Genomic DNA, 115,343 nt, shown 5'->3' on the forward strand with positions numbered 1-115,343 from the left:
AAAAAAATTCGACCACGCGAGCGAGCCCGCGTACGCATTCGTCACGTTGATCTTCAACTGCGAAACGATCACGAACAGCGTCATCGCGGGCAGCGCCCAGCTCGCGAGCCCAAACGGATCGAGCAGCAAGTGATAGGCGACGAGGTACATCTGGGTGGGCTGCGTGGCCTCCGCCGGACTGACTTCGTACTGGATCGCGACGAAGGCGAGGAATGCGCCGCCGAGCATCTTGAGCGCGCCGGGCACGATCCAGCCTGGTCCCGCCGACAGCAGCGCGAGCCACCAGCGCGTGTGGTTCTTTGCAGTCAGCGGCGGCAGGAAGCGCAAGTAATCCACCTGCTCGCCGACCTGCACGATCAATGCAAACACCACGGTCGAGGCCTGCCCGAACGCGATCACGCTGAACGCGCGGCCTTGCGCAGCGAAGCCGGCAAAGGTCGTCCATTCGTGCACCAGACCCGGATGGTGCCACAGCACAGCCGCATAGGGCAGCGCGAACAGTACGAGCCACAGCGGCTGAGTCCAGCTTTGCAGCCGATTGATCAGCGTGATGCCGAACATCACGATCGGAATCACGACGAGCGAGCTCAGTACATAGGCGATCGCCAGCGAGATATGAAAATAGAGTTGCAACGCGAGCGACATGATGGCCGCTTCGAGCGCGAAGAAAATAAACGTGAAGACGGCATAGAGCAGCGACGTGAGCGTCGAGCCGATATAGCCGAAGCCCGCGCCGCGCGTAAGCAGATCCATGTCGACGCCATGGCGCGCGGCGTAAAAGCTGATCGGCAGACTGGTGAGCCAGATGAGCACCGATACGACCGCGATCGCCCAGACCGCGTTCGTAAAGCCATAGTTGACGACGAGACTGCCGCCGATCGCTTCGAGCACCAGAAAAGACACGGCGCCGATTGCCGTGTTGGCGACGCGCAGTTCCGACCAGCGTCGAAACGAACGCGGCGTGAAGCGCAACGCGTAATCCTCAAGCGTTTCGTCGCCGACCCACGCATTGTAGTCGCGCCGCACCTTGACGATGCGTTGGGTACTGGGCGTGCCCACTGACGGGTGACTCTGGGGCATGGAGATGAGCTGGATTGGTGCGGAAACGATCGGATCGGTGTCTGATGCAAATTACATTCCAGTGCGACTGCGGGGAATACGTCAATCGACGTATTCCGGTTGCCAATTTGGCTTTCTACATTGCGTCCAACCTCGAACCAGCTCTCGCAAGAAGCGCAGGGCGACCGATAAGGAGAATGTGATGTCCGCAGACGATCGAATCGATGATGATGCTCGCACGCCGTCGCCGTTGCGCCGGAAACTGATCGGCGGCCTCGCCGCCGCGCCGTTGATGGCGCTGGGGCTGCCACGTACTTCATTTGCTCAAACGCCGCCCACCGCCAAGGTGAACACCACCGGACTCGCGGTGACCGATACCACGGTGACAGTCGGCCAGTTGCATTCGGCGACCGGCACGATGGCGATCTCCGAAACCGGTTCGATCCAGGCCGAACGCCTTGCGATCGAGCAGATCAACGCAATGGGCGGCGTGCTCGGGCGCAAGATCCAGATCATTCAGGAAGATGGTGCCTCCGACTGGCCGACCTTCGCGGAGAAGTCGAAGAAGCTGCTCGAGAACGACCACGTCGCGGCCGTGTTCGGCTGCTGGACCTCGGCCTCGCGCAAGGCAGTGCTGCCGGTGTTCGAGAAGGACAATGGGCTGCTCTATTACCCGACCTTCTACGAAGGCCTCGAACAGTCGAAGAACGTGTTCTACACGGGCCAGGAAGCGACCCAGCAGATTCTCTGGGCGCTCGACTGGGCGTCGAACACGAAGAAGGCCAAGACGTTTTTCCTGATTGGTTCCGACTATATCTGGCCGCGTACGTCGAACAAGATCGCGCGCCGTCATATCGAGCAGCATCTGCACGCGAAGGTCGTCGGCGAGGAGTATTACCCGCTCGGCACGACCGAGTTTGCGTCGCTGATGAACAAGATCAAGCTCGCGCGGCCGGACTGCATTTTCGCGAGCGTGGTGGGCGGCTCGAACGTTGCGTTCTACAAGCAGCTCAAGGCGGCCGGTATCACTCCGCAGAAGCAGTTCCTGCTGACGCTGTCGGTAACCGAGGACGAAGTGCTCGGCATCGGCGGCGACAACTTCGCGGGCTTCTATTCGTCGATGAAATACTTCGAGGCACTCGATAACGAGAACAACAAGAAGTTCGTCGCTGCGTTCAAGGCGCGCTACGGCCAGAAGTCCGTGATCGGCGACGTGACCCAGGCCGCGTATCTCGGCCCATGGATCTGGAAGGCCGCCTGCGAGCGCGCGGGCAGCTTCGACGTGGACAAGGTGGTGGCGTCGTCGGCGGGCATCGACGTGGCCAATGCGCCGCAGGGCTATGCGAAGGTCGATGCGAATCACCACCTGTGGAGCCGCTCGCTGATCGGCCAGGGCCAGGCAGACGGCCAATTCAAGGTCGTCGCGCAGTCCGACCAGCCGATCCAGCCGAATCCGTTCCCGAAGGGCTACATGTAATCCGTCAACCGCAGCTGCGCGGCGACGCAACGCGCCGCCGCGCGAGGAGCGCTCGATGTCCGCCACCGACATTTTCAACATCACGCTGATGCAGGGCTTCGCCGGTCTGAGCCTGTTCAGCGTTCTGCTCCTGATGGGGCTTGGGCTCGCCGTGATCTTCGGCCAGATGGGCGTGATCAACATGGCGCACGGTGAATTCATGACGATCGGCGCTTATACCGTCTACATGTTTTCGTGGTTCTCGCAGAACGTCTGGCACGCGTTCACGCCGGTGTACTTTTTCTTCGCGATCGTCGCGGCGTTCGGCCTCGCGTTCGCGGCGGGCTGGCTCGCCGAATGGGCATTGATCCGCCATCTATACCGCCGTCCGCTCGACACGCTGCTCGCTACCTGGGGTCTGAGTCTCGGCATGCAGCAAGTGTTTCGCTCGACGTTCGGGCCGAAGGAAGTGAGTCCTGCGCTGCCCGACTGGCTGATGGGCTCTTGGGAGCCAGCGCCAGGCCTGGATATTCCAGTCAGCGGCATGTTCGTGATGGGACTCGCGCTGGTCATGACAGGCGGACTGCTGCTCGCGCTCTACCGCTCGCGCTGGGGCCTGCGCGTGCGTGCCACGGTTGCCAACCGGCCCATGGCCAACGCTGCCGGCATCAACACGCGGCGCACTGACCGGATGACCTTCGCGATCGGCTGCGGTATTGCGGGGGTGGCGGGCGCGGCGTTCACGGCGATCGGCTCGACCGGACCCACCAGCGGTTCTCTTTATATCGTCGATTCGTTTCTTGTCGTCACCTTTGGCGGCGCGGCGAGCCTGCTCGGCACCGTGGCCTCGGCGTTCGGCATCGCGCAGATGCAGTCGATCAGCGAGTTTTTCCTGTCGGGTTCGATTGCACGTGTTCTTACGCTGCTGACGGTCGTCGTGATCCTGATGCTGCGTCCGCAGGGACTCTTTGCGTCGAAGGTGCGGCGCGTGTGAGTGCGGGGCGCCGTGCACGGCTCATTCACTGATTAATTCGTATGGAGATGGACATGGAACCCATCCAAGCCGTGGCGGGGAGCGTTTCCCCGCGATCCGGTCCCAGCGCGCCGGGAGGCTGGCGCGCGCTCGCGATGCGGCTCGACGCGTCGGGTTACGTGGGCATCGCGATACTCGCGGTGCTGATCGTTGTCGTGTTTCCGCTTGTGCTGGATACGTTTCGCCTGAACCTGATGGGCAAGTACCTCACTTACGCTTTCGTGGCGATTGGCCTCGTGATCGCGTGGGGCTACGGCGGCGTGCTCAGCCTCGGACAAGGCGTGTTCTTCGGCCTCGGCGGTTACGCGATGGCGATGTTCCTCAAGCTCGAGGCGTCCGACCCGGCCGCCACCCACACGCAGACCACGCCCGGCATTCCCGACTTCATGGACTGGAATCAGCTCACCGCGCTGCCTACGTGGTGGAGGCCGTTTCATTCTCTACCGTTCTCGATCCTCGCCGTGCTCGTGGTGCCTACGGCTCTCGCGTTCGTCGTCGGTTATGCGATGTTCAAGCGACGGGTGGGCGGCGTGTACTTCGCGATCATCACGCAGGCGGTCGCCTTGATTCTTTCGGTGCTGATCATCGGCCAGCAAGGATATACGGGTGGCGTGAACGGGATCACCGATCTGCGCACGCTGCTCGGCTGGGACATCCGCACCGACCACGCGAAGCTGGTTCTTTATTTCGTCAATGCGGTGCTGCTGATCGGCGCGCTGCTCGCCTGTCGCTGGGTCCAGCGCAGCAAGCTCGGGACGCTGCTGCTCGCGATGCGCGACAAGGAGGACCGCGTGCGCTTCTCCGGTTACGACGTCGCGATGTTCAAGGTGTTCGCGTTCTGCCTCGCGGCGCTGCTCGCGGCTGTCGGTGGCGCAATGTTCACGCTGCAGGTGGGTTTCATGTCACCGTCGTTCGTCGGTATCGTGCCGTCGATCGAGATGGTGATCTATGCCGCAGTCGGCGGGCGCATGTCACTGGTGGGCGCGGTGTATGGCGCGATTCTCGTCAACCTCGGCAAAAGCTGGTTCTCGGAGAGCCTGCCTAATCTCTGGCTCTATCTGATGGCGGCGATGTTCATCGGCGTGGTGATGGCCTTTCCGAACGGGCTCGCGGGTCTCTACGAAGAGCATGCCCGGCCGCGTATCCGCCGGTGGCTCGGCGCAGCGAACAAGGAGATCTGACGCATGAGCAACACTGACTTTCTGCTTGCGATCGAAGATCTGAGCGTGTCGTTCGACGGTTTCAAGGCGATCGATTCGTTGAACCTCTATCTCGAGCGCGGCGAATTGCGCGTCGTGATCGGCCCGAACGGTGCGGGCAAAACGACGCTGCTCGATCTGATTTGCGGCAAGACCAGGGAGACCGCCGGCAGCATCAAGTTCCGCAACGAGGAAATCACGAATCTCGCCGAGTTCCGGCGGGTGCGCAAGGGCATCGGCCGCAAGTTCCAGACGCCGTCGATCTACGAAAACCTGAGCGTCGCGCAAAACCTCGAAGTGTCGTTTCCGCGCGGACGCAGCGTGTTCGGCGCGCTCGCCTATCGCGAGGATGCCGAAGTGGCCGACCGGGTGCGTGCGGTAGCCGATGAGATCGGTCTTGCCGCTTCGCTCGATCTCGAAGCCGGGCTGCTGTCGCACGGCCAGAAGCAGTGGCTGGAAATCGGCATGTTACTGATGCAGGACCCCGAACTCCTGATGCTGGACGAACCGATTGCAGGCATGAGCGCGCGCGAACGGGAAGTCACAGCGGAACTGCTCGATCACATTTGCCGCAATCGCTCGATGATCGTGATCGAGCACGACATGGCCTTCGTCGAGCGGATCGCGCACAAGGTCACGGTCATGCATCAAGGCAAGATCCTCGCGGAAGGGCCGATGGCGCAGGTGCAATCCGATCCTCGCGTGATCGATGTCTATCTCGGCCACTGAATTTACACGGAGAACACATCATGCTGGAAGTCGACGATCTCGTGGTCAGCTACGGCCAGAGCGAGGTGCTGCACGGCATCGGATTTTCCGTGGCGAACGGCGAAAGCGTCGCGGTGATGGGCCGCAACGGCATGGGCAAGACGACGCTTTTCAAGGCGCTCATCGGCATGCTGCCCGCCAATCGCGGCACGGTGCGGGTCGGCGGCGCCGACGTGTCCAAAGACGAGAGCTACCGGCGCGTGGCGAAAGGGATCGCCTACGTGCCGCAAGGCCGGCAGATCTTCGCGTCGCTGAGCGTCGAGGAGAACATCCAGACGGGCCTCGAAAACGCGCGCAGCCAGCTCGTGCCCGACGATCTCTACGCGCTCTTTCCCGTGCTGTTCGACATGCGACGGCGCAAGGGCGGCAACCTCTCGGGCGGCCAGCAACAGCAGCTCGCGATTGCGCGCGCGCTCGCGACCGATCCGAAGGTGTTGCTGCTCGACGAGCCGACCGAGGGCATTCAGCCGTCCGTCATCAAGGACATCGCGAAGGCACTCAATCAGATTCGCACGACCCGCAACATCGCCATCGTGGTGTCCGAGCAGGTGTTGAGCTTCGCGCTCGACGTCGCCGACCGGCTCTTCGTGATCGAAGGCGGCCGCTTCGTACATCAAAGCACCCGTGATGCAGGCGACACCGACCGCATCCGCGAATACCTCTCGGTATGAGTGCGGCGCACCGAACCGCATTTACCGACTCTCGAACCATGGAGCGAACGCAATGCCCGAAACTCTCATCAAGGTGGATCTGAACCAGCCGGCCTACGAAAACACGCAGGTGCACAACCGCTGGCACCCGGATATTCCGATGGCTTGCTGGGTCAAGCCCGGCGACGACTTCATCCTCGAAACCTACGACTGGACCGGCGGCTTCATCAAGAACGATGACAGCGCCGACGACGTGCGCGACATCGATCTGTCGATCGTCCATTTTCTGTCCGGCCCGGTCGGCGTGCATGGCGCGGAACCCGGCGATCTGCTGGTCGTGGACCTGCTCGACATCGGTGCGAAGTCCGAGAGCCAGTGGGGCTTCAACGGATTTTTCTCGAAGTCCAATGGTGGCGGTTTTCTCACCGACCATTTTCCCGCCGCGCAGAAGTCGATCTGGGATTTTCACGGCGTCTACACGAACTCGCGCCACATTCCAGGCGTGAATTTCGCGGGTCTGATTCACCCCGGCCTGATCGGATGCCTGCCTGATCCGAAACTGCTAGAAACCTGGAACGCACGCGAAACCGGCCTGATCGCGACCGCGCCGGAGCGCGTGCCGCCGCTGGCGAATCCGCCGTTCGCAGCGACCGCGCATATGGGGCAACTCACGGGCGACGCGCGTGACAAGGCGGCGGCGCAAGGGGCGCGCACCGTGCCGCCGCGGGAGCACGGCGGTAATTGCGACATCAAGGATCTGTCGCGCGGCTCGAAGGTGTTCTTCCCCGTCTACGTGGATGGCGCAGGACTTTCCGTCGGCGATCTGCACTTCAGCCAGGGCGACGGCGAGATCTCGTTTTGCGGCGCGATCGAAATGGCGGGCTGGGTACACATGCGCGTGAATCTGATCAAGGGCGGCACGGCGAAATACGGAATTCGCAATCCGGTATTCCAGCCGAGTCCTATCACGCCGAATTACAACGACTACCTCATTTTCGAAGGCATTTCGGTCGACGAGCAGGGCGCTCAACATTATCTCGACGTGACGGTCGCGTATCGGCAAGCGTGCCTGAACGCGATCGAGTATCTGAAGAAGTTCGGCTATTCGGGCGCGCAGGCGTATTCGTTGCTCGGTTGTGCGCCGGTGCAGGGGCACATCAGCGGCGTGGTCGATATTCCCAATGCGTGCGCGACCTTGTGGCTGCCGACACAGATTTTCGACTTCGACATTCGCCCAAATGCCGATGGGCCCATCCAGCACATCAAGGGCGGTGTGGATTTGCCATGCTCGCCGGATCTGGCGAACGTCTGAGCCAACGCTACCAGGAGAGCCTGTCATGCCGATCTACGACTTCGAATGTGCGAGTTGCGGTCCGTTTTCCGTCATGCGGTGCATGGCGGACCGCGAAAAGCCTTGCCGCTGTCCCGAGTGCGGAGGGGAGAGTGGCCGGGTGATCAGCGCGCCGTCGCTAGCCTTGATGGCGAATACACGGCGCTCCGCGCACGCAACGAACGAGCGCGCGCAGCACGCGCCGCGCCAGTCCGGTGACGGGGCGCCGTTGCGTCATCGGGCGGGATGCAGTTGCTGCTCGGGTGGCAGCGCGAAGCTGGCGGGATCGGCTTCGGACGGACTCAAACGGCCGGCAGGACGACCATGGATGATCAGCCACTAGTGAGCGTGTGCTGAAGCGGAGCGGGCGGCCCGAAGTCCGCCTGCGATCTGAGGGACTTAAGGAGGATATGTCATGCGACATGGCGATATTTCGAGCAGCAACGATTGCGTGGGCGTCGCGGTGGTCAACTACAAGATGCCGCGTCTGCATACGAAGGCGGAGGTGCTCGACAACGCGCGCCGCATCGCCGGCATGGTGGTCGGCATGAAGCAGGGATTGCCTGGCATGGATCTCGTCGTGTTTCCCGAGTATTCGACGCACGGCATCATGTACGACCGGCAGGAGATGTTCGATACGGCGTCGATGGTGCCGGGCGAGGAGACGGAAATATTTGCGGCGGCGTGCCGCCAGGCCAACGTCTGGGGGGTGTTCTCGATCACGGGAGAGCGTCACGAAGAACATCCGCGTAAGGTGCCGTACAACACGCTTGTGCTGATCGACAATCGCGGCGAGATCGTGCAGAAGTATCGCAAGATCATGCCTTGGACGCCGATCGAAGGCTGGTATCCGGGCGATCGTACCTACGTGACGGATGGGCCGAAGGGTTTAAAGATCAGCCTGATCATCTGCGATGACGGCAACTATCCCGAGATCTGGCGCGACTGCGCGATGAACGGCGCGGAATTGATCGTGCGCTGCCAGGGCTACATGTATCCGGCCAAGGAGCAGCAGGTGATGGTGGCTAAGGCAATGGCGTGGATGAATAACACTTACGTCGCCGTGGCGAATGCCACGGGCTGGGACGGCGTGTATTCGTACTTTGGTCACTCGGCGATCGTGGGTTTCGACGGGCGCACGCTCGGCGAGTGCGGCGAGGAGGAGATGGGCGTGCAGTACGCGGAGCTCTCGCTGAGCATGATCCGCGACGCGCGGCGCACGATGCAGTCGCAGAACCATCTATACAAACTTCTGCACCGCGGGTACACGGGCACGATCAATTCGGGCGACGGCGCGAACGGCGTGGCGGCCTGTCCGTTTGGGTTCTATCGCGACTGGATCGAAGACCCCGACGGCACGCGCCGCCGCGTCGAAGCACTCACGCGCCCGACGCCAGGGACGCCGGAGTGTCCGATTGATGGGATTCCGAACGGGGCGTGAGGATTGGTTCGCCGGGCGTTGTCACGTTCGCGCGCTGGTCAGCTAGTCAGTCATCAGCCACGCGGTTCGGAGGTATTTCCGCTTTCAACTCAGCCTTCGCGACATCGAGGAGCTACTGTTCGAGCGCGGCGTGGTTGTCAGCCATGAATCGATCCGGCGGTGGACGGACAAGTTCGGCGCCAGTTTTGCGCATCAGGTCAGGACTGCCCGTCGCAAGCCGGGCAGCACATGGCCCGCGAAAACAGAGATCCCTGAGCTGGCGAATGTGAAGCACGTGTTCGTCAAGGCCTGCGCGCGCGAACAACCGCGCTGAAAACAGCCATCAACCCACGCGTGAACGCGAGCGCCGGATGCGAGGGTTTCGCTTGCCCGAACGCACGCAGTCATCTGCTGAGCGCCTCGCTCTATCGCAAACAGCTCGCCGCGCGATTTGAAGCGTGGCGTCTCTTCACCGGCATTGCCCAAGCTCCGTCCAACGTGTTCTGAGACACGCCTATTGGTGGCGTTTTTTTACATCGCAGCTCTGCGCATTTATTTTTCACTGTTTTCTCATTAACGGGATGGCGGGCGGAGAGACGCGCACGCTGGTTTCCGGCGATCTTCGCACACAGTGGTTTTTTTGCAGCTGCAATTGGTGCGGAAGCGCACATACCGGTTGCCGCGCCTCCATGAATCATGCTCCGCATATCGAGTCGCGTAAATGCTTTCAATTTAAAAATTAAAGAAGATAAAAATGAAAGGAAACGCAATGAAGCGATATTTCCACGTAATAAAAAGGAAAACAAAATGAAGGCGATGCTCCCGGGGCTGGACATCCTGCGGTTCCTGCTGGCCTGCTATCTGGTCGTCTTCCACACGCTCGTCATTTACCCCGAGGCGAGGGCGATGCCAATGGCCGACTTCTTCAAATTCGGCGGCTGCGCGACGAGTATCTTCTTTATTCTGTCAGGATTCATTCTATCGCACGTTTCGGTGGAAAAGAAAACTGGCGAAGCGATGAAGGTTTCGGCATCGAAGTTTTTTATCAACCGTTTTAGCAATATTTATCCCATTCACATCGTTACGTTAGCGCTGAGCATTGCATTAATGGCTGTGAATTCCCATCCCTTCGACACCGAACTGAGCAACCTCGATTCAGCAACGCCGATTGTGCACACCATGAGCGGTGTGGAAGTGGCGGTCAATGCGGTTTTACAGATCCTGTTATTGCAGGCCTGGAATCCCTTTTATCTGTCATTCAACATTCCGTCGTGGTCGTTGTCGACGCTGTTTTTTTTCTATTTATCGTTTCCGGCGCTCGCGCCACGCCTGCTGTCGATGCGCTGGAAGTCCACGATGCTGATGGCGATGTGGGGCGCCAGCCTGTTGCCGGCCGTGATCGTCGTTGCAGGCGGCTGGTATCAGGTGTGGCCGATCGGTGTGTTGCATACCAATCCGCTGGTGCGGCTTCCGGAGTTTCTGGCGGGCATTCTCGCTTACGGGATATTCGAGGCGAACGTCGAAAGCATTACCGGCATGATCGCGAGTTGCCGGTGGATCATATTCGCTGCTACAGGGGCACTTTTCATCGGCGCCACTTTTCTGTTTACGGCGGGAATGCGTTCGTGGGAAGTACTTCTTCACAACGGCGCACTCTTGCCCGCGCAAGTCGCAGTGATTTTTGTTTGCGCGAGCGCACTGCAAAACGCGTCGCCGCGCGTGGCCGCCTGGACGAGACGGCTCGGCAACGCTTCGTTGTCGATCTTCGCGCTGCAATACCCGCTATTTATCGGCTTTCTCAAAGTGCAGAAGCTGCTTGGCATTCCGTATTCGCTGTTGTCATGCGTGCATCGACCGCATGTTTGCCGGGAGGCGGCAAGCCAGGTGCCCGTGCATTTTTCCGCCTATCCGGTCTATCTGGTCCTGGTGCTGGTGGCGTCGGTGCTGTTTCAGGAGCGGGTCGTGTTGCCGCTCAGGACCAGGCTGCGTCGCGTGCTGAAGAGTCGCTGGGACGCAGCGCGGCCCGCGCCGCTGCCAGCGACGTCGGTGCCGAAGACACAGTGAGACGCGCTGCCGGCCAGGTGCAGGCGTTTGCGCATCCCGGTCCCGCACTCGTCGATGTGATCACATCGAAGCATGAGCTTGCCATGCCTCCGAAGGTGGAACGTGCCCATGCGAAGGGATTCAGCCTTTATATGCTGCGTGCGATATTGAACGGACGCGGCGACGAGATCGTCGAGCTGGCTCGCACCGAGCTCAGATGCAAACGGGCGCTAGCCCAATTGCCGACGGCTCGGGCCCGCGTCCGTGATCCTCGTCAACGTGTTCGCCTCAGCGCGCCAGCAACGAAACCGTCGCGATGCCGAGAATCGTCATGATCAGCGAAGTGCTCAGGTGAATCGCCACTTCGCCCGCCGCCCAGCCGAACCGGCCGTCCTGCAGACGCTGCACGACCTCCGCGGAGAACGTCGAGAACGTCGACAGCCCGCCCATCAGACCGGTGATGACGAACAGCCGCCATTCCGGCGTGAGCTGGGGCACTCGCGCGAAGCCCGCGACCGCCACGCCGATGAGGTAGCCGGCGATCACGTTGGCGGCGAGCGTGCCGAGCGGCAGATCGCTAAAGACCGGGTTAAGTCGAATGCCGAGGAACCAGCGAAACAGCGAGCCGAGTGCGCCGCCAATCGCGACAGCGAGAAAAGACCAATACATGGAAGAGGATCGAAACCGGAATGTCGACAGACCGGTTGATGCGGGCGAGTTGATGCCGCGTCCGCATAACCGGGCGTAGCAGGCATCATCAGCCCCAAGGGCGGTTAATGGAGAATGCCATCTCCAGCCGCGAAGTCTAACATCGGCGCGCGCATTTGGGGACAGGCGCGTGATTCGCGCCTCTCCCGTTTCCCGCGAGCGCCGCCTTCGTTCACTCCGGCGTTGCCGAAATCTTGTGAATCGACAGATCGGCGCCGTTGTATTCCTCTTCCTGGTCGAGGCGCAGACCGACCGTCATGCGGATCACGACGTACACGACCGTGCCACCGAGCCCCGACACGACGATTCCGCCGAGCGTGCCGATGACCTGCGAGGCGAACGACACACCACCCAGCCCGCCGAGCGAATGGATGCCGAAGATCCCGGCCGCGATGCCGCCCCATGCGCCGCACAGCCCGTGCAGCGGCCACACGCCGAGCACGTCGTCGATGCGCCAGCGGTTCTGCACGCAGGTGAACATGTAGACGAACAGCACGCCGGCGATACCGCCCGTGACCAGCGCGCCGAGCGGATGCATGATGTCCGAGCCCGCGCACACCGCGACGAGCCCGGCGAGCGGGCCGTTGTACGTGAAGCCCGGGTCGTTGCGGCCCGCGAACCACGCGCTCAGCGTGCCGCCGACCATCGCCATCAGCGAATTGACCGCGACGAGGCCGCTGATCTTGTCGAGCGTCTGCGAGCTCATCACGTTGAAGCCGAACCAGCCGACCGTCAGCACCCATGCGCCGAGCGCGAGAAACGGAATGTTCGACGGCGGATGCGCGGCGATGCCGCCGTCGCGGTGATAGCGACCGTGGCGCGCGCCGAGCAGCAGCACGGCCGGCAGCGCGACCCAGCCGCCGAACGCGTGCACCACCACCGAGCCCGCGAAGTCATGGAACGGCGCGCCGAAAGCCTGCGTGAGCCAGTCCTGGATGCCGAAGCGGCCATTCCACGCGATGCCTTCGAAGAACGGATAGATGAAACCGACCAGCACGAACGTCGCGAACAGCTGCGGATTGAACTTGGAGCGCTCGGCGATGCCACCCGACACGATCGCGGGGATCGCGGCGGCGAACGTCAGCAGGAAGAAAAAGCGCACGAGCGCATAGCCGTTGTGCTGGGCGAGCGTCGCCGCGCTGTCGAAAAACTGCACGCCGTATGCGATCGTGTAGCCGATGAAGAAGTACGCGATCGTCGAGACCGCAAAGTCCACCAGAATTTTGACCAGCGCATTCACCTGATTCTTCTTGCGCACGGTGCCAAGCTCCAGGAAGGCGAATCCCGCGTGCATCGCCAGCACCATGGCGGCGCCGATCAAAAGAAACTCGGTATCGGCGCCGTATTTCAGACTTTCCATCGATATGTCCCGCTTATGCCAAAAAAGTGCGCTATGTCAGCAAGAAGCGGGCCAAAGCTGTGCTGGTCGCGTCGACACGGTGCAATCGGGCACCGGGATGGGCATCCGGTGGGTTTTGAGCCATGCGCCGCCGAGCGCGTCATGCACCTGAACAGAGAGGAATGGCACAAGAAAAGTGCATAAATCGACGCCCTTGCGCAGATTGACCCAGAGGAGGGCGAAATATTCGATGTAAATTACATTTTGATTCGAAATCCTGACGCAGCAAGATGCTGGTCGGGCGCGTCGATGCCCATTTCTGGCGCACTGTGCGCGAACGGCAGAAGCTACCGTCGACTCGTTCGTGCCCCTCTTTCTTTTCCCGCGCAAACGCCGACATAATGTGCCGACTCCGTGCACGATCCGCCGGCCAACCCCTCCCATGGGCACGCATGAGACTGACCACTAAAGGCCTGCTTCTGATCGCGATCCCGGCCGTTTTCGAACTCGCGCTGCTCACCGGTGTCGTGAAGGCCCAGACCGATGCGACGATGGCCGAGCGCTGGACGATGCATAGCGAGGAGGTGTTGCGCCAGAGCACGGAGATTCTCGATCCGGTGCTGGCCGAATCGGTCGCGCTGCGGGGCGCGGTGCTCGCCAACGACGCGCATTTCACCACCCCGATCGCGGTATGGATGGACGTCGACCGGCGCATCGACGAGCTCGCCGAACTCGTCGCGGACGATCCGGCGCAGGTTAAGCGCGTGGCCGAGGTGCGCCAGGCGGTGCAGACGTACCGCCAGTGGTCCGACCGGATCCAGGACATGCTGCACGCCGGGCGGCGCGGCGAGATTCTCGCGCGCTTCCACGATCTCGCCCAGGCCGACGTGCTCGATCATTTCCGTGTGGAGGTGAGCGCGTTCCAGGCCGAGGAGCGCCGTCTCGACAGCTCGCGCTCGAATGCCGTCGCCGCCGTGCGCGAACGGGAACAGACGCTGATCGTCGCGGCCGCGTTGGGCTCGCTGCTGTTCGTCGCGCTCGCCGTCTGGATGTTCACGCGCGGCGTGCGCGGCCGGCTCGCGCTACTGTCCGACAACGCGGGCCGGCTCGCCGGCAACGAGCGGCTCGCGCCGCTCGGCGCCGGTAGCGATGAAATCGCGCGGCTCGATCTGACCTTGCACGAGACGAGCCGCCGACTGCTCGAAGCCGAGCGCATCGAAGCTCGCTTTCACGCGGACCTCGAGCGGCGCGCCGCCGAGCTCGCGCGCAGCAACGAGACGCTGCGCCAGCAGACCCAGGAAAACGAAATGTTCATCTACAGCGTGTCGCACGACCTGCGCGCGCCGCTCGTGAACCTGCAGGGATTTTCCAGGGAGCTGATTCGCGCAAGCGACGAGTTGCGCGACGCGGTGCGCGGTTCGTCGCTCGCGATCAGCACGCGCGAGCGGATCGAGCGCCTCGTCGACGAGGACATCGGCGAGGCGCTGCACTATCTGCAGACCGCGGTGCTGCGCGCGTCGCACATCATCGACGCGCTGCTGCGGCTGTCGCGGGTCGGGCGGGTTGAGTACCGGCGCCAGAATGTCGATGTACGCGACATCGTGCAACGTGTCGTCGATGCGATGCAGGGCTCGATCCGTGCGCGGCGCGCGCGCGTGACGGTCGGCGAACTGCCCGCGGTATGGGGCGATCCGACCGCGCTCGAACAGATCTTCGCAAACCTGATTGGCAACGCGGTCAACTATCTGGACCCGGCGCGCGAGGGCAGCGTCGAAATCGGCACGACGCCTGCGCCGCCGGGCGTGCATTCGCTGCGGATCTTCTACGTGCGCGACAACGGCCTCGGTATCCCGGCGATCGCGCTGCCGCGCCTGTTCACCGCGTTCCAGCGGCTGCACGGCAATGCCGCGGCCGGCGAGGGCATCGGCCTCGCGCTCGTGCGGCGGATGGTTGAGCGACATGGCGGCCGCGTGTGGGCGGAATCGAAGGAGGGGGTAGGCACGACGTTCTATCTGTCGCTGCCAGAGGCGGGTGCTGCGAGCGCGAAACCGGCCGCGGCTGGCGCGGCTGCGCTCGCCGCGGCGGGTCCGGCTCCGGCGGCGCGCGATGCGCGTCAGAGTGTGCCGGGCGCTGCGGGACCAGGCTTGGGTGCAGGCAGCGGGTCGTCCGCACGTTCGGTCCACGCGGTGCGAGGAATCAGCACGCGGTAGGGGGCGCTCGATCGTGCGGCGCGGATGGCGCTCGCCCGCGCGTCAACCGGCGAAAATCCGCCGCGGCTTCAGCAGTCTTCTGCCGCGCACCGACCAGTAGCAACCGCATGCCAGCAGCACGGCGATGCCGGCGAACGTTTCGGCCGGTGTTGGCCGAATGCCGGCAAGACCCTCGACGGCAAACAGGCCGTGCGTGACACCGAGCAGCGCTGCCCACAGTGCACACGCGGCCTGCATCAGCAAACGGGTCCCTTTCATATGCCGAGCGCGGGTGTCGTGCGACCAGGTGGGCAGCCGGCGCGCGCAGAAAAAAACGATCGCCATCAGCATGATGACGAGGGTGACGATCCAGTCGATCAGTTTCATCGAAACAACACTCCCCAAAAGCAGCCGCGAAACTATAGGGAGGTGTTTCGCCTGCAACTGTCGGAAGATTCTGAATTGTGGGGCGCTGTTGAGCGATGTCGAGGCGAGCGCCGCTGCAAGTCGACGCTCGTTGCTGCACGTGGTCTCGGGACTCGGTGCGCGATCCGCGTGCCGACTGTCGCGTGAATGCCCAGCGGTCTCAACTCGGCATGCAACGCTTCCGTGATGCCTTCGACGGCGAACTTCGTCGACGAATACACGCCAAAGCCCGCCGCGGCACGATAGCCGCCAATCGATGAAACATTGATCACGTGGCCCGAGCGGTTCGCGCGCATGGTCGGCAATACAGCGCGCGTCGGCTTCGCAATACTGCCGCGGCAACAGGCGCGCGCCGAAGACGATCGTTGAGGGAAGGATCGCCTTTGAATCGCGCGGACGTCAGCTCCATCAGGTTCGACAGAACCGCGACCAACTCGCCGGGGCGATCCGAAGCGGGCGCGCCGCGCAACGGCGGTATCATGGGCACGTCTTCGCATGTGCGAGCCGCTCGACGCGGCTCCTTCCAGATCATGATTTCATCTCTTTCCTCATCGTTATTGCGCCGCGCGGCGGTCGTGGTCCTCGTGTTCGGCGCGCTGGCCGCGTGCCAGAAGAACGACGCGTCGGCCGGCCAGGTCGCGGGCAAGCTGAACGACGCCGCGCAGCTTGCCGGTCAGAAGCTCGATCAGGCCGCGAGCTACGTCGGCCAACAGGTCGACGCGACCAAGGACGCCGCGCAACAGAACCTCGACTCGGCCTCCGCGCCGTCGCTCAAGATCGACCCGGCCGCGCTCGCGTCGAGCGCGCAGGCCAACCTGCAGAACGCGGCGAGCGCGGCCAACGCGCAGCTCGGCAAGGCCGCGTCGATCACGGGCCAGGGCCTCGAAACGGCGGGGCGCAGGCTGCAGGCGTGGTCGGCGCAGAATGCGGGCGCGTCGGCTTCGTCGACTGCATCGACCGATTCCGCCGACGCGCAGAAGCAGATGGATAAATGACTCGCGCCGTTCGATCCGGTTTCGCCGTTTGACATTAGCGTTATATGTAATTACGATGGTTACACATTGTCGTTTCGGGACGGATCTGCCGTGAACACGAGTAGCCGGTTTGCCTTTGCCGTGCATGTGCTCGCGCTGTTGTCGCTACAGGGCGGCGTGCCGTTGTCGTCGGAGATGATCGCGGGCAGCGTGAACACCAATCCCGCGCTCATTCGCCGGCTTCTGAGCATGCTCTCCGACGCCGGCCTCACCACCTCGCAGATGGGCGCCGGTGGCGGCGCGTTGCTTGCGCGGCGCCCGGAACGGATCACGTTGCTCGAGGTCTATCGCGCGGTGGAAGACGCGCAGTTGTTCGCGTTGCATCGCGAGGAGCCGAATCCAGCGTGCATGGTGGGGCGCAATATCCAGAGCGTGTTGAGCGGGATCATCGACGAAGCGCAGCAGGCAATGGAAGCGACGCTGGCCGCGCGCACGCTCGCCGACGCGACCGCCGACGTGGTCCGCTCGGAGAAGCAGCGCGAGCGCGAGCGCAAGCGCCGTGCTTGAGCGTGTCTTCGCGCACAAGACGCGTCGGCGGTGAACGATAGAAGCGCAGTGTCGTAGGGCGCGGCTCGAACTATTCCGGCACGCGTGCCAAACAAAGGAACGGGGTGAGCGCCCCGCTTTTTTTCTCGTTATATGTAACTATAAAAGTTACATATAAGACAACCTGAGGAGTACGCTGATATGAGCAAGCAACTGAAGATCGCCCTGTTTGGCGCGACTGGCATGATCGGTTCGCGGATTGCCGCGGAAGCCGCGCGTCGCGGGCATCAGGTGACGGCGCTGGTGCGCGATTCGGCGCGCGTGCCGGCCGGCGTCGCGAATCTGCATGCGGCGCAGGCCGATCTGCTCGACGCCGCGAGCGTCGGCGCGGCGGTGCGCGGTCAGGACGTGGTCGCAAGCGCGTATGCGCCGCCGCAGGGCGATCTCGCCACCCTGACGCAAGCGACACGCGCGCTGGTCGAGGGGGTGCGCGCGGCGGGGCTGAAGCGCGTCGTCGTGGTAGGCGGCGCGGGCTCGCTCGAAGTCGCAGCGGGCAAACAACTGGTCGATACCGACGGCTTTCCGGACGCGTACAAGGGTATTGCACTCGCGCACCGCGACGCCTTCGAGTACTACCGCGGCGTGACCGATCTCGACTGGACGTTCTTCGCGCCGGCCGCGCTGATCGCGCCGGGCGAGCGCACCGGCAAGTTCCGCACGGGCGCGAACACGCTGATTGCGGACGCGGACGGCAACAGCCGCATTTCGGCCGAAGACTACGCGATCGCATTCGTCGACGAACTGGAGCAGGGCCGCTTCATCCGCCAGATCGCGACGGTCGCGTACTGACGAGCGGCGGTTCGAATTCGCCGGCCGCGCAAGCGTACTAACATTCGGTTACGCATGTTCGGCCGCGCCGGGCGAAACTGCGGCTACACTGGCGTCTGCCGTTTTCTCACGGATTGCCATGCAGTCATGCCCGTCGCAGCGTGAGTCCGAGGCTGCGCCGTCTGGCGGCGGCCAGCAGCCGGCGATTCTCAGCGCCCCCCATCTCTCCTCCGCTCACACCGCTTGCGACACTGCCAGCGGCGACGCCCGCCCGCGCGCGAGCACAGATGCCGTCGGTTGGTTTGCCGCGCTGCTGTGCGCCGCGCTGATTCTGTGCCTCGGCGCGCTGCCGCGCATGGCGCAAGCCGCGGGCCCCGCGGTCGGCGGCGGCACGCCGGTGATCCCGGCATTGCAGAGCCTGATCAACAGCGCGACGGTGAACGCGACGCCGGCGTCCGCGGCATCGGGGGCGTCGGCGCCCGAGGCGGCGTCGGCGCCGTCGCCCGCGAGCCAGGCGGAGCTGGCGCGCTCGCTCGACAGCGTGATCGCCACGCTCGACAACGACCGCCAGCGCAGCGCGCTCGTTGCCCAACTGAAAAAGCTGCGCGACGTGTCGCAAAGCGCCGCGCAAACCGTCGGGCCACCCGCGCCCGCGTCCGCGCAACCTAGTGCGGGCCTGCTCGGCGCGATCGCCTCGGGTATCGCGTCGTTCGAATCCGACGTGCATCAGGGCCGCACGCCGGTGCGCTACTGGAGCGGGCGCGTGACCGCGGCCGGCAACGAGCTGTACACGATCGTCTCGGGCCAGGGACACGAGGGTGTCGGCACGATCCTGTTGGCGATGCTGGGGATGCTGGCCGGCTGGGGCGCCTGTGCCGGCGCGCTGATCTATCTGCAGCAACGGCTGCACCGGCGCTTCGGTGTCGAGCTGGTGCTGCGGCCCAATCCCACCACGCGCGAGCTGCTGATCTTCGCGTTGCGCCGCGTCGGTCCGTGGATCATCGCGTTCATCGCGGCGCTGCTGTTCATGCGCGCGATGCCCGATTCGCTCGGCCGCACGCTGGGCATGGTGGTCGCGTATGCGATCGTCGCGGGCGCGGTGTTTTCCGCGATCTGTCTGATCATGTTTTCGCTGTTCGGCTCGGGCCACCGCCGCGTCGCGGTGCGTCTGCTGATCGATCACGCGCGCCGCGTGCTGTTCGTGATCGGCGTGTGCGGCGCGCTCGGCGACGCAGCCGTCAATTACGACGTCGAGCATCAGCTCGGCACCAACCTCGCCGCGCTGATTTCGACCGCGGCCAACATGACGGCCGCCGTGCTGACCGGCTATTTCGCGCTCGCGTTTCGCCGGCCGGTCGCGCATCTGATCCGCAACCGGCCGTACGAACAGCGCAACGACCACAAGGCCGCGACCGAAGCGTTCGAGGTGCTCGCCGCGCTGTGGCACGTGCCGGTGCTGGTGCTCGCGGCCGCGTCGGTGGTCGCGACGCTCGGCGGCTCCGGCTCCAGCGAAAACGTGCTGCAGATCTCGATCGTCACCGCGCTGCTGCTGGTGCTGGCGTTCTTCCTGTCGGCGATCGTGCTGCGCATGACGCGGCCGCGCAGTGCCCGCGCGCGGCGCCGCTCGCCGTATCTGACGCGGCTGCTGCGCTTTTGCGGCACCTTGCTGACATTGTTCATCTGGCTGTTTTTCTTCGAATCCGCGGCGCGTCTGTGGGGCGTGTCGCTGGCGGCGGTGATCGAGAGGAACGTGGCGGCGCGCGGCGTCGCGCATGCGATGACGGCGATCGTCGCCACCGTGTTCATCGCGTGGCTGCTGTGGATTCTGGTCGACACCGCGATCACCGAGACGCTCAATCCGGGCAGCCCGCGCAACAAGGCGCGCAGCCCGAGCATGCGCGCCCGCACGATGTTGCCGCTGGTGCGCAACGTGTTGCTCGTCACGATCATGACGATCGGTGGGATCGTCACCGCCGCGAACCTCGGCATCAACGTGACGCCGCTGCTCGCGGGCGCGGGCGTGATCGGTCTGGCGATCGGTTTCGGCGCGCAGTCGCTGGTGACCGACCTGATCACCGGCCTCTTCATCATCATCGAGGACACGATCTCGGTCGGCGACTGGATCGACGTCGATGGCGGGCATGCGGGCACGGTCGAGCATCTGTCGATCCGCACCGTGCGGCTGCGCGACGGGCAGGGCGCGATCCACGCGATTCCGTTCTCGCAGATCAAGATCGTGAAGAACCTGTCGCGCGATTTCGCGTACGCGGTGTTCGAGGTGCGCATGTCGTTCTCGACCGATGTCGACGAGATCACGCAGCTGATTCGCGAAGTCGGCGCGGAGCTGATGGCCGACTTCCGCTACCGGCGCGAGATGCTCGGGCCGATCGAAGTGTGGGGCCTCGACCGCTTCGATCCGAACTGGATGGTCGTCAAAGGGCAGATCAAGACGCGGCCGCTGCAGCAATGGAGCGTCGCGCGCGCGTTCAATTTGCGGCTCAAGCGCAAGATGGACGAGGCCGGCATCGAGATTCCGGTCGCGCAGATGCGGCTGTACACATCGTCGAAAGATAGGGAGGGCGAGCCGCTGCGCGACGATGAGATGACCGGGTTCGTCGCGCCTGTGAATGCCGGTGCCGATGACAGCCGGCATGCGCATGGCGAGGCGCAGCAGCCGGCGCGGGACGGCGAGCGCGGCAAAACCCATCAAAGGGCGCATGAACCCACTCGCGAAAGAGACCGCGAAGGGCCGCACGAGTATCCGCGCGAAGCTGAGTATGAGGTGGGCGTCGTTGGCCCGTCGGCGCGCGCGTCGACACAGGTGCCGCTTGCGCCCGCCCGTGACGTGTCGCACGAACCGCGTCCGGCGCCGCCGACGACCGGACAGACCGCGCCGATTCCGCCGCAGATTCCGACGGCGGGTGATGTGGGTGGGAAGAATTGAGGCGGGGGTGTGTTTGGGGGCCGTGCAACCGTCAAACCATCTCCGCCGCGTCGGCCATGCGCACGATGTCGTTCACGTGCGAGCCGATCCGCGCGCCTTCGACGCCATAGATATGCAGCGACACCGCCGGCGCATCACTGCTGTTGCCAAGCCGATGAATCGCAGCACGGCCGCCGCGCACGAACGACACTGCGCCGCGTTTGCGCGTCTGAGCGCGCAGCGCGCTCGCGCATTGATGCGCGTCGTCCCATTCGAAGACCGTTTCGCTCAGCTTGCCCTCGACCACCGCGTAACCGCACCAGGTGTGATGCGCGTGCACGGGGCTCGCCTGGCCGGGCTGCCAGACCAGCGCGGCAATCGCATAGCGGCCTTGCGGATCGGCGATGAGCAGATGGCGCCGATAGGTGTCGGCGGAACCTTCGCGTTGCATCGGTGCGAGCAGCGCCGGGTCGGCGGCCGCCTCGGCGAGCGCGAGCCGCATGGTGCGCGCGAAGAACGTCGAATGCGACGGTTCCGGAAATTTCGCGCAGGCTTCGAACATCGCGTCGAGCGTGTCGCACAGGCGCTCGAGCGGTGTGCGCCCGATCTCGCCCAGCGTTTGTGTCGGTAACGCGGCCGCTTCAAGTCGGGCCGGGTCCGGCAGCGACTTCAGGTAGTCGGGAAGGTGCTCGAAAGCGGTGGCGCGAAGGTCGTCGCTCATGGTTTTATTGCAGCGCGGGCGCTGCAGTTCGGCAATTTTCGGTATCGATATTTATACCGGTTTGCCCGGAGAAAGAGTTTCCATATAATTCCCTCGACCGTCAGAAAAGTAGAATAATTTCCTATGAGGGGTGGGTGGTATGAGTATGGATATCATCGATCGGAAGCTGCTCGAATTGCTGCAGGCAGACGCGACGATGCCGATCGCCGAACTCGCGCAGCGCGTGAACCTGTCACAGACGCCTTGCTGGAAGCGGCTGCAGCGCCTGAAGGAGGCGGGCGTGATTCGCGCGCAGGTGGCGCTGTGCGACGCGCGCAAGCTCGGGGTCGGAACCACGGTGTTCGTGGCGGTGCGGACGAATCAGCACACGGAGACATGGGCCGCCGCATTTACGCAGGCGGTGCGCGATATTCCCGAAGTGGTCGAGGTCTACCGGATGAGCGGCGAGACCGACTATCTGCTGCGCGTGGTGGTCTCCGATATCGACGACTACGACCGGATCTACAAACAGTTGATCACGGCCGTGCCGCTGTACGACGTGAGTTCGAGCTTTGCGATGGAGCAGATCAAGTATTCGACGGCGTTGCCAGTGCGGCCGGTTGTGACTGTCACAAATAACGGCTGACGCGCGACATGCGATGGGGCGGTGACGAACGAACGGAACACGGGTTCGCTACGATGGCGACGTGGTCGATGCATTTAAGGCGACGGGAGAGCACAGACCGAGGAGCGCCGCTTGCTACCTCGACAGTAAACGCGCCACAGCGCATCCATACTGCTCCCCCGGCTGCAAGCCGCGTGCAAGCCCACTGGGCGTAGAATGCCGCCTTCTCCGACCCATCCGCGACTGCTTCGCGAATCGAGCCCGCTTCATGACCAGACCGCCGCGCAAGAAGAATCCGACCTTTGGCATCTCCGTCTTTATCGTGGTGGCGATCCTGCTGGTGATTGCCACGCTGTTCTATAACGCGATCCGCGAAAAGCACGAGTTCGACAGCCAGCCCACGCAGGTGCCGCCAGTGGCTTCGCAGGCAGCCGCGGCGGCCACCGCGATGAAACCGGCGAGCGGCGCCGCGCAATAACGCCCGCGCGCTTCCTGCTTCACTCCTCCGGTAGCCGGATCATGCTCGCGTCTTTGCGAATCTGCGCGGACGCCGCGAGCATCTGCTTGCATTGATGCGCGAGCAGCTTCGTGTCATGCACGGCATCGGCCGTATAGTCCGGCGATTTCTCCGTTTCGACGACCATCGCATCGAGCTCGCGACTCATCAGTTTGATCTGCTCGCCCTGCTCGGCGGGCAACGCGGTGCCGGCTTCGGCGGCGCTCAGGTTGTCGCGCACGAGGCTCAAAGCGCGCTGCAGCGGCTGTAGCGAGATATCCTCGACCTGGTGCTGCTGTTGCGCGGAAGTGCGCAACAGCGGCGCGGCGGCCGTGATCTGCGACGCGAGCACATGGCTGCGCACCAGCAGACCGTTCAACTCCGGCACGAACTTCTGCGCGGACTTCGGTTCGAGCATCATCCGCTGGAACGCCTGACCGAGATTCGCGAACGCAACGTGAACGTTCTTGCGCGCGAGCCGATAACGGTAATCGCGGTCGAGCGCGGTCGCCGCGGCGGCAGCGGCGACCGATGCACCGCTTGCCGGCCGCGCGGTCATGTTGCGGATCGTGGCGGTGTCATGGCTGGCCTCGCCCGCGTTCGCCTCGGCGTTGGCGTCGGCGACCGGCTGTGCCACGCCGGCGCGCCCAGCGCCGCGCGCACCGACGCCACTCGCCACTTCGGCACCGGCACCGGCTCCGGCGCCGGTGCCGGTGCCGGCGACGGCGAGCGCCGGGCCGCCAAAGCCGATCGCCGGATCCGTCATCGCCGCCGCCGGCGCGCGCGCGCCCGCTTCGGTCACGGCCGCGACCACCGCCGCGGCCGGTTTACCGCTCCACCACCAGCTCGCTTCGAGATACTGCCGCGTCGCGCTGATCATGTTGTTGACGAGCTTGCCCATCAAGCGGTACTCCCAGTACGGGAACAGGTGGCTCGCCGCGATCGCGATCGCGCAGCCGACTACGGTGTCGATCGCGCGCTCGCCGATGATGCGCATGCTGCCCGGCGCGAGCAGATGGAACAGCAGCAGCACATACGATGACGTGAACACGACGCTCGCCGTGTAGTTGAACAGCAGCAGGCTGTAGCTCATCACCATCGACGCGAACATCACGACCATCAGGATGTGCGGCTCCTTCACGAAGATGGTCAGCGCAATGCTCGCCGCGCAGCCGATCAGCGTGCCGATGATCCGCTGCCCGTTGCGCTGCTTGGTCAGCGAGTAGCCGGGCTTCAGAATGATCACGGTGGTCATCACGATCCAGTACGCGTTCGTGAGCGGCAGCAGGCGGCCGAGCCAGAAGCCCACGGCGACCGCGATCGTCACGCGCAACGCGTGTCGAAAGCTCGGCGAGGCCATCGTCAGATTCGACAGGATCTGCCCGAACGGCACGCGCCGGCTCGACACGAAACGGCTCAGCGCCTGGTCGATGCGCAGTTCGGTTTCGGTCGGGCTCGGCTCGGCGGCAAGGCTTCGGCGCATCTTGTCGATCAGCCGCGTGGCGCTCCAGATGCGGCGGAAATTCGACGACACGGCCGAATACGCCTCCGGGTTCTGCGTCGGCAGCTCCTGCTTGCGCATCAGTTCGATTTCATACTCGATCGCGCGCAATTCCGCCTTCACGTTCACGCGCATGCGCGGCGCCTGGTTCTGCAGCACCGCGAGGCCGATCTCCTCGAGATCTTCGGCCGCCTTGCGGATCAGATCGCGATAGAACACCAGCAGATCGGAGCCGCCGAACGTGCTGCGCACGAGCGTGTAATCGGTTTGCGCGCCGACGAACAGCTCATGCAGATCGACGCTATTGATGAACAGGTTGTAGAGCATCGCGCGGCGTGGTTCGAGCTTGCCGCGCTTCAACCTGGGCAGATTGCGCAGCACCATGTCGCGCGCGGCGTCCTGGCGATCGACCGCGGAGATCTGCTTGTCGACGAGGTTGCGATAGCACTCGTCGAGATCGTTGTCGAGATCGTAGAAGGCGGCGCGCGCGAGCAGATAGTCCGCGCACGCGAACACGCTTTCGGCGAGCGCCTGCTGCTCGATCCGATGCATCATCCAGCGGCTCACGAAGGTCGACCAGTACGTGTACCAGAGACCGCCGAGCAGGATCCACGACGCGTTGACGAGCGCCTGCAAGGGCGTGAAGTGCTCCTCCAGCGTCATGATCATCATGAACAGCGTCGCGAAGCTGATCTGCGGCCAGCGATTGCCGTACACGACGATTAGCGACAGCACGAACGTGAGCGGCACGACCGTGCACCACAGCGCGAGCGGATTGACGGTGGCGAGGCCGGTGGCGAGCGCGGACAGAAAGCCGATCACCGAGCAGGCCAGCATCTCGTTGTGCTTGTACTTGAGCGGGCCCGGCATGTCGACGACGCAGGCGCCGAGCGCGCCGGTCGCGATCGTGAAGCCGAGGTCACGATTGTGAAACACGATCAGGCACAGGATGGCCGGTAACGACACCCCGACCGCGATGCGCAGGCCGCCATAAAAGTACTGGCTATAAAGGAATTTTCTTATTTCGACCGAATAGCGCATCGACTACCTGAATCCATTCACCGAGAAAACCGCAGTTGGAAAGACAGCGCGAAACTGCCGTCGAGTCTAACTGATTTTGCGCGCGTTCTGACCTCGTCCATTCGGCCAGGTTATGCCCTGGGGATGGGTTTGTTATGCTGTCGCTTCAATGTCCGCCGTGGCTCGCGCGCATCGCTCGCGGGCCATCAGCGTGCCAAATGTGATCTGGAATCCATGCTTCAGCTCTTCTACTCGAACCGCTACGAAACGCTGGTGGGCGCGCTGCTCGGCGACCTCGCGCAAGCGCCGTCCGATCCGTGGACCGCGCGGCCCGTGATCGTGCCGAGCGCGGCCGTGCGCCGGCGGCTCGAGCTCGATATCGCCGCGCGCCAGGGCATCTGCGCGAACGTTAACTTTGGTTATCTCGCGCAATGGCTGTGGGCGCAGATCGGCGGCGTGATCGAGGTGCCGAAGCATTCGCCGTTCGCGCCGGACCGGCTCGTGTGGCGCTGCTACCGGCTGCTCGACGACTCAGACGAAGCGCTGCCGTGGAACGCGTCGCCGCGTCTGCGCGCCTATCTCGATGCGGCCGACGCGTCGATGCGCTACGAACTCGCGCGGCGCGTCGCGACCGTGCTCGATCACTATCTGACCTATCGTCCCGAATGGCTGCTGCAATGGCACAAGGGCGGCTCGATCTTCGCGAGCGGCGCGGCTGACGACACCGGTCCGCGTCTGACCGGCGCGAGCGACGCGGCGCGCGAGGACGAGCGCTGGCAGGCGGCGCTGTGGCGCGCGGTGCTCGCCGAGCTCGCGCAAGCCGGCGGTCATGCGCAAACATCCGCGGCCGCGCTGCCGCCCGCGTATCGGTTCCTCGATGAAATCGCGGCGCTCGATCTCGAGGCGATCTCGAACGCGCAATGGCCCGAGGCGGTCAGCGTGTTCGCGCTGCCGACCATGCCGCCGCTGCATATCGCGTTGCTGCGCGCGCTGTCGCGCTGGATCGACGTGCGTCTGTACGTGATGAACCCGTGCCGCGAGTTCTGGTTCGACGTGGTCAGCGAAGGGCGCGTGCAGGCACTCGACGCGGCGGGGCAGCTCGACTATCAGGAAGTCGGTCATCCGCTGCTCGCCGAATGGGGCCGCCAGACTCAGGCGCAGCTGCATATGCTGCACGAGCTGACCGAAAGCGCCGCATCGGCCGAGACCGGCGACTTCACCGAAAACCCGGAGCCGAGCTGGCTCGCCGCCGTGCAGAACGGCATCCTCGCTTTGCGCAATGAGGCCGATGCCGACGAGTTGCCTATCGAGCGCGGTATCGAGGTGCACGTCTGTCATAGCCTGTCCCGGCAGCTCGAAGTGCTGCACGATCGCCTGCTCGGCTGGTTCGACGAATTCGACGATCTACAGCCGTCCGACGTGCTGGTCGCGGTGTCCGATCTCGCGGCGGCCGGTCCGCTGATCGATGCGGTGTTCGGCACCACGCCTGCCGGCGACACGCGCCGCATTCCGTACCGCATTACCGGCCTGCCGCCGTCGCAGGCCAATCCGGTCGCGCGTCTGTTGCTCGACTGGCTCGCGCTGCCCGAGCGCAGCGTCGGCGCACCGGATCTGATCGAATGGCTGCGCGTCGATGCGGTCGCGGTGCGCTACGGCATCGATGCGAATTCGCTCGAAGCCGCGCAGGAATGGCTCGCGGCCGCCGGCGCGCGGCGCGGGCTCGCGCCGCTCGAACAAGTCGGCGAGCACGTACCGGTCGCGCGTCATACGTTCGCCGATGCGCTGACGCGCCTGTACCTCGGCTACGCGATGCCGGCAGGCGGCGAGCCGGTCGATGCGTGGCTGCCGGTCGAAGGCGCGGGCGGTTCGGATGCTGAACTGCTCGGCCGTCTGTCGCGTTTCGTCGACGACATCGACAGCTTCGCGGCGAGCTGCGCGATCGAGCGCACGCCGTCCGACTGGTCGCAACTGCTGCTCGAAACGCTCGGGCAGTGCTTCGACGGCGGCGTCGAGTTCGCCGATTCGCTCGCGGCCGTGCGCGACGCGCTCGATGCGATGAGCGCCGCGATGCAGGCCGGCGCGCATGATGTGTTGCTGCCGGCCTCGGTGGTGCGCACCGCGCTCACCGAAGCGCTCGATGACCCCGCACGCGGCGGCGTGCCGTGGGGCAGCGTGACGTTTTCTTCGCTGACGAGCTTGCGCGGTTTGCCGTTCCGCGTGGTCTGCCTGCTCGGCATGGACGACGGCGTGCTGCCGTCGCTCGCGCGTGCCGACGAGTTCGATCTGATGGCCGCGTTCGGCAAGGCCGGCGACCGTCAGCGCCGCGACGACGAGCGCAATCTGTTCCTCGATCTGCTGCTCGCCGCGCGCGAGCGGCTCTTCATCGCCTACACGGGCCGCAGCATTCGCGATAACGCGCCGCTGCCGCCGGCCGCGCTCGTCGATGAACTGCTCGATCATCTCGCGCAGGTGTCGGCGGGCGAGGACGCGAGTCCGGCCGGGGTCGACAGCGCGCGGCGCGAGTTCATCGTCGAGCATCCGTTGCAGGCGTTCGCGTCGGACTACTTCGCGGCGAAGCCCGACCTGTTCACCTACGACGCCAATCGCGCCGAGCTGGCCACGCTGCTTGCCGAACCGCAGCATGCCGCCGCCACGCCGTTCTTCGATCAACCGCTGCCGCCGGAAGACATGCACGAGGTGGAGTTCGACGACTTCGTGCGCTTCTGGCGTCATCCGGCGCGCGCACTGCTGCGCGACCGGCTCGGTATCGCGTTGTCGGATGCGCAGGGCGAGTTGCTCGACACCGAGCCGTTCGATCTCGACTATGCGGGCCGCGACGCACTCGCCGAGCGCCTGCTGCCGGTCCTGCTAGACGCCGGCACCGACGACGAGGTGATCTATAGCCGCGTGCAGCGCGTCGCCGAGGCGAGCCCCGAGTTGCCCGGCGGCGCGACCGGCGCGGTCTGGCGCGCGCGCGAGCTGTCCGCGCTGCGGCAGTTGGCGCAAAGCGTGCGGCGCGAAGTGGCCGAGGGCGTCGAGCGCTTGCCGTTCGTGCTCGACGTCTCGCCGCGCTGGCCGCAAGGCGGCGCTGGCACCGACAGCGCCGTCTCCCTGTTTGGCGACTACGACGCGCTGTTGCGCGAGTCCGCCGAAACGCCGCTGCATTTGCGCGGCACGTTGAACCTGCTGACCGGAACGGGACAAGTGATCTTTCGTTATGCCAAAGCCAGCGCGCGCGACTATCTGTCCGCGTGGCTCGCGCATCTGGTCTATTGCGCGGCGCAGCCGGACGGGCCGCGCCGCACCGTATGGCACGGCAGCGGCGAGAGCTTCGAGCTCGCGCCCGTCGCGGCTCCGCTCGACGAACTCGCGCCGTTGGCTGCGCTCTTCAATGCCGGCCGCCGGCTGCCGCTGCGCTTCTTCCCGAAAAGCGCATGGGCGAGGGTCAGCGAAAGCGAATCGGCGGCGCAGGGCGTGTGGATCAACGACCGCGTGCGCGGCGAATCCGACGACCCCGCGTTGCGCATCGCGCTGCGCGGCACACCGCTCACGCTCGACGAACCGTTCGGCAGCCTCGCCGCGATCGTTTTCAAGCCACTGATCCAGCATTTGCGGAGCGCCTCATGAGCGACGCGCTGCGCCATCAAAGCCTCGCCGCCGACGAACTCGACGTGTTCGCATGTCCGCTCGACGGCGTGAACCAGATCGAAGCGTCGGCGGGCACCGGCAAGACGTGGAACATCTGCGCGCTGTACGTGCGGCTGCTGCTGGAAAAGAACCTGAACGCGGATCAGATTCTCGTCGTCACGTTCACGAAGGCCGCGACCGCGGAGCTGCACGAGCGCATACGCGGCCGTCTCGCGGAACTGCATCGCGCGATCGAGATGGACGACGACGGCGACGATCCGTTCATCCGCCGGCTGTTCGAAACGACGCTCGCGCCGGAGCGCGGTATCGAGCGCGAGGCCGCGTTGAAGGTCGTGCGCCGCGCGCTGCGTACGTTCGATCAGGCCGCGATCCACACGATCCACGCGTTCTGTCAGCGCGCCTTGCAGGAAGCGCCGTTCGCCGCCGCGATGCCATTCGCGTTCGAGATGGAAGCCGACGACGCGGCGCTGCGTTTCGAACTCGCCGCCGATTTCTGGCGCGAGCAGGTCGAGCCGGTCGCGCATGCGCATCCGGCGTTCGCCGCGTGGCTGGTGGCCAAGCGCGCCGGTCCCGCGTCGCTCGACGAGCAACTGGCCCGGCGCCTGAAAAAGCCGCTCGCGCAATTGCGCTGGGGCAGCGTCGACGCGGCCGGCGCAAGCGCCGATCCGCAGGCCGGCTTCGATGTCGCGTGCGCGATCTGGCGGGCCGAACGCGACGCGATCGTCGCGCTACTGGCCGAGGCACAGGAGCGCCTGAGCAAGACCACGCACAAGCCCGATCACGTGAGCGCCGCGATCGCCGCGTGGACCGACTACTTCGCGCAGGGCGATTGCCATGCGCCGCCGCCGCGCGCCGCGCTGAAGCTGACGGCGTCGGCGTTGAAGAAGGCAACCAAGGTCAAGTTCGAGCCGCCCGCACATCCGTTCTTCGAGCATGCCGACGCGCTGGCCGCGGCCGTGGTCGCCGCCGAGGCCGCGCAGCGCGCGCGCTGGCTCGCGCTGGTGCAGACATGGCTCGACTACGCGCCGGCCGAGTTGGTGGCGCGCAAGCGCACGCGCCGCGTTGTATCGTTCGACGATCTGCTCGCGAATCTGTATCGCGCACTGGCCGCGCATGCCTGGCTCGCCGATGCATTGCGTAGCCGCTATCCGGCCGCGCTGATCGACGAGTTCCAGGACACCGATCCGCTGCAATTCGCGATCTTCAGCCGCATCTTCGCGCCGGCGGGACCGCTGTTCCTCGTCGGCGATCCGAAGCAGGCGATCTACAGTTTTCGCGCGGCGGATCTGCATACGTATCTCGCGGCGCGCGAGTCGGCGTCCGCGTGCTACACGCTCGCGGTCAACCAGCGTTCGACCGCACCGATCGTCGAGGCGTGCAACCGCATCTTCGAAGCGAACCGCCAGGCGTTCGTGCTCGACGGGCTCGACTATCAGCCAGTGCGTGCGGGCGAGCGGCGCCGCGCGCCGTTTACCGATCCCGACGCGAGCGGCGGCGATTTCCGCATCTGGACGTTGCCGCGCGGCGCAACGCCGCTGGACAAACGCAGCGCGCAGCGCGCCGCGAGCGAAGCGTGCGCGGCCGAGATCGTGCGGCTTTTGCGAGGGGCGCGCGAAGGTGTCGTGACGATCGGCGACAAGCCGCTCGCACCGGGCGATATCGCCGTGCTCGTGCAGACGCACAAGCAGGGCAGCCTCGTCAAACGCGTGCTCGCGGCGTGGGGCGTCGGCAGCGTGGAGCTTGCGCAGGCGTCGGTGTTCGCGACGCTCGACGCCGAGCAGATCGAGCGCGTGCTGGCCGCCATCGACACGCCCGGCGATCTGCGTCGCCTGCGCGCCGCGCTCGCCACCGACTGGCTCGGGCTCGACGCCGCCGCGCTGTGGCGTCTCACGCAGGTCGCCGATGCGCCCGCGGCCGCGGCCGCGGCCGTTGATGAACCCGCGCCAGCGCTCGACGCCGCCGACGCGATGGGCTGGGTCGAGCGTTTTTCGCGCTACCGGATGCTGTGGCACGAACGCGGCTTCGCGGTGATGTGGCGCACGCTGGTGCGCGAGCTGCGCGTCGCGCAGCGGCTCGTCGCGGGTGTCGACGGCGAGCGTCGGCTGACCAACGTGAACCATCTCGCCGAGCTCGTACAGGCGCGCGCGGGCACCCAGCCCGGCATCGCGCCTACCTTGCGCTGGCTCGCCGCGCAGCGCGAGCAGGGCGGCGGTGACGAGGCCCAACTGCGGCTCGAGTCGGATCGCAATCTCGTGCAGATCGTCACGGTCCATAAATCGAAGGGACTCGAATACGCGGTCGTGTTCTGTCCGTTTCTGAACGATGGCGGCTTGCGCGAGCCGCCATCGTCGGGCTTGCCCGATGCGCGCGAGTATCACGACGACAGCGGCGACGCGGTGCTGCACTACGGTTGCGACGAAGAGGAAGCCGAGCGCGCCTCGCGTTACGCGGTGCGCGAGCAGGCGGCGGAACGCGCGCGGCTCGTCTATGTGGCGCTCACGCGCGCGGTGTATCGCTGCTACCTGGTCGCGGGCACGTATCTGTCGTCGCGCTCGACGAAGGAGTCGCGGCGCAGCGTGCTGAACTGGCTCGTCGGCGGCAGCGGCCACACGTTCGACGCCTGGCTCGCTGAGCCTCCCGACGAAGCCGCGCTCGCGGCGAGCTGGCAGGCGCTCGCGGGCGGACCGGTCACGTTGCGGGCGCTGCCCGAAGTGACGCGCCGCGTGCCGCTCGAAAGTCTGCGGGATCAGGGCGCGCATCTGCGCGCGCGCGCGAATCGGCGGCCGTTGCGCGATCAGTGGCGCATGGCAAGTTTCAGCGGGCTGATCGCGGCCGGCGGCAGGAGCGCGGATGCGCACGCGCACGCGCCGCAGGAAGACGTGCGGCCCGACCACGATGAAATCGCCGATGCGCTACCCGCCGCGCCGCTGCTCCCGCCGCTCGCCGCGGCGAGCGCCCCGGCGCATGCCGACGACGACATCCTCGGGTTCCCGCGCGGCGCGGCGGCCGGCGATTGCCTGCATCGGATGTTCGAACTCGCCGATTTCACCGAGGCGCGCACCTGGCCCGACGCGATCCGCGGCGCGCTGCGCGAGCGTCCGGCGCCGGCCGCGCCCGAGCTCGCCGCGCGCTTGCCCGCGATGATGCATCGGCTGATCGCCGACGTCGTCTCGACCGAACTCGTGCCGGGCATGACGCTCGCGCGGCTCGATCCGCGTCGGCGCCTGAACGAACTCGAGTTTCTGTTCGCGGCCCCGTCGCTGGATTTTCCGGCGCTGCGCGAGCTGCTGATCGAATACGGCTATCCCGACGTCGCGCTGGAGCCCGGCGTGCTGCGCGGGTTCGTCAAAGGATTTATCGACATGATCGTCGAGCACGACGGCCGCTTCTGGATCGTCGACTGGAAGTCGAACCATCTCGGCGACACCGCCGCCGACTACGCGGCCGCGCCGCTCGAAACGGCGATGGCGAGTCACGCGTACCACCTGCAGGCGCTGCTTTATACGGTCGCGCTGCATCGCTATCTGAAGACGCGCGTGCGCGACTATGCATACGACACGCATATCGGCGGCTACCTGTATCTGTTCGTGCGCGGCGTGCGGCCCGACTGGCGCGATGTCGACGGTGCCGCCGGTGTGCACAGGCGGCGTGCGCCGTTCGAACTGGTGGCGCTGCTCGACGCGGCGATGATCGGAGGTGGCGCATGAGCACGCCCGGCACGCTTGATGAGCGCGCGGCCGCGCCGCTCGGGCTAGAAGACATCGGCGTCAACCTGCCCGCGCCGGCCGATTTCAGTATCGCGCTCGCCGAAGGGTTCGCGCGCCGTATCGGCATGCTCGCGCGGCGCGGTGGCGCATCGACCGAGGTGGTGAAGTGGGCGGCGCGCGGCGCGTTCGCCGCGAGCCGCGCGACCGCCGAAGGGCACGTGTGCGTGCCGCTCGCGACGCTCGCGCGCCGCTTCGACGCGTCGCGCGCCGAAGTGCGCGCGGCGCTGCTCGCGAGCGGCATGGCAAGCGATGGCGCAGCGGACGCGGCGGGCGCGGCGGCGTTGCGCCCGCTCGTGATCGACGCGCAGGGGCGTCTCTATCTCGCGCGCTACTACGACTACGAGCGGCGCCTGGCCCACGCCCTGGTCGCGCATGCGACGGGCGAGGCGAGCACCGCGAAGGCCGACGCCGACACCGCCCCCGCCGCTTTGCGCGAACGCCTGCTGCGCTACTTCGGTCCGCCGCGAGACGACGACGTCGACTGGCAACGCGTCGCGGTCGTGATGGCGCTGTCGGGGCGGCTGACGATCGTCAGCGGCGGCCCGGGAACCGGCAAGACCACGACCGTGGTCGGCGTGCTTGCGTGTCTGCTCGATGCGCGGGCCGATTTGCGCATCGCGCTGGCGGCGCCGACCGGCAAGGCGGCGCAACGGATGCAGGAAGCGTTGCTCGCGCGCGCGGGCGACCTGCCGCCCGAACTCGCCGCGCGTTTGCCGCAGACGTCGTACACGCTGCATCGCTTGCTGGGGTCGGGGCCGGGCGGGCGCTTCCGGCATCATCGCGATAATCCGTTGCCGTATGACGTGGTCGTGATCGACGAGGCGTCGATGATCGACGTGGCGATGGCCACGCATCTGCTCGACGCGATCGGGCCGCAAACGCGGCTCGTGATGCTCGGTGACAAGGACCAGCTCGCCGCGGTCGAAGCCGGCGCGGTGTTCGCCGAACTCAGCGCGCGGCCGGCGTTGAGCGCGCGCGGATTGCAACGGGTCGCGCAGGCGCTCGACATCGACGAGGCGCGGCTCGCGCGGGCTTTGCCGCGCGCGTTGCGTGAAGTCGATGAAGCACCTTTGGACGATTTATTTGCGCCGCCCGAGACGCCGCAAACCTTCGAGCCACCCGCGTCGGGCGATCCGTTCGGTGACGGCGTGACATCGGCGACTGGCGAGCAGGCCGATCGCGATAAGCGATCGGCGATCGAACGCAACCCGCTCGCGGACTGCGTCGTCTGGCTCGAGCGCAACTACCGGTTCGGCCTCGAGTCGCCGATCGGCCGTTTGTCCGTCGCGATTCGCAACGGCTCACCGAGCGCGGCGCTCGACGTATTGCAGATCGACCCGACCGAGGTCTGCGCCGCGGCGCTGCACGAGGACGCTCACACGACGCTGGCCGAGCGCACCACCGCAAGACTTGCCGGTGGCTTCGCGCCGTACGCCGACGCGCTTGCCAGGGCGCTCGCCGTCGATACGTCCGATCCAGTGCCGCTCTTCGACGCGCTCAACCGCTTCCGCATCCTCTGTGCGACGCGGCTCGGACCTCGCGGCGTCGATCAGGTCAACGCGGCGATGGCGGCTGAGGTGCGCCGCGCCGCGGGCGTCACGCTCGCGGTCGGCGCGCAGTGGTTTGCCGGACGTCCGGTGATGGTGACGCGCAACGATTACGCGCTGGGTCTGTTCAATGGCGACATCGGCATTGCGCTGCCGGGCGCGGGTGGCGCGCTGCGCGTGTACTTCCGCACCGGCGACGGCGGTGTGCGCGCGGTGTCGCCGGCCGCGCTGCCGCCGCACGACACCGCGTTCGCGCTGACGGTCCACAAGTCGCAAGGTTCGGAGTTCGAGCAAGCGGTGCTGGTGCTGCCGTCGGCGTTCAGCCGGGTGTTGTCGCGTGAGCTCGTGTATACGGCGATTACTCGCGCGCGCGAACGCGTCGAGGTGATCGGCGCGCGGGCCGTGCTCGCGCAGGCGATCGCGACGCCGACGCAGCGTGATTCGGGGCTGGCCGCGCGGATTGCCGAAGCATCGCGTTGATTGCGCGGCAGCAGGCAGAAAAAGCGAAGTGGCGGACTTGTGGTGCGAGCGGCGCTCAACCGGCAACCCCGCTCGCCCGCTCGATGGCCTCGACGCGGCTGCGCATCGTCCTGCGATACCACAGTGTCCACAGCGCGAGTCCCGCGTAGATGCCGTAGCCGATAAAGGGCGACACGACGAGGAAACGTTCGATCGGCCACGTCAGCGCCATCCATGCGCGTAGCGCGGTTTCGGCGGTCAGCCCGATGCCCCACACGAGCGTCATGGTTCGCATCGCGGTGGCGAGACCGGGGCGCTCGCGCCATAGCGCCTCGAAATGCGCGGCGCCGCCTTCCATTTCGCGCGCGACCGTCGCGCGCGCGAGGTAGAAGATCAGAGGACGACGCATCGGCAGTGACAGCAGGAACACGACGCCGACCGCGCCGGACACCAGCGACTCGCGCAACAGCAGCATGCGCGGACTGCCCCCGAGCGCCATGGCCGCGACCGACAGCACGATGCCCGCCACCACCATCACGCTGAGCGCATCGACGCGCCTGAAGCGCGCGAGTTCGATCGCGCTCCACACGAGCGGCGGCACGGCGGACGCGATTAGCGCGCCGGTCTCGCCGACCCGCGGCAACGCGAGCCGGTAAGCAAGCCACGGCAGCAGAAAGTTGACGGCCAGTTCGAGCACGAAACCGGGACGGATTTTCATATGAATTTACGCCGTAAGCGAAAGAACCAGTATCGATGAACCGGTCGGGCCGACGCAAATGGTTTTTTTCGTAGCGTTCGCGAGCCGGTGCCGCCGGGCGCCGCACCGGGCGCTCCGCCGCCTTCCCGCGAGTTCGGGCATCTCGCGTCGAGCGCTTGTACACTGACGCATCTTCCTTGCCGACCACCCATGACATCCCGCTATCCGGTCCCGCCCAACGAAATCGAATTGACCGCCGTGCGCGCGCAGGGGGCGGGTGGTCAGAACGTCAACAAGGTGTCGAGCGCGATCCATCTGCGTTTCGATGTGCGTGCCTCGTCGCTGCCGGAAGTGCTGAAGATGCGTCTGCTCGCGCTGTCCGACCACCGGCTCACGCGCGACGGCGTCGTGATCATCAAGGCGCAGGAGCATCGGACCCAGGAGATGAACCGCGCGGCGGCGCTCGCGCGGCTCGATGAACTGATCGAAAGCGTCAGCGTGACCCGCAAGCATCGGGTCGCGACGCGGCCGACCCGCGCGTCGAACCTGCGGCGGCTCGACAGCAAGGCCAGGCGCGGCGAGGTCAAGACGGGGCGCGGCCGCGTGCACGAGTAGCGGCGTGGATCGCTAACGTCTCGCGCCGCGTGTGCCGGTGCGCACATCCGGCGGCGACGCCTCCGGCACGAAGTCGACGCACAGCACGTGCGTGCCGTCGCGCTCGAACGCGATCGCCGCGGTGTAGCAGTCCTGACCATCGGCGAGCGAATAATGCGGCCCCATCATCGCGACGCGGCCCGGCGCCGCGAGCGCGTGCCGGAAATACGCGCGACGCGACCAGTTGCTGCGCGTCTCCGTATAGAGCGGCGCGAGCCGCTTCGGAGGCGGCGGGACCGACGCCGCCGTCACCGAAGGCTGGGTCTGCTCGCCCAGGCCGTCGGTGAGGAACACGCGGCGCGCTTCGGGCAGATGCCAGACCTTTTGCGCGGCCTGTTCGAGGTCACCGGTCGCCTTGTAGGTGTCGGCGGCGGCCAGCACCGCTTCCGCGAAGCCCTCGAACCCGAGCCGCTGGTGGCCGGCGTGCGCACGCTCGTATTCGGCGAACTTGCTCCAGATCGACGCGACGAGCGCAGGCACCTTCGTGCAGGCGGCCAGCACGCTGCTCTCTGGCTGACCGAACCAGAACCCCTGCACGAAATCGACGTCGGCCTGCATCAGGATCATCAGCTCTTCATCGGTTTCGACGCCTTCGGCGAGCACGAGCGTGCCCGACTGATGCAGCATCGCGATCAGATGGCTGATCATCGATTCGTCGCCCTCGCGCTTGCCCGCGCGCGCGACGAGCGAGCGGTCGAGTTTGACGATGTCGGGGCGGAAGCGCCACACGCGATCGAAGTTCGAGAAGCCGGTGCCGAAGTCGTCGATCGCGATCAGAAAATCGCGCGGCTGCGAGGCGGCGAGCATGCTGGCGACGGCGGATTCATCGTCGGCGGGTTGCTCGAGCACTTCGATCACGATGCGCTCCTGCGGCAGCCCGAAATGCGCGGACAACTCGTCGATGAAAGCGCGCTGCGGCCAGCCGGTTTCGAACACCTGCGGGCGCGTGTTCAGAAACAGCCACCCGGTGCTGATGCCTTGCTCCATGAAGTTCGCCACATGCAGGCAGCGCGCGATGCGATCGAGTTCGCGCGCTTCGGCGGCCGAGCGCGTGCCGGAGAACAATACTTCGGGCGAGACGGGCAGACCGACCGGATCGAACGCGCGCAACAGCCCCTCGTAGCCGACCACGCACTGATGCGTGACCGACAGCACCGGCTGGAACACGCTGTGCAATGTCAACGCGCGCCAGGTCGCGGTCCAGCCCGACTCGCCGCGGACCAGGTGCGGGAGCAGGCCGCTCACGGTCAATTCGCTGACGGATGGCATAGAAGCGGGCATGAAAGCTGACATGGGATCGTTGCGGCAAGGGAATGAAGGGGCACGCAAACCCATTCGGCGCGTAGCGCTCGCACACCCGAAGCGCCGCCGGAACGAAACGAATGCGTCCCGCGAACACGAAGGGCGGTGCCAGCCACGCTGGACTCCGGCGAATTGGTCAAAATGAGTCTAGCAGTTTGCAGCGCGCGACAATGTGCGGGTTATCACAAACGCATGGGCGTGAAAATTGTCTGCAAAACGGCTGCCTACGGCCGTGCGGCAATCCGTTGCGGTAATGCGCCGGAGCGTCCCGCGCGCTTGCCACGCGCGAAACCGATTCTCAATCGCTATGAGTTACCGTACCACGCCGAGGGTAGCAGGGCGCCCGGTGGTCGCCCGCCAAACTCCAGGCCGACGGTGCTCACATGCTAGTGCCGCTGTAGGCACTGATGCGGCCATTCGGGCGGCGGGCTTGGCACTGCTCTGCCGGGCGGATTCTGGCGCGACGTGCAGGAGCCGCGCCGGTTCGTGTTCATCGAGCGGTGGGAAAGCCAGGATGCGCTCGCGGCGCATGCGAAATCCGCGCGTATCCAGGCTTATAAGAAGGCGGCCGCGGATTGGATCGAGCACGCGGAGATTCGCGTGGTGTCGAAGATCGCCAGAATTCGGGCGCGGGCGTCAGCGGCGCGCGGACATGCTGGACAGGTGGGGCGGCCCTGAGGCCGCCGGCGCGCCGTCAGCGATCAGTGGGTTGCTTGCGGGACATCGAGAATCAGGATGATGGTCCAGTCGGCGTCGCCGTCATGGTGATACTGGCGCTCCGCGACAATGAACGGCTCCTGCTTGCCAGCCGGGCCGAGAAACAGCACGTCGCCTTCCATCGGCAGGCATTCGACGGGCGGCAGCGCGAGGTACGCTTCCTGACCGCCACGCGGCATCAGTTTTTCGATCTTGCGAGATGCTGCTTCGGTCCATTCGATATCAAGCTGGATGTTGCTCATGCTGTCCTCCGCACCAGGGTGCGCACGGGTTAGGGGATGCCGGCGGCTCGCCGGTCGGTGCGCGACTTTAGCATACAGAGAGCAGAGCGCCGGCGGCTTGCCAGGCCGGTGCACGCTCGGAGTGCCTTGCCAGCAGCGAGCGGGTCGCACAAATAAAAAAAGCCGAAACCGGCGCTGCCAGCTTCGGCTTTTTCACCTTCACGACGAGGCCGCGAGGCGAGATCCGCGAAGTCGTTCAGGTGCCCGACGCGTCGGCACCCTTCTTTGGATGATGCGGAGCCATCTTGTGATGCTTGGCCGGCGCGGCCGGTGCGCTTCCCATCGACTGCTCGCGGTTTTGCAAATCTTGCGCACGCTGCTCGACGTCGGCGGCCTTCGCCGGATCGGTGCTCGTCGTGATGCCGTTGTCCTGCGCGTGAGCCGCGCCGGCTGCGGCACACAAGGAAACCAGGATCGCCATGGACACTTTCTTCATCGTTACCTCCGTAGAATGGTGGTGGACCCGAGTATTGCCTGTCCAGTGGGAAAGACAATGCATTCTATCGAGCAAACTCTTCTCCAGCCGATGGCTTTGTAACCGTACTCAACACTTGTTACGTTTTGTAATAACTGGACGCTGGTTGAATAAACTGCGACGTCCTCGAGTGCGAGAGCGCAGCGGCCTACATCGTTCGTCAGAACCAGCCGATCGCGCGATACAGGTGAAATTGCGCGAGGCCGATTAGCTCATGCAATGCTATCTCCGCGGCCACGAGATTGGCGAAGCGCGGCAGCACGCCGATCCGCGCGCGCCGCGCGCTCGAAATCTGCGGCTGCGGCTCGACGCCGAAGCGCTGAAAATCGAGCAGCGCACGCGGCATCTGATACGCGGAGGTGACGAGTATCAACGTGTCGTAATGTGATTGACCGACAATAACCGAGACGTTGCGCGCGTTCTCATAGGTCGTGCGGCTGCGTTGCTCGAGCACGATGTCCGAGCGCGCCACCTGCTGACGCAGCAGATAGGGAAGGTAGGTGTCGGCTTCGGTCGCGCTATGCCGCTGCGGATTGCCGCCGCTGACGATCACCCGGCACGTGCTCGCCGTGCGCTTGCAGGCCGCGTAGTTCTGCGCGCTGACCTCGATGCGCGAGAGTACGTCGCGCGGTGGCACCAGCACGTGGTCGTGGTCGTAGACCGTGCCGCCGCCGAGCAGGATGATCGCGGTGCGTGGCGCGAAGGTGGCGGCCGTGGCGCTCTGTCGTTGCGGCTGCGCCAGATCGAGCAGTGGCGCGGTTAGCCAGCCGGCCGCGAGCAGCCAGAACAGCGCGATCATGCAGACGACGAGCGGCCGGCGCGCACGTTTCCATAGCACGATTGCTGCAAAAAAAAGCGCTAATAAAGTGAATAGAATCAATTTAAATGGGGTAACGTATGTCTTTCGGGACAAATCCACGGGCCTGCCATCGCGCCGCGGCGGTTGCATCGTCGGTTCATGGAGAGAACGCTAACATGCCGTTCTGACGGGGGTTCCGAAAACGAGACCAGGCAGCACCTGGCGGAAATCCGCCGTCAGACAGGCGGCGAGCCTTCCGACCAGGAGCGGGTGCTACGCGCGTCGCCGGTGGCGCAGTGACGCGTGGGCATGAATGTGTCATAGCTGCACTTTAAGAAAGAAGTGAGATGACCACGTATTCCAACGAAGCGGTACTTGAAGCGCTGCGGCGAGCGCAATATCGTCAGGTTCCCTGGGCCAGAAGGCCGGGTGTCTTCCAATATCTTCGCGCGCTGGGGCTGATGGACACCGTTCGTCAGCGAACCGTCGCACCGGCGCCAGGCTTTCATGCTCCCGTCGACATCGCAGTGCTCACCGAACGCGGCAAAGCGGAGTTTGCGCGACTCGAGCACGACGAGCGTCTGCTCACATGGACAGCGCAACGCATGAACGATTATGTTCTCGGCGCGGCCGAACCGCAGTCCGCCGCGACAGCCGAAGTCAGATCTTAGCTCAAGGTTCATCGCTTATCTGAACTGAGTCACTGTCCGCCCGGGCCTGTCACCCCCTCGGCGGGCCGTCGCTGACGTCGACCGGTCGCCGTGCGCGTCCCGGGGCGAATCTCGGCTTCCCATCGACAAGGCGGCGACGCGATCCGCGCAGGTCGTTGCCGTTGCGCGCCTTTCATGCCATCAACGCCTCGAGGGCGAAAAAAAGCCCGTATCACGAAGATACGGGCATACCGGAATTACTACTGCCACGCTGTGCTAATGGCGTTGAGTCAGACTGGTGCCGCGTCCGGTGGTTCCCCGATCGTAAGTGCGCAATGCAAGATACTGGGCACCGCGTCGCGCGACGCGCCGTCCGAGCGGCGACTTGGCAAATCAACGCCGCCGCTGATCCTCACGCGGCGCATCGGGCCGTGCCCGCACATTGCTGGCGATATCGCCGCGCAGATCGCCACGCGGCGTCGGCGGCGTGAAGTCGCGATTATGGGCCTCGCTCTGCTGCCACGCTTCCAGCGTGGCTTGGCGGTCCGGGCGCCAGTTCCACCCTTGCGGGCGTTGTTGCGCAATTGCGGGCGCGGCCATCGATGAAATCACAATGCCGCACAACACCAGTGACATTGGTTTCATTCCGAAATCCCCCTCAACCTCGAGCCCCTCGACTCAAGGCCTGTTTGCATAAGTATTAACGTATGCCGGGGGACGAAAGCACGCTGTAATTAATAGTAAATGGATGTTTCACCCGGAGCTATCGGGTAGTTTGGCAGTCTGAGGCAGCGCGCAAGGAGCGCTGTGGCGGTCGTGCAGGAGGCGCGACGAAAGGGGCGCGCGAAGCGGAGAAGACAGCGTCTCGCGGCGACCGTCAAATGCTGGCGGGTCGTGGGCGCGCACGTAATCGTGGAAAGTCGGCTGGATAAAAAACCGGGCGCCTACAGGCGCCCGGTGACCGCGTAGTTTCGCGTCAGGCCATCTTGACCGGCGCGCGCCACGATTCCGGATTGGTCCAGAACGCGCCGCGTAGGCGGTCGCGGCTCGGCGGTGCCGGCGGTTTCGCGGCCGTTGCGCCGATCCGGCCGCGCAGCGAGATTTCGCGGCCGCTCGTGCCAAGCCGTTTCACAATTTCAGCGAGCGTGCCATCGGCTTGCCACTCGTCGAAGCGCCGGCGGCAAGTCGGGGGGGACGGGTAGCGGCCCGGCAACTTGGACCAGCCTTCGCCTGTCGACAACACCCAAAGCACGGCGTTGACCACCGCCCGAGCTTCCACGCGCGGTCGACCGCGCCGTTCGCTGCGCGCCGGCTCGGCGCAGAACAAAGCCTCGACCAGCGCCCATTCGTTATCTCTCAAATCGTCGAACAGCATCATGTTTCACCTCAGCGAAGCTAACTCCGGTGCGCTGCCCCGCGCCGCGCACTCTTCACGCACTCGATAGGCGAGTGCCAAAGGGGACGGGCTTGCCACGGATTGCCATCGGAAATCAGGGCGCCCTCCCTGTGCGTTTCACAACGCACGAAGTGTGCCAATCTGCTGCCGATTGCCTGAAAGCCCCGTGGCGGCGGGCCAACGCGGGCGCCAGCCAGGGCCGTATAAGAATCCAAAAAACCCATCTCGCAAATCGGGACAATCACCAATCTGGGGCAGAAAAGCCCGGCCGGCGTGCGTTCGCGCTTTTTTGCTGCATTGCAGCGCCCACGTGGACGGTGCTATGCCGCATGTATTTGGTCGTACAATGCGCATCAAGCTGCGCTATTGATGAGGTGAACAAATGAATGTGACGCTGCGACAGCTCAGGGTTTTCATCGAGGTGGCGCGCTTGCAAAGCTTCAGTCGGGCCGGCGCCGAAATCGGCCTCACGCAGTCGGCGGTCAGTCGCTGCGTACGCGAGCTCGAAAGCGAGATCGGCCTGAAGCTCATCGATCGCACGACGCGCGAAGTGCAACTAACCGACGTAGGCGGCAACCTCGTGGCGAGTGTGTCGCGGCTGCTGGGGGATCTCGACGACGCGTTGCGCGAGATCCGCGAAATCGGCGAGCAGCGCCGCGGACGCGTGGTGGTCGCGGCGAGCCCGACCGTCGCGTGCCGGTTGATGCCGCGCGTAGTCGCGTCGTGCGGACAGCAGTTTCCTTACGTGACGCTTGGGCTGCGCGACGACGTGCAAAGCGACGTAGTGCGCAAGGTGAAGTCGGGTGAAGTGGACTTCGGCGTGATCATCGGCCCGTTCTCCGACGACGATCTGCTCAGCGAGACGCTGATGACGGACTCGTTCTGCATCGTGTCGCGTGACGATCACCGGCTCGCCGCGCGCAAGCAGGTTACGTGGAAGGACCTCGACGGCGAGCAACTCGTGATGCTCGATTATGCGTCCGGCAGCCGCCCCCTCATCGATGCCGTGATGCAGGCGCAGGGCGTGAGCGCCACCGTGGTGCAGGAACTCGGCCATTCGGCGACGGTGTTCGGGCTCGTCGAGGCGGGCGTCGGGATCAGCGTGCTGCCGTGGCTCGCGCTGCCGCTGCCGGCGGGGGCGTCGCTGGTCGCGCGTCCGCTGGTGCCGCGCGCGGAACGCCTCGTCGAACTGGTGCGGCGGCGCGACCGGTCGCTGTCGCCCGCGGCCGAGGCGGTGTGGAATCTGATCCGCCAGTTGCCGGGCCGGGCCGAGGAGTTGAATTAACGGGCGGGATCGCGTGCGATCCGTTCGACTGGTGGATTGGCGCCGGGCGCGGCCCGCCGCCCACACGCCGCCTACCGCTACTCGCTGCGCCGCTGTCCGGTTACCCGGCGCGTTAAACTACCATCTTCATCGCGCACGCCTTCGCGGTTGCGCCCCGAGCCTCTTATCCTTCACCCACCCGGAAGCCTCGATGAGCGAATTGGACCTGCCCGTGCTCTCCATCCCGAATGCGCGCGACGCCGTACGCGCGCTGCGTCCATCGCAAATCCGTGAAGTCGCGAACGCCGGTTTCGGCGTCGACGACGTGCTGCCGTTCTGGTTCGGCGAGTCCGATCGCGTCACACCCGCATTCATTCGCGACGCCGCGAGCGCCGCGCTCGCCGCCGGCGCGACGTTTTACACGCACAATCTCGGCATCGCGCCATTGCGCGCGGCACTTGCGGGCTACGTCAGCGAGTTGCACGGGGCGACGTCGCCCGAGCACGTCGCGGTCACGAGCGCGGGCGTCAACGCGCTGATGCTCGTCGCGCAGCTGGTGGTCGGCGGCGGCGACCGCGTCGTCGCGGTGACGCCGCTATGGCCGAATCTGGTCGAAATCCCGAAGATTCTCGGCGCGCATGTCGAAACCGTCGCGCTCGGCTACGGCGAACGCGGGTGGGAGCTCGACGTCGGGCGATTGCTGACCGCGCTGACACCTGACACGAAGATGCTGATGATCAACTCGCCGAACAACCCCACCGGCTGGGTGATGAACCGCGACGACCAGCGCAGCGTGCTCGAACACTGCCGGCGGCACGGCATCTGGATCGTCGCGGACGAGGTCTATGAGCGGCTCTACTATCCCGGCGATGACGCTGCCCAGGCGGCCGGTGTGCGCACCGCGCCATCGTTTCTCGACCTCGCGACACGCGACGAACGCGTGATCTGCGTGAATTCGTTCTCGAAAGCCTGGCTGATGACGGGGTGGCGGCTCGGCTGGATCGTCGCGCCGACCGCGTTGATGGACGACCTGGCGAAGCTGGTCGAGTACAACACGTCGTGCGCGCCGTCGTTCGTGCAGCAGGCGGGCATCGCGGCGCTCGAGCAGGGCGAGCGTTTTACGCAGCAGCTGGTGCGCGACCTGAGGACGTCGCGCGATCATCTGGTGCGCGCGCTGTCGGCGGTTCCCGGCGTCGATGTGAAGGCCCCGCTGGGCGCGATGTATCTGTTCTTCTCGATGCCGGGCTCGACGCGCAGTCTCGATTTGTGCAAGGCGATGGTGCGGGAGGTCGGGCTCGGCGTGGCACCGGGCAGCGCGTTCGGGCCGCAGGGCGAGGGGTTCGTGCGCTGGTGCTATGCGTGCGATACGGTGCGGCTCGATGCCGGCGTCGAGCGCTTGACGCGGTTTCTGGCGCGCCACGCCGGGGCCTGATCATGCGGCCTCGTACGCCCCCCGCGCTTCGTGTTGACGTACCGCGAGCGGCGAAAAGCCGCGAATCGTGAGAATCTTCTTGCTGTCGACTCGACGCGGGCGGGCGCGGCTACACCGGTCAGCGCCGCAGCAGAAGATGCACGGCAGATCGCGGCTTTACGCCCCGGTCGTTTTTGCGTAATATGGCGCTCAGTCACGCGATTCCTTTCAGGAATATCGCCGCTCCGTCCGGCTGGGTCTGGCTCGATAAGTCTGTTCGCCACCCCCCGGTGCGTGCTCCCATCAATATGACCGATCAGAATCGGGCGAGCGCGTCTTCAGTTCCACATCGTCTGTTTGATCCGGTTCTTTGACCACAGGGTCTGACCTAGCTGCATGAATACCCAAGAGGCGAAGATCGTCCTCGAGACTGCCTTGATCTGCGCGCAGGAGCCGTTAAAGCTCGGCGAATTGCGCAAGCTCTTTGCCGACGGCGTGTCGGCGGACACTGTTCGGACCTTGCTCGAAGACCTGAAGCGGGACTGGTCTGGGCGCGGTGTGGAGCTGGTCGGGCTGGCGTCGGGCTGGCGGTTTCAAAGCAAGCCCGCGATGCGTTCGTACCTGGATCGGCTGCATCCGGAAAAACCGCCGAAATATTCGCGCGCGGTGCTCGAAACGCTCGCGATCATTGCCTACCGGCAACCGGTGACACGGGGCGATATCGAAGAAATTCGCGGTGTGACGGTGAATACGCAGGTCGTCAAGCAGCTCGAGGATCGCGGCTGGATCGAGGTGATCGGTCATCGCGACGTGCCGGGGCGTCCGGCGCTGTATGCGACCACGCGGCAGTTCCTCGATGACCTTGGTCTAACGGCGCTTGACGAGTTGCCTCCGCTTGCCGATCCGTCCGCACAACTGAACGCGGATCTGCTGGGTCAGCACGCGATCGAGTTTGCCGAGGGCGACGCGCAAAGCATGCAGCAGCCGGTGCAGGTTGCCGGGCACGACATCGTGGGTGAGGCTGGCGAGCCGGCTCCGCCGGAAGCGGCGCAGCACGCCGCGTCGGGATTTGAAGCAGCGCCGCCCGAGACGGTAGCCGAGTCGACGCTCGAACCGGAGCCCCGTGCGGAAGCGACCGGGCAGGCCGGCACGACGAGTGCGTCAGACGCGTCGAGCGCGCCGCACGACATGCAACAACAGCCCGAACCGGCACCCGCGGCAGCGCATGCCAGCGTCGCCGGCTCGGCACAGCATTACGATCCGGTCGCCCAGACCGATCCGGCAACACCCGCGCACGGCTCGGGCGTGGCTCGCAATACGGAGCACGCTGCCGAGCCGAACCCGATCGAGGCGGCGCACGACGATCCCGAGGATCGCCGCGATGCCGCGCAGGACGCAGGCTTTCTGACCGACGACGAAACCGAGTCGCGCAGCGCCTGACGTAACCGAACTTTTTTGCCGCGCCCGCAACGGGCGCGCGCGACCTGACATTTTGAGGTTGTTTTGACACATACCCACGACACCGATTCGTCCGAATCCGAGCGCCCCGTGCCGTCGGCGCGGACCGACGAACGCACTACGCAAGCGGCGGCAGGCGAGGGCGAGCGCCCGGCTCATGGCGCGGAAGCAGAGGGCGAAGAGCGCCCCCGCCGCGGTCTGCGTCGCGGGCCGCGCAGCCTGATCGCGCGACGCCGCGCCGGCGCGAAGACGAAGGCAGCCGAGGGCGCGCCCATGCAAGGCGCGCCGGTCGTCGCCGAAACGCCGCCGGACGGCGAGGTCGTCGCCAAGGTGCGCACGCCGCGCAAGGACGCGGGCGCGAAACAGAGCGGGCGTCGTAACGCTGGCGGTGCGAAGCGCGAGGGCGCATCACGCGAAGACCAGCGCGAACGTCAGCCGCGCGAAGGTCAACGTGAGGGCCAGCGCCAGAATCGCCGCGGCGCCGATGCGGCCGCGGAGTCAGCTCAGGACGATCTGTTCTCATACGTGACGTCGCCCGCATTCGATGCCGACAACACCACGACTGGCGGCGTACGCGCGCCGATGCTGCGCCACGGCAAGGCAGCGGGCCCGAAGCGCGTGCTGTCGCCCGATGACGACGCGCCGAAGCTGCACAAGGTGCTCGCCGAGGCGGGCATGGGCTCGCGCCGCGACATGGAAGAGCTGATCATCGCCGGCCGCGTGTCGGTGAACGGCGAACCGGCGCACATCGGCCAGCGCATCATGCCGACCGACCAGGTCCGCATCAACGGCAAGCCGGTCAAGCGCAAGGTCGCCGGCAAGCCTCCGCGCGTGCTGCTGTACCACAAACCGACCGGCGAAATCGTCAGCCACGCGGACCCGGAAGGCCGTCCATCGGTGTTCGACAAGCTGCCACCGATGAAAACCGCCAAGTGGGTCGCGGTCGGGCGTCTCGACTTCAACACTGAAGGTCTGCTGATGCTGACCACCTCGGGCGATCTCGCGAACCGGTTCATGCATCCGCGTTATAGCGTCGAGCGCGAATACGCGGTGCGTGTCGTCGGCGAACTCGCCGAGGGTATGCGTCAGAAGCTGCTAAACGGCGTCGAACTCGAGGACGGCCCGGCGAATTTCTTGCGCATCCGCGACGGCGGCGGCGAAGGCACGAATCACTGGTACCACGTCGCGCTCGCCGAAGGGCGGAATCGCGAAGTACGCCGCATGTTCGAAGCGGCCGGCCTGATGGTCAGCCGGCTGATCCGTACGCGCCACGGCCCGATCTCCCTGCCGCGTGGTCTGAAGCGCGGCCGCTGGGAAGAACTCGAGGACAATCAGGTGCGCGCACTGATGGCATCGGTCGGCCTGAAGGCGCCGACTGAGGAGCGCGGTAGCCGCAATGCGGCGCCGGAGCGTCGTCAGCCGGATCCGATGCAGACGTCGATGGGCTTTATCAACCGCGAGCCGGTGTTGATGTCGCACAGCCGCTTCGAGCAGCAGCCGCGCGGACAGGGTCGCCGTGGCGCGGCGGGCGGTGGCTTCGGCGCGGGGATGGGGGGCGGCACTGGTTCTGGTGTCGGTGTGGGCAATCGCGGCGCCGGGGGGCAGCGCGGCCGCGACGTCGACGGCAACCGCGCGTCGTCGCCCAACGGCAACCGTGCGCGCACTGGCGGCAAGCGTGCCGGCGCGTCCGGCGACAGCGGCGGCAATCGCGGGCCGGGCGGCAATCGTGGCGGCAACGCCAACCGTGCCGGCGGCAACGCGGGTTCGGGCGGCGCGAATCGTGGCGGCGGCACGGCGCGCGGTCGCTCGCGCGGCCGTTGAGCGGGGCGCTGTACCGCGTTTGAGGGGTGGCCGTTGAACGGCCATACCCTTTGGTGCAGTTCGCATGACCTGCCAGGCTGATATGACTCCCGGTGTCAATTGGGATCGGGTTTTTAGTTTCTCGAATTCACGTTGCCGGAATTTCCTCAGGGCGGCGTAGCAGTACATTTCGGCGGTGGATCAAGCTGATATCCGCGGGTTGGGTACCGCACTACAGATGTCCGCCCAATGAGCCTGCCGCTATCTGGAACCGCAAGTCGGATGCAGTAGTCCGTTGCGTAGCCTGGTCGCGGGTTACTCGTCCCAAGCGAGAGTAGAAAGGCCTTCACGCGTTGCCGTGCGCGCTTCAGGTCGTCTTTGGCGCCACCCACGTCCGTGCCAGATCGCGGAACGCTTCGTCGTCGTCGCTCGGCACGTACACCGCGGAGAGGTCACCGGCGCGCAAAGACCGCACAAGCTTGATCGCATCACGTCGCTCAGTCTTGACCCGTTCACCCGGTTTTTTCGGAATCAGCGATCGGGCGCACACGATGCACCCGAATCCCTTCTGCACGAACTGCCGGTAAAGTCCGTAGCCGCATGGACCGGCCTCGCAGACAACGCAGATGTGCCGCACTTTCGACTGCAGGCGCCTGCACAGGTGATCGATATCAGCCTGCGTCATACCGATCTTGCCCAGCAGTTCGACTTCGCCCGAGCCCGGCGCATACGCGACTTTGATCGAGTCCTTGTGTACATCGAGACCGACGCACAGCGTGCTATCGTCTTCCATGCTGGCCGCCGTGCCGGAAATCGCCGGGAGCGGCCGTGTCCGCACTGTGCTGCTCTGGCTGCAATGCTAACCCGCGCTTGATTCCTTACGGCGGGCCAGCCATTGCCTCACGGGAGTCATACTGCATACTGACTAGCAATGTCGAGTGCTTCCCGGCCGAGCCGTTTATCGTTTTTGGCGATTTTATGCCGCCTCTTGTTTGCCGCGTTCGCACGGCGTTCCGATGTGTCAAACGCCGTGCGAAACTGCGCTGAAGACCGACAGGACGCATCGCCGCAAAGTGTTGGCGTAGCCCGTCCCGACGGCTCGGGCGACCTTGCAAAAGCCCGGATTTGCCGCCACATTGTCGAAAGATTCCTATCAATTCAAGCGGAAATGCACATCGCCCGGCGTTCCGCGGATTGCGTTTGGGCCGGAAAATGGCTACAATCGCGAAGTCGCTGGGCGTACGGTTTCATGTGCGGCTCAGGTGCGACCACCGGCAATAAGATGATGGGCGTTCAGCCCATTTTTTTTTGCCGCTCAGTTCATCGTGGTTCGGCATCTCGGGTTCGCACGAACGTGCGCCGGCTTGGCGCGCGGCCCGCATTGGTTGTTTGCAGAAGAGGCGAGGCTCGCTGCGCGAACATCTAAGAGGGCACTGTGCAACTGACGGAACTGATTGAAACCACGGTCGTGGGACTCGGCTACGAGCTCGTCGATCTCGAGCGCACCGGGCGCGGCATGTTGTGTATCTATATCGACCAGCCAGCCGGCATCGCAATCGAAGACTGCGAGAAAGTCACGCGTCAGCTCCAGCACGTTCTGACGGTCGAAAATATCGATTACGAGCGGCTCGAAGTATCGTCACCCGGTCTCGATCGCCCGCTGAAGAAACTGGCGGATTTTGAACGTTTCGCGGGCAGCGAAGCGGTTATCACACTGAAAAAGCCATTGGACGGTCGGAAATCGTACCGGGGCATTTTGCGTGCTCCGCAAGGCGAGACGATCGGTCTGGAATTTGAAGGAAAAGAAGGGGCCGCGATGCTCGATTTCACGCTCGCGGACATGGACAAGGCGCGCCTTGTTCCGAAAGTTGACTTTAGGAGCCGCAAACAATGAGTCGCGAAGTGTTGATGCTGGTGGATGCGCTGGCACGCGAGAAGAATGTCGATAAGGACGTGGTATTTGCCGCGCTCGAAGCGGCTCTCGCTTCGGCCTCCAAGAAACTCTTCGAAGAAGATGCGGATATCCGCGTCCACATCGACCGTGAAAGCGGCGAGCACGAAACGTTTCGCCGCTGGAAGGTGGTGCCGGACGAAGCAGGTCTGCAGGAACCGGATCAGGAAATTCTGCTGTTCGAGGCGCGCGAGCAGCAGCCCGATATTCAGCTCGACGAGTTCATCGAGGAGCCGGTGCCGTCGATCGAATTCGGCCGTATCGGCGCGCAGGCCGCCAAGCAGGTGATCCTGCAGAAGGTGCGCGACGCCGAGCGCGAGCAGATCCTGAACGACTTCCTCGAGCGCGGCGAACACATCATGACCGGCTCGGTGAAGCGCCTCGACAAGGGCAACTTCATCGTCGAATCGGGTCGCGTCGAAGCGTTGCTGCGCCGCGACCAGCTGATCCCGAAGGAAAACCTTCGGGTGGGCGACCGCGTGCGCGCGTATATCGCGAAGGTCGACCGCACCGCGCGTGGTCCGCAGATCGAGCTGTCGCGTACGGCGCCGGAATTCCTGATGAAGCTGTTCGAGATGGAAGTGCCGGAAATCGAGCAGGGCCTGCTCGAGATCAAGGCGGCGGCTCGCGATCCGGGCGTGCGCGCAAAGATCGGCGTGGTGGCTTATGACAAGCGCATCGATCCGATCGGCACCTGCGTCGGTATTCGCGGCTCGCGCGTGCAGGCCGTACGCAACGAGCTCGGTGGCGAAAACGTCGACATCGTGCTATGGTCGGAAGACCCCGCCCAGTTCGTGATCGGCGCGCTCGCGCCGGCAGCCGTGCAGTCGATCGTCGTCGATGAAGAAAAGCATTCGATGGACGTCGTCGTCGACGAGAACGAACTCGCGGTCGCGATCGGCCGCAGCGGCCAGAACGTGCGGCTTGCCAGCGAGCTCACCGGCTGGCAGATCAACATCATGACGCCGGACGAATCTGCGCAGAAGCAGAATCAGGAGCGCGGCGTCCTGCGCGACCTGTTCATGGCGCGTCTCGATGTCGACGAGGAAGTCGCCGACATCCTGATCGACGAAGGCTTCACGAGCCTTGAAGAGATCGCCTACGTGCCGCTCAACGAAATGCTCGAAATCGAGGCATTCGACGAAGACACCGTTCACGAACTGCGCAACCGCTCGCGCGACGCGCTGTTGACGATGGCGATCGCGAACGAAGAAAAGGTCGAGAATGTAGCGCTCGACCTGAAGAGCCTGGACGGCATGGACGCCGACCTGCTCGCGAAACTGGCCGAACATCAGATCCAGACGCGCGACGAACTCGCCGAGCTGGCCGTGGATGAACTGGTCGAGATGACTGGGATGGGAGAGGATGCCGCTAAGGCGTTGATCATGAAAGCACGTGAACACTGGTTCCAGTGAGAAATGACCATGGCGCACTGAATTGAACGCGGCCGTCAGGCCGCATGACCCGATGCTAACCGCAAGGAATCGGTCCTTGCATTAAGAGGAATGAATGGCGAGTAACAACGTAGCCCAATTTGCCGCGGAACTGAAAATGCCTGCAGGCGTGCTGCTTGAGCAGCTGCAGGCAGCTGGCGTCACAAAAGCGAGCGAAGCCGACTCCTTGTCCGAAACGGACAAGGCGCGTCTGCTCGACCACTTGCGCAAGTCTCACGGCTCGACTGATGCAGACAAGCGCAAGATCACGCTGACGAAACGGCATACGTCGGAGATCAAGCAGTCCGATGCGACGGGCAAAGCTCGCACCATTCAGGTCGAGGTGCGCAAGAAGCGCACGTTCGTCCGCCGCGACGAGACTGTCGCGGAAGGCGGGGATGCATCGAATCATGTGGCCGAGAACGCGGACGCAGAAGATCTCGAACTGCAGCGTCGTGAGGAAGAAGCACGTCACGAAGCTGAGCTGCTCGAAAAGCAGGCGCAGGAGCTGAAGGCGCGCCAGGAACAGCTCGAGCGCGAAGAAGTCGACCGTCAGGCGCGCGAGCAGGCCGCGGAAGCCGAGCGTCAGCGCGCGGAAGAAGATGCAAAGAAGCGCGCAGCGGCTACGGCCGAGGCGGCGGCTCGCGAGAAGGCCCAGCAGGCGGCGGCGAAAGCCGCTGCACCGGTTGCCGAGAAGGCAAACGAGCAGGACGACGAACGCGCGGCAGCGGAACGCGCCGCGCAACGCGAAGCCGCGAAGAAAGCGGAAGACGCCGCCCGCGTGGCCGCCGAAAAGGCGCGCGCCGAACAGGAAGAAATCGCCAAGCGCCGCGCGGCGGCCGAAGCCGAAGCGCGCGCGATTCGCGAAATGATGAACACGCCGCGCAAGGGCGCAGGTGAAGGCGCCGGAACCGGCACCGAAGCCCGCCGAGCCGGCCAAGGCGGCCGAAGCCAAGGGCACGCTGCATAAGCCGGCGCGTCCGGCTGGTGAAGCACCGGCGCGCCCGGCAGCGAGAAAGCCGGCAACCGCCGCGACTCCGGCGCCCGCGAGCGCACCGTCGGCGGGCGACAAGAAGAAGCCGGGCGGCGGTAAGAGCGGCTGGCAGGACGATGCAGCGAAGCGCCGCGGCATCAAGACGCGCGGCGATTCGAGCGGCGGCGTCGATCGTGGCTGGCGCGGCGGTCCGAAGGGGCGTGGCAAGCATCAGGAGCAGAGCACCACGTTCCAGGCGCCGACCGAACCGATCGTGCGTGAAGTGCATGTGCCGGAAACCGTCACGGTCGCGGATCTCGCGCACAAGATGGCGGTGAAGGCTTCGGAAGTCATCAAGGTGATGATGAAGCTCGGCCAGATGGTCACGATCAACCAGATGCTGGACCAGGAAACGGCGATGATCATCGTCGAGGAACTGGGCCACCATGCGCTCGCGGCGAAGCTGGACGATCCGGAAGCCATGCTGGTCGAAGGCGAAGCGAGCGACGCCGAAGCGCTGCCACGTCCGCCGGTCGTCACGGTGATGGGCCACGTCGACCACGGCAAGACCTCGCTGCTCGACTACATCCGCCGCGCGAAGGTTGCGGCAGGCGAAGCGGGCGGTATTACGCAGCACATCGGCGCCTACCACGTCGAAACGCCGCGCGGAGTGATCACGTTCCTCGACACGCCGGGTCACGAAGCCTTTACGGCAATGCGTGCCCGCGGTGCGAAGGCGACCGATATCGTGATCCTGGTGGTGGCGGCCGACGACGGCGTGATGCCGCAGACGAAGGAAGCGATCTCCCACGCGAAGGCTGGCGGCGTGCCGCTCGTCGTCGCGATCAACAAGATCGACAAGCCGGAAGCGAATCCGGAGCGCGTGAAGCAGGAGCTCGTCACGGAAGGCGTCGTGCCGGAAGAGTACGGCGGCGACTCGCCGTTCGTGCCGGTGTCGGCGAAGACCGGCGCGGGCATCGACGATCTGCTCGAAAACGTGCTGCTGCAGGCCGAGGTGCTGGAGCTGAAGGCACCGGTCGAATCGCCGGCCAAGGGCCTCGTCATCGAAGCGAAGCTTGACAAGGGTAAGGGTCCGGTCGCAACGATCCTCGTCCAGTCAGGTACGCTGAACCGCGGCGACGTCGTGCTGGCAGGCAGCGCCTACGGTCGCGTGCGTGCCATGCTCGACGAAACCGGCAAGCCGACCAAGTCCGCGGGTCCGTCGATCCCGGTCGAAATCCAGGGTCTGTCGGAAGTGCCGCAGGCTGGCGAAGAAGTAATCGTGATGCCGGACGAGCGCAAGGCGCGTGAAGTTGCGCTGTTCCGTCAGGGCAAGTTCCGCGACGTCAAGCTCGCAAAGCAGCAGGCCGCGAAGCTCGAGAACATGCTCGAGCAGATGGGCGAGGGCGAAGTGCAGTACCTGCCGCTCATCGTCAAGGCCGACGTGCAGGGTTCGCAGGAAGCGCTGGTGCAGTCGCTGCAGAAGCTCTCCACCGACGAAGTACGCGTGCAGATCGTGCACGGAGCGGTCGGCGGCATCAGCGAGTCGGACGTCAATCTCGCGACGGCGTCGAAGGCGGTCATCATCGGCTTCAACACCCGCGCGGATGCGCAGGCTCGCAAGCTCGCGGAAGCTAATGGCGTCGACATCCGCTACTACAACATCATCTACGACGCCGTGGATGAGGTGAAGGCGGCAATGTCGGGCATGCTGGCGCCGGAGAAGCGCGAAGTCGTGACGGGCACGGTGGAAGTACGCCAGGTATTCAAGGTGCCGAAGGTCGGCACGGTGGCCGGCTGTATGGTCACGGACGGTTTCGTCAAGCGCTCGTCGTCGGTGCGCGTGCTGCGCAACAACGTCGTCATCTTCACGGGCGAACTCGATTCGCTCAAGCGGTTCAAGGACGATGTGAAGGAAGTCCGTCAGGGCTTCGAGTGCGGTATGTCGATCAAGAACTTCAACGATATCGTCGAAGGCGATCAGTTCGAAGTCTTCGAGGTCACCGAAGTCGCGCGTACGCTGTAATTCACGCGGCACGGCACAACGGGCGGAACGGGCTTGACGCCCGCTCCGCCCGTTGTTTTTGAGCCCGCAGTGTCGAGTTTGTTGCTGGCTTGGCTGCCGCGTTCGTCGCAAATGGACTCTCACCCCGCCGCGGCGACCGCGACGCCGTCGTATCGAACGAATATCGAACACGGCTCGCGCGAACCAATTTTTTGCATCCGTCTTAGCGGAGCACACAACACCATGCCTAAGAAACGTACTACTCCCAATCGCAACGTGCAGATCGCCGATCAGATCCAGCGCGACCTGGCTGAGCTGCTGCGCGAGGTCAAGGATCCGCGCATCGGCATCGTCACATTTCAGAGCGTCGAGCTGACGCCCGACTACGCGCACGCAAAGGTCTACTTCACGACGCTGACGGGCGACCCGCAGCAAACGCTCGAAGCGCTGACGCACGCTGCCGGCCATCTGCGCAATCTGCTGTTCAAGCGCCTGCATATCCACACGGTGCCGACGCTGCATTTCCACTACGACAAGACGATCGAGCGCGCCGTGGAGATGTCGCGTCTGATCGACGAGGCAAATTCCACGCGCGCGAAAGACGACTGAGCGTCTGCCATGCCGTGGCGTTCCATGTAGCGCGCGGCGCCGTTTTTCGCATTTCCCGAACGTTCTGCCTCCCTCGACATGACCGCACCTCAACGCCCCCGCGTGCCGCGTCGCGCGCTCGATGGCGTGCTGCTGCTCGACAAGCCGCTCGGCCTGTCGAGCAACGACGCGCTGGTTCGCGCGAAACGTCTTTATCTGGCGAAAAAGGCGGGCCACACCGGCACGCTCGATCCGCTGGCTACCGGCCTGCTGCCGCTGTGTTTCGGCGAGGCCACCAAGTTTTCGCAAGACTTGCTCGAAGCCGACAAGACCTACGAGGCGACGATGCGCCTCGGTATCCGCACGACCACCGGCGACGCCGAAGGCGAGGCGTTCGACATCCGCGCCGTCGACTGCGACGAAGCGGCGGTGCGGGCGGCTTTGCCGAAATTCATCGGCGAGATCGTTCAGATTCCGCCGATGTACTCGGCGCTCAAGCGCGATGGCAAGCCGCTGTACGAGTACGCGCGCGCCGGCCAGACGGTCGAACGGGAAGGGCGGCAGGTGACGATTCGCGCGCTCGAGCTGATTGCGTGCGCGTTGCCGGATGTGACGTTTCGCGTGACGTGCAGCAAGGGCACCTATGTGCGCACGCTTGCCGAGGATATCGGCGAAGCGCTCGGCTGCGGCGCGCATCTGGTCGCGCTGCGGCGCACGGGCGTCGGCGCGCTGACGCTCGAGCATTCGGTCACGCTCGACGCGTTGTCCTACGCGACCGAACTCGAACGCGACGCATGGCTGCAACCGGTCGACGCGCTGCTGTCCACGTTCCCGCAGGTCTGTCTGAACGACGATGACACGCGCCGCTTCCTTCACGGCCAGCGCCTGAAGCTGTCGTCGCTGACGATCGCCGCCGACGCGGTGAATGCCCTGCGCGTGAGGGTGTACTCGGCGCAGGGGCGGCTTCTGGGGGTCGCGAAGCCGGGCGAAGGCGTGCTCGCGCCCGACCGTCTGATCGTGACGACGGAGAGCTAGAGGTCGCCGTTTTGCCAGCCCGGCGCGGACAATAAAAAAACGGGATCGCCATCGAGCGATCCCGTTTTGATCATGCCCTCCGGTGGAGCGGTGTCGAACGAAAGCAACATCACAAACACCCCCCTCAATGCGCCGCGGCCGCCGCCGCTCCCGCATCGCCGCCTGCCCGTTCCGGCCGCGTGATCCAGATCAGCGCGATCAGCGCGACAAAAATACCGGCCGAAATGAAGAACAGATCGTTTACGCCGAGCTGCGCGGCCTGCTGCGTGACCATGGTGTTGAAGAGACCATAGGTCTGCTGCTGATCCAGACCCACCGCGCCCATCTGATGAATCGATTGACCGAACGCTGGGTTGTAAGCATTCGCCTGTTCGGTCAGTTGCGCGTGGTGCATGATCGTGCGGTGATCCCAGGCGGTCTGGAAGATCGACGTGCCGATACCGCCGCACATGATCCGCACGAAGTTCGACAGCCCCGAGGCCGCCGGAATCCGATGGCCCGGCAAGCCCGACAGCGTGATCGACACGAGCGGAATAAAGAAGCCGGCCATACCGATACCTTGAATCAGCGTGGGCAGCATCAGCGAGTACGTATCGACGCCCGTCGTATAACGCGAGCGCATCCAGAAACACAGCGCGAAAATCAGGAACGACAGCGTCGCGATATAGCGCGGATCGGTACGCGGCAGCACCTTGCCGGTCAGCGGCGACAACAGGATCGCGAACACACCGACGGGTGCCATCACGAGTCCAGCTTCGGTCGCCGTGTAGCCGATATCGGTCTGCAGCCACAGCGGCAACAGCACGAGATTGCCGAAGTAAAGCCCATAGCCGATCGACAGCGCGATCGTGCCGCCGGTGAAATTGCGCCGGCTGAACAGCGACAGATCAACCACCGGATGCTCGGCCGTCAACTCCCACACGATAAAAAACGCGAGCGCGATCACCGCGAGGAGCGCGAGCACGACGACCGTCGTCGACGAGAACCAGTCGAGGTCCTTGCCCTTGTCGAGCATCACCTGAAGCGAGCCGACCCAGACGATCAGAAGACCGAGGCCGACGCCGTCGATTGGCGCCTTCCTGATGACCGAATCGCGGTTACGGAAGATCATCCACGTCGCGGCGGCCGCGACCGCGCCGACGGGAATGTTGACGTAGAAGATCCACGGCCACGAGATGTTGTCGGAAATCCAGCCGCCGAGGATCGGACCGGCAACCGGTGCGATCAGCGTGGTCATCGCCCACATCGATAGCGCCATCGGCGCTTTCGCGCGCGGATAGCTCGCGAGCAGCAGCGTCTGCGACAGCGGGATCATCGGGCCGGCCACCGCGCCTTGCAGCACGCGCGACGCAAGCAGGAACGGCAGGTTCGGCGACAGCCCGCACATCCATGACGACAGCACGAACAGCACGATCGACGCCATGAACAGCCGCACCTGGCCGATGCGGTCGGTGAGCCAGCCGGTCAGCGGCACCGAGATCGCGTTGGCCACCGCGAACGACGTAATCACCCACGTGCCCTGGTCGGACGATACGCCGAGGTCGCCGGAAATCGACGGGATCGACACGTTCGCGATCGACGTGTCGAGCACGTTCATGAACACGGCGAGCGACACCGCGATGGTGCCGATCACCAGTTGCGCGCCCTCGAGCGGCGGGTGAGGGACTTGCGCCTGAGCCTGAGCCATTAAAAGAGCCTTCTTTGAATCGTCGGACGGAGCCTCAGCTCTTATGGGCCGCCGGTTTCGCGGCGGCCGCGGCGCTCGCCGCGGTCGACTTCTGCGCGCCGCCGTTCGCGTTCGTGCCGGCGTTTTCCGAGATGATGCGGGCGATTTCCGCATCGGCTTCCGCGCCGTACTTGTCGAAGACGTTGGTCTGGTAAACCGTGGACGGCGCCTGACCGAGCTGGCCGCCGGTGTCGTCCTTGATGTTCACGTCAGCTTGCATCGACAGACCGATACGCAGCGGATGCTTCTCCAGTTCCTGCGGATCGAGCGAAATACGCACCGGCAGACGCTGCACGACCTTGATCCAGTTGCCGGTCGCGTTCTGCGCGGGCAGCAGCGAGAACGCCGAACCCGTGCCGGCCGAGAAGCCGACCACCTTGCCGTGATACGGCACCGACGAGCCGTAGACGTCGGCCGTCAGTTCGACCGGCTGGCCGATGCGCATGTGCTTCAGTTGCACTTCCTTGAAGTTCGCCTCGACCCACACGTCATGCAGCGGCACGATCGCCATCAGCGGCGAGCCGGGCGATACGCGCTGGCCGACCTGCACCGAGCGTTTTGCGACATAGCCTGTGACCGGCGCCGGCAGAGTATTGCGAGCGTGGTTCAGGTATGCGTCGCGCAGCTTCGCGGCGGCGGCCTGCACGTTCGGGTGATCGGCGATCGTGGTGTTCGCGGTCAGCGCGCGGTTTGCCGCGAGTTGCTGTTTGGCGGCGTCGAGCGCGGCCTGCGCGCTCTTCACGGAGTCGCGTGCGTGCGAAATCTCTTCCTGCGATACCGCGCCGGTTTGCGCGACCGTCATACGGCGCTTCAGGTCGTCCTGGGCGCGCGACAGATCGGCCTGGCTCGCCGCGACCCGCGCTTCGTACTGGCTGTCGTCGGCGAACAGACCGCGCACCTGGCGCACCACCTGCGCAAGATTGGCCTCGGCCTGTTCGAGTGCGACGCGCGCGTCGGCCGGGTCGAGCACGACGAGCGGGTCGCCGGCCTTGACGACCTGGGTGTCGTCCGCGTTGACCGCGATCACGGTTCCCGTGACCTGCGGGGTGATCTGCACGACGTTGCCGCTCACGTAGGCATCGTCGGTGTCTTCATGGAAGCGCGCGACGAGGAAGTAGTACAGGCCGTACGCGACCGCGGCAATCAGGATCACGATGACGAGCAGCGTCATCATGCGCTTGCGCTTGCCGTTGTTCGCCGCTTGCGGTGGAGTGGCGGGCTGCTGGGGGGTGCTCATTGATGTGCTCCGGGTTCTTTTGAACGTCGTCGTTTATTCGGGTGTTCGTGTGTGTGCATGTACGTCGGCGCGGGCGGGCTCGTTCAGTTCGCGGCGGTGCTCGTGGCGTGGTTCGCGGCGTTGGCCGATGCGGGAGCATCGGTCGGCACGACGAGGCCGGTCTGGGTTGCGTCGAAGCCGCCGCCCAGTGCCTTGATCAGACCGATCTGCAGACTACGGCGGCGCATCTGCAGACCCGTGACCGTCTGCTCGGCGGCAAGGCGGTTTTCGTCGGCGGTGAGCACCTGCAGCTGCGGCGACAGGCCGGCCTTGTAGCGGATTACGGCGAGCTGGTACGCCTTGCTCGACGCGTCGAGCGCGCGCTGGGCGTCACCCTCCTGGCGGTCGATCGAGCGGATCGACGACACCTGCGTCGAGACGTCCTGCAGCGCGTTGATCAGCGTCTGGTTGTAGTTCGCGACGTCGCCCTCGAAGTCGGCGTAGCGGCCCTTCAACTGCGCGCGCAACGCGCCGGCGTCGAAGATCGGCAGATGGATCGCCGGGCCGAACTGGATCTGACGGCTCGACGCGGTCAGGAAACGGCCCCAGCCGAACGCGTCGAAGCCGAAGCCGGCCGCGAGATTCACGTCCGGGTAGAACTCGGCTTTCGCTTCCTTCACGTCATGCATCGCGGCTTCGACCTGCCAGCGCGCGGCGACGATGTCCGCGCGACGCGCCACGAGGTCGGCCGGGATGTTGTCCGGCAGAGCGACCACGTCGCCGCCGGTGAGCACCGGCTTGTCGATCTGCAGGCCACGGTCCGGGCCTTTGCCGAGCAGCGCGCCCAACTGGTAGCGCACGACGGTGATCTGGCCGTCGAGGTCGGTCAGGTTCGACTGGCTCGTCGCGACGTTGCCGGCGGCGGTCTGCTTCTCGACGTTGGTGTCGAGGCCGGCCGTCACGCGGTCATTCGTGATACGGCCGACGTCCTGGCGGTTCGCGATTTCACGCGCGGCGATGTCGCGAAACGCATACAGCTGCGCTAGCTGGTTGTAGGTGCTCGCGACCGACGCGGCGAGCGTCACGCGCGCCTGCTGCATATCGGCCTCGGCGGCTTTCTGCTGCGACACGGCCTGGCCGAGCCGCTGACGGTTCTTGCCCCACAGGTCGAGATCCCACGACGCGCTCGCGAGCACGTTGTTCTCGCTATACCAGGTGCCGCCGAACGGAGGCGGGTAAAGGGAGTTTGCCGAGTACAGCTCGCGGGTCCACGAATAGCTCGCGCTGACCTTCGGGAACAGCGCTGCGCGCGAGCTTTCAATATACGACGAAGCCTTTGCGAGCCGCGCTTGCGCCTGGGCGATCGACGGGCTGCCCTCGAGCGCTTCCGCGATCAGCTTCGGCAGTTGCGGGTCGCCGAACTGGTTGGCCCAGTCGAGCGATGGCCACTGGCCGCCCTCGTTGGGCAGACTCTGCGTCGACTCGTACTGCGTCGGCGACGCGATCTGCTTGTCGCTTTTGACGCCGAAGTAGTTCGCGCACCCCGTGAGGGCGAGCGCCGTCACCGCGGCGGCGACAGCGGCCCGGCTCGACAGCGCGGGCGCGGACAGGGAAAGGGATTTCATCGCTCGACTCTTCTTTGAGTGGAATGTATTGATGGACGCAGCAAGCAAGCTATTACGATTTGCTATCGGGATGGCTTGCGGCGTCGCGGGAAAGTCCCGTGTGTTCGCCGGAATTGACGAGCACGCGACGCAGCATGCTCTTCAGGAAGCCCACTTCTTCCGGGGTGAACCCGCTCAGCAGGTTATCGAGCACGCCATTGAAAATGGCCGGCATGCGAGCCGCGATCGCATGGCCTTCCGGCGTCAACGCGAGGCGCACGACGCGCCGGTCTTCGTTACTGCGCACCCGCGTGAGCAGGCCGCGCTTTTCGAGCCGATCGATCAGGCGCGTGACGGCGCTTGCGTCGATACCGTATTCACGCGCCAACTCAGCCGCGAGCAGGCATTTGCCGCTCGCCACCATGAACAGGATGCTGCCCTGCTGGCTGGTGATGCCGAGTTCGGCCATGCTGCGCTGTGTGATCAGGTTTGATAGCGTCGATTTCACCCGTGAGATGAGATAGCCGACGCTTTCGCCGAGCTGGTACTCGCTGAGATTCGGCGTGGATTCGTTGGACGGCTCCGTCATGATTCACGTGCGAATGCAATGGTTGACTAGGCATTAGTATAGCTGGCTGTTGATTGACGCGACAAGCGTTAATACAGCTTAGGCAAGGATTATTTCGCGCTCAAGCAACAAACCGTACGGAATGACGTAGGGCGGGGCAAGGCGCGATTCGCGCGACTCGCGCAGGCGCGGAGAGCGGACGGTCTATCGGGGAATACCAGAAAAGGATCATCCGTGCGTGCTATAATTTTGGGTTCCCAAAAGTGCGCTTTGGGCTTGTTGTCGTGGTTTGGCTCCTCAACCAGCAGCATAAGCAAGCGGCGCACTCAACCGTCTTCAGGTTTCCTATGACCCGCGCCCTACGCAACATCGCCATCATTGCTCACGTCGACCACGGCAAGACCACGCTCGTCGACCAGCTCCTCCGTCAGACCGCCACGTTCCGCGAGAACCAGCAGATCGCCGAGCGCGTGATGGACTCGAACGACATCGAAAAAGAGCGCGGCATCACGATCCTGTCGAAGAACTGCGCGGTGGAGTACGAGGGCACGCACATCAATATCGTCGACACGCCGGGGCACGCCGACTTCGGCGGCGAAGTGGAGCGCGTGCTGTCGATGGTCGACTCGGTGCTGCTGCTCGTTGACGCGGTGGAAGGCCCCATGCCGCAAACCCGCTTCGTCACGAAGAAGGCGCTCGCACTGGGTTTGAAGCCGATCGTCGTGGTCAACAAGGTCGACCGTCCGGGCGCGCGGATCGACTGGGTGATCAACCAGACCTTCGACCTGTTCGACAAGCTCGGCGCCAGCGAAGAGCAGCTCGACTTTCCGATCGTCTACGCATCGGGCCTGAACGGCTACGCGGGTCTCACGCCTGATGTACGCGACGGCGACATGCGTCCTTTGTTCGAGGCAATCCTGCAGCACGTGCCGGTGCGCCCGGCCGACCCGGAAGGTCCGCTGCAACTGCAAATCACGTCGCTCGACTACTCGTCGTACGTTGGTCGTATCGGCATTGGCCGTATCACGCGCGGCCGCATCAAGCCGGGCATGGCCGTCGCGGTGCGATCGGGCCCGGAAGGCGAAATCCTCAATCGCAAGATCAACCAGGTGCTGTCGTTCAAGGGTCTCGATCGCGTGCAGGTCGACTCGGCTGAGGCGGGCGACATCGTGCTGATCAACGGTATCGAGGAAGTGGGCATCGGCGTGACGATCTGCTCGCCGGAACAGCCGGAAGCGCTGCCGATGATCACCGTCGACGAACCCACGCTGACGATGAACTTCCTCGTCAACTCGTCGCCGCTCGCGGGCCGTGAAGGCAAGTTCGTCACGAGCCGCCAGATTCGCGACCGCCTGATGAAGGAACTGAATCACAACGTCGCGCTGCGCGTGCGCGATACCGGCGACGAAACGACGTTCGAAGTGGCCGGCCGCGGTGAGCTGCACCTGACCATTCTGGTCGAAAACATGCGCCGCGAAGGCTACGAGCTGGCCGTGTCGCGTCCGCGCGTCGTGATGCAGGAAATCGACGGCGAGAAGCACGAGCCGTACGAAAATCTGACCGTCGACATGGAAGACCCCCACCAGGGCGGCGTGATGGAAGAACTTGGCCGCCGCAAGGGCGAAATGCTCGACATGGCATCGGACGGCCGTGGCCGCACGCGTCTCGAGTACCGTATTTCGGCGCGTGGTCTGATCGGCTTCCAGTCGGAATTCCTCACGCTCACGCGCGGTACGGGTCTGATGAGCCACACGTTCGATTCTTACCAGCCGGTCAAGGAAGGCGCGGTCGGCGAACGTCGCAACGGCGTGCTGATCTCGCAGGACGACGGCGCGGCAGTCGCATACGCACTGTGGAAGCTGCAGGACCGCGGCCGCATGTTCGTGGCGCCGGGAGAAGCGCTGTATGAAGGCATGATCATCGGCATCCACAGCCGCGACAACGATCTCGTCGTGAACCCGATCAAGGGCAAGCAGCTTACCAACGTGCGCGCATCTGGCACCGACGAAGCCGTGCGTCTCGTGCCGCCGGTTCAGCTGTCGCTCGAATACGCGGTCGAGTTCATCGACGACGACGAGCTGGTCGAAGTCACGCCAAAGTCGATCCGTCTGCGCAAGCGCTACCTGAAGGAACACGAACGCCGCAGCGCGAGCCGCAACAAGGTTGCCGGCGAATAAGCCGGACTCGAATATCCGTCTGGATAGCAGGAAGCGGAAGCCACCTTCGGGTGGCTTCCTTGTTTTCGGCGCATCAAAACGTTTGGCGCTGCATCATGCCTGCCACTTTCCGGGGCGGCACACATGTAGACACCCATTGCGCCGTTCGCCTTCATTTCTCACAGAACACTTTTGCGCGCTGTGAAAAGGCACCCCGTCGCCCGCGAAACGTCCGCCATCACAGGCTTTGCGCCTGTGCCGTTCGCTATCTGGGCTATTCGTTCTGTGCTATGCTCCCGGGTGCAAAGTTTTAGGTCCTTCCAAGCAAGACTTGATTCGCGCAATCCGCTAAACGGTCAGGCCGTGTCGCGGAAGGTTCGGTAACCCGCTATTTCTCGAGAAACTCGAAGAAAGGTGAGCGTAAAAATGATGAAGCAATTCCAGTCGAACTCTTATCTGTTCGGCGGCAATGCTCCGTACGTTGAAGAAATGTACGAAGCGTATCTCGATAATCCGGCGTCAGTGCCCGAGACCTGGCGCAGCTATTTCGATGCGTTGCAGAACGTGCCCGCATCGGACGGCAGCAACGCCAACGACGTGGCCCATGGCCCTATCGTCGAATCGTTTGCCCAGCGCGCCAAGGCCAACGCCTTCCTGCCGCGCGCAACGGTCGGCGGCGAAGATCTCGCAACCGCCCGCAAACAGGTTTACGTCCAGTCCCTCATCGGCGCATATCGCTTCCTCGGCTCGCAATGGGCCAATCTCGATCCTCTGAAGCGCCGCGAGCGTCCCGCGATCCCCGAACTTGAACCCGCGTTCTACGACTTCACCGAAGCCGACATGGACCAGGAGTTCAGCGCAACGAATCTGTACTTCGGGTTCGAGCGCGCGACGCTGCGCGAGATCGTCAAAGCCCTGCGCGACACGTACTGCGGCACGATCGGCGCCGAGTACATGTACATCAGCGATCCGGAGCAGAAGCGCTGGTGGAAGGAACGCCTCGAATCGATCCGTTCGACGCCGAGCTTCAACAACGACAAGAAGAAGCACATCCTGAATCGCCTGACGGCCGCCGAAGGCCTCGAGCGTTTCCTGCACACCAAGTACGTCGGCCAGAAGCGCTTCTCGCTCGAAGGCGGCGAGAGCTTCATCGCGGCGATGGACGAAGTCGTGCGTCACGGCGGTCTGCGCGGCGTTCAGGAAATCGTCATCGCGATGGCTCACCGTGGCCGTTTGAACGTGCTGGTCAATACGCTCGGCAAGATGCCGGCAGACCTGTTCGCCGAATTCGAAGGCAAGCACGTCGATGATCTGCCGGCTGGCGACGTGAAGTACCACAAGGGCTTCTCGTCGGACGTCGCGACGGAAGGCGGCCCGGTTCACCTGTCGCTCGCGTTCAACCCGTCGCACCTCGAAATCGTCAACCCGGTGGTCGAGGGCTCGGCGAAGGCGCGTATGGACCGTCGCGGCGACGAAAACGGCGTTCAGGTGCTGCCGGTGCAGATCCACGGCGACGCGGCTTTCGCCGGCCAGGGCGTCGTGATGGAAACGCTGAACCTCGCGCAAACGCGCGGTTACGGCACGCACGGCACGCTGCACATCGTCATCAACAACCAGATCGGCTTCACGACGTCGGACCCGCGCGACTCGCGCTCCACGTTGTACTGCTCGGACGTCGTCAAGATGATCGAAGCGCCGGTGCTGCACGTGAACGGTGACGATCCCGAAGCGGTCGTGCTGGCCACCCAGATGGCGATCGACTTCCGCATGCAGTTCCACAAGGACGTCGTCGTCGACATCGTCTGCTTCCGCAAGCTGGGCCACAACGAGCAGGACACCCCGGCGGTCACGCAGCCGCTGATGTACAAGACGATTTCGAAGCACCCCGGCACGCGCGCGCTGTACGCTGAAAAGCTCGTTCAGCAGGGCGTCATCAAGGCCGAGGATGGCGAGGAATTCGTCAAGGCTTATCGCAGGGCGATGGACGAGGGCCACCACACGGTCGACCCGGTGCTCTCGAACTACAAGAGCAAGTACGCGGTGGACTGGGTGCCGTTCCTGAACCGCAAGTGGACCGACGCAGCCGACACGGCCGTGCCGCTCGCGGAACTGAAGCGCCTCGCCGAACGCATCACCACGATTCCGGAAAACTTCAAGGTTCACCCGCTCGTCGAGCGCGTGATCAACGACCGTCGCGCCATGGGCCGCGGCGAAGCGAAGCTCGACTGGGGCATGGGCGAGCACCTCGCGTTCGCATCGCTGGTCGCTTCGGGCTACGCAGTTCGTCTGACCGGTCAGGATTCGGGCCGCGGCACGTTCACGCACCGTCACGCAGTGCTGCACGACCAGAACCGCGAGCGCTGGAACGACGGCACCTACGTGCCGCTGCAGAACATCGCCGAAGGTCAGGCGAAGTTCACGGTGATCGACTCGGTGCTGTCGGAAGAAGCGGTGCTCGGCTTCGAATACGGTTACTCGACCGCTGAACCGAACACGTTCGTCGCGTGGGAAGCGCAGTTCGGCGACTTCGTGAATGGCGCGCAAGTCGTGATCGACCAGTTCATCTCGTCGGGCGAAGTGAAGTGGGGCCGCGTGTCGGGCCTGACCATGCTGCTGCCGCACGGCTACGAAGGCCAGGGTCCGGAGCACTCGTCGGCGCGTATCGAGCGTTTCCTGCAACTGTGCGCAGACCACAACATGCAGGTCGTTCAGCCGACCACGCCGGCGCAGGTCTTCCACCTGCTGCGTCGCCAGATGATCCGCCTGTTCCGCAAGCCGCTGATCGTCGCGACGCCGAAGTCGTTGCTGCGTCACAAGGAAGCCGTGTCGGATCTGTCGGAACTCGCGAAGGGTTCGTTCCAGCCGGTCATCGGCGAAGTGGACGAAACCATCGACGCGAAGAAGGTCAAGCGCGTGCTGGCCTGCTCGGGCCGCGTGTACTACGACCTGGTCGCGCATCGCCGCGAAGCGAAGGTGAACGACGTCGCGATCATCCGTATCGAACAGCTCTATCCGTTCGCGCACAAGCAGTTCGAAGCGGAAATGAAGAAGTACGACAACGCAACCGAAGTGGTGTGGGTGCAGGACGAGCCGCAGAATCAGGGCCCGTGGTTCTACATCGAGCACCATCTGAAGGAAGGCATGAAGGAAGGGCAGAAGCTGGCGTACAGCGGCCGTCCGGCTTCGGCTTCGCCTGCAGTCGGCTACTACGCGAAGCACTACGAGCAGCAGAAGGCGCTGATCGAAGGCGCTTTCGGCCGTCTCAAGAGCGCGTCGATCGCCAAATAAAGAAACAGACGAGCCGGGAAAGCGCAGTGCGCTTTCCCGCGCCGCGCCGAACGTTTCCCATGAGGTTCAGGCGCGGCGTTCACGGTTCGCAGGCGGTCGTGAAGAAGCGCCGTCACCCGATACGTATTCAGGATACTCATAATGGCTATTGTTGAAGTCAAGGTTCCCCAGCTCTCCGAGTCGGTCTCGGAAGCGACCATGCTGCAGTGGAAGAAGAAGCCCGGCGAGGCTGTCGCTCAGGACGAAATCCTCATCGAAATCGAGACCGACAAGGTCGTGCTCGAAGTGCCGGCACCGGCAGCAGGCGTGCTCGCGCAAGTCATTTCGAACGACGGCGACACGGTCACGGCTGAGCAGGTGATCGCGAAGATCGACACGGAAGGCACCGCAGGCGCCGCCGCTGTCGAAGCCGAAGTGAAGCCGGCTCCGGTCGCTGCCGCGGCTCCCGCACCGGCGGCTCAGGCCGCTGTCGCAACGGGGTCGAACACCGCTGCTTCGCCGGCTGCCGGCAAGCTGATGGCAGAGAAGGGTCTGGCTGCGGGCGACGTCGCCGGCACCGGCCGCGACGGCCGTATCACGAAGGGCGACGTGCTCGTCGCCGGCCAGGCTGCTCCGGCTGCCAAGGCTGCACCGGCTCCGGCTGCCGCACCGAAGGCTGCGAAGCCGTCGCTGCCGGACGTCAAGGCCCCGGCATCGGCCGATCAATGGCTGAAGGACCGTCCGGAACAGCGCGTGCCGATGTCGCGTCTGCGTGCTCGTATCGCCGAGCGTCTGCTCGAGTCGCAGCAAACCAACGCCATCCTCACGACGTTCAACGAAGTGAACATGGCGCCGGTCATGGATCTGCGCAACAAGTACAAGGACAAGTTCGAGAAGGAACACGGCGTGAAGCTCGGCTTCATGTCGTTCTTCGTGAAGGCGGCTGTTCACGCGCTGAAGAAGTTCCCGCTCGTGAACGCGTCGATCGACGGTAACGACATCGTCTACCACGGCTACTTCGACATCGGTATCGCTGTCGGTTCGCCGCGCGGTCTGGTGGTGCCGATCCTGCGCAATGCAGATCAGCTGAGCCTCGCCGACATCGAGAAGAAGATCGCCGAATTTGGCCAGAAGGCGAAGGACGGCAAGCTGTCCATCGAAGAAATGACCGGCGGTACGTTCTCGATCTCGAACGGCGGCGTGTTCGGCTCGATGCTGTCCACCCCGATCATCAACCCGCCGCAGTCCGCGATTCTCGGCGTGCACGCCACCAAGGAACGCGCAGTGGTCGAAAACGGCCAGATCGTGATCCGCCCGATGAACTACCTCGCGCTGTCGTACGACCACCGTATCATCGACGGCCGCGAAGCAGTGCTGTCGCTGGTCGCGATGAAGGATGCGCTGGAAGATCCGGCTCGCCTGCTGCTCGACCTGTAAGCGCACGTTCCACCGACGCCGGCCCGTGGTTTGCGCGGGCCGGCGTCATCCGTAGCACGTCTTTAGCATTCCGCAGTACAGGAACGGCGCGCGCCACCTCGGGTGGCCCGGCGCCGTTCCGCCATCAAAGGGATTGTCATGTCCAAAGAATTTGACGTCGTCGTGATCGGCGCAGGCCCTGGCGGTTATATCGCCGCCATCCGCGCAGCGCAGCTCGGCAAGACCGTCGCATGTATCGAAAAGTGGAAGAACCCGGCCGGCACGCTGAAGCTCGGCGGCACCTGCCTGAACGTCGGCTGCATTCCGTCGAAGGCGCTGCTCGCTTCGTCGGAAGAGTTCGAGAACGCGTCGCATCACCTTGCCGACCACGGCATCTCGGTGGAAAACGTTTCGGTCGATATCTCGAAGATGATGGGCCGCAAGGACGGCATCGTCGAGAAGATGACCAAGGGCATCGAATTCCTGTTCCGCAAGAACAAGATCACGTGGCTCAAGGGCCATGGCAAGTTCACCGGCAAGACGGACGCCGGCGTGCAGATCGAAGTGAGCGGCGAAGGCGAAGATGGTGCAAGCAGCGAAGTCGTCACGGCGAAGAACGTGATCATCGCAACGGGTTCGAAGGCGCGTCATCTGCCGGGCATTCCGGTCGACAACAAGCTGATCGCCGACAACGAAGGCGCACTGTCGTTCGACACGGCACCGAAGAAGCTCGCCGTGATCGGCGCAGGCGTGATCGGTCTGGAACTCGGCTCGGTGTGGCGCCGCCTCGGCGCGGACGTGACCGTGCTCGAAGCGCTGCCGGAATTCCTCGGCGTGGCTGACCAGGCGCTGTCGAAGGAAGCGGCCAAGCAGTTCAAGAAGCAAGGTCTCGATATCCAAGTCGGCGTGAAGGTCGGCGAAGTGAAGACGAGCGCGAACGGCGTGACGATCGCCTACACGGACAAGGACGGCAACGCGCAGACGCTCGAAGCCGACCGCCTGGTCGTGTCGGTCGGCCGCGTGCCGAACACCGACAACCTCGGCCTCGAAGCGATCGGCCTGAAGGCCAACGAGCGCGGCTTCATCGACGTGGACGACCACTGCGCGACGGCCGTGCCGAACGTGTACGCGATCGGTGACGTGGTGCGTGGCCCGATGCTCGCGCACAAGGCTGAGGACGAAGGCGTGCTGGTTGCCGAAGTGATCGACGGTCAGAAGCCGCACATCGACTACAACTGCATTCCGTGGGTGATCTACACCGAACCGGAAATCGCATGGGTCGGCAAGACGGAGCAGCAACTGAAGGCGGAAGGCCGCGAGATCAAGACCGGCCAGTTCCCGTTCATGGCGAACGGCCGCGCGCTCGGCATCAACAAGGCGGACGGTTTCGTCAAGATGATCGCCGACGCGACGACCGACGAACTGCTCGGCGTGCACATCATCTCGGCGAACGCATCGGACCTGATCGCGGAAGCCGTGGTGGCGATGGAGTTCAAGGCGGCGTCGGAAGACATCGGCCGTATTTGCCATCCGCACCCGTCGCTGTCGGAAGTCATGCGCGAAGCGGCACTCGCCGTCGACAAGCGCGCGCTGAACATGTAAGCACGCACGCCTGACCGAAACGCAACCTTGGCATCACCAAAGGCGGGCGGGGTTCAATCCCTCCCGCCTTTCTTTTTGCAGCAACACGATGAACGTCACCGAATACTACGAAAAAGAACTGCAGACGCGCGGTTATCAATCCGATCCGGCGCAGCGCGCGGCGGTCGACCGCCTGCAGCGGTGCTATGAAGAGTGGGTCGCATACAAGTCGCGCCGCTCGAACGCGTTCAGAAAGCTGATCATTCACCCTGATCTGCCGCGCGGCGTGTACATGTGGGGCGGCGTGGGCCGCGGCAAGAGCTTCCTGATGGACAGCTTCTACATGATCGTGCCGTTGCATCGCAAAACCCGTCTGCACTTCCACGAGTTCATGCGCGAAGTGCATCGCGAGCTTGAAGAACTCAAAGGCCGGGCCGATCCGCTCGACGAACTCGCGCGGCGCATTGCGAAGCGCTATCGGCTGATCTGTTTCGACGAATTCCACGTCTCGGATATCGCCGACGCGATGATCCTGTATCGCCTGCTCGACAAGCTGTTCGAGAACGGCGTGCAGTTCGTGATGACGTCAAACTACGCGCCCGACACGCTGTACCCGGACGGCCTGCATCGCGACCGCATGCTGCCCGCGATCGAACTGATCAAGCAGAAGCTCGACGTGATCAACGTCGATGCGGGGATCGATTATCGCCAGCGCACGCTCGCGCAGGTGGAGGTCTATCACACGCCACTGGACGCCGCCGCCGGCAAGGCGCTGCGCGACGCCTTCGCGCGCCTCGCCGCGGTGCCCGACGAAAGCCCGCTGCTGCATATCGAGAAGCGCGAGCTGAAGGCGCTGCGCCGCGCGGACGGCGTGGTCTGGTTCGACTTCGCGACGCTGTGCGGGGGCCCGCGCTCGCAGAACGACTACCTCGAACTCGCGACCCGCTTTCACGCGGTGATCCTGTCGGACGTGCCGCAGATGTCGGTGCGCATGGCGTCGGAAGCGCGCCGCTTCACGTGGCTCATCGACGTGTTCTACGACCACAAGGTCAAGCTGTTGATGTCGGCTGCGGTGCCGCCGGAGCAGTTGTACGTCGACGGTCCGATGGCTAATGAATTCACGCGTACGGTGTCGCGCATCGTCGAGATGCAGTCGAAGGAGTATCTCGACACGCCGCGCCGGATCGTCGACACGTCCCTAACCTGAGCTACCGCGCACGACATATTTTCAGGATTCGGAGTGGTCTGATATTCCGCGCACGGATGACTGGCTATCTTTTGTCGTTGTTCTGACAAAGGAGGAAGCATGAACCCGTATCGCGAAATCACCGATGAAGAATGGCAGCGCGTTGCGCCACTGCTGCCCGAACTCCGGCCGCGTACCGAAATGCGTGGCCGTCCACTTGCCGATACCCGCTCGGTGCTCAACGGCGTGCTTTGGGTCATGTATAACGGCGCCACCTGGTCCAAAATGCCGCGCCGCTACCCGTCATATCAGACCTGTCATCGCCGCTTCAAGTCGTGGTACGAATCGGGCGTGCTCAAGCACGTCACGGAGCAACTGCTCGGCACCGCGAGCGAAGATTTCTGCAGATTGATGGAAGCGCGTATGCGCACGCACGCGAGCGTGCGGCACAAGCGCGCCGCGTCCAAGCGCGTGCCCGCGGCGTTTCGTGTTCCGGCCGCCGTATACGATCCGGTACCGGCCACGTCGGTGCCGGCGTCGCCGATCGCTTACGCTGCGCCGCTCAAGCAGGCAGCATGAGCATCGCAAACAGCTTGCCCCAATGAAAACGGCCGCGCGATTCTTGATCGCCGGCCGTTTTTTATGTTGCACCTCCTGGCGCAGAGCGCGCATCGTTGCAGCATCATGCGCACATTCAGGCGACGTGCCAGGCGCCACGCATGCGCCGCACGTCGACCCTCATTGCTGCCGTATCCACGTTTGCGAGCGGCCAAGCAGCGCGACCCCAATGTAACCACGCACCACGAGCTTGTTGCCGCCGTCCTCGAGATGCATCTTGCATTTGTAGACCTTGCCGTTTTCAGGATCGAGAATCTGGCCGTGATCCCATGCGTCGCCATCCTTCTTCATGCTGTTGATGATGGTCATGCCGAGGACCGGTTGATCCTTGCGCGCGTCGGTGCATTCGGTGCAACGGCGATCCGGCTGGTCGTTCGCGCCGAGACCCTTGATAACCTTGCCGTTCAGTTCGCCATTGCCGTCTTGTGTGATCTGCACGAGCGCCTTCGGCTGGCCCGTGTGATCGTCGATGGTTTGCCACGTGCCGATCGGTGTATCGGTCTGCGCCATCGCGGTCACGGCGCTGGCGAGCAGGGCGCCGGCGAGCGCGGCGTGACGGGCGGTGCGCAGCGCAAGCGCGCCGGCACGTCGAGTGAATTGCGTCATTGCCTTCCTCCTTGATATGAGACAGCGCGATCATGGTCGCGCGGCGTTATGGGCATCGTGGTCGGATGTGCGGTACCAGCCCTCGCGATGCGCAACGATGCCAGCGGTGTGCCGTTTGCAGCGTCAGCGCAGAATACGCGAAAGTGCATGTGTCGTTTGATAGTGGAGCTTCTAATCCGCTCGCGGCACTTCTGAAGCGTGTCAATTCAGCTGGTAGCAGAACCTCGCGTTGATGCGCGGACCGTGCGATGCGCTCTCCACCGGCGCATCACCGAGCGCTTTTCCGACGGACACATCGAGGCTGTAGCAGTGCGCATATGTGAAGCCGAGCCTGATCGGCCGGTTGGCCTCGACCGTCGCGCCCCAGCCGGAATCGCCCGACGCATCGCCCGGCTCATGGCATGCCCTTGCCGACGAGCGGTGTGAAGCGTGGCGCGACTTCGTCGAACGAAATCGACTTCCCGCCGTCGACCTGCACGCTCAGGTTCGGACCGCGGTGGGGCGCCTCGATCAGCGGCAGGGAATCGAACGGATCGTCGTCTACCGCCGCGCCGGTGAGGCGGGACTGCGCTTGTGCCTGTTATAGAAGCAAACGCGCAAGTACCATATTTTCGACGAAGAGCCCGAAACCCGCCAAAGTGAGTAATAATTCCCCGTTTTCTACTAAAACAAAATCTGTTCAACAGGTATCACATGGACCGAAAGTCGAAGCTACGAGAGATTGCTCTGGCCGCATGCATCGTATTGGGGGCCCTTCAGGGCGCGAATGCACAGGCTCTGCAGAACAGTGGTGCGAGCGGTACGGTCGTGTCCCAGCCGGGTACGACGAGTGCGTTGCCCGACACCTCGCAGGCCGGCCAGGCGGAAACCACTGCACTGACGCCGGATGAAAACCGGCAATCCGCCACCGGGAACGTGGCTGAATTGCAGCAGATGATCCACGGCCCGGATCTGAGCGAATTGCGCACCACGTATAACGGCAGCTATGGCGCGAGCCTGCTGTTCTACGGCAAGGAGATGACCTACTACGTCGCGCTGTTCCAGCAGAAAAACTTCTGGCGCGTGATCAAGTCGCAGGACGCCGCGCGCGCCGAGCTGATCTACAAGGATTTCGCGCGGCAGACGATGCAACTGTCGGACATCGAGATCCGCCGTACGCAACTCGAAGCGCAGAAGGCGTTCACGCAGCGCATGGTCGCGCTGTCGCAGGAACGCGCGAGCCGGCTGCAGGCCGACCTCGACGTCGCGCGTCAGCAGCAAAGCATCGTCGCGAGCCAGCAGGAGCAGAAGCGCGCCGAGGCGACCGAACTGGCGCAGCAGAAGGCCGCCGCGCAGGATCAGTTGCGCGTCGCCCAGCGCCAGGTGCGCGACCTGCAGCGTCAGCTCAATAGCGGCTTGCCGGTGCATTGAGCACGACGGTGTGAGCCTGGGTGGAGCGGCGGGACGGCGCGGAAATCGGTGCGCCGTCCGGCTCGTCCGCGGGCGTTACCGTTGTTGTGTTTGATCGGTGCTTTCCACACCCCGCCAGCCCGCGCATCGCACTTTTACCGCCGGGCTTTTCGGCATTTGCACTCGGCATTTTTCGCGAGCCTTGACGGCTCGTTGCCGCGTCGTTGTGCGCCGCCGTCGTACGACGCAAGACGGCGCGACTTCAATGCCGCTTGCGCGTATCCGCTTGCGTTTTGCGCATCCGTTCGCAAGGCGGCTGCGTCATGTCGACGGCGATCGGATCGCTGGCGGGAAAGCTTTCCATCAGCGCTTCGTCGAGCCGCGTATCGGCGGACGTCGGGGGCGTCCGGCGCGTGCGCGCCGGTCGGGAGGCATGCTGGTTTTTGCTGGTCATGGCGCGCTCCATCGGTAGAGGGTCGATCATTCAGCATAGCGCATCGCGGCTATCGGCGAACGACCGCCAGATGGCGCAGGCGCGTCGTTTAAAGCCGGCTGGCATCGATTCGTTCTCCGAGTGTCCCGGCCGCGCTCGAGCCGCGAACGACACCTCCATCGATCCATCACACAGCGAACCAGATGAACGGGAAAAAGCCGGCGGGCTCGCGACGAGTGCTCGCAGCCCACGTCGTGGAAGCCGAACTGGAACACCTGGATTGGGCGACGCGGCAACCGGCGCTGCACCTGTTCGACGCCGGCTACTGGCGCCGCCGCGTGCTGGCGGTCAAGGGGAGATTCGAGCTGACCGAGCGTCGGCTGACCCAACTGGAGAAAATTCCGCGGCGCCTCGGTTCGTCCGCGCAGTAGCGAGGCGCGGCCGCTACAGCTTCTTCGTATTTATTCCTGATTGCCGCCGGGGCTGCCGCCGCCGTGGTTGCCGCCATGATTGCCGCCATGATTGCCGCTTTCGCCGCCGGTGCCGAACAGACGCCGCCGCCGCGTGACGACCACCGGACCTTCGGAGTTGCCGCTGCGCTCGCTCGGCGCGCGTTCCGCCGACGGCGTGCCGTACGATTCACGCCCTTCGCGCGGCTCGCGATGTTCGCGCGAACCATGGGGACCGCGCGCGCCATGTTCGCCATGCGACGTTCGGCCCGTGCGCGGCGCCGGCCGCGTGCCGGTGTCGAGCTGGATCGTGGAGATCGCGCGCTTGTAGATGCCTTGCAGGCCAACCGGCGTGCGCAGCATCACCAGGTACTGATCGAACGACTCGATGCATCCGGTCAGGCGGATGCCGTTGACCAGATAGATTTCGACGCGCTTTCGTTCCTTGCGCGCAGCGTTCATGAAGTCGTTTTGCGGATGCGATTCTGCGGAAGCCATGGACAATTCAGGTTAGATAGACGGTGGTTCGCCGCGATTTTACCCTTTCTACCCTATGCGGGGGCAGAACGCGTCGACGGGGCGAACTTTGTCCACTATAACGACTTGTGAGCACATAAGCATCCGATAACGCGGGACTGTAACGTTGAGTTACGAATCAGCTGGTCAATGTCGTCTTCTTCCGGTCTCTCCAGGCATTGCCGGCATGGTTGGCGGAAAAGGAAGAACATAGGGGCATGTTGCGCGACCACGGCGGCGGCGTCGAAGCGCCGCGAAAAGCCCGGAGAAACAGCGCAGCGAAACAGCGCCACGACGGCGATGGAATAAACCACGCGATCGCGGCGTTGAGTCCAGTATGGCAGTACCGCATTCCGCGGCCTGCCGCCCGCCGCGCCGGTCGGTCGATCGCGTGCCGGGCATCTGCCAGGAGGCTCACCATGAAAGCATCCCGTATTCTGTCAGCGCTCTTCGTCCTGCTCGCGCTCGCGTGCGGCTCCCTCGCGCACGCGGCCGATACCGACAACGCCGCGTCGGGTTCGAGCAACAACAGCAACAGCAGCGGCGGCGGCTACTAACGCCGCGACCGGGCCTGGCACGCCGGGTGACATTCGAAGCGGAAGTGATCGCGTGGCTGCCCCAGCTGCGCCGCTATGCGCGCGCGCTGACGGGCGACCGCGCCTGGGCCGACGATCTCGTGCAGGATACGGCGGAGCGCGCGCTTGCGCGCTGGTCGGCATTCCGGCCGAACAGCAACCTGCGCGCGTGGCTGCTGACGATCCTGCGGCATCTGTACATCGACCAGCTGCGCGGGCGCCGCGAGATCGCCGTCGACGACGAAAGCGCGCCGTGGCGCAATCTCGAGGCGCCGCAAGGTGAGGTCGACGGTCTGGTGCTGCGCGACGTGCAGCGCGCGCTGTACTGCCTGCCGCTCGAGCAGCGTGAGGTGCTGCTGCTGGTGTGCGTCGAGGAGCTGTCGTACCAGCAGGCATCGAGCGCGCTGGGGGTGCCGATCGGTACGGTGATGTCGCGGCTGTCGCGGGCGCGCGAGCATATGCGCGCGTTGCTGTGCGAGGAGCCGCCAGGACCGATGCACGGACCGCAGCCCCGTGCGCCGCGGGCGGCGCATAAAGTCGCGCCGCTGAAAGTGGTGAGAAACCGATAATGAACAACGACGACTCCGATTCCGGCTTGCATGACGAGCTCGATCTGCGCGCGCTGTCGGCCTATGTCGATGGCGAATTGCCGGAAGAGCAGCGCGCCGCGATCGAAACGCAGCTCCGCCAGCATCCGCAGGCCACCGCGCGCGTGGCCGCGTGGCGCGCGCAGAAGGCGGCGCTGCGAGCGCTGTGCGGCGCGCCGGACAGCGATGCGCGGCAAGCGCAAGCAGGGCAGCGGGCCGACGATCGGCAGCAAGCCGCTGAAGCCGGCGAGCGAAGCTATGCAGGCAGCCAGCCCACGGAGGCGGAGGAGCCGGCTTTTATCGTCGTGCGTCGGACGCGGCCGTGGTGGCAGCGCGCGGGTCTCGCCGCCTGCTGGCTCGCGGCTGGCGCCGGGCTCGCGCTGGCGCTCGGTCCGCTCGCGCCGCGGCTGACCGGCGGCGCGTGGAGCGGCTTCGGCGGACAGCCGGCCGGTTTTGCGCAGCGCGCGGATGTCGCGTATGCGGTGTACTCGCCGGAGCGGCGTCATCCGGTCGAAGTCGCCGCGAGCGAAGAGGAGCATCTGATCACCTGGCTGTCGAAGCGGCTGAATCGTCCGCTGTCGGTGCCGTCGCTGCAGGAGTATGGTTATTCGCTGGTGGGCGGCCGGCTGTTGCCCGGCGAGGCCGGGCCGGCTGCGCAGTTCATGTACGAGAACCAGACCGGCGCGCGCCTGACGCTGTACGTGACCGGCGTCACCCGCAACGAAACCGCGTTCCGTCTGTTTCGCGACGGCAACCGCCGCACCTTCTACTGGATCAGCGACGGCATGGGCTACGCGCTGTCTGGCGCGATCGCGGAAGGCAAGCTGCGCGAGATCGCGATCGACGTGTGCAGCGAGCTCGGTGGTAAGCCCGAGACGTGGCAGCAGTAGCGGGCGGTAGCGTGTCGTCAAGACCGTTAGCGGCGACGCACGCATAGCTGCCCGCGCGACTGCACCCGCGGGTCGCCCGACCGACAAGGAGACGCCTTGCCCCAGACGCTGCCGCCCAACCTGTCCGCCGCGCAGTTCGACCGGGCGCTCGCCGGCTGGCGCGCGATCGTCGGTGAAGCGCACGTGCTGCGTTCCGACGCCGGCCTCGCCGCCTATGGCGATCCGTTCGCGCCTGGCGAGCCGGGGGCGTTTGTCGCGAGCGCCGCGCTGCTGCCCGCGTCGGTCGATGAAATCCGCGCGGTGCTGCGCATCGCCAATCAGTACCGGATTCCGCTGTGGACCGTGTCGACCGGGCGCAACTTCGCGTACGGCGGCGCGGCGCCGCGTCTCAGCGGCTCGGTCGTGCTCGACTTGCAGCGCATGAACCGCATCCTCGAAGTCAACGAAACGCTCGCCTATGCGCTGGTCGAACCGGGCGTCAGCTATTTCGATCTGTACGCGCATCTGCGCGACAAGGGCTACAAGCTGTGGGTCGATCCACCGGCTGCCGGCTGGGGCAGCGTGGTCGGCAACACGCTGGAGCGCGGCTTCGGCTATACCGACTACGGCGATCACGCGGCGGCCCAATGCGGGATGGAGGTCGTGCTCGCCAACGGCGACGTGCTGCGCACCGGCATGGGCGGCGTCGAGATCGGCACTGCGTGGCAGCTGTATCAGCCGGGCTACGGGCCGTCGTTCGATGCGATGTTCATGCAGTCGAACTACGGCATCGTGACGAAGCTCGGCGTGTGGCTGATGCCCGCGCCGCCCGCGTATCTGCTCGGCGAAATCCAGTTTCGTCGCGAGGCCGATCTGGAGGAGATCGTCGAGATTCTGCGGCCGTTGCGGCTCGACGGCACGATCCGCAATCACGCGGTGATCGAGGGTGGATTGCGGCGCGCGGCGAGCCTGTCGCCACGCCGGCAGTGGTACGACGGCGCGGGCGCGATGCCCGGGAGCGCGGTGCAGGCGATGCTCGACAAACTCGGCGTCGGACGCTGGAACCTGCATTTCGCTCTGTACGGCACGCCCGAGTTGATCGATGCGCGCTACGCGCTGATCGAGCGCGCGTTCGCGCGGGTGCCAGAGGCGCGGCTCACGGCGGCGCGCTATGCGGGCGATGCTCAGCCGACTGGCGGTGGCGATCGCAACATGGCCGGCATTCCCGCGATGACCGCGTTTCGCATGCTCGACTGGCGCGGCGGTGCGGGCGCGCACGTCGACTTCGCGCCGATCTGTCCGGCGACCGGGCGCGACGCGATGCGCCAGTACACGATGGTGAAAGCGCGCGCCGCCGAATACGGCTTCGACTACTACGGTGGCTTCACCGCGGGCGCGCGGCATCTGCATCATATTTTCGCGGCGATTTTCGATCGCGACGACGCGAACCAGGTGGAGCAGGCCGGCGCGCTGCTGCGCTCGCTGATGAGCGACGCGCGCGCGGCCGGCTACGGCGAATATCGCGCGCATCTCGCGTACATGGATTTCGCGGCCGCGCAATACAGCTTCAACGACGGTGCGTCGCTGCGCTTCGCCGAAACGCTGAAGGATGCGCTCGATCCGAACGGCATTCTCGCGCCGGGCAAGCAGGGCATCTGGCCGGCGGCGTGGCGCGACCGGCGGGGGTACACGTGAACGACGCGTGCGGACACGCACGGCAGACCGAAGCGCAAACAGAACGGAACGTACACGCCAATGGATCGACGCACTTTCATGCTCACCGGCGCATGCCTCGCGACGGCCGCGGGCGGCGCATGGCCGTGGCTCGCGCAAGCCGCCGCGTGCGCTGACGATGCGCGCGCGTTCGCGATCGTCGACTCGACGCTCGAATGCGGCGCGTCGTTCGCACGCTATGCCGCGCATCTTCGCTTGCCGACCTTCGAAACCGGCGACGATGCGGGCGCGCTCTGGTTCACCACACTTGCGCCACTGCTCGACGTTGGGCGGACCCCGCACGCGATGCCCGCGCTGATCGGCTTCACGCGCGCGTCCGATTACTTCGTCCTGCAACACTTCGCGCTTCGCACGGGACGCTTCGTCGAGCATCGTCACGAAGCGCGCGAGGGGCTGGACGCGCAACCCGCCCACGTGGCCTTCGCGCTGACCCCGCGCAGCGCGCGCTAGAACTTGTAGTCCTTGTTCTTCGGATCGAAGGTCGAATCGTCGAATGTCTTCGGCGTGATGCTCTCGAACACGATCTGCTCGAAAATCTTGCCGTCGTTGTCGTAAGACTGGACGCTGCGAAAGAACGGATGACGCAGATCGAGCCCGAGCGTTTCCTTTTTCGCGTAGAACTGTGGCTGGCCGACCGGTGTTTCGAACGTGAACGCGACGACGCGCACACCGTCGATGGTCTTCACTGCGATCCGCACCGAACGTGGCAAGCCGGCCTCGGTGTATTTTTTTCCTTCACTCAGGTATTGATCGGCAACGTACTCGGTGCCGAGATCGCGCACGCTGTGATTCGATTGCGAGCGTGCGAGCGCGCCGGTCAGCGACGTCCACAACGGCATCACGTTCATGATGCCGCCGAGGTGGCCGTAGGTTTCGTCGCTACGTTTCGATTCGTCGTAGATGATTTCCTGGCCCGCGTGCGCGCCGTCGGGCAGCCACTTCGCGTAGATGCGCAGCGGGTCGTGCGCGACGCGCACCAGCATGTGATCGGGCTTGTCGGGCCAGATGCCGCGAATGCGCTCGGAGCGCGACATCGTGAACTCGTACGACGGGTAGTCGTTCGGCCCTTCCTTGATATAGCGCGGCAGCGCGAGCGGATCGAGCGACTGGAACAGCGCGACCAGTTGCGCGTCGTCGAGCTTTTCGAGCGTGCCGCTTTGCTGCGCGGCGCGCAGCCATTTGACCTGCTGGTCGAGCGTCAGCATGCCGACCTGCGCGGCCGGCGTGGTGGGTGGCTTGACGGCGCTCGCGGTGTTGAGCGGGGGCGGGCGATCGTCGTTCTGCGCGAAGGCCGTCGGCACCGACAGCAGGCCGAGCGCGACGAGCAGCGCACCCAGCAAGCGCTGTCGCCGGCGATGCGAACGGGCGGACATGCGGTGCTTCATGAATTTCTCCAGAAAGTGACGCGGCCGCTCATGCAACCTGCAAGGCAATAACGCGAAGCAACAAAGCAATAACGCTTTGAAGCAACGCTTATTCCCGTCAGGCGGACTTCTGTTTCGCGAGTTCCTCGTCGCGCAACGCACGGCGCAGAATTTTGCCGACGTTGGTTTGCGGCAGCTCGTCGCGGAACTCGACGAGCTTCGGCACCTTGTAGCCAGTCAGATTCTTGCGGCAGTACGCAATCACCTGCTCGGCGGTCAGTGTCGGCGTGCGCCGCACGATGAACACCTTCACGCGCTCGCCCTGCGCGGGGTCGGACACGCCGATCGCGGCGACTTCGCGCACGTCCGGATGCGCGGCGATCACGTCCTCGATTTCGTTCGGATACACGTTGAAGCCCGACACGAGGATCATGTCCTTCTTGCGATCGATCAGACGGATAAAGCCGTGCGAGTCCATCACGCCGATGTCGCCGGTCGCGAGCCAGCCGTCGTCGTCGATCACCTTCGCGGTTTCGTCGGGGCGGTTCCAGTAGCCCTTCATGACCTGCGGGCCCTTCACGCACAGCTCGCCCGCCTCGCCGATATTGGCCCAGCTGCCGTCGTCTTTTCTGAAGCGCACCTGCGTGGACGGCGCGGGCAAGCCGATCGAGCCCTCGAAGTCGCGCAGATTGGTCAGATCGACCGGATTCATCGAGACGATCGGCGAGCACTCGGTGAGTCCGTAGCCCTCGATGATCGGCTTGCCCGTCACCGCCTTGAAGCGCTCGGCGACGGCTTTCTGCGTCGCCATGCCGCCCGCCATCGCGAGCTTCAGGTCCGAGAAGTCGCGCCGACAGAATTCCTCGTTGTCGAGGAACGCGTTATAGAGCGTGTTGACCGCGGTCATGCCGGTGAATTTTTCGTGACGGATGATCATCATCACGCGCTTCATGTCGCGCGGATTCGCGATCAGGATGTTGCGCCCGCCGAGCCCCATGAAGATCAGCGCATTCACGGTCAGCGAGTAGATGTGATAAAGCGGCAGCGGCGTGAGCACCGTTTCGCCCTCGCCGGACAGCTGCCCCGCGGCCCACGCCTTCGCCTGCAACAGATTGGCGAGGATGTTCCGGTGCGTGAGCATCGCGCCTTTCGCGACGCCGGTCGTGCCGCCCGTGTATTGCAGGAACGCGATGTCTTCGTGGGTCGCGCGCACCGGTGTGTGCGGCCGCGCATAACCGGCCGAAAGCGCTGTCAGGAGCGGCACCGCCTGCGGCAGCTTGTAAGGGGGCACCATCTTTTTCACGTGACGCAGCATGAAATTGAGCAGGTGTCCCTTCAGGTTCGCGCCGTCGGCGAGCAGATCGCCGAGCCCGGTCACGATCACGTTGCGCACCTTGGTGCCGGGCAATGCATCTTCGAGCGTCTTCGCGAAGTTCTCGAATACGACGATCGTCTGCGCGCCGCTGTCCTTTAGCTGGTGCGCGAGTTCGCGCACCGTGTAGAGCGGATTCACGTTGACGACCACCGCGCCCGCCTTGATCGTGCCGAACAGCGCGACCGGATACTGGAACGTGTTCGGCAGCATGATCGCGACGCGCTCGCCCGGCTCCACGCCGATGCTTTGCAGGTACGCCGCGAACGCGCTCGCCTTGCGGCCCAGTTCACCGTACGTCAGGTTCGCGCCGACGCTCACGTACGCGACGCGCTCGCGGAACTGTGCGATGCATTCGTCGAAGAACTGATCGATCGACTCGTATTGCGTGACGTCGATGTCGCGCGGCACGTCGTCCGGATAGGACGCGTACCAGATGCCGTCGGTGTTCGGAGCGGGGTGGGGCACCGGGTTTCGACGAGGCGTGCCGCCTGCGTCCGGCACGTGCAGCGGGGCTTGGGTGGGCTCGGTCATCGGTTGCCTCCTGAAAATGTTGGTATGCGCTGCCGCGCTAGCGTTCCAGAATCGCGACGACCCCCTGGCCGCCCGCCGCGCAGATCGAGATCAGCCCGCGTGCACTGCCGGCCGGTTTGTCGAGTTGCGCCAGCATCTTCGCGAGCGCGGCGACGATACGTCCGCCCGTCGCCGCAAACGGATGGCCGGTCGCGAGCGAACCGCCGTTCACGTTGAGCCTGGTGCGGTCGATCGCACCGAGCGCGCCGGCGAGGCCAAGCTGCGTGCGGCAATATTCGTCATCCTGCCATGCCGCGAGCGTGCACAACACCTGAGCCGCGAACGCTTCGTGGATTTCGTAGAAATCGAAGTCCTGCAGCGTGAGGCCGGCGCGCGCGAGCATGCGCGGCACCGCGTAGGCGGGCGCCATCAGAAGGCCTTCCTGCTGGTCGAAAAAGTCGACCGCCGCGGTTTCCGACCAGCTCAGATACGCGAGCACGGGCAAGCCACGCTCGGCCGCCCACGCTTCGCTCGCGAGCAGTACCGCGGATGCGCCATCGGTCAGCGGCGTCGAGTTGCCGGCGGTCAGCGTGCCCGCGTCGCGGTCGAACACGGGCTTCAGGTTCGCAAGCCTTTCGAGCGACAGGTCGGCGCGCAGGTTGTTGTCGCGCGCGAGGCCTTTGTACGGCGTCATCAGATCGTTGACGAAGCCGCGCGCGTACGCATCGGCGAGCTTGCGATGGCTCTCGTACGCGAGCACGTCCTGCGCCTCGCGCGAGATGTTCCAGCGCTTGGCCATCAGCTCGCAATGCTCGCCCATCGACAGCCCCGTGCGGGGCTCGCCGTTGCGCGGCAACAGCGGCTTGAACAACATGCCGGGCCGCAGCCTGCTGAGTGCGGCGAGACGCTGACCGGTACTCTTGCCGCGATTCGCTTCGAGCAGGATCTTGCGCATGCGCTCGTTGACGCCGATCGGCGCGTCGGACGTGGTATCGACGCCGCCCGCGATGCCCGCGTCGATCTGCCCGAGCGCGATCTTGTTGGCGACGAGGATCGCGGCTTCGAGGCCGGTGCCGCAGGCCTGCTGCACGTCGTAGGCGGGCGTTTCCTTCGCGAGCGTGGTGGACAGCACGGACTCGCGCGTCAGGTTGAAGTCGCGCGAATGCTTGATGACGGCGCCCGCCGCGACTTCGCCGAGACGCACGCCGTGCAGGTCATAACGATCGATCAGCCCTTGCAGCGTGAAGCTCAGCATGTCCTGATTCGATGCGCTCGCGTACGCGGTGTTCGAGCGGGCGAACGGAATCCGGTTGCCCCCGATGACGGCGACGCGGCGCACGGCAGGTTGCGGGTGGGACATGCTCGGCTCCTTTGGGTCGTTCCCAGATTATTGGTCGATGCGAACGGCGCGCTCGCGGTTCACAGCAGCCGCCACTGCATGCGCCCGCGCAAATGCGGCTTTTCCCCGGCGATATCGCGCACCTCGAGATCGCGCTCGATCAGCGAAGGCGATGCGCTCCACAGCGACGCTTCGCCCGGCAGCAGCATCGGCACCTTGAACTCGGCGCTGAGCGTTGCTTCGGCGAGCGGCTTCGGCGGCTGCAGCGACGACGCCGCGCGCGCGAGCGTCCACATGCCATGCGCGATCGCGCGCGGAAAGCCGAACGCCTTCGCCGACAGCGCGCTGATGTGGATCGGGTTGTAGTCGCCGGACGCGCTCGCGTAGTCGCGGCCCAGTTGCGGCGCGAGCTGCCAGCGCGCGATCCGTTGCAGCGCATCGGGGCCGAGCGTCAACGCTTCGAGCGGATGGCCGAGCGCCGGCACCGCGCGCTTCAGATAGACGCTGTCGCCGTCCCACACCGCCTCGCCGCGCCGATAGATGCGCGTATGCACGACGAACGCCTGACCTCTGTCGTGACGCAGCAGCGCGCCGAATTCGACCTCGATGCGCAGCAGGTCCTTGTAGGCGAGCGGGCGGCGCAGCCGCACGTGATTGGCCAGATGCACGAGACCGAGCGCGGGCCACGGAAACGCGGGGTCGGTCAGCATCAGCAGATGCAGCGGAAACGCGAGCAGGTGCGGGTAGGTCAGCGGCACGCCGTGCTCGGGAATGAAGCCGCACGCGCGCGCATAGCGCCACACGGGGCCGGGCTCGAGCACGACGGCGGGGCGCACGAGCCGCAACGGCGGCAGCCGCGTGTCGCGGCCGCGCTTGACGATGCCCGTCAGCGCGCGCCCGTACAGCTTGGCCGGCGCGGGCAGCGTTTCGATGACGACGGTTTTCGGCCGCGCGCCGTCGCCCGGCGCGGGAGCGAGCTGACGGCTGCCGAACGGATCACGCGGTTCGTCCATACCCATGCTCCCGTTCAGGCGCCAATCAGGCTTTGACCGCACACGCGCACGACCTGGCCCGTCACGCCGGCCGAGCCCGGATGCGCGAGCCACGCGATGGTCTGCGCGACGTCGACGGGCTGGCCGCCCTGGCTCATCGAGTTCATGCGGCGGCCGGCCTCGCGGATCGCGAGCGGAATCTTCGCGGTCATCTGCGTTTCGATGAAGCCGGGCGCGACCGCGTTGATCGTGATGCCGCGCGCGCGCAGTGGCGGCGCCATGCTCTGCACCCGGCCGATCACGCCAGCCTTGGACGTCGCGTAGTTGGTCTGGCCGCGATTGCCCGCGATGCCGCTGATCGACGACACCGCGACGATGCGCCCGCCGTCGCGCAAGATGCCGCCCGCGAGCAGCGCGTCGTCGATGCGTTCCTGCGCGCTCAGGTTGATGTCGATCACGCTTTGCCAGACGGCGTCGGTCATCTTCGCGATGGTCTTGTCCTTCGTGATGCCGGCGTTGTGCACGATGATGTCGACGCCGAGCTCGTCGAGCGCGGCGGCGATCTGCGCGGGCGCTTCGGGCGCGGCGATGTCGAACGCGAGCGGGCTGCCGTTCAGCTGCCGCATCGTCGCATCGAGCGCGTCGCGCGCGGACGGAATGTCGAGGCCGATCACATGCGCGCCCTCGGCCGCGAGCACGCTCGCGATCGCCGCGCCGATGCCGCGTGCCGCGCCCGTGACCAGCGCGCGCCGGCCGGCGAGCGGCTGGCGCCAGTCGAACGCGGGCGCGTCGTGCGGCAGCGCGCCATGTGCCGCGATCCGCACCACCTGACCGGACACGTAGGCCGAGCGCGGCGACAGGAAAAAGCGCAGCGTCGCCTCGATGGCGTTTTCAGCGCCTTCCTCCACGTACACGAGATTCGCGGCGATGCCGCGCCGCGCTTCCTTGCCGAGCGAGCGCACGAGCCCTTCGAGCGCGCGCTGGGCAGTCCACTGACGCGGGCTCGCGCAGGCCTCGGGCGGCCGGCCCAGCACGACGATGCGCCCACACTTGCCGAGCGAGCGCAGCGTGTCGTGGAAAAAGCCGTGCAGCGGTTCGAGCAGGCTGCTGTCGTCGATACCGCTCGCGTCGAACATCAACGCGGCAAGCTTGCCCGGCGCACCGGCTTCGGCCGGCTCGAAGCGGCCGGTCATCAGGCCGTGGCGATGGGCGAGCGGCACCCACAGCCCGGCGCTTTCGTGCGCGACGCTCGTCATGCCGATGGTGGCGATCAGCCTCGCGAGCGCGTCGAACAGGCGCGGCTCGCAGCCCGCGCCGATCGCGATCAGTCCGTCGAACTCGGGCCGGTCCGCGCGATAGCGCCGCAGCACCTCGGGCTTCGGCAGCCCGAGCGAGCGCGCGAGACGGCCGCCGAACGGCGAGTTGACGAACTTCAGGTAGGAGTCGTTCATGTTATCGGTTGCTCCGCTGGACGCGCCGCAGGCAGCCCCGTGATTTTCAGGGGCGCCGGACGTGTGTCAGTGTGCCTTGAGTTGCGTGACTCCGGTACGGTTTGCCGCGCTGGGTCGGTAGTTTTTTCTCCGTGAGCGCGCGCATCAGGCCACCAGTTCCAGCGCCTTTTCGAGCGCCTGCTTGCGCTGTTGCAAGCTCGCGAGCAGGTCGAAGTCGGCCGGGAAATCGTCGACCTTGACGACCTGCGCGCCGTAGCGCGCGTAAGTCGTCGAGCACGCGCCGCTCGTCCGCGTCGACGAGGCCCTGGCGTTGCGCCGCATCGGTCCATGCGGCGAACTGCGGCAGGCTTTGCGGCAGCGGTTCGAGCAGACCCTGCTTCACCGCCTCGCGCAGCTTCTGCTCGATTTGCGTGAACTGCGGATTGAGCGCGAACGCGAGCTCGCCATAGCCGAGCGCATCGACGTCGGGGTGCGGCACGTACGAGTCGGCGACGAGCCGCTCGCGCGCGGCGCCGGGCGTTTGCATCAGTTCGGCGATCTCGCTGCCGAGCCGGTCCGACGGCTCGCGATGCGGCAGGCCGAACGGGAATGCGAGCACACGCACGAGCGTCGCGGCGACCCGGTTCGGGTAGTTCGCGAGCACGCCGTCGAGCGCGTGCTGCGCCTTGTACAGCGCATCCTCGACGCCCCACCGCACGAGCGGCAAGTCGTCGTGCTGTCGGCCTTCGTCCTCGAAACGCTTCAGCGTCGCCGAGATCAGGAACAGCTGCGACAGCACGTCCCCGAGGCGTCCCGAGATGCGTTCGCGACGCTTCAGATCGCCGCCGAGCACCAACATCGACACGTCGGCGAGCAACGCGAACACGGCCGACAGACGCGTCGCCGCGCGATAGTACGCATGGAGCGGCGCATACGCGCGGCGCGGCTTCGCGATCAGCGCGCCGCCGCTCAGCCCATACACGGCACTGCGCACCACGTTCGACACCGTGAAATTCACGTGACCGAAGAACGCCGCGTCGAACTCGCGCAAGGCTTTCGCGCGATCGGGCTCGCGCGTCGCCGTCATTTCCTTCAACACGTACGGATGGCAGCGAATCGCGCCCTGGCCGAAGATGATCAGACAGCGCGTCAGAATGTTCGCGCCTTCGACGGTGATCGAGATCGGCATTTGCTGATACGCGCGCGCCAGAAAGTTCGACGGCCCCATGCAAATCCCCTTGCCGGCGACGACGTCCATGCCGTCGTTGATGACCATGCGCGCGCGCTCGGTGATGTGATATTTGGCGATCGCCGAAATGACGGAGGGCTTTTCGCCGAGGTCGACGGCCTGCGCGGACAGGCGGCGCGCGGCGTCCATCACGTACAGGTTGCCGCCCATGCGGCCGAGCGCTTCCTGCACGCCCTCGAACTTGCCGACGGCGGTGCGGAACTGGCGCCGAATCGCGGCATATGCGCCGGTGCCGCGCACGGCGATCTTCGCCATCCCGACGTTCGACGACGGCAGCGAGATCGCGCGGCCCGCCGCCAGACACTCCATCAGCATGCGCCAGCCGTTGCCGACCTGGGCGCGTCCGCCGATCACCCAGTCGAGCGGAATGAACACGTCCTTGCCCGAGTTCGGGCCGTTCTGGAACACCGCGTTCAACGGCCAGTGACGCCGGCCGATGTCGATGCCAGGGTGGTCGGTCGGAATCAGCGCGCAGGTGATGCCGGGTTCGTCGTTCGCGCCGAGCAGATGGTCGGGGTCGAGCGCGCGGAACGCGAGGCCGAGTACGGTCGCGATCGGCCCGAGCGTGATGTAGCGCTTGTCCCACGTGACGCGAAAGCCGAGCGTCTCGCGGCCCTCGTGCAGGTCCTGGCAGACGACGCCGACATCGGGAATCGCGGCGGCGTCGGACCCGGCATACGGGCTCGTCAGCGCGAAGCAGGGGATTTCCTCGCCGCGCGCGAGACGCGGCAGATAGTAGTTCTTTTGCGCGTCGGTGCCGTAGTGCATCAGCAACTCGGCCGGGCCGAGCGAGTTCGGCACCATCACCGACACGGCCGCGGCCGAGCAGCGCGTTGCGAGCTTCATGATCACCTGCGAATGCGCGTACGCGGAGAACTGCTTGCCGCCGTACTGCTTCGGAATGATCATGCCGAGAAAGCCGTGCTGCTTGATGAACTGCCACGTTGGCGGCGACAGGTCCTGCCAGACCATCGTGGTTTCCCAGTCGTTCGCGAGCTCGCACAGTTGCTCGCATTCGACGTCGAGGAACGTCTGCTCTTCGGCGCTGAGCACGGCCGGGCCATAGCCGAGCAGCGTGTCCCAGTGCGGGCGGCCCGAGAACAGCTCGGCATCCCACCAGACCGTGCCCGCCTCGATCGCGTCGCGCTCGGTCGGCGACATCTGCGGCAGGATCTTGCGGAACGTGTCGAGCACCGGTTTCGCGAGCCATGCGCGGCGCAGCGGTTTGATCGTCAGCACGAGGGCGGGGAGTACGAACACGATCGCGAGCAGTGTCGTCAGCAGCGGGCCGGCCGCGCCGCTCACGAGCGCGGCCGCGACCCAGACGATCAGCGCCGCGAGCCACCATGAGGCGCGGGCCTGAACGTAGACGAGAGCGAATGCGGCGATGACGAGCGCCAGGATGAACCACGGCATGACGTTTCCTCCTCTGTGGTGACGCAATCGCCGGGCCAGCTGCGAGTCGCGCACTTGCGTCGGGCGTTACCGTGTCTTACCGATTCGACTGACGGGCACGGCGCAGCTGCGCAACGTAAATGTACTGCTCGGGTAAGCGAGCTCGATCGGGTTCCATGTACGACGTGTGGTGGTTACGTCGAGTGATGACGCAATGACGCCGTGAGACGTCGTCAGGCGGTGCCGTGCAGCCCATGCTGATAGCTTGCCGGCGCCGCTTCCATAGTGCCGCCGCGGCTGTTGCTGTCGAACGTGTCGCGTGCCACTGCGCACGCGGCCGCCTCGCCGCTGGTGTGTTCTTGCGCACTGGCGAACGTGCCGTCCACGCCGCCGTCGGTCGCATCGCCGAGCACGGCGCCGAACGCGGCCAGTTGCGAGCCGTCCGGCAGCGGCGCCTTCAGCGCGGAGACCATCAGCGACGCCAGGCGCGCGATGAGCTGCAGATCGTTCATCGACTTGCCTTGCGAGAACTCGGCAATCAGGCTGTCGGTATCGGTGCCGGCGAGCACCCCCGACAGCGCGCCGATCGCGAAATGCAACCGCCAGCCGAGCTCCTCGCGCGGCAGATGCGGCAGCGCGCGCTGGAACGCGTCGAAGAAGCGCATCGCCACCGCTTCGTAATGCGCGTTCAGAAAGTCGCGGATGAACGACGAGGGGTCGGTGTAGGCGCGCCCGAGCAGGCGCAGAAACGCTTTGCCGTCGACACGCGGATCGCGCGACAGGCGCAGCGCCGGAATGAACATCGCGCCGAGCACGTGCTCGCAGGTCAGGCGCGCGCCGAGCATGACGTCGAAACGGTCGAGCAGCTTCAGGCGCTCCCGGTTCAGCTGATCGAGCCGGCGCGACAGCATCGAGTGAATCAGCGACTCCTTGCTGCCGAAGTGATAGTTGACCGCCGCGAGATTGACTTCGGCGCGCGAAGTGATCTGGCGCAGCGACATCGCCTCATAGCCGCATTCGATGAACAGCGTCTCCGCGGCGTCGAGAATGCGTGACTTCGTATCGCCGGCATGCCGGCCAGGTGTGCGAACTGCCATGTTGCCGTCTCCCAGTTGCCGGGGCTGCCGGCTCGCAAACACGCGATTCAAATCGATATTTGAAACGACCGTTTTTTTTAGGATAAGAAAGGATGGTCGGTGCGATCAAGGGACGGGCTCGACGAACTCCTCTAGAAGACCTGTCGGGGAGCCATGCTGGCGAAGCGCGGCGCGTCATGCCGCGCGGAAAATAAAAAGACCGTTCCGAACGAATCGGAACGGCCTCGTGTCGTGTTGCGATGTAATCTGGCCTTGCGCTCGACGACCGGGTTGACCCGGCTCCCACGCGCTGACGCGTATTGGCTAGCCGTCTGGTTCGAAAGCCTCAAGCTCTTAAACTCGTCCTCCGACCGCGCCGTCCGTCGATTCCGCGCCGACGACTTCACGCGCGGACTGCGTCATGTCGATGCCACGGCGCTCGCGACTGAACGGAATCAGCGCGCAGATCAGGATCGCGACGATGCCGACCACGATCGCCAGCACGAGCGCGTAGTTGTTGCCGTGCACTTCGGCGATTTTCGCTTGCAGCGGACCGTTGACCGACGCGATCAGATTGCCGAGCTGATACACGAGACCGGGGAAGGTCGCGCGGATTTCATCGGGCGAGATTTCGTTCAGGTGCACCGGAATCACGCCCCAGGCGCCTTGCACCGAGATCTGCATCAGGAACGCGCCGAGCGCGAGCAGGATCGGCGTGGTCGAGAAGGCCCACAGCGGCAGCACCGGCAGCGCGATCAACGCGGCGATGAAAATCGCGCGCTTGCGGCCGATCTTCTCCGACGCCCAGCCGAAGAACAGACCCCCGCAGATCGCGCCGATGTTCAGCGTGATCGTGATCCACGACACCGTGTGCGCGTCGAACTGGCGCTGTACGCGCAGGAAGGTCGGATACAGATCCTGCGAGCCGTGCGAGAAGAAGTTGAAGGCGGTCATCAGGATGATCGCGTACATCGACAGACCGACGTTCAGCTTGAGCGTCGCGACGAGGCCAGGACGGACCTTCTTCTCGAGCGTCTTGAACGCGGGCGACTCCGGCACGTGCGCGCGAATGTACAGCACGAGCAGCGCGGGCAGCACGCCGACGAAGAACATGCCGCGCCAGCCGAGGTATTGATAGAACAGGCCGAACACGATCGACGCGAGCAGGTAGCCGCTCGGATAACCGGCTTGCAGAAGACCCGACACGATACCGCGCGACTTCGTCGGCACGGTTTCCATGGTCAGCGCGCCGCCGACACCCCATTCGCCGCCCATCGCGATACCGAATAGCGCGCGCAGCACGAGCAGCGTCATCAGGTTCGGCGACAGACCGGACAGCAGTTCGAGCAGCGAGAAGCACGCGATGTTGACCATCAGCGTCGGACGACGGCCGTATTTGTCGGCGAGCCAGCCGAAAATCAATGCGCCGAGCGGGCGCATCATCAAGGTCAGCATGATCGCGACTGTGACCGAAGGAATGTCCGTATTGAATTCCTGCGCGATATCTTTCAATACGAACACCATCAGAAAGAAATCGAATGCGTCGAGGGTCCAGCCTAGATAGGCGGCGATCGTGACGTTTCTCTGTTCCCGAGTCCAGCTCATTGGTCGTTCTCCTGAGTCCCCACAAAACCGCGTTTGATCGCGGACGGCACCGTAGCCCTTGCGCCTTATGGCAAGCGCTTCCCGGCGAGTGTACGCCGAGCGTTAAACGTCTGCATGGTTGAAGCCGGTTTTCTCCGTGTTAATCCGGAGAGCAATTTTCGTGCTGAATTCGTCATGCATGTTCAATGTCGGAAAAATGTAATTGCCGGTTCGATTCATGTTTGTATTTTGTAATGTTTATCGGGATTTCCCAGCGCCCATTTTTTATGAAGTTTATGGCAATGGCGTTTTGACGGGGCGGCCCGTGCCGGTCCGCGCGCCGCATCGAACCTTCATGTACAGTTATTTCGCCAACTGATCGACATATCGCTATGTCCTTGACGCCATCGCCTTCGTTGCTCGACGAGATGCTCGACGCTGTCGCGCGTCGCTATCGCCTGCCGGCGCTTGCGGCCGTCTGCGCGCCGACGCAGCAAGCGAGACCCGCCACCGTGCTCGCGCTCGCGATCGAGCAGGCTCGCGAGGCGAGCGCGCGTGGCGAAGCGCCGGATGCGGCGAACCAGCGCTTCTTCGTCGAGGCGCTCGCGCGCATGATTCGGGAGGCGATGCGCGAGGAAGCCGGCGACCCGGTGTTTCAGGCGATGCTGCTACGGCATCGCAGCACGGTGGTGCGCGAGTACGCGTCGCTGGCCGCGCACGCGAGCGTCGATCGCCGGCTGATCTACGCGGCCGTCAATGCGATCGCACATCCGGCCAAACAGCAGCGGCTGCTACCCGGCCTGCAACGCGACGCGCTGGCGCGTCTGCACGCGCTGGCGTTCGCCGAAGCGTGGCCCGAGCTGGCCGAAGCCGTGCAAGCTTGCATCGATACGCCGCAAATCGCGCACGACGCGGCGCTGCAACGCGGCCTCGCGCAATTGCTGGAGAGTGCCGCTTTGCAGCGCTTGCGCCGTCTTTACGCGCTCGCGTCCGACGCGCGCGTGCGTCAGTACCAGACGCTGTGGGATCGCCAGGGGCCGCGCCCGGGAAGCTCGACTGCCGTGGCACGAGGCTTGAGTTCGAAGCAGCGCGGCGCCGCGGTCGAGGCATCGGCCGCCGATGCGCTCGACGCGCTCGCGCGGCGCCTCAATGACGCGCAGGGTGCGCTCGCCTCGTACCGTGTCGTGAACTCGATGCGCGTGCCGGCCGCGATACCCGCGAGCCACGAGCGCGCGAAAACCGAATGGGACGTGGTGCTGCTGCGCCAGGCACAGCCCCCGGCCGACGCGGCGGCGTGGGACGTCTGCCTGCTCGTCGAAGCGAAGGCATCGGTCGATGCGGCCACCACCGATCTGCCGCGGCTCGTGCGTGGACTGACGCTGCTTGCGCATGCGGACCCGCACACTGTCTACCCGTTTCGGACGCAGCAGGGGACGGTGGGCTTGAGCGGCGCGTCGCTCGCCGCGCTGACGAGCGACGGGGCCGGTCTTCGCAGGACCGTGCTCTATTGCTGCGACGCACCCGTCGAAGCGGCGCCGCGCGTGCTGGGCCCTGCGAGCCGGATGCAGCTGCTGTCGGCGCACGCCAGCCTCGATTTCGCGGCAGCACTGGCGGATGGCCGTGATGCCGATTGCGCGGTGCTGGAACCGGTGTGGCATCAGTTGCTCGAATCGCCGAGATGGCGGACGGCGCTCGACCAGTACGCAACGCTGCGCGAGGTCCGCGAATTGATGGTTCATCCGGACGACTTGCGGGCCGCCGTCGGCATCGCCGACGCAAGACGGTTGAGCGCGGCGCGCTAGGCCTGCCAGGTCTGCCTGGGGCCAACGCAAGCGCTGTGCCGCAGTCGCGGCGCGATTGCATTGGAGGTGGCGCGCGCGTTGCTCGTAGCAATAGATCTTCGAGCAAAAAGGAGTGGTGATGGAAACGCCGTCGAAGCGACTGTCGGACACACAGGTGCAGGTTGCCAGCAAGATCTACGGATTTCGTTCGCCACAGGAGGCGGACCGTTTCGTGCAATGTCTGCGCGACGGCGACGCGAGCCGCTGCGTCGCGGACGTTCCGCCCGAGACAGCAACCGATGCCTATCCCCCCGGAACCCGCACAGGGTCGGGCGCGGGCATGACGATCGGGCCGCCGCCGGGCGGGCTCGATAGCGACGAGTAACGCGTTTGCGCCGGATCGCCGGCGCGGGCACGGTTCTAACGCCTCGGCGATCAAAAAGACAATCTCGACCCGGACAATCCGTCGAACCCGCAATTACAACATTTGCAACGTGCGCGTATTGCAACGTGCGCGTGTGGCGACGCCCGCGTCAGCGCACCGGCCCCAGCGACGCCGACAGAGGTGCGGAGCCGCCACCCAGCGTCCGGTCGATCAGATAGCGGCCCTGTTCGATGCCGGCGCGCAACGCTTCCGCCTCGGTGAGCCATTCCGGCGTCACGGGCTCCACGTTGGCCAGATTGGCGGGTATCTCCAGCGGCCGGCCCTGGCGGGAAATCGACACGTCGGCGATCCAGGCGCCTCGCGAGTTCCGATGCGCGGTCACCGTGATCAGCGCGCCGCGGTGCGCGTCATGCATCGCGTGGTGGGAGCCGGGCTCGGCGCGCGCGGCCGGCATCGCGCGTCCGTCCGCGCTAGCCATATCGGAGCCGGTCTCGCCGATGCTTGCGCCGGCGGTGCGGTCAGTGTGATCGGTTGGGGGGAGCGGGGTCATGCTGTCCTCGGCGAGCGAATGATCTGCCTGATTCGAGCAAGCGCTGTGCCGCCAGGGCGAACGCGTGCAGGCATCCGTCCATGAACGGGCACGCGGCGTGCGAGCGCTCAGCGCGGGCCCGGCTCTTGCGCTGCGTTCAACGCTGGCGTCGCTTCGCTCTGTCGGCCGAGAGGCGAAGTCTTTGCTGATGGCGGTCGGCGCAAATGAATCGTAAGGAGGACGGAATGTCGATCCATGCGAAGGTCACGAGGTGGCGCAACGTCGGGCGATTCTGCGTCGAACGTGTAACCGACTATAGCGAACTGCTCGCGCTGGAAGTCGAGGAGACGCGAAAGCGTCTGGTGCGCGAGTTGAGCGCACTCATGGCGTTGGCAGTCGCGGGCCTGTTCACGCTGTCCTTCATTTGCATCGCGATCATCGCCACCGCGTGGCAGACGCCTTACTTCCTTGCGGTGGTCTGGGGCGTGGCCGCCGCGTGGCTGCTCGTGTGCATCGTGTCCTTGCTCGTCTTGCGGGCGCAGAAACCGGCGCAATCGCTTCACGTGCTCAAGGCCGAGATTCATTCCGATCTCGACGCTCTCAGGGAGTCGCTCAAATGAGTCAGCCACATCACGCAAATGAGCTTGCCCGGGTCACCATTCTGGAACGCATGGAGGCATCGCGAGCCGCATTGGTCGCGGCGAACCAGACTGCCGCGTTGCCGGCGGTGCGGGCCGCCTCGCGCTCCTCCGCCGGCAATGTGCTCGCGTCGCTCGCCCAGGCGCCGCATGTTGCGCTGCTTCTCGCGCTGGTGATTGGCGGCATCGTGCTGGGGCCGCGCCGCACGCTGTCGATCGCGGGCCGTTCCGGTCTTGCGGCGTGGATCGCCCGCAATGTGCGGCGGTCGATCGCGCAGTGACGCCCTGAGCGAATGCAGCGATCGGACCAGGCAAAGCAGAATCGCCTCAGCGAACCGTGTGCAACCCTACCAGCCTGCTAGACTGGAAGTTCCCCTGCAAGCCATGGAGGGAAATATGACGACCGTCTACGTCGTAAAGACCGGCGAAAAGTTCCTCTGCACGGCAGAGGACGGCGATATCGGCATGGCACCGGAGATTAAGGAAGCCACGTCCTTTCGCTCGTATGAGGAAGCGAATAAAGTCGCGAACGAGCACGCCGACCCCGGATACGAAATCCTGACCATCGACGTTAACAAACGCTGACGAGGTGTTAGCTGTTTGCGCCCAGGCGCTCAGCGAAACAAGGCTGGCAATACAACAGGCGCCATGCGACATGGCGCTCGGGTCGGGTGCGTCCGAAATCGTCGTCATGACGGCTTCGGGCATTCAGGCGGCGGCCGAAACCACTCTGCAAGCGCGCATAGCACGACACTCCACGCCGTCCCCGGCGGGGACGGCATGCTCTGCATCGTCGAGCTGGTCAGGCGAGCAGGCTTACGATCCGCCAAAGAACACCGGCTTCATCCCACTCGTGCTGGCCGGATTACCCATCTGCTGCGTACCGCTGGTCGCGGGGCCGTAGCCGCTGCTTTGGCCTGCGGCAGTGGCGTTGGTGGTCGGCATGTTGGTAGGAAAGTCGACGGTATTCGCATTGGCCGGATTGAAGCCGGCTTGCTCGAGCTGAGCGATTTCTGCCTGCACTTGCGCGTGCGTCAGCGCCCCGTCCGACTGCGCCAGCGATGCAACTGACACAGCCATGACCGCGACCGCGCAAGCTGTGTGGACTAACGTCTTCATGATGGCCCGCCTCCTTGTTGGTTACTCCGGCTGACTCGCGCTTTGCTTTTCGCGGTTCAACTGATCAAAGGTTAGGTGAGGAACCGCACAGTGGTCGTTTATTTTTCATGGTAAGGGGGTTCGTCCATCAGCCGACGCTGGTCGACGCTAGCGCCCGAACGCTCCGATGTCGGCCGCGCATCCGAGACCGTACCTCCGGACACGAGCCGACATCATCGAAGCGTGGGTCAAGCAGCCGTTCGCGGGTCGTCGTCGAACATCCGCATTCCCGCGGGTGCCGTCGTCAAGAAAGCTCAGGTGCGCGTAATCGAAGCCCCACCGTCCACCAACGAAGCGGTACCCGTCACGAAGGACGAATCGTCGGAAGCAAGGTAGAGCGCCGAGCGGGCAATCTCTTCCGGCTTTGCGACCCGCTTGAGCGCGTGCAGCCCGGTCACGAACGTCTGCGATTCGGCCGTATCGTTCATACCGCGATACATCTGCGTGTCCACCGCGCCCGGGAGGATCGCGTTGACGCGCACGCCTTGCGGGCCGTATTCAGCCGCGAGCGCTTGCGTCAGTCCGATCAGCCCGACTTTGCTCGCGGCATAGGCGGCGGTCCCCGGGAAGGCGAACGAGTAGCCGACGAACGTCGACGTGAAGATGATCGACCCACCGCCTTGCTTGATCATTTCAGGAATCTGATGCTTGGCGCCGACAAACGCGCTCGTCAGGTTGGTGGCCAGCGTCGCTGACCTACGCGCAGGCCGGCTCGTCCAGGTATTGCCTGAATACCGTTTGCCGGATATCGATGTGCTCGCGCTGTATCCGAGCCGTCGCCACGTGAGCGCAAAAGTTCGTGCGGCAATCGATTTCCTGGTCAACGCGTTCTCGGGCGTGCCACCGTGGGACGAGAAGTGAAGGGATGTCTGAGGTGTGTCGGCTATCCGGAAACCGGATGCCTGCAATTGGGGAAGAGGCCGCCGTGCACGGCGCGTTCGATAGCACGATTCAACTGGAATTCGGTCTGTCACCGTTCTTTAATGTGTCGTATGGCGCGTCATGCCGGAGACCTGACACACCCGATGAAAACTGCACATTGAATCGCCGGCACGGTCGCCCTCCAACGAGTTGACGCAGCAGGTCTGGATCAGCGATGTCCCGGAACAAGAACCGACGGGAGACATTCGTGAGAACAATCGACGCCATCATGGCCGGTCTGATCTGCTGTTCATGCGCAGCCGCGGCCTACGCCGCCGACATCAAGGGAGCCGGCAGCACGTTCGCCGCTCCTCTCTACACCCGATGGGCCGCCGACTACCAGAAGTCGGGTGGCAGCACGGTGATCTATCAGGGCACGGGTTCGTCCGATGGGCTCAAGCAGGTCATCGCCCGGGAAGTCGACTTTGCGGGCTCGGACGCGCCACTGACCGACGATCAACTGACCCGCAACGGCTTGCGGCAATTTCCAATCGTAATCGGCGGCGTGGTACCCGTCGTGAACCTTCCGGGGCTCAAAGCCGGCGAGGTGATGTTGACGGGGCCGATCGTCGCCGACATCTATCTCGGCAAGATTCAGTTCTGGGACGACCCGGCAATCGTGCGGTTGAACCCAAAGATCAAGATGCCTAATTACCCGATTGCCGTGGTGCGTCGCCAGGATGGCTCGGGCACGACGCTGATCTGGACTCACTACCTCGCGCAGGTCAGTCCGGAATGGAAGCGCAGGGTAGGCGAAGGCACTAGCGTGCGATGGCCGCTCGGCATCGGCGGCAAAGGCAACGAGGGCATTGCCACGTACGTCGGCTATCTGCCCGGCGCAATCGGCTATGTCGCATGGGATTTCACGAAACAGAACCGCTTGAAGTACGTTGCCATGACCAATGCGGCGGGTAATGTCGTTCAGCCCAGCGCCGCGACCTTCAAGGCAGCCGCGGCGAGCGCCGACTGGTCGGGCTCTCTCTCGCAATCGCTGACCAACCAGCCGGGCAAGGATGCCTGGCCGGTCATGGGTGCGACTTATGTGTTGCTTCCCGCGATGCCGAACAAGCCGGGCCACGACGAAGCCACCTTGAAGTTTTTCGAATGGGCGTTGAGTCATGGTGGGCCGACGGTCAACGCGCTGGATTACATACCGCTTCCGGAGCCGGTCGTGACGAAGATCCGCGCACAATGGCCCGCCGATACAGGCGAAAAGTCGGTGCACAACGCGTTCGCGGTGCCGTGACCAGCAATCGTGTCTTGCGCGTGTCGATTTCCCCTATGATCATTCGTCGTAGTCACTGGAGGCGCCGTTGCCTCCAGACACTTTCGTCTTCTAAGGGAAAACCCAAATGCGCGTCATGGTCATGATCAAGGCAACCCCCGAATCGGAAGCCGGGCAAATGCCGAGTACCGAACTCCTCACGGCGATGGGGCAGTACAACGAGCAATTGGTCAAGGCCGGCATCATGCAGGGCGGCGACGGGTTGAAGCCGAGTTCGGCCGGCGCTCGCGTGAGGTTCTCAGGGAAGGACCGCACCGTCATTGACGGCCCGTTTGCGGAAACCAAGGAATTGATCGCCGGGTACTGGCTCTGGCAGGTTCAATCGATGGACGAAGCGATTGAATGGGTAAAGCGCTGCCCGAATCCGATGGTCAGTGATTCAGAGATCGAGATTCGCCCGTTCTTTGAGCCTGCGGACTTTGGCGAAGCTTTTACGCCCGAGCTTCAAGACGAGGAAAATCGTCTGCGCAGGCAAATTGACGGGCAGATGCGTTGACGATTTTCACCGCATCACTCTGCGGGTACGAACGCACTCCAGATCCGACTGTCCGAGACGCTACGCGGGCTTCCGATACGTTGTCCGGAAGCCCGATGCCACGGGTCGATGATTGCCGTCGTCAGTGGGTGTCGCCGGCCAACCGTTCGAAGCCGGTCAGTGCGAAGGTATCTGCTCGATCTTATCGGCGCTCAGGTCGCTCGGGAAGCAATGAGGATGCTCAAAGCCGATCGGAGATCCGCTCGTTGAATAGACGATGTTATCCGTGTTGTTCGGGCCTTGGCCGGCGGGTACAGTGCCGAGCCCCGCGAGCTTGCGCATGCGATAGGCGATCGCATGATCGGCGCAGGCGCTATCGCCGCTCACGCCCAATCCTCCAATGACTTTCCCTGCTGCATAAAGCGCGACGCCGCCGCCGAAGGTAATGACGCCGCCAAGCGTGTGTCCGATGCCGCTGCCCTGTTCGAGGAAGCGCGCGTCAAAAGGATTCGAATTATTCAGGCCGTAAAGGGAGCCGCCCGGCTGGGCGGCCGCATAGAGATTTGCCGTCGATAGGGCGAGTGCGTCGTTGCTGAAACCGTTCGCGGTATAAGCCTTCGCGATTGCAATGGCCCGGCTACCGGGCCAGGCGTCGCCGGTCACGATCACCGAACACAGATGCCCCTGCCGATCGACAAGGGCCGCCCACATCCGGTTAGGCTTGAAGATCCCGCCGTTCGCATCGGGCAGGTTCACGACCGTATTCAACTGCTTTTCCACCAATGCGACCGTACCTTGAGGTAGCGTGCATCGGGCTTGTGGGACATCATCATCGCCAGAGGCACGACTTTCGTGCGAAAAGGACGCAATACAAAACGCTGCGACAGCGACGGTAAGCATCTTACGCATGACGATTCTCCTGACGATCGATTTGACAGCAGGCACGCTGTGGGCGAGAACGCGAACAAACAATAGGACAGCCAATGAAATAAACGACTCATCGCTGTTGAATGTCGGTGGCGAGTTCCCGGCAGCGAACGTATCTCGTTGATCTGGGACTTCGTGTAAATAGTGAAGACCATCATGCAAGGGCAATTGGCCAAAACAGAGTGCCCGTCAGCCATGCCTGCCTGGCGTTCGACACTGCTACGGACGCGAGCGACGATCGGCTCGCCAGAGCGTGGTGCGGCGACGGTTTTGATCGATTGGATGGCGCGGCATATAGTTGGCGCGTGCGCAACACTCTCATCGGAGATCGACGCAATGCCTTATCTACAGCTTGATGTAAACGATCACTACTCTGTCGAGAGCAAAAGACTGCTCGCGGCGAAAATGAGTGAGACCTATGCTCGGATGATGTCGGTGGACGTCAGGCGAATCAGCGTAGGCGAGCGTTGAGGGTCCGGGTTCCGCGGCCTGTATTTGCGCATGGCCGTATGACGTCGGCGATATGCGGGAACCACGAGGGCGCCAGGATCGGATCCGCCTCCGTTGCGCCACGACCTGAGCCAAAGTAGGAGGAGGACCATGAGCAGGCTTGCGACATACCTGACAGGTAATCGGCGGACGCGACCGTGGTGGATGGTCTTGATCACGACGGTGTTCTGTTTCTTATGCCAGAGCGTCGTCGCGCAAGCGGACGACGGCGCCGCTCGCCTGCACGCGAAATATCAAAGTCTGACGCAGCAACTCGCGCACAACCAGTTTCAGCGACCGCTGTACCTCGAATCGCAGGAGTTGCCGTCGGCGCTCAAGGGCGATATTTACGGGGTGCTCAACTATCCTTTCGCGGTGGTCAGCGGCGCCCTCAACGACCCGACTCAGGGCCCGGCCAACTGGTGCGACGTGCTGATCCTGCATCTGAACACCAAATACTGCCATGCGTCGACCAGCGACAGCGGTACGATCCTCACCGTGAACATCGGCAAGAAAACCGAGGAATCGCTTTCGTCGTCGTACCGCGTGCAATTCAACTTTCGTGCGGTAGCGAGCACCCCTGATTATTTTCGCGTCGAGCTCACTGCCGCCAAGGGTCCGCTGAGCACGAAAGACTACCGTATCGTGCTGGAAGCGATACCGGTGGGCGATAACCGCACCTTTATTCACCTGACCTACGCGTACGGATATGGCACGGCGGGACGGATTGCCATGAAAACCTACCTGGCGACGATCGGCAGCGACAAGGTCGGCTTTTCCGCTACGCCCGATTCGTCGACGAGCGAGCCGCAATACATCGGCGGCGTGCGCGGCCTGGTCGAACGCAATACGATGCGCTACTACCTCGCCATCGATGCCTATCTTGGCGCGCTTTCCAGCCCGCCCAACGCCCGCCTCGACAAACGCCTCGCTGACTGGTTCGATGCGACCGAGCAGTATCCGCGGCAACTGCACGAGGTCAGCCGCGCCGACTATATGCAAATGAAGCACGACGAGTATCAACGTCAGCAGATCGCCCAGTGATCCGCGCAGCGGGCGGGATCTGATCAATGCAACGCAATATCGTGTTGAAGGTTTTTTCGGGGGAATGTCGATCCGATGGTGCGTCGATCGTCGTTACCTGGTAAGACAATTGGCCAGGAACCTTGGATCTGCCGTTTTGCGCCAGGTCTGGCCGCCATCGTCATCCGACCTGGGAGCACACCGTGAACCGACTCGACAATCCGATCCTGCAAGTCCTGGAAGGCTACAAAGCCGCGGTATTGGCAAAAGACGTGGACGCGTTCGTTGCGCTATACGACCGCGATGCGGTGGTCTTCGACATGTGGGGAACATGGTCGTACCACGGCATCGCATCGTGGCGCGACATGGTGGAGGGCTGGTTCGGTTCGCTGGGTACGGAACGTGTGATAGTCGATTTCAGCGCGGCGCAAACAATCGTCGCCGCGGACCTCGCCGTCGTTCACGCCTTCGCGACATATAAAGCCGTCGACGCCGACGGATTGGAACTGCGCTCCATGGACAATCGCCTGACCATGACGCTGAGGCAGCAGGCCGACGGATGGAAAATTGTCCACCAGCACACCTCCTCTCCGATCGAGGTCTGCAGGGCGCAGGTAATTTTCAGGCGCTAGCGGTCTGGCGGTTCGACATCGCGCGTCGGCTCGCGAATAATCACGGCTGCGTGACTTTCCAATTTGCGACGTACCTTCTGTTTAAAAGCAGCCATGAAACCATTGCTTGCCGGCCGATGCCTTTGCGGTGCCGTCCATTACTCGGTGAAGGACGAATTCGTCTATGCGTTGAACTGCCACTGTTCAAACTGCCGGCGCGCGACCGGCTCGGCGTTCAAACCCTTCGCGGGAATCGAGCGCGACAAGCTGCGCATCACTCGGGGCGAAGACAGCCTGTTGATGTTCGGCGATGAACGAGCGTCGCATGATGTGCGCTGCAAAATATGTGGAAGCCTGATGTTCTCGGTGGTTCGTCAGGGGCAGTACGTTCACGTCACGCTGGGAACACTCACGGACTCGCCCGCCATGTCTCCCACCGCCCACATTTTCGTGGGTTCAAAGGCACCGTGGTATTCGATCACCGACCAATTGCCGCAACACGACGAATTCGGGTGAGTCTCCTTCCTATCGCAACATCGACTCGAAAGGCGCCGTACCAGCCGCCGCCGCCGTGCGACAGCACGATCAGCGGCAGGTGATGGCCTGCTATCGGCGTGCCGGCCGCAACGGTCCGGGTGACGTCGCCCAAGGCGTGCGGCGTGGCCGGCGCATCGGTGGGATACCAGATTCCGGCCGTGAGCGGCGGCTCGGCGGCTGAGCTCCGGACGGCTCGAGGTCTATGAGACCAAAGTCCAATTGAATATTTCAGGCGCGGGTTCAATAGTAGTGAAACGCCGCGTTCTGTCGACGACAAAGCCGGCGCGATCCTCTTCCTAAAATGCCGGAATTGCAGGCAGGCCTTGGTATTGGCGTCAGGAACGTTCCAGTGGGTTTGAGTTTTCGCGATTGCAGGCCTATCACGGTGTCGCCGCCGAACCGCGACGCGACCTGGCGGGAGAACAACTTATGCTGCTCACACCGATTCCCCAACGGACTCCGTCCCGAGAGATGCTCGACGTCCTGATCCGCGCCGGACTCATCGCGGTCCTGGCCGTATTCTGTTTTCGGATCTTCGCGCCGTTTCTTAACCTGATGGCCTGGTCGGTGATTCTTGCGATCACGCTCTATCCGCTGCAGGTCCTGCTTCGCTCCATGCTCGGCGGCAAGGATGGCCTGATCGCCACGCTGATCGTCCTTGTCGCGCTTGTCGTAATTCTGGTGCCAACGTATGCGCTGGGTCTCGCGGTAGCCGATTCGGTCGAGAAATCGATAGCCATTGCCAGGAGCGGTAGCTTCCGGATTCCGCCTCCCGCGGACTCGGTGGCGAGTTGGCCGTTGGTCGGCCAGCGTGTGTACGACTTCTGGCAACAGGCATCGACGGACCTGACCGGTCTTGCGCATAAATTCGCCCCGCAGCTGAAGGAGGCCGGGCTCGCTGTGCTTGCAACGGTGACGGGTCTCGGTGCCGGCCTGGTGATATTTTTCGTCGCGCTGATCGTCGCAGGCATCCTGATGGCCCACGGTGAGAAGGGCTATCACAGCGCGGTGCAGATCGCCTCGCGCATCTCGGGGCCCGAGAACGGCGCTCAGATCGCCGACTTGTGCACGGCGACGATTCGCGCGGTGGCCCAGGGGGTAGTGGGCATCGCGTTTATCCAGATGCTGCTGATCGGCATCGGCTTCGTCGTGAAGGGGATACCCGGCGCGGGGTTGCTCGCGCTGGCCGTGCTGCTGCTCGGCATCATGCAATTGCCGGCCACGCTGATCACCATTCCGGTGATCGCCTTCGTGATCGTCACGGACGGCGTGAACACCGCAAACATCATCTTCTCGGTTTACGTGTTCGTCGCGGGCCTCGCCGACAACGTGCTCAAGCCATTGATGCTGGGCCGTGGCGTCGCGGTGCCGATGCCGGTCGTGCTGATCGGAGCGCTCGGCGGCATGGTGACGGGAGGCGTCATCGGGCTATTCGTTGGGCCCGTGATGCTGGCCGTCGGTTATCAGCTGTTCTGGCGCTGGGTCCGAGACCAGCCTCAACCCAGGCAACCCACGCAACCGACGCAGACCCACGAACAGAAGCAGACCTGAAGCTCGAGGATGGCTCCGTGTCACCGTTGATGCGTCCGTACGGGATCGCAGTGCTTTTCGGGGCGGCGGTTGGCCTGAGCGGATGCATGCGGGTGGGCCCGGACTTCAAGCCGCAGCATGAAGCGTGGAGCGAGCACTGGAGTAGCGAATCGATCACGCGGGTCACGCAACAGGGTGCACAGCCCGATGTGCGCCAGTGGTGGCTGATCTTCGACGATAGGAATCTCGAACGTCTGATCGCCGAAGCCGACGCGAACAACGGCGACCTGAAGATCGCCGGACTGCGCGTGCTCGAGGCGCGCGCACAGCTCGGCATCGCGCTCGCGGGACGCTATCCGCAGGTGCAGCAGGCGAGTGCCGATGTACTGGCTTCGGCGCGCAAGCGCTCGGATGGTTCCAATCCGCGCTCGGGCGCCTTCGTGCAGTACGGCGCGGGCTTCAGCATCGGCTGGGAACTCGATTTCTGGGGACGTTTCAGCCGCGCGATCGAATCGGCCGACGCCGGGTTCTTCGCCGCGCAAGCCAACCGCGACGATGCGCTGGTTCTGTTGCACGCGCAGGTCGCGGATTCGTATTTCACACTGCGGGTCGCGCAGGCGCGGCTACGTATCGCTCGCGAGAACGCCCAGTTGCAAAAACGCAGCTACGACATCGCTCAAAAGCTCTTCAAGGCTGGCGAATCCGACGAACTCGACTTCCAGCAGGCGAAGACGCAGTACCTTGGGACGCTGAGCAGCATCCCCGATCTCGAAAGCCAGATCGTGCTTGCGCGTCATGCGCTGTCGGTGCTGATCGGGCGAGCGCCGGGTCCGCTGCCGGAACTCGACGTGCAGTCGGGCAAGGAAGGCGTGGTGCCGCTGGTGGATCATGCGGTGCTGCAGGACGTGCCGGCCGATCTGCTGTTGCGCCGCCCTGACGTTCGCGCGGCCGAGTATCAGATGGCTTCGCAGTCGGCGCTCATCGGCGTGGCAAAAGCGGATCTGTACCCGTCGGTATCGTTGCTCGGCACGCTGACGTGGACCGCCAGTTCGCTCGCGGGCGCACCGAGCACACTGCTCTTTGCCGCGGGCCCGAGCGTGACGTGGAACGTGTTCGATTACGGCAGGATCACGAACAACGTGCGCGTCCAGGACGCACGGCTGCAAGAGTTGACGCTCGCTTATCAGAACACGGTGCGCGAGGCGGCGCGCGAGGCCGACGATGCCGCGACGGCGCTGCTCGCCGCCTTGCAGCGCGACACCATTCTGAATGACGCGCAGGGCGCGGCGCGGCGCTCGCTGACGCTCGCCAATACGATCTATCGGGAAGGGTATTCGGACTTCCAGCGGGTCCTCGATGCGCAGCGCGCGCTGTTCGCGCAGCAGGACGCGTACGTGGTCAATCGCAGCAATGCGCTCGGCAGTGTGATCGCGCTTTACAAGGCGCTCGGAGGCGGCTGGGAAACCGAACAGCCGCTCGTCGACGCGGCGACGCGCGCGCAGATGCGGCAACGCACCGATTGGGGCGACCTGCTCGACCAGACGGCGCCGTCTTCCGGTACGCCGGGGCAAGCCGAAGGGGCGTCACGATGAGCGATACCCAGGATACCCGCGAGCCTCGAACCGCCGCCCCGCCGAAGTCGTCGACGCCTGCCGCCGACCCTTCGGGCAGGACGGTCAAATGGGTCGTCTGTCTGATCGTGCTGAGCCTGATCTGGTATCTGCTCGCCGACCGTTTCACGCCGTATACGCAGCAGGCGCGGATTCAGGCCTATGTCGTGCCCGTCGCCGCCGAGGTGTCGGGACGCGTGACGCGGGTGTTCGTCCATAACAACCAGGATGTCAACGCGGGGGACGTGCTGTTCGAAGTCGATAGCGAGCCCTACCGCATTGCCGCTGACCGCGCGCGCGCCGATCTGGAGTCCGCGCGCCGGCAGGTCGGTGCCAGCACGGCCGGCATCGAGTCGGCAGTCGCGGCGTTGCGGGCCGCCATCGCGAACGAGGTCAAGGCGCGCCAGGACAGCGACCGTCTCGAGCGGCTCTATCGTGAAGACGAGGGCACCGTCTCCCTGCGACGCCTCGAGGTCGCGCGGGCGACGCATGAACAGGCGCTAAGCCAGGTCGACGGGGCCCGTGCCGAAGTCGAGCGGGCGCGGGAGCAGCAGGGCGGAAGCGAGGCGGAGAATGCGCAGTTGCGCAGCGCCGCTGGCGCGCTGGAGAAGGCCGAACTCGATCTCGCCAACGCGCGGATCAGAGCCCGCTCGAGCGGCGTCGTGACCGATCTGCGCACGGAAGTCGGTCAGTTCGCCGCGGCGGGCAATCCGGTCATGACGCTGATCGCGATCCGCGACGTGTGGGTCAGCGCCGACATGACGGAGAACAATCTGGGCCATCTCAAACCCGGCACGCGCGTCGAGATCGCCTTGGACGTGCTGCCCGGCGAAGTGTTCGGCGGGCGGGTTCGCAGTATCGGCTATGGCGTGAGCGTGGGGCAGAGCACGCCGGCGGGCAGCCTGCCCACCGTGCAGAATAGCCGCGACTGGCTGCGTCCCGCGCAGCGTTTCCCGGTAATCGTCGAATTCGACGACCGCGAGCGCGCGCGTCTGCGCGATCTGCGGGTGGGCGGGCAGGCCGAAGTGATGGCGTTTCCGACCCAGGGCAATCCGCTCAATCCGCTGGGACACGCGTTCATCCGGCTGATGAGCTGGCTCTCCTACGTCTATTGAGAAGCCCATGCAACCCGTGACCCAGCGCCTCGGTTATCGCGCGATACGTGTGGCTATCGGAACGGCAATCGCTCTTGCCGTCAGCTTTGGACTCGATTTCCCGATACCCGTCGTCGCGCCGGTATTCACGGTTTTTCTGCTGGCCACGCAGAATCGGCCGCTATCGTTGAAGGCCGGCGTGATTCTTTCGCTGGTCGTGGCGTCGACCACCGGCAGCGGCCTGCTCCTCGTTCCGTTGCTTCGTCACTATGCGTTGGCCGGCATCATGATCGTCGGCCTCATGCTGTTCTTCGCGTTTCGTTACGGGCTGCGTGGCGGCAACAATCTCGTCGCGACTTTTCTGGTCGCGGGACTGACGATGATTTCCGCCGCGGGCACGGCCGACTTCGAACTGGCCCTGACGGTCGTCGGCGCGCTGGCGAAGGGACTTCTGCTTGCCGTGCTGGCGTCGACGCTGGCGCACAGATTGTTTCCTGAAAGCATGGGCGCGCGAGAACAGCCCGCCGCGGCAGCGATGGCGGAAGACGAGGCGGCCTATATCGCGCTGCGTGCCGCGCTCGTCGTCATGCCGGCCTATCTGCTCGCGATGACCGACCCGGCGAACTACATGCCGATCATCATGAAGTCCGTCAGCCTCGGGAGACAATCCTGCACGACCTCGGCCCGCGGCGCCGCACGCGATCTGATCGGCTCGACGCTGCTCGGCGGTCTGCTCGCCATCGCGTTCTGGTTTGCGCTGAGGCTGTTCGTGCATTTGTGGATGTTCTTTCTGTGGATGCTATTGTTCGGCCTGCTGGTGGGACGCAAGCTGTACGGCCTGCAACCCACGCGTTGTTCGCCGGGCTTCTGGCTGAACAGTCTCGTGACGATGATCATTCTGCTCGGGCAATCGGTGCAGGACAGCGTGGCGGGCAAGGATGTCTACACCGCGTTTGCCGTGCGAATGGGGCTCTTTCTGGCCGTAACGGCCTATGCGTATTTGATGCTTCTGCTTTTCGAGCAGCACCGCCGTGCGGAGTGAGGCGGTGCGGCATGCTGCAAAGCCGATCCGGTGATCGCAACAGGAGCGTGCAATGGGAAATGCGACAGGCGATGGCGCGGTCCGTCCTCGGGCTAGTGAGATTCTGAAGGAAATGGCGATAACCCTGTGGTATCTGAGAGCGATTCTGATCGGTCTGCTTCTACTGTTCGTCTTGCTGACGATTGGCATGGACTACTGGGGCGTGCCCGTCGAGACAGCGAACCGGACACCGTCGCCGTTGGGTGAAACCGTGTACTTCTGCGCGATCACGGCGCTCACCATCGGGTACGGCGATGTCGTGCCCACTTCGGCGTTCGGCCGGATCGACGCCGCATGCCTCGGGCTGATCGGTGTGGTATTCACCGGCTTGATCGTGGCCGCGGCTGTACGAGGTGTGCAGGAGGCCGCGCATCGGGCGGAAAGGACGGGATAGCGAGGCGCGGAACAGAATGAGGCGGACTGGACGGTATTGAAGGCGGCAGTCAAGGCGGGACGTATTCAGGTCATTCGTGAATGAGGTTCAAGTCCCAGCCTGACTTTTTCTAAACCACATCGGCTAATTGCCTTCCGGCATTTTCGACGAATGATGGCTGGTAATCAGCCACTTGTGCCCATTCCACGCGTAGGTGAACGTATAGCGCGCCTTGACGACCGAGCCGTCCGCGAACTTGAAGGTGTAGAGCCCCGAGTCGATCGCGGTGTTGCATTCGATCATGATGTCGCGGAAGTCGATCGTGCCGACCGGTTTGTTTTCGAGGAAGTGTTTGAAATAGTCGAGCTTTTCGTCGGCGGTCAAACGCGGCTTGTTCGAGACGGTCGGCAGCAGGATCGAGTTCGGCGCGTAGTTCGCCACGACCTTCCGCGGGTCGCCGGTTTTCAGCGAGTCGTTCCAGCGATCGAACAGTGCGGAAATCTGCTTTTCCGAGGTGGGATGGCAGGCCTCGGACCTCGCGAGTGCGCTGCCATGGGCCACGACCGCAATCATCGCAAAGACGACGGACGGCCCGTCAACGCTGATTCTCATGATGCCCTCCGCGATCGTTGCCGGTGGATTGTTCCGCCAGTAAATCGAAACTGCGCACGGCATATCCGCCACAGCATCGACGTTAGAGGACAAGAACCCGGGTTATTTGCGTCGGTTCAGCTCGCTTCTTCCAGAACTACGACACTGCGTGCCTCGACGCGAAATTGATCGCTTTCGACAGCGCCCTGTTGCGCCGCTTGCACGATGTCATGCGGACTGTCGCGCGCGGTATCGACGATACGCCGCCAGTGCCGCCCGTCGGACGCGGGCAACTGGACCGTGCGGGCGCAATCGTCCATGTTGAACACCGCGTGCAGTGCCGGCTCGCCAGGCGCTTCGCCGCCCAGCGTGACGGCGAGAAGCCGCGCGCCTGGATCGTGCCAGCCCGGCTCGTTCAGGCGCTCGTCGTGCCATGCCGCATCCGGCCGAGTCTGCCCCGGCGAGGGCCGGCCGGTCAGGAAATACCGCCGCCGCAAACTTGCGTGGCGCTTGCGCAGCGCGATCAGCTCGCGCACGAAGCGCGACATGGCCGAGCCGGCTTCAGTGGGTGTCCAGTCGAACCAGCTGAGGGTGTTGTCCTGACAATAGGCGTTGTTGTTGCCGCGCTGGCTGCGCAGCACCTCGTCGCCGGCGAGCGTCATCGGCACACCCAGACTCAGGAACAGGATGGCCATCACGTTGCGTGCCTGGCGGTGTCGCAGACCGAGAATCCCGGCGTCGCCGGTCTCGCCCTCGGCGCCACAGTTCCACGACAGGTTGTCGGAGCTGCCGTCGCGATTCTCGTCGCCGTTGGCTTCGTTGTGCTTCGATTCGTAGCTGACGAGATCGATCAGCGTGAAGCCGTCGTGGCACGTCACGAAGTTGACGCTGTTGTTGGGCAGCCTGCCGTTGTCCGCATAGAGGTCCGAGCTGCCCGCGATGCAGGTCGCGACCGCCCCGATGAGCCCCGGGTCGCCGCGCACGAAACGGCGAATCACGTCCCGATAGCGGCCGTTCCACTCGGCCCATGCCATGCCGGGAAAGGCGCCGACCTGATACATGCCGGCGGCGTCCCACGCCTCCGCGATCAATGGCACGCGCGACAGCACACGCGAAGACTCGATCGCCCAGGGCAGCGGTGGATCGACCATCAGCTCGCCGCGCTGGTCGCGCGCGAAGATACTCGCCAGATCGAACCGGAAGCCATCGACGCCGAGTTCTTCCACCCAGTATTCGAGGCAGCGCACGATGAACGTCGTCACCAGCGGATGGTTGCAATTGATCGTGTTGCCGCAGCCGGTGTAGTCCCGGTAGCGGCGCCGGTCGGCCGCGTCGAGGTGGTAGAAGATATCGTTGACGAGGCCCTTGAAGTTGATGACGGGGCCCGTCTCGCCCGCTTCGGCCGTATGGTTGAACACGACGTCGAGCAGCACGGCGATGCCCGCGGCGTGCATGGCGTCGGTCAGCGCGCGAAACTCCTGGGGCGCGCGCGCGGGATCGCGGCAGTAGCGAGGATGCGGGCTGTAATAGCTATGCGTGCTGTAACCCCAGTAGTTGCTCAGGCCGAGGGCCGCCGTGGCGGGCGGAACGTCCTGTTCGTCGAAGGCCATCACCGGCAGCAGCTCGACGTGGGTCACGCCAAGCTGCGTCAGGTACGGAATCTTTTCGATCAGGCCGGCGAAGGTACCGGGATGCTGCACGCCGCTCGACGGATCACGTGTAAAGCCGCCGACATGCAGCTCGTAGATGATCGCGTCGTCGAGTCCGCGCGAGATACGCCCAGGCGACGAGGGCAGGGGTTCCGTCACGATCGCGCGGTGGGTTTTGTGCCCGTCGGGATTCGGCTGGTCGACCGCAGGCCGCGTCCACAGCACGTCGCTGACCGCGCGGGCATACGGGTCGAGGAGTTCGCGGTCGGGGTCGAACGCGTGGCCGCTAGAGCGCGTATCGCGCGGACCGTCCGCCCGCCACGTGTAGTAGGTGCCGAACGGCAGCGCTTCGACCATCACGTGCCAGTAGTAGAAGGTGCGGTTGCAAGCGGCGGCGAGCGTGATGATCTGGAACGGCTCGGGGCTGTCAGCCGCGTCGTACAGCAACAGCTCGACGCGCGTCGCGTGACGGCAGAAGATGCAGAAATTGATGCCGCCGGGCACCGCCGATGCGCCCACGGGAAACCGCGACCCGGAGCGAACCGCATGAGCACGCACCGATCCCGTTTCAGGGTCATTGATCAAGGGTGATCCTCACCGGGCGGATCTTCCAGATCTTGTCGCAGTATTCGCCGATGGCGCGGTCGGAAGAGAACTTGCCCGAGCGCGCGGTGTTCAGGATCGACATCCGGGTCCAGCGCGGCGTGTCCTGCCAGGCGGCGCTCACGTCGTCCTGGCGCGCCACGTAGGCGGCATAGTCGGCGAGCACGAGAAACGGGTCCGCGTGCGTCAGATTGTCGATCAGCGGGCGGAACATCTCGCGGTCTCCTCGCGAGAAATGACCGTCGGCGATCAGTTGCAGCACTTCGCTCAGTTCCGCGTCGTCCTTCACATAGTCCGCGGGGCGATAACCCGCGCGCTTCACACGTTCCACTTCGTCGGCGCTCAGGCCGAACAGGAAGAAGTTTTCGTCGCCGACCTCTTCGCGGATTTCGACGTTGGCGCCGTCGAGCGTGCCGATCGTCAACGCGCCGTTCATCATGAACTTCATATTGCCGGTGCCCGATGCTTCCTTGCCGGCCGTCGAAATCTGCTCGGACAGGTCGGCGGCAGGGTAGATGAAGTGCGCGTTCTTCACATTGAAGTCCGGATAGAACACGACTTTCAGCCGCCCGTTCACCATCGGGTCGTTATTCACGACTTCGGCGATGCCGTTGATCAAACGGATGATGAGCTTGGCCGTCGCGTAGCCGGGCGCCGCCTTGCCGCCGAATACGAAACAGCGCGGTATCAGCGCGAGCTGCGGATCACGCAGCAGGCGCCGGTACAGCGTGACGATCAGCAACGCGTTCAGATGTTGCCGCTTGTATTCGTGGATGCGCTTGACCTGCACGTCGAACAGCGCGGCGGTGTCGACGCCGATGCCCGTGACGCTCCGGATATGCTCGGCGAGCACGGCCTTGTTCGACTGCTTCACGCTACGCCACTGCTGCTGAAACGCGGCGTCGTCGGCATAGGCTTCGAGCTTGCGCAGTCGCGCGAGATCAGTGACCCAGCCAGCGCCGATGGTCTCGTCGAGCAGCCGCGCGAGCGCCGGATTGCAAAGCAGCATGAAACGGCGCGGCGTGACGCCGTTCGTGACGTTGTGAAAGCGCTCGGGCCACAATTCGGCGAAGTCCCGCAGCACGGTCTGCTTGAGCAGCCCGGAATGCAGTTCGGCGACGCCGTTGACCGCGTGGCTGCCGACCGTCGCCAGATGCGCCATGCGCACGAGCTTGTCACCGCGCTCGTCGATCAGCGACATGCGTTCGATGCGCGCGTCGTCGCCCGGATAGCGCTGCCGGACCTCGTCGAGGAAGCGGCGGTTGATCTCATAGATGATTTCGAGCAGGCGCGGCAGCAGGTTGCGCATCAGCGGCAGCCCCCAGGTTTCGAGCGCTTCGGGCAGCAGGGTGTGATTGGTGTACGCGAGCGCGCGCCGCGTGATGTCCCAGGCCTCGTCCCACGGCACCTGCCTGTCGTCCACCAGCAGACGCATCAGCTCGGCGACGGCGATCGACGGATGCGTGTCGTTCAACTGCACGTTGAACAACTGCGCGAAGTGTCCGACCGGTTCGCCCTTGATTTGGAGCAGGCGCAGCATGTCCTGCAGCGAGCACGACACGAAGAAGTATTGCTGCGCGAGACGCAGGCGCTTGCCGATCTCGGGCTCGTCGTTCGGATACAGCACCTTCGACAGCGTCTCGGAGATGACCTTTTCGTTGACGGCCTCGTAATAGTCGCCGGCGTTGAAGTCCTGCAGGTCGAACGACTCGACCGCCTCGCTCTTCCACAGCCGCAAGGTGTTGCACGTGTTGACGTGATAGCCGGGCATCGGCGTGTCGCAAGCCACGCCTTTGACCTGCCGTGTGGGTGTCCAGCGCACGCACAGGTGCCCGCGTGCATCGGTTTCGTTGTGGGTGCTGCCGCCGAACCCCACGTAGTACGCAACCTCCGGGCGCACGATCTCCCATGGATTGCCCTTTTGCAGCCATTTGTCGGTGGTTTCGACCTGCCAGCCGTCGCGAATCTGCTGGTCGAAGATGCCGAACTCGTAGCGGATGCCATAGCCGATGGCCGGTATTTCCAAACTTGCGAGCGAATCCAGATAGCAGGCCGCGAGGCGGCCAAGTCCGCCATTGCCGAGCCCCGGCTCTTCCTCGAGTTCGAGCAGCATATCGAGGTCGACGCCGAGCGCGCGCAGCGCTTCGCGTGTGTTGGCCTCGATGCCGAGATTGACGAGGTTGTTGCCGAGTTGCGGGCCGATCAGGAACTCGGCGGACAGGTAGCAGGCGACCCGCACGTCGCTTCCGGCGTAGGTCTGTACGGAGGTTGCCCAGCGGGCCAGCAGCCGGTCGCGCACGCTATACGCGAGCGCCATGTACCAGTCATGCGGGGAAGCGATCGCCGGATAGCGGCCCCGCAGGCACAGCAGATTGTCGAGCACGCCGCGTTGGAGCGCGGCGGCGCTCAGGCCGGTGCGCGCTGCATCCGCGCTTTGCTGCGAGGTCGTGGTGGGAGCGTCGGCCATGATGCTTTCCTCGGTGCATGCTGCGCGTGACGTTCAGAAGGGCCAGACCCAGTCGACGATCTCGGCGCGGTCCGTGCCATGCGTATGCGCATAGTTCAGGTTGCTGACGATCGCGTTCCTCATGTCTTCCCTGAGATGCGCGGATCTGCCCTGCAAGCGCGGCACGCGGTCGAGCACGTCGATCACCAGATTGAAGCGGTCCACCTGATTGAGAATCGCCAGTTCGAGCGGCGTGTTGATGTTGCCTTTCTCCTTGTAGCCCCGCACGTGCAGATTCTCGTGATTGCGAAAGCGATAGGCGAGCTTGTGGATCAGCCACGGGTAACCGTGGAAATTGAAGATCACCGGCTTATTGGTCGTAAACAGGCTGTCGAATTCGCGTTCGGTCGAGCCGTGCGGGTGCTCGCTCGCCGGCTGCATCCTGAACAGGTCGACCACGTTGACGAAACGCAGCTTCAGTTCGGGCAGACGCTCGCGCAGGATCGCCGTCGCCGCCAGCGCTTCCTGGGTGGCGACGTCGCCGCACGAGGCCATCACCACGTCCGGTTCGGCGTCCTCGTCGTTGCTCGCGCGCCGCCACACGCCGATGCCTTTGGCGCAGTGCACGACGGCTTCGTCGATGGTGGTGAATTGCAGGTGTTTCTGCTTGTCGGCGACGATCACGTTGATGCAGTCGGTGGTGCGCAGACAGTGGTCGGCGACCACCAGCAGCGTGTTCGCGTCGGGCGGAAGATAGACGCGCGTGACCGAGGGGCTCTTGTTGGTGACGAGATCGATGAAGCCGGGGTCCTGATGCGAAAAGCCGTTGTGATCCTGCCGCCACACGGTCGACGACAGCAGAATGTTTTCCGCCGACACCCACGCGCGCCATGGCACGTGATTGCGGCTGATGTCGAGCCACTTCGCGTGCTGGTTGAACATCGAATCCACCACGTGCGCAAACGCTTCATAGGTATGGAAGAAGCCGTGGCGTCCCGTCAGCAGATAGCCTTCGAGCCATCCCATCAGCGTGTGTTCGGACAGCATTTCCATCACGCGGCCGTCGCGCGCCAGTTCGCCGCCGTCCTCGTCCTCGGGGAGCATCTCGGCCATCCACACCTTCTTGCTGACCTCGTAGATCGACTGCAGACGGTTCGAGGCCGTTTCGTCCGGGCCGAACACGCGGAAGGTGTTCATGTTCGCGCGCATCGTGTCGCGCAGAAATTCGCCGAGTGGCCGCGTGTTCTCCTGCAGCACCTTGCCCGCGTGCAGCACATCCACCGCGTACGCGCGGATGTCGGGCAGCTTCAGTTCGCGGCGCAGTACGCCGCCGTTCGCGTGCGGATTGGCGCTCATGCGCCGCGGGCCTTCGGGCGATAGTGCCTTGAGTTCGGGGATCAGCCGGCCGTCGGCGTCGAAAAGTTCGTCGGGCCGGTAGCTGCGCATCCATTCTTCGAGCACTTCGAGATTCGCGGAGTTGTTGCGCACATCGGAAAAAGGCACCTGATGCGAGCGCCACGAGCCTTCGACCTTGTGCCCGTTGATCTGCTTCGGTCCGCTCCAGCCCTTGGGCGTGCGCAGCACGATCATCGGCCAGAGCGGCCGCTCGAGATTGCCGTTCGCGCGTGCCTGCTGATGAATTGCGCGAATTTCGCCGAGCACGGTATCGAGCGTGTGCGCCATCTTCCGATGCATTTCCGCGTGATCCGATCCTTCGACGAAATGCGGGGTGTAGCCGTAGCCGACAAAGAGCGCTTCCAGTTCTCTGCTGCTGATGCGCGACAGGATGGTGGGATTGGCGATCTTGTAGCCGTTCAGATTCAGGATCGGCAGCACGGTGCCGTCGCGGGCCGGGTTGATGAATTTATTCGAATGCCACGCGGTGGCGAGCGGCCCGGTCTCCGCTTCTCCATCGCCGACCACGCAGGCCACGATGAGGTCCGGGTTGTCGAGCACGGCGCCATACGCATGCGACAGGCTGTAGCCAAGCTCGCCGCCTTCGTGGATGGACCCGGGCGTCTCCGGCGTCACATGCGAACCGATATGGCCGGGGAACGAGAACTGCTTGAAGAACTTCTGCATGCCCTCGGCATCTGCGCTCTTGTCCGGATAGATCTCCGAGTAGGTGCCTTCCAGATAGGTGGGGCCGAGCACGCCCGGTGCGCCGTGTCCGGGACCGGCCATGAAGACGACGTCGAGATCGTCGCGTTTGATCACGCGGTTCAGATGCGCCCAGACGAACGATAACGCCGGGCTCGCGCCCCAGTGTCCGAGCAGGCGATACTTGACGTGTTCGACTTTCAGCGGCTCCCGCAGCAGCGGGTTGTCCAGCAGATAGATCATGCCGACCGAAAGATAATTGCATGCGCGCCACCACGCATCGATCAGCTGAAGTTCGTCGCTGCCGAGCGCGGTCTGCTGCGAAGCGTCCGCCGCGGGATGTTTGCCCATACCGACGTCTCCTGTGCTTGCAGCCGCAACCCGAGGGTGTGGATCGTGTCGGGTGCGCTGCGCAGGCGCTTCGATGATTGATGGGGTCCGAATCGCGCCTGTTGGCGGACCTCTACAACCGGGTATTCTTCGCCAGCCGATGAACATCCATAACGCAGAATATGTTAATCTGTCCGCGAATGCCAGTAAAACCGCGCCACGTCTAGAACCCAATACGGGCGGGGCTTTGCGGCCGTGCCTGTGTCCACATGGATGCTACACAATGGCCCGGAATTCACACCTTGTTAAGCGCGGCTCGCGGTACTATCTCCGCAGGCGTGTACCGCTCGACTTGCTAGCCCATTACAGCGGCAAGCGTGAAATTGTTCGTGCGCTAGGCACGTCGGAACGCAGCGAGGCAGCGATACTTGTGCGCCGCGCTAGCTCGGACCTAGATGCGGAATTCGAAGGGCTGCGAGGCAAGGCGCTACCGTCGCTACCATCAGTACCACCGCGCCGCTTAGGTGCGCTCGATCAACTCCTAGAACACGAAACGGGCAGGGACGAGACCGACCTAGCGGAGTACAGCCTAGACGACCGTATCCGGCTTGCCGTAGCCCATGCGCTCAGAGCGCACACAGCCCCTACAGCAGCCCCGTTGCCCCTCGTCAATACTGGCGCAAGGGTAGAGACCGCCAAGCCCGTACAGCGCGTCTTAGAGAACGCTGCCCGCACCTTAGCGACCGTGGTGGATAGCTGGGCAATCGAGCGCAAACCGACAGCAGGCTCTATCGCTACCATGCGCCGCCATGTGGCACGTCTAG

93 protein-coding genes, 12 pseudogenes and 1 riboswitch (2 of these 106 only partly in view) are annotated in these 115,343 nt (G+C 64.6%); of the genes and pseudogenes, 66 read left to right on the top strand and 39 right to left on the bottom strand.

Features of this window, described 5'->3' with window-relative positions; all coding sequences use genetic code 11:
- Window positions 1–1,080, bottom strand: partial view of a hybrid sensor histidine kinase/response regulator gene (locus OKW26_RS40205; RefSeq protein ID WP_429357013.1) — the 5' portion only. Its footprint begins 2,349 nt before the window's first position; only the first 1,080 of its 3,429 coding nucleotides appear in the window; it begins with the start codon at window positions 1,078–1,080; the stop codon falls past the left edge of the window.
- Between the two features lie 181 nt (window positions 1,081–1,261).
- Between OKW26_RS40205 and urtA the strand changes: the two genes are divergently transcribed.
- The 10 genes and pseudogenes from urtA to OKW26_RS40255 all read left to right on the top strand — a co-directional run.
- Window positions 1,262–2,536: an urea ABC transporter substrate-binding protein gene (urtA, locus tag OKW26_RS40210; protein ID WP_090804068.1), complete on the top strand. Its 1,275-nt coding sequence runs from the start codon at window positions 1,262–1,264 to the stop codon at window positions 2,534–2,536.
- Window positions 2,537–2,591: 55 nt separating this feature from the next.
- On the top strand, window positions 2,592–3,509 hold the full coding sequence (gene urtB, locus OKW26_RS40215; protein ID WP_090804070.1) for an urea ABC transporter permease subunit UrtB: 918 nt from the start codon (window positions 2,592–2,594) through the stop codon (window positions 3,507–3,509).
- Window positions 3,510–3,562: 53 nt separating this feature from the next.
- On the top strand, window positions 3,563–4,729 hold the full coding sequence (gene urtC, locus OKW26_RS40220; protein WP_184039859.1) for an urea ABC transporter permease subunit UrtC: 1,167 nt from the start codon (window positions 3,563–3,565) through the stop codon (window positions 4,727–4,729).
- 3 nt (window positions 4,730–4,732) lie between these two features.
- Window positions 4,733–5,476, top strand: coding sequence for an urea ABC transporter ATP-binding protein UrtD (gene urtD, locus OKW26_RS40225; RefSeq protein WP_090804072.1), 744 nt, complete (start codon window positions 4,733–4,735; stop codon window positions 5,474–5,476).
- A 20-nt stretch (window positions 5,477–5,496) separates the two neighbouring features.
- The gene (gene urtE / locus OKW26_RS40230; RefSeq protein ID WP_429357014.1) at window positions 5,497–6,186 is read left to right on the top strand and encodes an urea ABC transporter ATP-binding subunit UrtE; all 690 of its coding nucleotides are present in this window, start codon (window positions 5,497–5,499) and stop codon (window positions 6,184–6,186) included.
- A 52-nt stretch (window positions 6,187–6,238) separates the two neighbouring features.
- The gene (fmdA, locus tag OKW26_RS40235) at window positions 6,239–7,477 is read left to right on the top strand and encodes a formamidase (protein WP_429357015.1); all 1,239 of its coding nucleotides are present in this window, start codon (window positions 6,239–6,241) and stop codon (window positions 7,475–7,477) included.
- A gap of 25 nt (window positions 7,478–7,502) precedes the next feature.
- On the top strand, window positions 7,503–7,838 hold the full coding sequence (locus OKW26_RS40240) for an FmdB family zinc ribbon protein (protein WP_184062016.1): 336 nt from the start codon (window positions 7,503–7,505) through the stop codon (window positions 7,836–7,838).
- A gap of 72 nt (window positions 7,839–7,910) precedes the next feature.
- Window positions 7,911–8,936, top strand: coding sequence for an aliphatic amidase (locus OKW26_RS40245; RefSeq protein WP_429357016.1), 1,026 nt, complete (start codon window positions 7,911–7,913; stop codon window positions 8,934–8,936).
- Window positions 8,937–8,988: 52 nt separating this feature from the next.
- Window positions 8,989–9,127: pseudogene (locus OKW26_RS40250) on the top strand (IS6 family transposase); the annotation flags it as partial.
- A gap of 44 nt (window positions 9,128–9,171) precedes the next feature.
- Window positions 9,172–9,319 (top strand): annotated as a pseudogene (locus tag OKW26_RS40255) (IS6 family transposase); the annotation flags it as partial.
- Window positions 9,320–9,340: 21 nt separating this feature from the next.
- Here the strand turns inward: OKW26_RS40255 and OKW26_RS40260 are convergent.
- Window positions 9,341–9,751 (bottom strand): hypothetical protein, encoded by a 411-nt coding sequence (locus OKW26_RS40260; protein WP_429357190.1) that lies wholly within the window; start codon window positions 9,749–9,751, stop codon window positions 9,341–9,343.
- Between OKW26_RS40260 and OKW26_RS40265 the strand changes: the two genes are divergently transcribed.
- The gene (locus tag OKW26_RS40265) at window positions 9,723–10,979 is read left to right on the top strand and encodes an acyltransferase family protein (RefSeq protein WP_429357017.1); all 1,257 of its coding nucleotides are present in this window, start codon (window positions 9,723–9,725) and stop codon (window positions 10,977–10,979) included. The genes OKW26_RS40260 and OKW26_RS40265 overlap by 29 nt on opposite strands.
- Window positions 10,980–11,002: 23 nt before the next feature.
- Window positions 11,003–11,176 (top strand): annotated as a pseudogene (locus tag OKW26_RS40270) (ubiquinone-dependent pyruvate dehydrogenase); the annotation flags it as partial.
- 70 nt (window positions 11,177–11,246) lie between these two features.
- Here OKW26_RS40270 and crcB read toward each other — a convergent pair.
- Window positions 11,247–11,627: a fluoride efflux transporter CrcB gene (gene crcB / locus OKW26_RS40275; protein ID WP_184030006.1), complete on the bottom strand. Its 381-nt coding sequence runs from the start codon at window positions 11,625–11,627 to the stop codon at window positions 11,247–11,249.
- 72 nt (window positions 11,628–11,699) lie between these two features.
- Window positions 11,700–11,761: riboswitch (Fluoride riboswitch) on the bottom strand.
- Window positions 11,762–11,838: 77 nt separating this feature from the next.
- Window positions 11,839–13,026 carry an ammonium transporter gene (locus tag OKW26_RS40280; RefSeq protein ID WP_429357018.1) on the bottom strand — a complete coding sequence of 396 codons (1,188 nt, stop codon included), beginning with the start codon at window positions 13,024–13,026 and terminating at the stop codon, window positions 11,839–11,841.
- 431 nt (window positions 13,027–13,457) lie between these two features.
- Here OKW26_RS40280 and OKW26_RS40285 point away from each other — a divergent pair, with 431 nt between their 5' ends.
- Complete coding sequence (locus tag OKW26_RS40285) at window positions 13,458–15,215, top strand: sensor histidine kinase (RefSeq protein WP_429357019.1); 1,758 nt, start codon at window positions 13,458–13,460, stop codon at window positions 15,213–15,215.
- 42 nt (window positions 15,216–15,257) lie between these two features.
- Here the strand turns inward: OKW26_RS40285 and OKW26_RS40290 are convergent, their stop codons facing one another.
- Window positions 15,258–15,581, bottom strand: a complete 324-nt coding sequence (locus OKW26_RS40290; protein ID WP_090804088.1) for a hypothetical protein — start codon at window positions 15,579–15,581, stop codon at window positions 15,258–15,260.
- A 173-nt stretch (window positions 15,582–15,754) separates the two neighbouring features.
- Window positions 15,755–15,937: pseudogene (locus OKW26_RS40295) on the bottom strand (SDR family NAD(P)-dependent oxidoreductase); the annotation flags it as partial.
- Window positions 15,938–16,150: 213 nt separating this feature from the next.
- Between OKW26_RS40295 and OKW26_RS40300 the strand changes: the two are divergent.
- The 4 genes from OKW26_RS40300 to OKW26_RS40315 all read left to right on the top strand — a co-directional run bounded on the left by OKW26_RS40300 (window position 16,151) and on the right by OKW26_RS40315 (window position 20,912).
- Window positions 16,151–16,615, top strand: coding sequence for a hypothetical protein (locus OKW26_RS40300; RefSeq protein ID WP_429357020.1), 465 nt, complete (start codon window positions 16,151–16,153; stop codon window positions 16,613–16,615).
- A gap of 90 nt (window positions 16,616–16,705) precedes the next feature.
- On the top strand, window positions 16,706–17,161 hold the full coding sequence (locus tag OKW26_RS40305; RefSeq protein ID WP_429357021.1) for an Rrf2 family transcriptional regulator: 456 nt from the start codon (window positions 16,706–16,708) through the stop codon (window positions 17,159–17,161).
- 180 nt (window positions 17,162–17,341) lie between these two features.
- Entirely contained in the window at window positions 17,342–17,989 is a 648-nt protein-coding gene (locus tag OKW26_RS40310) for an NAD(P)-dependent oxidoreductase (RefSeq protein ID WP_429357022.1), read from the top strand.
- A gap of 118 nt (window positions 17,990–18,107) precedes the next feature.
- Entirely contained in the window at window positions 18,108–20,912 is a 2,805-nt protein-coding gene (locus OKW26_RS40315; RefSeq protein WP_429357023.1) for a mechanosensitive ion channel family protein, read from the top strand.
- A 31-nt stretch (window positions 20,913–20,943) separates the two neighbouring features.
- Here OKW26_RS40315 and OKW26_RS40320 read toward each other — a convergent pair whose 3' ends face one another.
- On the bottom strand, window positions 20,944–21,612 hold the full coding sequence (locus OKW26_RS40320; protein WP_184066745.1) for a cysteine dioxygenase family protein: 669 nt from the start codon (window positions 21,610–21,612) through the stop codon (window positions 20,944–20,946).
- A 139-nt stretch (window positions 21,613–21,751) separates the two neighbouring features.
- Between OKW26_RS40320 and OKW26_RS40325 the strand changes: the two genes are divergently transcribed.
- The gene (locus OKW26_RS40325) at window positions 21,752–22,237 is read left to right on the top strand and encodes an Lrp/AsnC family transcriptional regulator (protein ID WP_184044147.1); all 486 of its coding nucleotides are present in this window, start codon (window positions 21,752–21,754) and stop codon (window positions 22,235–22,237) included.
- Window positions 22,238–22,484: 247 nt separating this feature from the next.
- Entirely contained in the window at window positions 22,485–22,694 is a 210-nt protein-coding gene (locus OKW26_RS40330; protein WP_090804099.1) for a hypothetical protein, read from the top strand.
- Window positions 22,695–22,713: 19 nt separating this feature from the next.
- Here the strand turns inward: OKW26_RS40330 and OKW26_RS40335 are convergent, their stop codons facing one another.
- A complete protein-coding gene (locus tag OKW26_RS40335) occupies window positions 22,714–25,254 on the bottom strand; it encodes an FUSC family protein (RefSeq protein ID WP_429357024.1) in 2,541 nt (846 codons plus the stop codon).
- Window positions 25,255–25,467: 213 nt separating this feature from the next.
- Here OKW26_RS40335 and recC point away from each other — a divergent pair, with 213 nt between their 5' ends.
- The 3 genes from recC to OKW26_RS40350 are packed head-to-tail and all read left to right on the top strand — an operon-like array spanning window position 25,468 to window position 34,675.
- Window positions 25,468–28,860 (top strand): exodeoxyribonuclease V subunit gamma, encoded by a 3,393-nt coding sequence (recC, locus tag OKW26_RS40340; protein ID WP_429357025.1) that lies wholly within the window; start codon window positions 25,468–25,470, stop codon window positions 28,858–28,860.
- Window positions 28,857–32,588 (top strand): exodeoxyribonuclease V subunit beta, encoded by a 3,732-nt coding sequence (recB, locus tag OKW26_RS40345; RefSeq protein ID WP_429357026.1) that lies wholly within the window; start codon window positions 28,857–28,859, stop codon window positions 32,586–32,588. Before recC ends, recB begins: the two co-directional genes overlap by 4 nt.
- On the top strand, window positions 32,585–34,675 hold the full coding sequence (locus OKW26_RS40350) for an AAA family ATPase (RefSeq protein ID WP_429357027.1): 2,091 nt from the start codon (window positions 32,585–32,587) through the stop codon (window positions 34,673–34,675). Before recB ends, OKW26_RS40350 begins: the two co-directional genes overlap by 4 nt.
- 55 nt (window positions 34,676–34,730) lie before the next feature.
- Here OKW26_RS40350 and OKW26_RS40355 read toward each other — a convergent pair whose 3' ends face one another.
- Window positions 34,731–35,372 (bottom strand): VC0807 family protein, encoded by a 642-nt coding sequence (locus tag OKW26_RS40355; RefSeq protein WP_090804107.1) that lies wholly within the window; start codon window positions 35,370–35,372, stop codon window positions 34,731–34,733.
- A 189-nt stretch (window positions 35,373–35,561) separates the two neighbouring features.
- Between OKW26_RS40355 and arfB the strand changes: the two genes are divergently transcribed.
- Entirely contained in the window at window positions 35,562–35,966 is a 405-nt protein-coding gene (arfB, locus tag OKW26_RS40360; protein WP_429357028.1) for an alternative ribosome rescue aminoacyl-tRNA hydrolase ArfB, read from the top strand.
- Window positions 35,967–35,978: 12 nt separating this feature from the next.
- Here arfB and OKW26_RS40365 read toward each other — a convergent pair whose 3' ends face one another.
- Window positions 35,979–37,274: a sensor domain-containing phosphodiesterase gene (locus tag OKW26_RS40365; RefSeq protein WP_429357181.1), complete on the bottom strand. Its 1,296-nt coding sequence runs from the start codon at window positions 37,272–37,274 to the stop codon at window positions 35,979–35,981.
- A gap of 492 nt (window positions 37,275–37,766) precedes the next feature.
- Between OKW26_RS40365 and OKW26_RS40370 the strand changes: the two are divergent.
- A pseudogene (locus OKW26_RS40370) lies at window positions 37,767–37,925 on the top strand (putative quinol monooxygenase); the annotation flags it as partial.
- An 83-nt stretch (window positions 37,926–38,008) separates the two neighbouring features.
- On the opposite strand, the gene OKW26_RS40375 reads toward OKW26_RS40370, so the two are convergent.
- From OKW26_RS40375 to OKW26_RS40385, 3 genes are all read right to left on the bottom strand, one after another.
- Window positions 38,009–38,266, bottom strand: coding sequence for a DNA-binding protein (locus OKW26_RS40375; RefSeq protein WP_090804111.1), 258 nt, complete (start codon window positions 38,264–38,266; stop codon window positions 38,009–38,011).
- Window positions 38,267–38,501: 235 nt separating this feature from the next.
- A complete protein-coding gene (locus OKW26_RS40380) occupies window positions 38,502–38,741 on the bottom strand; it encodes a hypothetical protein (RefSeq protein ID WP_090804113.1) in 240 nt (79 codons plus the stop codon).
- A gap of 199 nt (window positions 38,742–38,940) precedes the next feature.
- Window positions 38,941–39,660 carry a YdcF family protein gene (locus tag OKW26_RS40385; protein ID WP_429357029.1) on the bottom strand — a complete coding sequence of 240 codons (720 nt, stop codon included), beginning with the start codon at window positions 39,658–39,660 and terminating at the stop codon, window positions 38,941–38,943.
- A 266-nt stretch (window positions 39,661–39,926) separates the two neighbouring features.
- On the opposite strand from OKW26_RS40385, the gene OKW26_RS40390 reads away from it, so the two are divergent.
- A complete protein-coding gene (locus OKW26_RS40390; protein WP_018418368.1) occupies window positions 39,927–40,250 on the top strand; it encodes a hypothetical protein in 324 nt (107 codons plus the stop codon).
- A 372-nt stretch (window positions 40,251–40,622) separates the two neighbouring features.
- Here OKW26_RS40390 and OKW26_RS40395 read toward each other — a convergent pair whose 3' ends face one another.
- Window positions 40,623–40,874 (bottom strand): hypothetical protein, encoded by a 252-nt coding sequence (locus OKW26_RS40395; protein WP_090804114.1) that lies wholly within the window; start codon window positions 40,872–40,874, stop codon window positions 40,623–40,625.
- Between the two features lie 334 nt (window positions 40,875–41,208).
- Window positions 41,209–41,604 (bottom strand): annotated as a pseudogene (locus tag OKW26_RS40400) (transposase); the annotation flags it as partial.
- Window positions 41,605–42,007: 403 nt separating this feature from the next.
- Between OKW26_RS40400 and OKW26_RS40405 the strand changes: the two are divergent.
- The 4 genes from OKW26_RS40405 to rluB all read left to right on the top strand — a co-directional run bounded on the left by OKW26_RS40405 (window position 42,008) and on the right by rluB (window position 47,579).
- Window positions 42,008–42,910 (top strand): LysR family transcriptional regulator, encoded by a 903-nt coding sequence (locus OKW26_RS40405; RefSeq protein WP_184066760.1) that lies wholly within the window; start codon window positions 42,008–42,010, stop codon window positions 42,908–42,910.
- Window positions 42,911–43,100: 190 nt separating this feature from the next.
- Window positions 43,101–44,321 (top strand): pyridoxal phosphate-dependent aminotransferase, encoded by a 1,221-nt coding sequence (locus tag OKW26_RS40410; protein ID WP_429357030.1) that lies wholly within the window; start codon window positions 43,101–43,103, stop codon window positions 44,319–44,321.
- Between the two features lie 375 nt (window positions 44,322–44,696).
- Complete coding sequence (gene scpB / locus OKW26_RS40415) at window positions 44,697–45,740, top strand: SMC-Scp complex subunit ScpB (protein ID WP_429357031.1); 1,044 nt, start codon at window positions 44,697–44,699, stop codon at window positions 45,738–45,740.
- Between the two features lie 63 nt (window positions 45,741–45,803).
- On the top strand, window positions 45,804–47,579 hold the full coding sequence (gene rluB / locus OKW26_RS40420) for a 23S rRNA pseudouridine(2605) synthase RluB (protein ID WP_429357032.1): 1,776 nt from the start codon (window positions 45,804–45,806) through the stop codon (window positions 47,577–47,579).
- 302 nt (window positions 47,580–47,881) lie between these two features.
- On the opposite strand, the pseudogene OKW26_RS40425 reads toward rluB, so the two are convergent.
- Window positions 47,882–48,351: pseudogene (locus tag OKW26_RS40425) on the bottom strand (IS110 family transposase); the annotation flags it as partial.
- 642 nt (window positions 48,352–48,993) lie between these two features.
- On the opposite strand from OKW26_RS40425, the gene rimP reads away from it, so the two are divergent.
- From rimP to truB, 5 genes and pseudogenes are all read left to right on the top strand, one after another.
- A complete protein-coding gene (gene rimP, locus OKW26_RS40430; RefSeq protein ID WP_184066771.1) occupies window positions 48,994–49,452 on the top strand; it encodes a ribosome maturation factor RimP in 459 nt (152 codons plus the stop codon).
- Window positions 49,449–50,924, top strand: coding sequence for a transcription termination factor NusA (gene nusA, locus OKW26_RS40435; protein WP_176120042.1), 1,476 nt, complete (start codon window positions 49,449–49,451; stop codon window positions 50,922–50,924). Before rimP ends, nusA begins: the two co-directional genes overlap by 4 nt.
- A 94-nt stretch (window positions 50,925–51,018) precedes the next feature.
- Window positions 51,019–53,941 (top strand): annotated as a pseudogene (gene infB, locus OKW26_RS40440) (translation initiation factor IF-2).
- A 222-nt stretch (window positions 53,942–54,163) separates the two neighbouring features.
- The gene (gene rbfA, locus OKW26_RS40445) at window positions 54,164–54,529 is read left to right on the top strand and encodes a 30S ribosome-binding factor RbfA (protein WP_008922231.1); all 366 of its coding nucleotides are present in this window, start codon (window positions 54,164–54,166) and stop codon (window positions 54,527–54,529) included.
- 78 nt (window positions 54,530–54,607) lie between these two features.
- Window positions 54,608–55,543: a tRNA pseudouridine(55) synthase TruB gene (truB, locus tag OKW26_RS40450; RefSeq protein WP_429357033.1), complete on the top strand. Its 936-nt coding sequence runs from the start codon at window positions 54,608–54,610 to the stop codon at window positions 55,541–55,543.
- A 124-nt stretch (window positions 55,544–55,667) separates the two neighbouring features.
- On the opposite strand, the gene OKW26_RS40455 is transcribed toward truB, so the two are convergent.
- The 4 genes from OKW26_RS40455 to OKW26_RS40470 all read right to left on the bottom strand — a co-directional run bounded on the left by OKW26_RS40455 (window position 55,668) and on the right by OKW26_RS40470 (window position 60,678).
- The gene (locus tag OKW26_RS40455; protein WP_184066780.1) at window positions 55,668–57,230 is read right to left on the bottom strand and encodes a DHA2 family efflux MFS transporter permease subunit; all 1,563 of its coding nucleotides are present in this window, start codon (window positions 57,228–57,230) and stop codon (window positions 55,668–55,670) included.
- A 34-nt stretch (window positions 57,231–57,264) separates the two neighbouring features.
- Window positions 57,265–58,506: an EmrA/EmrK family multidrug efflux transporter periplasmic adaptor subunit gene (locus tag OKW26_RS40460; RefSeq protein WP_184029918.1), complete on the bottom strand. Its 1,242-nt coding sequence runs from the start codon at window positions 58,504–58,506 to the stop codon at window positions 57,265–57,267.
- Window positions 58,507–58,589: 83 nt separating this feature from the next.
- Window positions 58,590–60,110: an efflux transporter outer membrane subunit gene (locus tag OKW26_RS40465; RefSeq protein ID WP_184066783.1), complete on the bottom strand. Its 1,521-nt coding sequence runs from the start codon at window positions 60,108–60,110 to the stop codon at window positions 58,590–58,592.
- Between the two features lie 52 nt (window positions 60,111–60,162).
- Window positions 60,163–60,678 carry a MarR family winged helix-turn-helix transcriptional regulator gene (locus OKW26_RS40470; protein ID WP_429357034.1) on the bottom strand — a complete coding sequence of 172 codons (516 nt, stop codon included), beginning with the start codon at window positions 60,676–60,678 and terminating at the stop codon, window positions 60,163–60,165.
- A 326-nt stretch (window positions 60,679–61,004) separates the two neighbouring features.
- Here OKW26_RS40470 and typA point away from each other — a divergent pair, with 326 nt between their 5' ends.
- The 6 genes from typA to OKW26_RS40500 all read left to right on the top strand — a co-directional run bounded on the left by typA (window position 61,005) and on the right by OKW26_RS40500 (window position 70,842).
- A complete protein-coding gene (gene typA, locus OKW26_RS40475; RefSeq protein ID WP_090804133.1) occupies window positions 61,005–62,834 on the top strand; it encodes a translational GTPase TypA in 1,830 nt (609 codons plus the stop codon).
- Window positions 62,835–63,239: 405 nt separating this feature from the next.
- Window positions 63,240–66,101 (top strand): 2-oxoglutarate dehydrogenase E1 component, encoded by a 2,862-nt coding sequence (locus OKW26_RS40480; protein WP_429357035.1) that lies wholly within the window; start codon window positions 63,240–63,242, stop codon window positions 66,099–66,101.
- Between the two features lie 141 nt (window positions 66,102–66,242).
- Complete coding sequence (odhB, locus tag OKW26_RS40485) at window positions 66,243–67,517, top strand: 2-oxoglutarate dehydrogenase complex dihydrolipoyllysine-residue succinyltransferase (protein ID WP_429357036.1); 1,275 nt, start codon at window positions 66,243–66,245, stop codon at window positions 67,515–67,517.
- A 138-nt stretch (window positions 67,518–67,655) separates the two neighbouring features.
- The gene (gene lpdA, locus OKW26_RS40490) at window positions 67,656–69,098 is read left to right on the top strand and encodes a dihydrolipoyl dehydrogenase (protein WP_429357037.1); all 1,443 of its coding nucleotides are present in this window, start codon (window positions 67,656–67,658) and stop codon (window positions 69,096–69,098) included.
- A gap of 88 nt (window positions 69,099–69,186) precedes the next feature.
- On the top strand, window positions 69,187–70,284 hold the full coding sequence (gene zapE, locus OKW26_RS40495; RefSeq protein WP_090804139.1) for a cell division protein ZapE: 1,098 nt from the start codon (window positions 69,187–69,189) through the stop codon (window positions 70,282–70,284).
- Window positions 70,285–70,383: 99 nt separating this feature from the next.
- Window positions 70,384–70,842: a transposase gene (locus OKW26_RS40500; RefSeq protein ID WP_429357038.1), complete on the top strand. Its 459-nt coding sequence runs from the start codon at window positions 70,384–70,386 to the stop codon at window positions 70,840–70,842.
- Window positions 70,843–71,001: 159 nt separating this feature from the next.
- Here the strand turns inward: OKW26_RS40500 and OKW26_RS40505 are convergent, their stop codons facing one another.
- Entirely contained in the window at window positions 71,002–71,487 is a 486-nt protein-coding gene (locus tag OKW26_RS40505; protein ID WP_184066797.1) for a DUF2147 domain-containing protein, read from the bottom strand.
- Between the two features lie 319 nt (window positions 71,488–71,806).
- Here OKW26_RS40505 and OKW26_RS40510 point away from each other — a divergent pair, with 319 nt between their 5' ends.
- Window positions 71,807–72,073 carry a hypothetical protein gene (locus OKW26_RS40510; RefSeq protein WP_429357039.1) on the top strand — a complete coding sequence of 89 codons (267 nt, stop codon included), beginning with the start codon at window positions 71,807–71,809 and terminating at the stop codon, window positions 72,071–72,073.
- Between the two features lie 107 nt (window positions 72,074–72,180).
- Window positions 72,181–72,897, top strand: coding sequence for a DUF2968 domain-containing protein (locus tag OKW26_RS40515; protein WP_184066800.1), 717 nt, complete (start codon window positions 72,181–72,183; stop codon window positions 72,895–72,897).
- Window positions 72,898–73,138: 241 nt separating this feature from the next.
- On the opposite strand, the gene OKW26_RS40520 is transcribed toward OKW26_RS40515, so the two are convergent.
- Window positions 73,139–73,330, bottom strand: a complete 192-nt coding sequence (locus OKW26_RS40520; protein ID WP_429357040.1) for a hypothetical protein — start codon at window positions 73,328–73,330, stop codon at window positions 73,139–73,141.
- A gap of 182 nt (window positions 73,331–73,512) precedes the next feature.
- Between OKW26_RS40520 and OKW26_RS40525 the strand changes: the two genes are divergently transcribed.
- Window positions 73,513–73,740, top strand: coding sequence for a hypothetical protein (locus tag OKW26_RS40525; RefSeq protein WP_429357041.1), 228 nt, complete (start codon window positions 73,513–73,515; stop codon window positions 73,738–73,740).
- A gap of 30 nt (window positions 73,741–73,770) precedes the next feature.
- On the opposite strand, the gene hfq is transcribed toward OKW26_RS40525, so the two are convergent.
- Window positions 73,771–74,256: an RNA chaperone Hfq gene (hfq, locus tag OKW26_RS40530; RefSeq protein WP_184066817.1), complete on the bottom strand. Its 486-nt coding sequence runs from the start codon at window positions 74,254–74,256 to the stop codon at window positions 73,771–73,773.
- Between the two features lie 437 nt (window positions 74,257–74,693).
- On the opposite strand from hfq, the gene OKW26_RS40535 reads away from it, so the two are divergent.
- The 5 genes from OKW26_RS40535 to OKW26_RS40555 all read left to right on the top strand — a co-directional run bounded on the left by OKW26_RS40535 (window position 74,694) and on the right by OKW26_RS40555 (window position 78,489).
- Complete coding sequence (locus tag OKW26_RS40535) at window positions 74,694–74,831, top strand: hypothetical protein (RefSeq protein WP_167368637.1); 138 nt, start codon at window positions 74,694–74,696, stop codon at window positions 74,829–74,831.
- 26 nt (window positions 74,832–74,857) lie between these two features.
- Window positions 74,858–75,418, top strand: a complete 561-nt coding sequence (locus OKW26_RS40540; RefSeq protein WP_429357042.1) for a sigma-70 family RNA polymerase sigma factor — start codon at window positions 74,858–74,860, stop codon at window positions 75,416–75,418.
- Window positions 75,418–76,326, top strand: a complete 909-nt coding sequence (locus OKW26_RS40545; protein ID WP_184066823.1) for an anti-sigma factor family protein — start codon at window positions 75,418–75,420, stop codon at window positions 76,324–76,326. Before OKW26_RS40540 ends, OKW26_RS40545 begins: the two co-directional genes overlap by 1 nt.
- A gap of 96 nt (window positions 76,327–76,422) precedes the next feature.
- Window positions 76,423–78,000, top strand: a complete 1,578-nt coding sequence (locus OKW26_RS40550; protein ID WP_429357043.1) for an FAD-binding oxidoreductase — start codon at window positions 76,423–76,425, stop codon at window positions 77,998–78,000.
- A 60-nt stretch (window positions 78,001–78,060) separates the two neighbouring features.
- Complete coding sequence (locus OKW26_RS40555) at window positions 78,061–78,489, top strand: hypothetical protein (RefSeq protein WP_429357044.1); 429 nt, start codon at window positions 78,061–78,063, stop codon at window positions 78,487–78,489.
- On the opposite strand, the gene OKW26_RS40560 is transcribed toward OKW26_RS40555, so the two are convergent.
- The 8 genes and pseudogenes from OKW26_RS40560 to OKW26_RS40595 form a co-directional block, all read right to left on the bottom strand.
- Window positions 78,486–79,424: a DUF1571 domain-containing protein gene (locus OKW26_RS40560; protein WP_429357045.1), complete on the bottom strand. Its 939-nt coding sequence runs from the start codon at window positions 79,422–79,424 to the stop codon at window positions 78,486–78,488. The genes OKW26_RS40555 and OKW26_RS40560 overlap by 4 nt on opposite strands.
- 97 nt (window positions 79,425–79,521) lie before the next feature.
- Window positions 79,522–81,309 (bottom strand): AMP-binding protein, encoded by a 1,788-nt coding sequence (locus tag OKW26_RS40565; RefSeq protein ID WP_429357046.1) that lies wholly within the window; start codon window positions 81,307–81,309, stop codon window positions 79,522–79,524.
- Between the two features lie 37 nt (window positions 81,310–81,346).
- Window positions 81,347–82,648, bottom strand: coding sequence for an acetyl-CoA C-acetyltransferase (locus OKW26_RS40570; protein WP_184066838.1), 1,302 nt, complete (start codon window positions 82,646–82,648; stop codon window positions 81,347–81,349).
- A 59-nt stretch (window positions 82,649–82,707) separates the two neighbouring features.
- Window positions 82,708–83,640 (bottom strand): MaoC/PaaZ C-terminal domain-containing protein, encoded by a 933-nt coding sequence (locus OKW26_RS40575; protein ID WP_429357047.1) that lies wholly within the window; start codon window positions 83,638–83,640, stop codon window positions 82,708–82,710.
- A gap of 14 nt (window positions 83,641–83,654) precedes the next feature.
- Window positions 83,655–85,070: a 3-oxoacyl-ACP reductase gene (locus OKW26_RS40580; RefSeq protein WP_429357048.1), complete on the bottom strand. Its 1,416-nt coding sequence runs from the start codon at window positions 85,068–85,070 to the stop codon at window positions 83,655–83,657.
- Between the two features lie 144 nt (window positions 85,071–85,214).
- Window positions 85,215–87,714: pseudogene (locus OKW26_RS40585) on the bottom strand (acyl-CoA dehydrogenase).
- Between the two features lie 212 nt (window positions 87,715–87,926).
- On the bottom strand, window positions 87,927–88,790 hold the full coding sequence (locus OKW26_RS40590; protein ID WP_429357049.1) for a TetR/AcrR family transcriptional regulator: 864 nt from the start codon (window positions 88,788–88,790) through the stop codon (window positions 87,927–87,929).
- A 333-nt stretch (window positions 88,791–89,123) separates the two neighbouring features.
- A complete protein-coding gene (locus OKW26_RS40595; RefSeq protein WP_429357050.1) occupies window positions 89,124–90,374 on the bottom strand; it encodes an MFS transporter in 1,251 nt (416 codons plus the stop codon).
- 371 nt (window positions 90,375–90,745) lie between these two features.
- Between OKW26_RS40595 and OKW26_RS40600 the strand changes: the two genes are divergently transcribed.
- Together OKW26_RS40600 and OKW26_RS40605 are read left to right on the top strand one after the other, a co-directional pair.
- Entirely contained in the window at window positions 90,746–92,155 is a 1,410-nt protein-coding gene (locus OKW26_RS40600) for a 3-deoxy-D-arabino-heptulosonate 7-phosphate synthase (RefSeq protein WP_429357051.1), read from the top strand.
- A 118-nt stretch (window positions 92,156–92,273) separates the two neighbouring features.
- Window positions 92,274–92,519 (top strand): hypothetical protein, encoded by a 246-nt coding sequence (locus OKW26_RS40605; protein ID WP_018418326.1) that lies wholly within the window; start codon window positions 92,274–92,276, stop codon window positions 92,517–92,519.
- Window positions 92,520–92,667: 148 nt separating this feature from the next.
- Here the strand turns inward: OKW26_RS40605 and OKW26_RS40610 are convergent, their stop codons facing one another.
- A complete protein-coding gene (locus tag OKW26_RS40610; RefSeq protein WP_429357052.1) occupies window positions 92,668–93,069 on the bottom strand; it encodes a DUF6566 family protein in 402 nt (133 codons plus the stop codon).
- Between the two features lie 224 nt (window positions 93,070–93,293).
- Here OKW26_RS40610 and OKW26_RS40615 point away from each other — a divergent pair, with 224 nt between their 5' ends.
- The 3 genes from OKW26_RS40615 to OKW26_RS40625 all read left to right on the top strand — a co-directional run bounded on the left by OKW26_RS40615 (window position 93,294) and on the right by OKW26_RS40625 (window position 94,271).
- Window positions 93,294–93,668: a phage holin family protein gene (locus tag OKW26_RS40615; protein WP_090804170.1), complete on the top strand. Its 375-nt coding sequence runs from the start codon at window positions 93,294–93,296 to the stop codon at window positions 93,666–93,668.
- Window positions 93,665–93,967 carry a hypothetical protein gene (locus tag OKW26_RS40620; RefSeq protein WP_262419791.1) on the top strand — a complete coding sequence of 101 codons (303 nt, stop codon included), beginning with the start codon at window positions 93,665–93,667 and terminating at the stop codon, window positions 93,965–93,967. The genes OKW26_RS40615 and OKW26_RS40620 overlap by 4 nt, the downstream gene beginning before the upstream one ends.
- A gap of 115 nt (window positions 93,968–94,082) precedes the next feature.
- On the top strand, window positions 94,083–94,271 hold the full coding sequence (locus tag OKW26_RS40625) for a hypothetical protein (RefSeq protein WP_018418322.1): 189 nt from the start codon (window positions 94,083–94,085) through the stop codon (window positions 94,269–94,271).
- Window positions 94,272–94,502: 231 nt separating this feature from the next.
- Here OKW26_RS40625 and OKW26_RS40630 read toward each other — a convergent pair whose 3' ends face one another.
- Both OKW26_RS40630 and OKW26_RS40635 read right to left on the bottom strand, forming a co-directional pair.
- Complete coding sequence (locus tag OKW26_RS40630) at window positions 94,503–94,805, bottom strand: DUF4148 domain-containing protein (protein ID WP_184029736.1); 303 nt, start codon at window positions 94,803–94,805, stop codon at window positions 94,503–94,505.
- Between the two features lie 293 nt (window positions 94,806–95,098).
- A pseudogene (locus OKW26_RS40635) lies at window positions 95,099–95,539 on the bottom strand (SDR family oxidoreductase); the annotation flags it as partial.
- Here OKW26_RS40635 and OKW26_RS40640 point away from each other — a divergent pair.
- The 3 genes and pseudogenes from OKW26_RS40640 to OKW26_RS40650 form a co-directional block, all read left to right on the top strand.
- Window positions 95,538–95,705 (top strand): annotated as a pseudogene (locus OKW26_RS40640) (LysR family transcriptional regulator); the annotation flags it as partial. The pseudogenes OKW26_RS40635 and OKW26_RS40640 sit on opposite strands and share 2 nt — an antisense overlap.
- A 268-nt stretch (window positions 95,706–95,973) precedes the next feature.
- Window positions 95,974–97,011, top strand: coding sequence for a phosphate ABC transporter substrate-binding protein PstS (pstS, locus tag OKW26_RS40645; protein WP_429357053.1), 1,038 nt, complete (start codon window positions 95,974–95,976; stop codon window positions 97,009–97,011).
- A gap of 106 nt (window positions 97,012–97,117) precedes the next feature.
- Window positions 97,118–97,546, top strand: coding sequence for a YciI family protein (locus OKW26_RS40650; protein ID WP_184066858.1), 429 nt, complete (start codon window positions 97,118–97,120; stop codon window positions 97,544–97,546).
- A gap of 156 nt (window positions 97,547–97,702) precedes the next feature.
- Here OKW26_RS40650 and OKW26_RS40655 read toward each other — a convergent pair whose 3' ends face one another.
- Window positions 97,703–98,434 (bottom strand): GlcG/HbpS family heme-binding protein, encoded by a 732-nt coding sequence (locus OKW26_RS40655; RefSeq protein ID WP_090804175.1) that lies wholly within the window; start codon window positions 98,432–98,434, stop codon window positions 97,703–97,705.
- A gap of 354 nt (window positions 98,435–98,788) precedes the next feature.
- On the opposite strand from OKW26_RS40655, the pseudogene OKW26_RS40660 reads away from it, so the two are divergent.
- From OKW26_RS40660 to OKW26_RS40700, 9 genes and pseudogenes are all read left to right on the top strand, one after another.
- Window positions 98,789–98,920 (top strand): annotated as a pseudogene (locus tag OKW26_RS40660) (tautomerase family protein); the annotation flags it as partial.
- 132 nt (window positions 98,921–99,052) lie between these two features.
- Window positions 99,053–99,985: a hypothetical protein gene (locus OKW26_RS40665; protein ID WP_184066864.1), complete on the top strand. Its 933-nt coding sequence runs from the start codon at window positions 99,053–99,055 to the stop codon at window positions 99,983–99,985.
- Between the two features lie 182 nt (window positions 99,986–100,167).
- Window positions 100,168–100,596, top strand: coding sequence for a YybH family protein (locus OKW26_RS40670; RefSeq protein ID WP_429357054.1), 429 nt, complete (start codon window positions 100,168–100,170; stop codon window positions 100,594–100,596).
- 93 nt (window positions 100,597–100,689) lie between these two features.
- Entirely contained in the window at window positions 100,690–101,091 is a 402-nt protein-coding gene (locus OKW26_RS40675; protein WP_429357055.1) for a GFA family protein, read from the top strand.
- Window positions 101,092–101,541: 450 nt separating this feature from the next.
- Window positions 101,542–102,663 carry an AI-2E family transporter gene (locus OKW26_RS40680; protein ID WP_429336263.1) on the top strand — a complete coding sequence of 374 codons (1,122 nt, stop codon included), beginning with the start codon at window positions 101,542–101,544 and terminating at the stop codon, window positions 102,661–102,663.
- Between the two features lie 29 nt (window positions 102,664–102,692).
- The gene (locus OKW26_RS40685; RefSeq protein WP_429357182.1) at window positions 102,693–104,234 is read left to right on the top strand and encodes a TolC family protein; all 1,542 of its coding nucleotides are present in this window, start codon (window positions 102,693–102,695) and stop codon (window positions 104,232–104,234) included.
- Window positions 104,231–105,367, top strand: a complete 1,137-nt coding sequence (locus tag OKW26_RS40690; protein ID WP_429357056.1) for an HlyD family secretion protein — start codon at window positions 104,231–104,233, stop codon at window positions 105,365–105,367. The genes OKW26_RS40685 and OKW26_RS40690 overlap by 4 nt, the downstream gene beginning before the upstream one ends.
- A gap of 7 nt (window positions 105,368–105,374) precedes the next feature.
- On the top strand, window positions 105,375–106,388 hold the full coding sequence (locus tag OKW26_RS40695) for a DUF2955 domain-containing protein (RefSeq protein ID WP_429357057.1): 1,014 nt from the start codon (window positions 105,375–105,377) through the stop codon (window positions 106,386–106,388).
- A gap of 52 nt (window positions 106,389–106,440) precedes the next feature.
- Window positions 106,441–106,821 (top strand): potassium channel family protein, encoded by a 381-nt coding sequence (locus tag OKW26_RS40700; protein ID WP_429357058.1) that lies wholly within the window; start codon window positions 106,441–106,443, stop codon window positions 106,819–106,821.
- A 123-nt stretch (window positions 106,822–106,944) separates the two neighbouring features.
- Here OKW26_RS40700 and OKW26_RS40705 read toward each other — a convergent pair whose 3' ends face one another.
- The 4 genes from OKW26_RS40705 to OKW26_RS40720 form a co-directional block, all read right to left on the bottom strand.
- Entirely contained in the window at window positions 106,945–107,412 is a 468-nt protein-coding gene (locus tag OKW26_RS40705) for a protein kinase (protein WP_429357059.1), read from the bottom strand.
- 116 nt (window positions 107,413–107,528) lie between these two features.
- Window positions 107,529–109,625, bottom strand: a complete 2,097-nt coding sequence (glgX, locus tag OKW26_RS40710) for a glycogen debranching protein GlgX (protein WP_429357060.1) — start codon at window positions 109,623–109,625, stop codon at window positions 107,529–107,531.
- Window positions 109,615–112,110 carry a glycogen/starch/alpha-glucan phosphorylase gene (locus OKW26_RS40715; protein WP_429357061.1) on the bottom strand — a complete coding sequence of 832 codons (2,496 nt, stop codon included), beginning with the start codon at window positions 112,108–112,110 and terminating at the stop codon, window positions 109,615–109,617. Before OKW26_RS40715 ends, glgX begins: the two co-directional genes overlap by 11 nt.
- A 33-nt stretch (window positions 112,111–112,143) precedes the next feature.
- Entirely contained in the window at window positions 112,144–114,540 is a 2,397-nt protein-coding gene (locus OKW26_RS40720; protein WP_429357062.1) for a phosphoketolase family protein, read from the bottom strand.
- Between the two features lie 262 nt (window positions 114,541–114,802).
- Between OKW26_RS40720 and OKW26_RS40725 the strand changes: the two genes are divergently transcribed.
- Window positions 114,803–115,343: the 5' portion of a DUF6538 domain-containing protein gene (locus tag OKW26_RS40725; RefSeq protein ID WP_429357183.1), read on the top strand. 869 nt of this gene lie beyond the right edge of the window; only the first 541 of its 1,410 coding nucleotides appear in the window; it begins with the start codon at window positions 114,803–114,805; the stop codon falls past the right edge of the window.

It is taken from the genome of Paraburkholderia sp. 32, from assembly GCF_050435345.1.
In the GTDB taxonomy this organism is placed as follows: Bacteria; Pseudomonadota; Gammaproteobacteria; order Burkholderiales; family Burkholderiaceae; genus Paraburkholderia; species Paraburkholderia tuberum.

Bases quoted from the DNA above. Each gene is read 5' to 3' on its own strand.
- urtA (WP_090804068.1), top strand. From the start codon at position 1,262: ATGTCCGCAGACGATCGAATCGATGATGATGCTCGCACGCCGTCGCCG.
- urtB (WP_090804070.1), top strand. From the start codon at position 2,592: ATGTCCGCCACCGACATTTTCAACATCACGCTGATGCAGGGCTTCGCC.
- urtC (WP_184039859.1), top strand. From the start codon at position 3,563: ATGGAACCCATCCAAGCCGTGGCGGGGAGCGTTTCCCCGCGATCCGGT.
- urtD (WP_090804072.1), top strand. From the start codon at position 4,733: ATGAGCAACACTGACTTTCTGCTTGCGATCGAAGATCTGAGCGTGTCG.
- urtE (WP_429357014.1), top strand. From the start codon at position 5,497: ATGCTGGAAGTCGACGATCTCGTGGTCAGCTACGGCCAGAGCGAGGTG.
- fmdA (WP_429357015.1), top strand. From the start codon at position 6,239: ATGCCCGAAACTCTCATCAAGGTGGATCTGAACCAGCCGGCCTACGAA.
- OKW26_RS40240 (WP_184062016.1), top strand. From the start codon at position 7,503: ATGCCGATCTACGACTTCGAATGTGCGAGTTGCGGTCCGTTTTCCGTC.
- OKW26_RS40245 (WP_429357016.1), top strand. From the start codon at position 7,911: ATGCGACATGGCGATATTTCGAGCAGCAACGATTGCGTGGGCGTCGCG.
- OKW26_RS40265 (WP_429357017.1), top strand. From the start codon at position 9,723: ATGAAGGCGATGCTCCCGGGGCTGGACATCCTGCGGTTCCTGCTGGCC.
- OKW26_RS40260 (WP_429357190.1), bottom strand. From the start codon at position 9,751: ATGTCCAGCCCCGGGAGCATCGCCTTCATTTTGTTTTCCTTTTTATTA.
- crcB (WP_184030006.1), bottom strand. From the start codon at position 11,627: ATGTATTGGTCTTTTCTCGCTGTCGCGATTGGCGGCGCACTCGGCTCG.
- OKW26_RS40280 (WP_429357018.1), bottom strand. From the start codon at position 13,026: ATGGAAAGTCTGAAATACGGCGCCGATACCGAGTTTCTTTTGATCGGC.
- OKW26_RS40285 (WP_429357019.1), top strand. From the start codon at position 13,458: ATGAGACTGACCACTAAAGGCCTGCTTCTGATCGCGATCCCGGCCGTT.
- OKW26_RS40290 (WP_090804088.1), bottom strand. From the start codon at position 15,581: ATGAAACTGATCGACTGGATCGTCACCCTCGTCATCATGCTGATGGCG.
- OKW26_RS40300 (WP_429357020.1), top strand. From the start codon at position 16,151: ATGATTTCATCTCTTTCCTCATCGTTATTGCGCCGCGCGGCGGTCGTG.
- OKW26_RS40310 (WP_429357022.1), top strand. From the start codon at position 17,342: ATGAGCAAGCAACTGAAGATCGCCCTGTTTGGCGCGACTGGCATGATC.
- OKW26_RS40315 (WP_429357023.1), top strand. From the start codon at position 18,108: ATGCAGTCATGCCCGTCGCAGCGTGAGTCCGAGGCTGCGCCGTCTGGC.
- OKW26_RS40320 (WP_184066745.1), bottom strand. From the start codon at position 21,612: ATGAGCGACGACCTTCGCGCCACCGCTTTCGAGCACCTTCCCGACTAC.
- OKW26_RS40325 (WP_184044147.1), top strand. From the start codon at position 21,752: ATGAGTATGGATATCATCGATCGGAAGCTGCTCGAATTGCTGCAGGCA.
- OKW26_RS40330 (WP_090804099.1), top strand. From the start codon at position 22,485: ATGACCAGACCGCCGCGCAAGAAGAATCCGACCTTTGGCATCTCCGTC.
- OKW26_RS40335 (WP_429357024.1), bottom strand. From the start codon at position 25,254: ATGCGCTATTCGGTCGAAATAAGAAAATTCCTTTATAGCCAGTACTTT.
- recC (WP_429357025.1), top strand. From the start codon at position 25,468: ATGCTTCAGCTCTTCTACTCGAACCGCTACGAAACGCTGGTGGGCGCG.
- recB (WP_429357026.1), top strand. From the start codon at position 28,857: ATGAGCGACGCGCTGCGCCATCAAAGCCTCGCCGCCGACGAACTCGAC.
- OKW26_RS40350 (WP_429357027.1), top strand. From the start codon at position 32,585: ATGAGCACGCCCGGCACGCTTGATGAGCGCGCGGCCGCGCCGCTCGGG.
- OKW26_RS40355 (WP_090804107.1), bottom strand. From the start codon at position 35,372: ATGAAAATCCGTCCCGGTTTCGTGCTCGAACTGGCCGTCAACTTTCTG.
- arfB (WP_429357028.1), top strand. From the start codon at position 35,562: ATGACATCCCGCTATCCGGTCCCGCCCAACGAAATCGAATTGACCGCC.
- OKW26_RS40365 (WP_429357181.1), bottom strand. From the start codon at position 37,274: ATGCCATCCGTCAGCGAATTGACCGTGAGCGGCCTGCTCCCGCACCTG.
- OKW26_RS40375 (WP_090804111.1), bottom strand. From the start codon at position 38,266: ATGAGCAACATCCAGCTTGATATCGAATGGACCGAAGCAGCATCTCGC.
- OKW26_RS40380 (WP_090804113.1), bottom strand. From the start codon at position 38,741: ATGAAGAAAGTGTCCATGGCGATCCTGGTTTCCTTGTGTGCCGCAGCC.
- OKW26_RS40390 (WP_018418368.1), top strand. From the start codon at position 39,927: ATGACCACGTATTCCAACGAAGCGGTACTTGAAGCGCTGCGGCGAGCG.
- OKW26_RS40395 (WP_090804114.1), bottom strand. From the start codon at position 40,874: ATGAAACCAATGTCACTGGTGTTGTGCGGCATTGTGATTTCATCGATG.
- OKW26_RS40405 (WP_184066760.1), top strand. From the start codon at position 42,008: ATGAATGTGACGCTGCGACAGCTCAGGGTTTTCATCGAGGTGGCGCGC.
- OKW26_RS40410 (WP_429357030.1), top strand. From the start codon at position 43,101: ATGAGCGAATTGGACCTGCCCGTGCTCTCCATCCCGAATGCGCGCGAC.
- scpB (WP_429357031.1), top strand. From the start codon at position 44,697: ATGAATACCCAAGAGGCGAAGATCGTCCTCGAGACTGCCTTGATCTGC.
- nusA (WP_176120042.1), top strand. From the start codon at position 49,449: ATGAGTCGCGAAGTGTTGATGCTGGTGGATGCGCTGGCACGCGAGAAG.
- rbfA (WP_008922231.1), top strand. From the start codon at position 54,164: ATGCCTAAGAAACGTACTACTCCCAATCGCAACGTGCAGATCGCCGAT.
- truB (WP_429357033.1), top strand. From the start codon at position 54,608: ATGACCGCACCTCAACGCCCCCGCGTGCCGCGTCGCGCGCTCGATGGC.
- OKW26_RS40455 (WP_184066780.1), bottom strand. From the start codon at position 57,230: ATGGCTCAGGCTCAGGCGCAAGTCCCTCACCCGCCGCTCGAGGGCGCG.
- OKW26_RS40460 (WP_184029918.1), bottom strand. From the start codon at position 58,506: ATGAGCACCCCCCAGCAGCCCGCCACTCCACCGCAAGCGGCGAACAAC.
- OKW26_RS40465 (WP_184066783.1), bottom strand. From the start codon at position 60,110: ATGAAATCCCTTTCCCTGTCCGCGCCCGCGCTGTCGAGCCGGGCCGCT.
- OKW26_RS40470 (WP_429357034.1), bottom strand. From the start codon at position 60,678: ATGACGGAGCCGTCCAACGAATCCACGCCGAATCTCAGCGAGTACCAG.
- typA (WP_090804133.1), top strand. From the start codon at position 61,005: ATGACCCGCGCCCTACGCAACATCGCCATCATTGCTCACGTCGACCAC.
- OKW26_RS40480 (WP_429357035.1), top strand. From the start codon at position 63,240: ATGATGAAGCAATTCCAGTCGAACTCTTATCTGTTCGGCGGCAATGCT.
- odhB (WP_429357036.1), top strand. From the start codon at position 66,243: ATGGCTATTGTTGAAGTCAAGGTTCCCCAGCTCTCCGAGTCGGTCTCG.
- lpdA (WP_429357037.1), top strand. From the start codon at position 67,656: ATGTCCAAAGAATTTGACGTCGTCGTGATCGGCGCAGGCCCTGGCGGT.
- zapE (WP_090804139.1), top strand. From the start codon at position 69,187: ATGAACGTCACCGAATACTACGAAAAAGAACTGCAGACGCGCGGTTAT.
- OKW26_RS40500 (WP_429357038.1), top strand. From the start codon at position 70,384: ATGAACCCGTATCGCGAAATCACCGATGAAGAATGGCAGCGCGTTGCG.
- OKW26_RS40505 (WP_184066797.1), bottom strand. From the start codon at position 71,487: ATGACGCAATTCACTCGACGTGCCGGCGCGCTTGCGCTGCGCACCGCC.
- OKW26_RS40515 (WP_184066800.1), top strand. From the start codon at position 72,181: ATGGACCGAAAGTCGAAGCTACGAGAGATTGCTCTGGCCGCATGCATC.
- OKW26_RS40520 (WP_429357040.1), bottom strand. From the start codon at position 73,330: ATGACCAGCAAAAACCAGCATGCCTCCCGACCGGCGCGCACGCGCCGG.
- OKW26_RS40525 (WP_429357041.1), top strand. From the start codon at position 73,513: ATGAACGGGAAAAAGCCGGCGGGCTCGCGACGAGTGCTCGCAGCCCAC.
- hfq (WP_184066817.1), bottom strand. From the start codon at position 74,256: ATGGCTTCCGCAGAATCGCATCCGCAAAACGACTTCATGAACGCTGCG.
- OKW26_RS40535 (WP_167368637.1), top strand. From the start codon at position 74,694: ATGAAAGCATCCCGTATTCTGTCAGCGCTCTTCGTCCTGCTCGCGCTC.
- OKW26_RS40545 (WP_184066823.1), top strand. From the start codon at position 75,418: ATGAACAACGACGACTCCGATTCCGGCTTGCATGACGAGCTCGATCTG.
- OKW26_RS40555 (WP_429357044.1), top strand. From the start codon at position 78,061: ATGGATCGACGCACTTTCATGCTCACCGGCGCATGCCTCGCGACGGCC.
- OKW26_RS40560 (WP_429357045.1), bottom strand. From the start codon at position 79,424: ATGAAGCACCGCATGTCCGCCCGTTCGCATCGCCGGCGACAGCGCTTG.
- OKW26_RS40565 (WP_429357046.1), bottom strand. From the start codon at position 81,309: ATGACCGAGCCCACCCAAGCCCCGCTGCACGTGCCGGACGCAGGCGGC.
- OKW26_RS40570 (WP_184066838.1), bottom strand. From the start codon at position 82,648: ATGTCCCACCCGCAACCTGCCGTGCGCCGCGTCGCCGTCATCGGGGGC.
- OKW26_RS40575 (WP_429357047.1), bottom strand. From the start codon at position 83,640: ATGGACGAACCGCGTGATCCGTTCGGCAGCCGTCAGCTCGCTCCCGCG.
- OKW26_RS40580 (WP_429357048.1), bottom strand. From the start codon at position 85,070: ATGAACGACTCCTACCTGAAGTTCGTCAACTCGCCGTTCGGCGGCCGT.
- OKW26_RS40590 (WP_429357049.1), bottom strand. From the start codon at position 88,790: ATGGCAGTTCGCACACCTGGCCGGCATGCCGGCGATACGAAGTCACGC.
- OKW26_RS40595 (WP_429357050.1), bottom strand. From the start codon at position 90,374: ATGAGCTGGACTCGGGAACAGAGAAACGTCACGATCGCCGCCTATCTA.
- OKW26_RS40600 (WP_429357051.1), top strand. From the start codon at position 90,746: ATGTCCTTGACGCCATCGCCTTCGTTGCTCGACGAGATGCTCGACGCT.
- OKW26_RS40605 (WP_018418326.1), top strand. From the start codon at position 92,274: ATGGAAACGCCGTCGAAGCGACTGTCGGACACACAGGTGCAGGTTGCC.
- OKW26_RS40610 (WP_429357052.1), bottom strand. From the start codon at position 93,069: ATGACCCCGCTCCCCCCAACCGATCACACTGACCGCACCGCCGGCGCA.
- OKW26_RS40615 (WP_090804170.1), top strand. From the start codon at position 93,294: ATGTCGATCCATGCGAAGGTCACGAGGTGGCGCAACGTCGGGCGATTC.
- OKW26_RS40620 (WP_262419791.1), top strand. From the start codon at position 93,665: ATGAGTCAGCCACATCACGCAAATGAGCTTGCCCGGGTCACCATTCTG.
- OKW26_RS40625 (WP_018418322.1), top strand. From the start codon at position 94,083: ATGACGACCGTCTACGTCGTAAAGACCGGCGAAAAGTTCCTCTGCACG.
- OKW26_RS40630 (WP_184029736.1), bottom strand. From the start codon at position 94,805: ATGAAGACGTTAGTCCACACAGCTTGCGCGGTCGCGGTCATGGCTGTG.
- OKW26_RS40650 (WP_184066858.1), top strand. From the start codon at position 97,118: ATGCGCGTCATGGTCATGATCAAGGCAACCCCCGAATCGGAAGCCGGG.
- OKW26_RS40655 (WP_090804175.1), bottom strand. From the start codon at position 98,434: ATGCGTAAGATGCTTACCGTCGCTGTCGCAGCGTTTTGTATTGCGTCC.
- OKW26_RS40665 (WP_184066864.1), top strand. From the start codon at position 99,053: ATGAGCAGGCTTGCGACATACCTGACAGGTAATCGGCGGACGCGACCG.
- OKW26_RS40675 (WP_429357055.1), top strand. From the start codon at position 100,690: ATGAAACCATTGCTTGCCGGCCGATGCCTTTGCGGTGCCGTCCATTAC.
- OKW26_RS40680 (WP_429336263.1), top strand. From the start codon at position 101,542: ATGCTGCTCACACCGATTCCCCAACGGACTCCGTCCCGAGAGATGCTC.
- OKW26_RS40685 (WP_429357182.1), top strand. From the start codon at position 102,693: ATGCGTCCGTACGGGATCGCAGTGCTTTTCGGGGCGGCGGTTGGCCTG.
- OKW26_RS40690 (WP_429357056.1), top strand. From the start codon at position 104,231: ATGAGCGATACCCAGGATACCCGCGAGCCTCGAACCGCCGCCCCGCCG.
- OKW26_RS40695 (WP_429357057.1), top strand. From the start codon at position 105,375: ATGCAACCCGTGACCCAGCGCCTCGGTTATCGCGCGATACGTGTGGCT.
- OKW26_RS40700 (WP_429357058.1), top strand. From the start codon at position 106,441: ATGGGAAATGCGACAGGCGATGGCGCGGTCCGTCCTCGGGCTAGTGAG.
- OKW26_RS40705 (WP_429357059.1), bottom strand. From the start codon at position 107,412: ATGAGAATCAGCGTTGACGGGCCGTCCGTCGTCTTTGCGATGATTGCG.
- OKW26_RS40715 (WP_429357061.1), bottom strand. From the start codon at position 112,110: ATGGCCGACGCTCCCACCACGACCTCGCAGCAAAGCGCGGATGCAGCG.
- OKW26_RS40720 (WP_429357062.1), bottom strand. From the start codon at position 114,540: ATGGGCAAACATCCCGCGGCGGACGCTTCGCAGCAGACCGCGCTCGGC.